This window comes from Acinetobacter legionensis (assembly GCF_057165765.1).
Map to the genome: position 1 here is coordinate 2018503 of NZ_CM169896.1, position 115343 is coordinate 2133845.

Consider the following 115343-nt stretch of genomic DNA (forward strand, 5'->3'; position numbering starts at 1 on the left):
GCGTGGTCCACCTTGCACAGCTTCCCCATTAATCAAAAATACTGGTGCGCCACCACCACGAAAACGCATGCTGCCTGAACCGCTTGATCCACGCGGTCCTTGTCCAAATGTTGGCATTTGAAAACCTGCTGCACGTCTTAAAGCATCATTGACCGATTGATCGCCAAATTGTAGCATTTCTTCACGTGTCACAATGGTTTTAGCGACCGCACTGATATCAGGATCTTTAGCAGGTGTTTGTTCCGCTGCAAAAACCAAGGTTTTTAATTGTTGAGGTGATTCAGTTTCTTGATGTTGAGTCATTTCAATAGTTTTATTTGTAGATATCGTTTCATCATTTGCAAGGCTTGCAGAGGTGATAGCGCATATTGTAAGGCTTAAAGTACTCAATGTACCCCAGTAAAGTTTTCTACGGTGCATGTTGCATCGTTCCATTTATGTAATTTCGCGTAAGATTAGCGCACAATTATGTAGAAATTTTGAGGAAAAGTGCATGGATAAAAAATAAATTTAATACTTAAACTGTTTTATTTATAGCCAACCTGTCAAAAAACTCAGATACAAGAATATATTTTCTCTTAAAAATAGTTTTAGTTAAATCAATTGCTTGGATATAAAAGCATTGCAATGCCACATCTAACATTCAAAGTTTAAATACCGTTGCGTAGGCGATGCCTCACTTTTCGTGGGGATTGCCAAACCTTGCGCTGCAAACAAAGCAGTACTTTGTTTTTGCTCATGTTGGGCGAGGGGTACGTCCTTTACCCCCGCCCAACGGCGATATCCATGTCGCCCCACGTTAGGACAAGCATCTATGATTTAAAAGTATAAAAAACGAATTGATTACCAATCGTTTCTAAAAGTTCACATAAAAACCTCAGCTTCATTTTTGATTAATGACTTGATGAAAATTAATTGTATGAATAATTAAATGGTTTGACTATAAATCAAAAAAAGCCTAATGATTGAAGCATTAGGCTGATGAAATTTCTAAAAATATAACAGGGGATTACCACATCAAATCATCTGGAATAACATAAGCAGCATAAGGATCTTCCTCATCTGTCACTTGTTCATTCTTCTCAGAATTGTTGACAATAATAAATCCATTCATTTTTTCATTGATACGTTCACCCAAAGCTTTGGGTAAAATTGCATACGCATCATTATTATCATGCGCGATCACCAAACTGCCTGAAACTAAAGCATTATAAATTTGCTGATTGATATAGATTTTTTTAATTGAACCATCAATAAATTGATAGACCGCATCGCCATCTGTATCTTTGATTTTATGTTGAGCTATCATTTGGATAATTGAAGCTTTTAAGGCTTTTTCATCTAAAACGCGTTGTTTCTCTTGATTCAGCGCTTGATCTTTACTGATTTTTTCTTGCTTGTCTTGTTCAATTTTAGCTTTAAGCTCAGCTTCATTGCTCTGACCTGTACGTTGCTCATGCTGTGCCTGCTTTGATAATTTCTTTGCTTTTTTATTATCTACTAAGCCAGCTTTGAGTAACTGTGCTTGTAACGCGTTTTTGACCATAACAATAACCAACCATTAAATGTGTTTCGAACCATGCCGAAAATAAATAAACCAATACGTTAAGCTGAGTATTAAACTTAATCCAGCAGGGATAAGGAATGAATTTAATTGTAAATAAGGATGTACTATACTGGCAATCAGTCCACCCAGAATAAATCCGAAAAGAATCAGTAGATGTAGTGTCACACGGCGTTTTTCAATGCCAAGGCCTCTAAAAAAATAACCTAAAGCCAAACCAAGATCCGTTAAAACCCCTGAAAGGTGTGTAGTGCGGATGATCGTACCTTTATAGTGACTGACCATAGCATTTTGCATTCCCATTGCTGTACTCGCCCAAAGCAAAGCATATTTTGGATAAAAAGGAATAAATAACCAGCAAAGGAGAATAAACACACCCACAAGACTAAGTGGAATACCATATCTCCGTTCGAGTTTAAAATTGCTATTTCCTAAAATAAAGCCACTATAACTTGAACCAATGACGTAACTGACAATCACCATAAATAAGTAAAGCACATATTCATATTGTTGATGAATAAGTGCTTGCGCAAATAAACTGGCATTGCCCGTCATATGAGAAATAGATTGATGTAGAACGGTAATTAAACCAAGTACGTTAATTATGCCTGCATTGACCGCAAGCATAAACGCACCTAGTTGAATCCAAACGGGCAAATACTGTAGAGGCATAATTCCTTCTTTTTGTTCATATACGCTGTATATTACTTTTTAGAAAGATCGACTGCTGCTGTAAATAATACATCAGTCGAGGAGTTCAATGCTGTTTCTGTTGAGTCTTGAAGCACACTAATCACCATACCAATTGCAATCACTTGCATTGAAATTTCTGAAGGAATACCAAATAAACCACAAGCGACAGGAATTAACAACAAAGAACCACCAGCAACACCGGAAGCACCACAAGCTGTTACCACAGAGACTACAGATAAGATCACCATAGTGACGATATCAACCTGAATACCAAGCGTATGCACCGCAGCTAGAGTAAGTACAGTAATTGTTACAGCAGCGCCAGCCATGTTAATGGTTGCACCTAGAGGGATTGCAACGTTTGCAGTGGTATCATTTACCCCTAATCGTTTTGCTAAATCAAGGTTTACAGGAATATTGGCAGCAGAACTACGAGTAAAGAATGCGGTGATTCCACTTTCTCTTAAGCATTTTAAAACCAATGGGTATGGGTTTTTACGCATCACAAAACCAACAATTAATGGATTGATGATCAGTGCAACAAAAAGCATGGTACCAATAAGTACAGCAATTAAGTGCGCGTAGTTTTTTAAAGTTTCTAAACCTGCTTGCGCAAATGTCGCAACAACTAAACCAAAGATCCCCACTGGAGCAAAAGCAATCACGACACGAATGATAGCGTTAATTGCATCTGCAACATCTGTAATCACTTGTTGAGTCGTTTCCGAACCGTGACGAAGTGCTGCACCTAAGCCTACCGCCCAAGCTAAAATCCCAATGAAATTGGCTTCATGTAAAGCTGTTATTGGATTGGTAATAAAACTGAGGAGTAAATTTTTTAATACTTCTGCTACGCTACCTGGTGGTTGTAAAGTAACTTCACTTGCATGGGCAAAAATTAAAGTACTTGGAAATATTGTGCTTATCGTAATTGCACTAATAGCAGCCAGTAACATTCCAATTGCATATAATCCAAGGATTGGTTTTAAGTTGCTCGCGCCTTCGCCAACTTTAAAGTTAGCGATAGACGAGAGAACCAAGACAAATACAAGAATTGGTGCAATGGATTTTAATGCTTTAATAAAAAGCTCGCCTAAAATAATGAAATATTGGGCTGAATTGGGGAATAGATACGCAACTATAAAACCAAGAATAATGGCAATAAGAATACGAGTAACTAAACTTAAACGTGCTAGGGCAGCAAACATGTTGAACCTTTATGCCTAAACTGGTCTAAAATCGATGAACAAGCCGCGTATTCTATACCTAAAAGCGAAAACTTAAATAATACAATTTCGCCATAAAAATTAAGATATTAAAAAATATATAGCTTTTTCAGCAATCATAATAAAAAATGTTGATAATTTAAACGATTATTTAACTAAAAGTTTGAGCATCCAATTTATGCATGGCTTGGTAATGCGTTAAATAAATATTTCCACTGAGCTGTTTAATTAAATTGGACTGTTTTAAACGATCCATGACTGGGCCTTTGACTTCTGTGAGATGCATTTGGATTTTTAATTTATTTAAATCACTGTTGATTTCTTCCAAAGTTTCTAAAGCACTTGCATCAATATTACTAATACTTGAGCAATTGATCACTACATGATGTAGTTCTGGATGTTTACTGACTTCTAAAATGATAAATTCCTTTAAGGTATTGGCATTTAAAAAACTTAGATTTTCATCTATACGAATAGACACAATATTGGTACTTGTTAAAACATCATGTCTTGAAATATTACGGAAATGTTGCGTGCCTTCAACTAAGCCAATGACGGCAATATGCGGACGGCTAATACGCCATAACAGCAATAAAAATGTAGAAATAATACCAATAATCAAACCTGTTGATATATCGATACACAATACCCCAAAGAATGTGACCCACATGGCAATTCCATCCGCTTTGGAATAATGCCATGTTTCGACAAAAGGTTTAAAATCAACTAACTTCCAAATTGATACTATAATGGTGACAGCAAGAATAGCCAAAGGAAGCTCTTTAAATAACCCAGTAAAATACAAGCTCACAATTACGATAAAAATTGATGATATAACGCCAGCCATAGGCGTTTTTGCGCCTGCATCAGCATTGACCACTGTACGTGATAAACTGCCAGTCACAGGAAATGCTGATGTGACACCTGCACTAAAGTTGGCTAAACCCAGTGCAATCAGCTCTTGATTACTATTAAGCTCACTACGTTGCTGAAATGCTGTGGTCTGTGCAATAGAAATAGATTCGACAAAACTCACCATGGTAATCATGGCTGCACCAGGTAAAAGCTGGATCACCAAATCCCAGCGCCAGTAAGGCATGGCAATTGGTGGAAATCCCGAAGGAATCTCACCCACAGTTTTGATACCAAATTGGTCTATATGCAGGAAATGTATTAACGCAATCGAAATAAACACCAGAACCAAGGGCAGTGCTTTAACCCAGAATTGAAGATAATTTGAAAATGATTTGCATAACTTTGATTTAAAGAAAACAGGCATGTAAAGCAAAAAGAGTATGGAGCAAACCCCAAAAATCAAAGTTTCAATACTAGTAAAGTTAATGTATTGCCAAATACTTTGGATAAACTCAATAACATTGCCTGATTTTAAAGGTATATCAAGTATAAACTTAACTTGACTAAGTGCGATCAGCACTGCGGAGGCGATGATAAAACTTTTAATGACAGGATGACTGATTAAACGAATTAAAAATCCGAATCTGAAAATGCCAAGTAAAGTTGAAAGTATACCGACAAGAAGTGCCAATAAACATGCAGCTTGAATATAGACTGGTGAGCCTACCTCATATAAGGGTTCAAGTGTTGCAAAGGTCATCATAGAAATCAGTGCTACAGGACCAATAGACAATGTTGGGCTACCGCCAACAATGGCATAGATGATCATGGGTAAAATACTGGCGTATAAGCCTGTCACAGGGGGTAAGCCTGCGACCATAGCATAAGCCATGCCTTGTGGTACAAGCATTGCAATGATGATTAAAGCAGCAAGAAGATCGGCTCTAAATTTAGGAACATTATAGTCTTGGAGCCATTGCCAGACAGGAAGTATTTTACTGAGTTGAACTTTAGGATCAGCCATTTGAATTTCATTAGCATATTTTCATATATATTATGCATAAAAAATGCTAAGAAAAATAGTGACAACTAATTTTTGTATATAAAGTATTGTTTTATTTTAAATTTATCTAATGTTAAAAGAAAAGCTAAATTTGTGGACAATATAAATCATATAATGTTGACAATACCACCGTCATTTTCTGATCTTTAATAGAATAATAAATTTGCTTTCCATCACGGCGCGTCGAAACAACATCACTTTTACGCAACATCATCAATTGTTGAGAAAGGGTGGGTTGGTTGATCTGAGTTTTTTCTTCTATTTGTGAAACATTTAACTCTTCTTGAGCAAGATGGCATAAAATTAATAAGCGATCTGTATTGGCTAAAGATTTTAAAATAGTTACCACTGAAGAAGCTGATTCACGCATTACATCAATTTCAAGATCACTAGACATAGGCAGGTTCTATCCGTTATTTAGCACATTATAACTGTGTCGGAAGTTGTCGTATGGCTTTTAGCATATGTTTTTTGATGAATTTCTAAATCAATTTTGTGAATATATCTTCACATTGTATTTTAATCTTCTACGGAAATAGATTTTCTGTGTTCAATGATGAATAAATAGACAAAAATAAGTGATATGTTAAGATGTAACTACAGCTAAAGTTTATGCTGAGGATATATGACATGACGACATTTACAGCAATGAAGACGACATTACGTGAGGAGGCAACGATTCCAGTGCTTGCTATCGATGCGTTTAGTGCGGCATTTAATCATGCAAGTCAGTCAAACGCTACAATCACTTATGTAAAAGATCAACAGCTGGTCCAACAAAGCAATGGTGAAGTCAAAGTTGTTGAAGATTTATCTTCTGCCTATGTGGTTCCCAAGCTTAAACACAGTGTGTTAAAACGTAAAAAGAAACAAGAGGTGATGGCATAACTTTATATGCGACAGCCGAGAATAAGAATGTTTGCTGGTCCAAACGGATCAGGTAAAAGCACAATTAAAGACTATTTAGCGCCCCATCAGATTGGGGCATATTTAAATGCAGATGAGCTTGAAAAACAATTATCTGCGACTCAAAGTTTGTGCTTAGATGATTATCATCATGATTTATCTAGCGCAGCATTACTGAAATTTTTAAAACAAAAAAAACGTAAAAAAAATGACCAAGTCGTGCCGCTATTAACCTCAAAACCACAAATTGTGGATGGACTCATTATATTTAACCGAGATGAAATCGACTCCTATCTTTGCGCACGCATTATCGATTTTATTCGGATGGAATTTTTAAGGTTAAAAATGAGTTTCACTTTTGAAACTGTGATGTCGCATATCAGCAAAGTTGAGTTTCTACGTGAAGCCCAGAAACAAGGCTTTAAAACATATCTGTACTATGTGGCAACCGTTGACCCAAAAATTAATATTGGACGTGTGCAATATAGGGTTGCTACAGGTGGTCATGCTGTACCAGTGCAGAAAATCTGTGAGCGCTATTACCGTAGTTTAGATTTATTGATGTTGGCAATTGAAGCCTCAGATCGTGCATATATTTTTGATAATTCAAGTCACGGTGAAAAAGCAGCTTTTATTGCAGAGATAGAAAAGGGTGAAGTGCTAAAACTAAATCCTGTTGTAGAGTATTTCCCTAAATGGTTTGTAGACAAAGTATTGAGTGAGTTTAATTAATCTGATGATTATATCTCTTTCATAACCTAAAAATAATCCTGCTGAGTGAAGTATATTGGTATTGAAAGTTCTTTCTTAGTTTTTGAGAAGGCAAGGATAAGAGGGATTTTATTTTGATGCATTGCTTAAAAAGGTCTTATAAAAGAAGTCTATTGGGAAAGTATTAAAAATTAAAATAAATCATAAAATATTGATTTTTAAAAATAAAAGTAAATAAAATTATTCATATTTTTAAATCAAAACTAAAAAAATGCTGTGCAACTCTTTGGTAGAGCATATAGGGATTGTATTTGCAGTTATGCCTTTTATTTGCATATTTCTACATATATTTATCTGAATGATGAAGTTGATTAATTTAAATAATTATATATTATAAAAACATATATTGTATGGGTTTAAAGCAATGCATGATTTTATATTGGCCTTTTGGGGAGGTCTTCTGCTCGGATTTGCTGTGGTTGGCTACCTATTTGTAAATGGTCGTGTAGCAGGGGTAAGTGGTCTAATTGCACAAGTCCTCAATACACACACGATTTTTAAAACCCCTGCTTTGTGGTTTTTGTTGGGATTATTTATCACACCATTTATCTATGGACAGATTTTTAATCCTGAAATTGTGATCCTAACGACAAGCCCAATTTTACTTGTCATCGCAGGTCTATTGGTTGGCTTTGGCACAAGATTAGGCTCAGGCTGCACCAGTGGTCATGGAATTTGTGGGATAAGTCGTTTGTCTAAACGCTCAATTGTCGCAACCTGTATCTTTATGCTGGCTGGATTTATCACAGTGTATGTGATGCGCCATGTGATTGGAGCTTAATCATGAAAAATATCTTTGCATTTATCTTTGGCGGGCTATTTTCTGTAGGTTTAATGCTTTCGGGTATGTCGAATCCAGCCAAAGTCATCGGTTTCTTAGATATATTCGGGCAGTGGGATCCAAGTCTGGCTTTTGTGATGATCGGCGCAATTGTAGTCGCATTTATTCCTTTTCAAAAAGCGATACGAAAACCAGTGACTGTGTTTAATGAAGTGATCGAATTACCAAAAAATACCCAACTCGATACAAAGTTAGTTGCAGGCGCTTTCATTTTTGGTATAGGTTGGGGAATTGCTGGAATTTGTCCAGCACCAGCATTTACATTGATTGGTTTAGGTCATTATCAAGCCCTATATTTTATTGCTGCCATGCTGTTTGGCGTGTTGATTCATCGCAAAGTGACAGGAGCATAATTTTTTATGAATCCATTTGTACAAGATTTTTTTGATGAAGCCAGTAATACCTTTAGTTATGTGGTGGTTGATCCTGCAACTCAATACTGTGCCATTATTGACAGTGTATTGGATTATGATGCGGCATCTGCAACAACATCGACAACACATGCAGACCATATTATTGAGTATATTCAAAAACATCATCTTATAGTGCAGTGGATTCTTGAAACACATGTACATGCAGATCATTTAACAGCTTCGCAATACTTAAAAGCACAGTTAGGTGGTCAAATCGCCATGAGTGAAAAAATTGTGACTGTTCAAGATATTTTTAGTCAAATTTATCATCTTGATTATGAGGCTTTAAAAGCACAGCATTCCTTTGATTATTTATTTAAAGATCATGAGATTTTTAAGATTGGCAAGTTAGAGGCATATAATCTCCCTACGCCTGGTCATACCCCAGCTTGTTTGACCTATGTGATTGGTGATGCAGCCTTTGTTGGTGATACTTTGTTTATGCCTGATTATGGCACAGCGCGTTGTGATTTTCCAAAGGGCAGTGCTGCACAACTTTATGATTCTGTAATGAAAATTTTTAACTTACCCGAGTATACTCGGTTGTATTTATGCCATGATTACCTGTCAGAATCACGCCAAGATTTTCATTGTCAAACAAACATAAAGACCCAACGTGAAGAAAACATCCATATCCATACAGGAGTCACTAAACAAGCATTTATTGCTATGCGGGAACAACGTGATGCTACATTGTCTATGCCGAAACTAATCCTTCCAGCTATTCAAATTAATATGAATGCAGGTCAATTTCCTGAGCCTGAAAAGAATGGTGTTCGTTATTTAAAATTACCTTTAAATTATTTTAGGTAAATTGCTTAAATTAAAATGTATTTATTAAATGATAATGATTTGAATTTTTATTCAATAATTTTCAGATTTAATAATCATGATTTTTTATTTAATTTTTTAAAATAATCTTCTTTAATATGCTTGAAAATTGCGCAATGATTGATTTGATTATGCATATTGTTAAGATTATTAGGAATAAGGGCAGAACTCAATGATGGAATTAAGTTTCTCTAGAAAAATCAAAAGAGAGAGCGGGATTACTGTTATTACAAAAGATAAAATTTATTTATCAATTTGATATTTAAGGATAATTTAAATAAATAAGGATTTGTCATAAATTTGAAACATACTTAAAAACTTAAAAGAATAGATTTTATAAGCTTTATTGTATACAATTTAAACTTATTACTTAAAGTGTGATTTGTGTCACATGACTATTTGAAAAAAATAATGACTCGACGCTTAAGTGATATATGAATCTGTGGTTATTTTAAATACATATAAGTTTGAACGATGGTTTATCTTAATTTTGCGTTGATAGATAGGATTAATTTATGGCAGGCATTTATTTACCTTTGCATTCGAGTTTGAATCAGGTGGATTCGTTTCCAAAGTCTATAAGTCCTCGATCTGCGCAAATTTTGAATGAAGTCAAAAAAGCCTTGGATTTGATACCCCACCTTATCTGGGTGACAAAGTTAGGGATTGGATATTGTAATACACCATTAAAAGAATTTATTGGCGTAGATACTCATCATATTTGTGATTCAGATTGGATTAAATGCTTACATCCAGATGATGCAGAGCATATCTACAATATTTGGATATCAGCGCAAAAAACTGGACAACGTTTTGAAAAAGAATGCCGTATCCGCCATGTGAATGGCGAATATCAATGGTTTTCGTTGATTGCACAAAGTACAGTTTATAAACAACAATTTTTTGATTGGACTATAACCTGTACCAATATTCATGATCGTGTAATGCTATTACGTGAAACCAATGAGTCATTAAAAGCCAATACCGATATGCTTGATGTAAGTGTCGACTGTATTAAAATTATCACACCAGATGGTTATGTTTCACAGATGAATAAATCTGGTTGTATTGCCTTACTAGGGCAAGAAAAAGTAAAAAATTTTGGTATGGAATGGCTTGCACTATTACCACCCGAAGTGCGTGAACAAGGCAAAAAAGCCATTAAAGAAGCTGTAAAAGGCAAGAATTCTAGATTTGCTGGTAAAAGTGTGTTCGGCAACTTAACCATGTATTGGGACAATATTTTAACCCCTGTTATCAATGAAAATGGTCAAACTACTAGCATTTTATGTGTTTCACGGGATATAACGAAACAACGTATTGCTGAAGAAAAATTAAGAGTTATTTGTGAATTTGATGAAATGACGAGTCTGATGAATCGTCGTGCATTTAAAAGAAAGTTAAAATCCTCTATTACTAAAGCCCGAGAGAATCGAAGTAAAATTGGATTATTACTAATTGATTTAGACCATTTTAAGTATATCAACGATACTTTAGGGCATTCTGCTGGTGATCATTTACTTAAAGTCTTGTCGAAGCGTCTCGCACATTGTTTAGATGACAATGCATATATCTCAAGACTAGATGGTGATGAATTTGCAGTAGTGATTGACCATGTGGAAAGTCATGAGCAGATTGAGGCTGTTTCCCAAAAATTATTGAAACAATTGGACGCACCTATTACTTATAGTGGTAAATTGCTCAATGGCGGAATGAGTATTGGCGGTTCAATTTTTCCGCAGGATGCCAAAGATGGTTCAGGTTTATTGAAATGTGCAGATGCTGCTTTAAATGATCTTAAAGAACAAGGTCGTGGTGGTATTCGTATGTTTGGTGTAGACATGTTTGAAATTGCTCAAGGCAAGGCGAAACAATTAATCACAGCACGTCAAATTATCCGTAATAATCAAGTTGAACCATTTTATCAACCTAAAGTGAAACTTGATGATTGCTCAATTATTGGTTTCGAAGCACTATTGAGATGGCGCGATCCAAAGGGAAATGTTTATTTACCAGCGACAGTTGCTGAAGCATTTAATGATTTTGAATTAGCAACCAAAATCAGTGAAACAATGCATGATAAAATATTTACAGATATTTCCCATTGGATCAAACAAGGCTTTAAAGTGTTGCCTGTTTCAATCAATGCTTCGCCTGTAGAGTTTATGCGGGATAATTATGCCGAGATTTTATTGAAGCGCTTAACCCAGTATGCAATTCCACACCATCTTGTTGAAATTGAAATTACTGAACATGTTTTGGCAGACCGTGGCTATGAATATGTCATCAGAGCGTTGAAAAAACTTAAACAAGAAGGCGTTCGAATTGCCTTAGATGATTTTGGAACAGGGCATTCATCGATGACACATATCCGAGATTACCCTGTAGATAGTTTAAAAATTGACTATAATTTTGTGAGTCGTATGCATGAAGAAAAGTCGATTAAAGCAATTGTGGAAGGTATTGCAAAATTAGGTCCAATCCTTTCTTTAGATATTATTGCAGAAGGGATTGAAACAATTCAGCAGCTTGAAAATTTAAGAGCCATGGGCTGTAAATTTGGCCAAGGTTTCTTATTTAGCCAAGCGATTTGTGCTAAACAAGTACAAGAAATGTTGAAGTGATGGGCTTTGGATTATCACCAATGATTAGGTTAAATTGTGTCTTAACTCAATCATTTGTATTCCATACATAAAATATAGAAAAACTTTAAAAAAGGGCTTGAAAAGTCTACAGACTACAGGTATTGTAAATTCAATATAGATTTTTATGAACGACATAAAGATGAAAAAGCAACCTGTAATCGCTACTTCTTATTATTTCTGGCAATTCTTTAGATAATTGCCTGAAGTCGTTCGGGCAATGAATTGGTTGCCCATCAAAGTTAATACCTGATCGGCAACACCGATCAGGTTTTTTTATATCTGAATGTTAAAAATATTTTGAATCAATTAAGTGTAAAGATTTTGGAGAATGTCATGATGAAATTTAACTACGTATACTTTAGCAACTTTTATTGGACTTACTTTGGTCAAGTGAAAAACCTGATCGCCCATTTGAATAGATCCAATACGCTCAAATAAAAGTTCGGACTTTATAGAGTCCAAAGGAATACATCATGAATGCACTAAATATTGCTTTACAACAAAATCAAACCATAGAAACTCAACTCAGTTTACCTTATGAGTTAAAAGAAAAATTTGCATTAAAACATAAGCTCGCTTTACAAATCACTGAGCAACGCCAAACAATTGAAAATATTCTCGATGGTACAGATGACCGTTTATTGGTGATTACAGGCCCATGTTCTATTCATGATGAAAAATCCGCATTGGAATACGCAGATCGCTTAATACAATTACAAGAAAAAGTGTCAGATCAAATCTTTCTAGTGATGCGTGCATATATTGAAAAGCCACGTACAACAGTGGGTTGGAAAGGGTTTTTATACGATCCAAATTTAGATGGATCTGCTGATATGCAATTGGGTTTAGAAAAATCACGCCAATTGTATTTACAAATTATTGAAAAAGGTTTGCCGATCGCCAGTGAAATTCTAAGCCCTATGGCAACTGCATATTTTGATGATTTATTGGCTTGGGGGGCTATTGGTGCACGTACCAGCGAATCACAAATTCATCGTGAAATTTCAAGTCATATGCCTTTTAGTATTGGCTTTAAAAATGGGACAGATGGCTCGATTCAAATTGCTTTAGATGCAATCCAATCTGCAAGTCATCCTCATCAGTTTCTAGCCATGGGCCAAAAGGGATTGCCTTGTCTTGTACATAGTCATGGTAATCCTTTAGCACACATCATTTTACGTGGTTCAAATAAAGGCACAAACTATGATGCAGAATCGATCCAACAGATCCGCCAGCAGCATCAAGGGAAATTACCAGCATTGGTGATTGATTGTAGTCATGGTAACAGCAGTAAAGATCCTTTAAAGCAACCGTTGATTTTACAGCAAATCATTGAAGAAAGACATGTGACCAAGGTACGTGGTGTAATGTTAGAAAGTCATTTGGTAGATGGTAATCAAAAAATCTCTTGTGATATGACTTATGGTCAATCTATTACAGACGGTTGTTTGGGGTGGAATAAGACGGAGCAATTGCTGTTGGATGTTGCAGAGCAGCTTTCGAAACAGGAGTTGTTGCTGATGGCTTAATTAAATGCCTTTATATACTTTATTTAACGACAAAAACAAAAAAGATCAGACTCATCTGATCTTTTTGTGTTTAAACATTATTTTTAAGCATTAGTATTTTAAAAATTAAAGACCAGCTTCATATTCGCTATTGCTGAGTAACTTTTCAACATCTGCAATATTGTCTGGTTTAATTTTATAAATCCAACCTTTGCCATACGGGTCGTCATTCACAAAATCAGGATCATCTTCGAGGGCAGTATTCACTTCTACAACTTCACCAGAAACAGGCGCATGAATATCAGATGCTGTTTTAACGGATTCAACTACACCAGCTTGAGCACCAGCAACCACATGGCTACCCACTTCAGGCGCTTCAACGTAGACTAAGTCGCCTAAAGCATCTTGAGCATGGTCAGAAATACCAGTAATCACAAGATCACCTTCAATTTTTACCCATTCATGTGTAGCTGCATATTTCAAATTTGAAGGATGATTCATAATGACTCCATTAATCAATTTATTTTTGGCACGAGTTATACAGGTTTTTTAATCAAAACAGAAAGCAGAGATACTGATAAACTTATTCATCGAAACAAATAATCGTGATAAATCACATTATAAGTATGGGTCTTTGCGCCAACTACTTGGGCTACGACCACTCCAGCGTTTAAATGCACGACTAAAGTTTGCAACATCACTATAACCGAGTTCATCTGCAATTTGTTCCAGTGTATAGTCTGTACGGGAAAGTAACGATGTGGCATGGCGATAACGTACTTCATCTACCAGTGTAGAGAAAGAAGTACCTTCGGCAGCCAACTGACGCTTTAATGTACGGTCTGACATATGCAGACGATCTGCGACATTTTCAATACTTAAATAATGCTGTTCCGAATGGGTCAAGATATCACGTACACGCATCGCCAAACGACGTCTTTCACCCAAAGCTGAAAGTTCTGCTTCACATTGATTAATCGCAATTTGACTGGCAATCGGGTCAGCATTGACCATTTTTAAGCCCAAGTAGGATTTGTCAAAACTTGCAATGAGATGTGGCTGTTCAAAACGCATATTGTATTGCTTTGCCAGTTTCTCGATGTATTTGTCAAAACCATCAGGTTTGGGAAAATCAAAATCGATATCGCCATGCAAATAATCAATGCCGGTTAAGGCTTTTGCCATGGTCATGATACCAAAGGTTAGCCCCATCACAATTTCTGTGCGCAAAGGTTCGATTTCGATATCACATTGCAATTGAAGTGTGGCTTTTTCACCAAAAGTCGAGAAATACAATTGTAGAAAGGGCATACGCAACTGGATAAAACGGTTGGCTAAAACAAGCGCATCGGTAATATCGTGTGCTGTCATGATGGCATAACCAATAAAGCCATGAATGGAAATACGCATTTGTGTACCGAGATGAAAGCCTAAGGTGCTTTCACCTGTAAGTTTTAATGCATGTTTAATCAATTCATTGGCAAGCGGTGTTGGGATCCGACACTCAGGATCTGCTAACTGTTCACTGGTAAAATTAAAGGGTGCGAAAAGTGTTTCTGCGCTATATCCCCAACGAGAAACAATATCTAGTAATAATAGTCCATAAACACCAGGAATTCCCTGATCTTGGCGAGCTGAGACTGTTTTCATGTGCTTTCCATTGCTCTGAACATTGTTTTTACTTGTTTAATCATATTGTCATGATATGGAAAAACCCTTAAATATTGTAAGACAAATTTAGGATTAATGTGCATCAAAATTGCGTTTAAAGACCACAATTTTAGTGGTTGAAATCAACAATACATCATCATCTTGATTTTTTGCTTGTGTTACATAGGTCACAATTGCGCGATCATTTTTGGTTTTAGACGGCAGGATAGCCACAACTTCGACATCAACATGTATTTTATCGCCCACACGTGTGGGTTTTGGCCATCTTAAACTTGATTCTGAACCAATTAAGCCATAAGCAACAGGGAAGCATTCTGTCCAAAGACGCATAGTAACTGCAGACGTATGCCATCCACTTGCAGCAAGTCCTTTAAAAATCGGGTGATCTTTGGCTTTTTCAGCATCAGTATGGAAAATTTGCGGATCATACTTATGCGCAAACTCTAAAACCTCATCCAAAGTCATTTCGTACTCACGACTTTTAAAACGATCGCCTATATTTAAATCTTCCAAGTACAACATTGTTTATACATTCCCTTAATTTCACACAATACTCATAAATAATGATGTTCTACGCATAAAAATTAAATTATCTAAACTCTTTCATTGTAAGTCACCATTAAGCAATTTCAATGACTGTTTTTGCCAGTCATCATTTTTTTAAGTCGTATTGAAATATCAATCAAAATATAGAATGATTCAGATCATAATAACATTGTCTAATGTCCTGAAAGTAATGAAAATACGACCAAAGTGAATTGAGCAAGCTCAAGACGCGTTAAAGCAATGTTTTAAGCATCCAAACTTCACAAACATGGCTATGACCAGTATTACCTTTAGGTTCCGATAAATGCTTAAAGCCTAACTTTTCATAGAGTTTAATGGCTTGCCATAAATCTTGTGTAGTTTCTAAATAACAGGATTGAAAGCCTTGTTGTTGTGCAAATTCGAAACACTTTTCAAGAATTAGTTTGGCAAAGCCTAAACCACGAAGTTCAGGCAAAAAATACATCTTTTGAATCTCTAATATGCTTGCATCTCCTTGTAATGGTGAAAGTCCTCCACCGCCAACAACTCGACCATTTATATCCTCAATGACCCAGTATTGAGCATTAGGTTGAGCGTATACCTGATATAAATCATCTAAAATCGGATCGGCCACTGCGAAGCCTGATTCAGGGGCTAAGCCAAATTCTTTAGATACTTCACGAATGACTTGTGCGATCGATGGATTGTCTTGTATTTGTATCGTTCTAATTTGGTACATAAGTAAATGAAAATAAAAAAGGTAGAATTTTTATAACAAAAATTCTACCTTTTGTGATCAGTTAAAAATTCAACTGATCAAAACTTTACCACTTGAATAGTTGTATAGGGTCTGTTGACAATTTGTCTAGTTATGAAATGCCAACAAACCCTAAGTAAATTTACAAGTTTTGCTACTAGGCTATTTTAATTCACTTGAAGATTTACCCAATTCTCGACGGGCAATAATCAGCTGTTGAATCTGTTGCGTTCCCTCAAAAATATCTAGAATTTTTGAATCACGCGCCCATTTTTCTAATAATTCATCTTCGTTATAACCCATACTAGCAGCCAGCTCTACACATTTTAAAGTGATTTCATTGCAAATACGCCCAGCTTTTGCTTTGGCGATAGAAGCTTCACGAGAGTTGGGTTTTTTATTATCCGCCATCCATGTGGCTTTTATGATGAGTAAACGTGCAGCTTCCCATTCTGCCTCCATCCGATAGATTTGCGCAGCCAAATTTGAGGTTTGCAAATATGGGGTTGCATAGTCGGGATCTAGCTCATCTTTAAAGATTTCTTTGATGCGCTCTAGAGAAGCTTTGGCACAGCCTACTGCCATAGCTGCAACTAGTGGGCGGGTATTATCAAAAGTTTCCATCACACCCGCAAAACCTTTGGCTACATCAATTTCTGCATTACCGAGTAAGTTGACTCCAGGTACACGACAGTCAATAAAACTAATTGCTGCTGTATCGGATGCTTTAATACCTAGTTTATGTTCAAGACGTTCTACCTTCATACCAGGTGTGCCTTTTGGTACTACAAAAGATTTAATCGCAGCACGCCCCAATTTCTTATCCAAAGTTGCCCAAACCACGACTGAGTCAGCACGTTCCCCAGAGGTGACAAATATTTTTTCACCGTTCAGAATGTAATCATCACCATCTTTGGTTGCGGTTGTACGAATCGCAGCAGAGTCAGAACCACAACCAGGTTCAGTGATGGCCATCGCAGCCCATGTTCCTTTAAAACGCTCAAGCTGTTCATCATTGGCGACGGCAGCAATGGCTGAATTTCCCAGTCCTTGACGTGGCATGGTCAGCAATAGGCCTGTATCGCCATAACACATTTCAATCACACCCAATGCGGTAGACATATTTGTGCCATTTTTATTATTACTGTCTGTATCGCCACGTTTATTAATCGCAGCACCAGCGTTGAGTCCATCGCCACCATCGTTCATGCCATCTAGTAACGATGCGAGCATATCGAGTTCTTTTGGATAGGCATGTTCCGCTTTGTCGTATTTACGAGAAATTGGGCGTAAAACATTTAATGCAGTTTCGTGTGCTTGATCTAAAAGCATTTGGAATTTTTTTGGATTTTGTAAATTCATGATTTTTATCCTTTATCTTCTAAGTTAAGCGTGTAAGCCAGAATGTAGAACGGCAGTTGCACGTAAGTCACGGTACCAACGCTCAGCTGGATGTTCCTTAGTAAAACCATGTCCACCTAAAATTTGCACACCATCTGTACCAATTTTCATGGATTTTTCTGCACAAAGTAGACGGGCTAAATACGCTTCTCTATGGAAGGGTTGTCCTGCTTCTGCAAGACTGGCAGCATTTAAAATCAGCATACGCATTGCATCAATTTCAATCGCCATATCTGCGATCATAAATGCCACGCTTTGGCGGTGTGAAATAGGCTCACCAAATGCAGTACGTTCATTGGCATATTTGATGCTGTATTCTTTAACCGCTTCACAGCTACCAACAGCCATTGCACACCACATTAGATTGCCTAAATCTAAAAATGCAGCGTAATTAAAATCATCATCACCCAAACGTTGGGCAGGGGTATTGTCAAACTTCAAAGTTACCGTTTCAGTTGCTTTTAAGCCCATTGCCGGTGATTTTTTCACTGTAATACTTGGATCTCGCTTTACAACGAAAACGTCCGCTTGACCCTTAAAGTCTGCACTAACAAGGAATAAATCTGCTGTTGCACCCAACAGCACTAAAGTTTTTTCTCCAGTAATGCTGAATTGTCCATTGTTGGCAGTTGCTTTAGTTTTTAAGCGTAAGGGATTAAATGCAGGGGTTGCTTCTTGTACTGCAAAAGTGGCTTGAATATCGGTATCATTGGCAAAATTTGGCAAATAAACAGATTGAACTTGTTCAGAACCCCATTGCGTAATTGCATTGATGACACTAAAAGTAGAGAGCAGACCTGCAGCAAGTGAAAAATCACCTTTAGCTAAGCGTTCAGCAATTAAAATATTACTCACAATATTTTTTTCAGATGCGACACCACCTAAAGCTTCAGGCAGTGCATAGTAATTTAGACCTAAATCGGTACTGTGTTGCCAAAGCTCAGCTGGAAACTTTTCGTCGTGATCCGCTTGATGAGCCAATTGATAAAGTACTTCGGAAGCAAATTGATCCATGGCATCCACAGTCATTTGCTGTTCTTCAGTCAAGCTCAGATCAAATAGGGATTTTTGTTGGTTGGGTAAACGTTGTTTGGTTACATTTGAATCTGATTTAAAGGCTTTTTGTGTAGCACTTAAGGTTTTAAAACCTGCTTTAGACCCTTGATAAAGAGATCTTTCAATAAATTTGCGCAATTTAAACTGATCAAGTAAATCACTACCTGCAATTTTTGTAATTAGATTTAAACCCAAACCTTGAGCTTTATTTACCATATTGGTCATGCCGAAGTCCCTGTATTTTAGTGTCGGTATACATCAATCCTGACATGCATAAATATAAAAAACCATGTCAAAGCTGACAAACTGATTGACCATAGATGAATGGTAGAGTTAAGGGTTTATAAGTTTTTAATATTTTGATTTTTATAAATTATTTTAAAATAAAAATACCCAACATTTGTTGGGTATTGGTAAAAGTGACATTTTAAAAACTTTTAAAATCTCTTTTAACTTGTATGAAAACTAAAAAGATTAAACAAAAGGTACAATCATTTTACGAACATTAGTCTTTGCTTCAATCACCGTCATAAATGTATAAGCACCAATAAATTTACGACTGATAAACATAAATTCTTTTGGTGGAATACTGAAGTAACGTGAAGCCATTGATTTTGAAGCACGTTGCATCACACGGCTATGCAACTGGCTTTTTTTCCAGTCATAACGATTATGTTGATCCATCACGCCAGCGGGTAAATCTGGATTATTTAAAGGTGTACTAAAGGCTTCTGTTGCCAATAAAAATACTTTTGCCATATCAGGTTTAATGCTTAGGGGCATGGCATCAAAGAACTCATAGCCTGACATTGCCTTAACCATAGCTTCAGCATCGTGGTTATAACCGGCTTTAATTAAATTACAGGCAACACCAAGGAGTTGATCATCAAACTGACGTATTGCACCAAAATCTAATAAAATAATTTTGTCTTTTATATCTTCACCATTACCCAAGCGAACAAGGTAATTACCAAAGTTAGGATCGGTTTGCATTTCGCCCCACTCAAACAATTCACGGACTGCGATTTCAAGTGATGCTTCACCTAAAAGATTTCGGCGCTCTTGCGGTAAAGATAACATGACAGGGCTGTTGATGGGGACACCACGTTCAAAGGTCATGCACAGGACTTGATTGGTACAATAGTCATCAATAATTTGTGGCACGCCATAACGTGGATCTTCTTTAAGTCGCTGGCCAAAACGACGGGTTGTTGCCGCTTCAACTTTATAATCAACTTCACGATGCATCATTTCACGAACTTCATCAAACCACTGATCGAACTCACGGGTTTGTGGCACCATACGTGTCAATTTAAGCATATTTCGAAATAGGCTCATATCTGAGTCTATGGCGTCAGCTACACCTGGATATTGGATTTTAAGAACCAACTCTAATCCATCTGACTTACGTGTTGCGCGGTGAACCTGAGCCAGAGAAGCTGTACCAATCGGCTCATGATCAATGGTGAGATCGTTGAGTTTTGAACCCAATTGACTGACCAATTGCTCTTTAATCGCAGGCCATGCAAGGGCAACTGTTTGATTATTGAGGGTGTTTAATGCTTGAGTAATTTCTTCAGGTAAAAAATGCTCGCCATAAAGCGCCATCATTTGACCGATTTTAACAATTGAGCCTTTTAGCTTACCAATTTCTTGAACAAGGTAATTGGCTTGTTCCTTCATCGCTTGTTTACGTTTTTTTTCTTTTTCTTCTTCACTTGAAAAGATTGAACTCGCACTTGAAGCTGCCCAGCGTGTACCTGCCAATAATGATGCTTTTGCGATTGATAAGCGACGATCCATTGATGAGGTTTTTAACTGTTTGAGCTTTTCGTTCTGATCTGACATGAAGATAAAATCCTTTAAAAGAGATTCGAAAAGATAAAAAGATGACTAATTGTAAGGAATATTACATGGAATGACTGTATTTAAACAGTTCAATTCGCTGAATGGGGGAATTAAATTAATTTCATCAAAATAGCCTAAGCAATATTAAAATTTACATTCTAAATTGGATTTTGAGCTCTTTCCGAAGTATTAAACCTTGCTTATTAGAAGCAATGTAATTAATGATCAGATCCTTAACACTTTGATTGGTAAAACCCAGTGCATAACCTTTAACAATGATTATGCTTGGCAAGCTAAAGAAAAAATATTTTACATCATCTAGAGAAGCCGGTTCATAAACACCTTGTTCTGTAAGGGTTTGTTGAAAAAATTGCTTTTCAATTTTGACATTTGGAGTGGATTCATCATCCCACCATGACTGACGCATTGCCATGAGGTTATTATGTTTGTAGCTCATAAATTAACTAAATTCATAAATATTTAAAAACTTATTGTATATATAAAGGTGAAATGACCTAATTTCAAGTTAAGTGCTCAATCTCAGCAATTTAGCCACAAATAAGTTGATATTTTATAACCATGAAGATCGATTTTTTTAAAACATATAATAATAGCTTGAAAATAAATCTGAAAAATTAGTGATATGGTGTAACAAAGTTGATTGCTTTAAATCAATTTTTAACCACAATTTATCTACAATGATTGTATTTAGTTTCAAATCTTTTACACTCTTCTACATAGCTGATTATTTAAAATTAGCGCCTTAGTTCTTTGGATTAAGAGTTTTTGAATTAAAATAATGATTTTGGGATAGGGAATTGGATGTATTTAAAATATTGGGGGATCAGTTTAGTTGTATTATTGCCGATGCAAATACAGGCGATCGGCTATAGTTCAGAGTATTTAAACTGTATGAATTCGGCAGGTTCGAGCTCAGCAACACTTGCCAGTTGTATGAAAACAGAGTTGAGTAAACAAGATGATCGTTTGAAATCATTATTTAAACAGACACTGGACCTGTATACAGATAAGCAACAGAAAGTTCAAAAGAAATATCAGAAACAATGGCTTAAACTTCGAGAACAGCAGTGTGATGAGTCGAATAAATCAGTTTCAGATGATTATAAAATGAAGTATTACAATTGTGCGCTTAAACAAACAGTCAATAGAGCCAATATCTTAGAGAAACAAAGCTATCGTTTATAGTGCTTTATTGCGCTATAAAATAATTGCTAAGTAAATTGTCGTAAAGCATTATAAATGTCATGCAAAACAAGGTATCATAAGGCGTTTAAAAATATGACCTTGGAGAAACCTTAAGTGGATCGACCGACTATTAGCCCTGAACATTTACAGGAAGCTGCTGAAAACCTATCAACAATTCGTGATTTTATTCGTTTTGGGGTTACAGCTTTACGTCAATACGATGCACATTTGGGTCAAGGTACAGAAGATTATTTTGCAGAAAGTTCTGCCTTGGTGTTACAAACGCTTTCTTTAGAATGGAAGGCGGATGCTGAAATTTTAGATTCAAAATTATTGCCAAGTGAAAAAGCTGAGTTTTTAAATTTACTCGAACGTCGTGTAAATGAAAGAATTCCAACCTCTTATTTACTTAACCTCGCTTATTTCTTTGGTAAGCCATTCTATGTTGATGAGCGTGTGTTAATTCCTCGTTCACCGATTGCTGAATTGATCGAAAACCGTTTTGCACCTTATTGTTTAGATGAAAATGGACAAACACGTGCAGGCGTGAATAATTTACCTGAAAACCCAAATCCAAAAACACCACAGCGTATCTTAGATATGTGTACGGGTTCAGGTTGTATTGCGATCGCGCTGGCATATGCATTCCCTGATTCAGAAGTAGATGCAACTGATATTTCTAAAGAAGCATTAGAAGTGGCTTCTATTAATGCGGAGCACCACAATAAGCAATATCAGGTGGCTTTGCTTGAGTCAGATTTGTTTGCCAAAATTCCAGCTGAAAATCAATATGATTTGATCGTTTCAAATCCACCGTATGTGGATGCCGAAGATATGGCAGATCTCCCGGATGAATTCCATCATGAACCTGAACTTGCTTTAGCTGCTGGTCAAGATGGTTTGGATTTAGTTCGAAAAATGTTGGCTCAAGCTGCTGATTATTTAACTGAAGACGGTTTAATCGTGATTGAAGTAGGTAACTCAGAATGGGCAATGAAACAGAATTTTAATACGATTGATTTTTACTGGTTACAGTTCCAAAAAGGCGGTACAGGTATTTTTGCTTTGACTGCTGAACAATGTCGTACATTCCGTGATTTATTTATTCAATCTATTCAAGCTTAAGGAGTCGTAAGCATGGCAGGTAACAGTATTGGACAACTCTTCCGTGTAACGACTTGTGGTGAATCTCACGGCGTAGGCTTGATGGCAATTGTTGATGGTGTGCCACCGGGTCTTGAATTATCTGCTGAAGATTTACAAATTGATTTAGATCGTCGTAAACCGGGAACGTCTAAGTTTGCTACTCAGCGTAAAGAGCCAGATGAGGTTGAAATCATTTCTGGAGTTTTTGAAGGTAAAACGACAGGAACTTCGATTGGTTTATTGATCCGTAATACAGATCAAAAATCTAAAGATTATGGCAATATTGCGCAAACTTTCCGTCCAGGCCATGCAGATTACACCTATACGCAAAAGTATGGTTTCCGTGATTATCGTGGTGGTGGTCGTTCAAGTGCACGTGAAACGGCGATGCGTGTGGCAGCGGGTGCGATTGCAAAGAAATTTCTTTTTGAGAAATTTGCGATTGTGATTCGTGGGCATGTGACGCAAATTGGTACAGAAAAAGCACAAGCTTTAGATTGGAATGAAGTTCCCAATAATCCATTCTTCTGTGGTGATGTCAATGCAGTTCAACGTTTTGAAGCGCTGGTGACATCATTGCGTGAACAGGGTACCAGTTGTGGTGCAAAGCTTGAAATCCTTGCAGAAAAAGTACCTGTAGGTTGGGGTGAACCCGTATTTGATCGTTTAGATGCTGATATTGCCCATGCCATGATGTCAATCAATGCGGTGAAAGGTGTTGAAATTGGTGATGGTTTTGCAGTTGCAGAACAATTTGGTCATCAAACACGTGATGAACTTAGCACCGATGGGTTTTTAGCCAATCATGCTGGTGGTATTCTCGGGGGTATTTCTTCAGGTCAAACCATTCGCGTAGCGATTGCGTTAAAACCAACCGCAAGTATTACCACACCAGGAAAAACCATCAATCTAGATCGTGAAGATACAGATGTCCTCACCAAAGGTCGGCATGATCCTTGTGTGGGCGTGCGTGCGACACCTATTGCTGAAGCCATGCTTGCCATTGTATTGATGGATCATTTTATGCGTCACCGTGCACAAAATGCGGATGTGGTTGCACCATTTGCCCCAATTGAACCTAAATAGCAAATATATTTGAGATAAGAGAGGGTATTTTAGTTTTGAAATATCTTTAATTATGAGAGTAAATTTCAAATGATTTGTCTTTACTTAACAAATTTAGGTCAATGCGAATGGATTCATTATTTTAAGTTAAAGATTTTCAGTTAAAAAAACCAGACATTTTGTCTGGTTTTTTTATATCTATTCTGCTCAGTCTTATTGAGTAACAATTTGACCTGTATAACCCTTTAAGAACGTTAGGTACGCAGAAGATTGTTGACCATCTGCCTTTAAGATTGAACGTTCAACATCGCCCTGATTGGTGACCAATTTAAGTGAAATTTCTTTACCATTACGGAATGAGTTAAGAAAACTGACTGGAACATTAATCGAGTTTGATGAAACTGTACCCGCATATTGGGTCGTGTTAATGGTTGAATATGTATATGGTTGGCCATCCACTAAGAAAACAAATTGGGTAATATCATATTTTGTTGGGTTGTTAATTTCTGCTGTGATTTTAAAGCCATCACGGACTTCATCTTTCCAACGCATAGATAGTTCAGGGCAAACTTCATTTGCTTCACAGATTAAAGGGCCTTTTGTAACAACTCTTTCTGGATAAGAGCCAGCACAACCCGCCAAAGTTAAACATGCTAAAGAAGAAATTACTGCAAATTGAAGTTTCATACTGCTTCCTAATAAGTTCATTTGTGTTATTGATATGTTGATAATCTAGGTAAAATTTAACGCTTTTTAGTTAAAAAGTGAATTAAATATTTCAGTAATTTGTATTTTAGTTAAGGCATAGCATAAATCTTAAACAATATTTAAGATTTTTAATATTTCCTTTGCAATATTCTCAGTCAATTGATTTAGTCGAGTCAACGGCTCACCTTCAATAAAATATTTAAAATTTGATAACCTGTTTTGATAATAGATTGAGATAAAGAAAGTACCTTCTGGTTTTTCAAGACTCGCACTACCACCTGGTTTAAGTAAGCCCGTACAACTAACAATGATATCTGCAGCTGTAAAGAGCTTTTTTCCTTGAATTGCCATTGCTTGAGTAACTTCAACTGATTCAGCACTATATTTTTCGATGAGGGATGGATCAACTTGTAAAATTGAAATTTTAATAGAGGGGGCGTAACTGACTAAACCGCCTAATAAAATATCTGCACCACTGTTTTTATAGATCGAAAATTGGCTGGATAAATAACCAGAACTTGCACTTTCAATAAATGCGATTGTTAAATTCTTTCTTTCAAGCAGATCACAACATTGTTTTAAAAGCATAAGTATGACTCTAAAATAATTATTGATATTCAATAATTTAACTATAAGTAAATTGAAAAAATTTGCAAGAAAACTATGTGGAAAGTAGGCATACTCATCGTGTATTTATTTAATTAATTATAAAAATTAATATGTTAGATTGATTTTTATCAATAATAATAAAATAACTAAAAAGAAATTGTGGTTGAAATAGGTTTGTCATATTTATTTGCCATAATGTCTGCACAAACAACAAAAACCAAGAATAAGCATTAAATAACAATCAAAAAAAGTTTAAAAGAATAATCAGCGTAAAGTCTGTAAATATGCAGTCAACCCACTCTTCAACAGGTGGGTTTTCCTTTTTTGGGCCAATCGTAGAATTACTGTGCAATATGGTGAATTTATATATTTCAAACCTGCCAAAAGGTGATATAAATAAAAATAAAGTGCATATGAAAATGGAGTACGAATCATGAAAACGACAGTTAAGTATGTTGTCCTAAAAAGTAGAGAATATCAGCTTGGCACCGCTTTATTTGAAGAAAGTATTGAAGCCGAAGGAAATTATTTTGATCAAATTCCCGATATCATTCACTATCAAAATCATAATTTTAAAGTAAAGTCCAAAGAACTTAGCCGTAAGCAAATTTTTGATGATTTTGAAGAATCTCAAACCATTTTAGTCAAAGTTATCGCGGTTTAATAATTTTCCCAAGTTGTCTTTGCTATGGACATTGCATAAATAAAACCCAGCTAAACTGGGTTTTATTTATCTGATAATTTAATCAATCACTGTTTGACAATCAATACAGGGAGTTTAGTTTGACCTAGTACATCTTGTGCAAAGCTACCCAAGAAAAATTTCTGGAAGCCTTTACGTCCATGTGATCCCATGATAATTAAATCTGTATTTAATGATTCAGCAGTTTTAATGATGGTTTCTGCTGCAACCGAGTCTCTCACGACTTGTGTATCAATCTGAACACCTTGCTGTTCAGCCAATTGTTTGGCTTTGCCCAAACCTTCTTCCGCATTTTTAATTGCTTCTTCAATGTAATCTTTTAACATATCTGGCGAATAGTAGAAATCAGCAGCTGCAAAAGGGTCTTCGGCAACGACACTGATCGCAGTGACTTTGCTTCCAAAGGCTTTTGCAATCGCAGCAGCATGTTTTAATGCAGAAAAAGAAATGTCAGAACCGTCAACTGGGACAAGAATATTTTGATAACTCATAATCACACCTTTTTAATTAAGATTTCAAATAAAAACTAAGCTTCTTCTTGGGGAGATTTAATAATCAACACAGGCAGTGGAGAAATAGACAACACTTCTTGTGCAACACTCCCTAAGAAGAATTTTTTCAGACCAGTACGTCCATGGGAGCCCATTACAATAAGGTCCACATTTAGTTCATCTGCAACATCTAAAATTCCAGTAGCAGGAGGAACTTCACGTACCACTTTGGTATCTACTGTTGTTACACCATGGTGAACTAAAGTTTCTTGAATATCTTTTAAACGTGCTAAAGCATTTTTTTCAGCTTCAAATAAATATTGAGTTACAGCAGGCGCTATTTTATAAAAATCGACGCCTTTAAAAGGATCAACTGCGATTACACTCATCACAGTAATTTTACAGTTAAAAGCAAGTGCAAGTTTCTCTGCATGTTCAAGTGCAGCATAAGAAATAGGAGAGTCATCTACAGCAAGAAGGATATGTTGATAAGCCATTATAAGTTTCTCCTTTTAAGGGGGCTGTTGACATTTCATAAAGGGTTTGCGTTGTAAGCTAAAATTGAGCAGACAAGGCAGGAAACGAAGAGAATAGCGAGACTATTTTCGAGTTTCATAACGCAGACTGAGATAATTTTAGCCACAACCCTTCGGGACTAGCGTGTTTTTTTTGCCGCTACGTCGTTACGAAATATTCATTTAGAATGACTAAATTTCATACTTCGTGCCTAGTATCACCAAAAAAACACACGTAGTCGCAAATCTAGACGAATTGTCAACAGACCCCGTCATTATTTATTCATTGATAACACATTGTGTTGTTAGTCGCAAATTATCGATGAGAATTTTAGTTGATCAAAAGTGTGTTATTTCAAGCTTTTGTGAAATACACATAATTTTATTATGGTTTTATTTTGTAACGTTTAATTGTCCTTATTTTTTATTGAAATTTTATTCATATAAATTTGATCTCAGGTTTTAGGTTGGTGTTCTGAATAAGATGTATTTTGAATTCTTAAGATTCTAAAAACTGGCATGATAAATGCTTTAATTTAATGCAAACCAATATTTATGAATAAAATTTTGGCATCAATTTGGAACATTTTAAATCAAGTGCCATAGAAAAGTGGATCAGTATGAAAATTTATACGCAACGTCTAGACCATATAGAGTCAAACATTGAGGCTGAAAGTATTGAATTGACTTTTGATACTCGCCAAAAGAGCCGTTTTCGTGCAACTTTAAATAATGGGCACGATATTGGTGCAGATTTGCCGCGTACGGGCATTTTGCGTAGTGGTTCTTATATTGCAACTGAACAAGGTGAAGTGTTACGTGTAGATGCCAAAGCTGAAAAATTAATGCGAGTTTCTGCACTGGATAGTTTTGATTTACTTAAAGCTGCATATCATCTGGGAAATCGCCATGTTCCGTTAATGCTTTCCCCAACTGCACTTTATTTTGAACCTGATCATGTCCTTGCAGAAATGATCCAAGGTTTAGGGTTGACAGTAGATGAAGTAGAACATCCATTTGAACCTGAAAGTGGGGCATATGCCCAACATCAGCATGATCATCGTTTAAGCCCAATTAAGGCTTTACATCATGTCCATCACTAACGCATCGCAACTACTAAGTCTATTGACCTTGTCATCGACAGCCCTACCCATCGGTGCATATTGCTATTCGCAAGGGGTGGAAAGTGCGATTGATCAGGGTTTGATTCATGATGAAGCAAGCAGTATCGCTTATTTTGAAGAAGTACTGGAAATGTTGCTGGTTAGGTTTGAACTACCCGTTTTAAAACGTTTAATGCAACATTATTTAGACGAGGTAGAATTTTTAAATTGGGCTAACTTTTATAAAGCAAGCCGTGAATCAAAAGAATTACGGGCTGAATCTCAGCAGTTGGCATTTTCTTTGAATGCTTGGATTCGTGATGTTTTAAAACAGCAACCTGAGATTAAAAAGCAGTTTGGTTTTGTACCAGTTTACGCACATTTATGCGGAACGTTGAAGCTTAATCTGGTGGATGTCCTAACAGCATATAGCTTTACTGTTTTAGAAAATCAAGTGCTAGGTGCAGTAAAAACTGTCCCTTTAGGGCAAATGAGTGGTCAAAGAATTTTGTGGCACTTACATGGCCTAATTCCTCAAGCCGTAGTACGTGCCTTGGCCTTAGAAGATGATGCGCTAAGTAGTGCCTTGCCCAATTATGCGATGTTAAGTATGTCGCATGAAACTTTATATTCACGATTATTTAGATCATAAATGACACGGTTCATTCCCTACTTTTATAGAGAATGAAGTATAGAAAAGGAAAAAATGATGACAGAACGTAGCCCTTTACGTGTTGGAATAGGTGGTCCTGTTGGTTCAGGTAAAACAGCATTAACCCTAAATTTATGCCTTGCTTTACGCAACAAATATAATATGGCGGTTGTGACCAACGATATCTATACCAAAGAAGATTCTAATTTTTTAACTCGTCATGAAGCGATGTCACCAGAACGTATTGTTGGTGTTGAGACAGGTGGTTGTCCGCATACTGCAATTCGTGAAGATGCTTCAATTAATTTGGCTGCAATTGATGATCTTTGTGAAAAATTTAATGGTTTAGAGCTGATTATTATCGAAAGTGGTGGAGATAATCTAGCCGCTACGTTTAGTCCCGAATTATCTGATTTAACCCTTTATGTGATTGATGTTGCAGGTGGTGAAAAGATCCCACGTAAAGGTGGTCCAGGAATTACCAAGTCGGATTTATTGATTATTAACAAAACAGATTTAGCCCCAATGGTCGGTGCAAATCTCGATGTGATGGATCAAGATGCAAAACGCATGCGTGGTGATAAACCTTTTCTATTTTCAAATATGAAAACTCAAGCTGGTTTAAACCAAATCATTGAGTTTATTGAAAAACAAGGTTTATTTAAAGCTTAGTCGCGATATTAAAATAATTGTAACTATTTGAATTTAAAAGTAATCAAAGGAGAATTTGAATGCGTATTTTTAAAAAAACTCTGATGGCATGTGCTGCATATTTACCTGTATTGGCTTTGGCTCATCCTGGACATGATCACCATACTGGGTTTTGGCCGGGCTTTATTCATCCATTTACAGGTTTAGATCATTTGATGATGGCAATCGCATTTGGGGTATTGATGTGGACAGCAAATCAACGCTGGAAGCTTTTTGGCTTGATAGGCTTAGCTTCAGCGATGGTGGTTGGTTTTATGATCGGTAGCCAAGGATTTATTCCAGCAGCAATTGCTGAATACGGCATCATTGCTTCATTGGTTTTACTGGCTGTAGCGCTTTGGACAAAAACAAATCAAGTTTTACCTATTGCAGCAGTTTTATTGGCAAGTTTTCACGGTGTTGCGCATGGAACTGAACTAGGCCAATCCGGTCATGCCAGCTTACTGATTTTAGGCATGGTGACAGCAATGACATTGATCTATGCGGGTGGTTTAGGCATTGGTGCTTTTATTAAAAAGTACGTTCCATATGGCAAGAAAATTATTGGTACTTTGGCTGCGGTCGTTGCAGTTATTGGTTTGGCTTAATGTTTAAGCGCTTAATTGCTGATATCCATTTATAAAGGCGGCCATGATAAGTTTAGTGGAACATCTTCCTGATCAGCGCCTTTGGTATGCAAAACTAGAATTGGGTTTTCAGGCTCAAACTGAGCGGACAGTACTAGCCCATCGTAGACATTTTGGACCTGTACGTGTGCAAAAGATGCTTTGGCCTGAAAAAACTGGGATTTGTCATGCGATTATTGTCCATCCGCCTGCGGGTATTGCAGGTGGCGATCATTTAACATTTGAGATTAATGTTGATGTTGCTGCCCATGCCTTAGTCACGACCCCTGGTGCAGGTAAATGGTATCGAACCAATGGCAAACAAGCTTATCAACATATCCATATCTCAGTTAAACACAATGCTGTGTTTGAATGGCTTCCTCAAGAAACCATGTTATTTGATGGTGCCAATGCTCACTCAGAAACCTTGATTCAGCTTGATCAGACAGCAAGCTTTATCGGTTGGGATATGTTGGTGATTGGTCGACAAGCTCGAAATGAAAAATTCCAATCTGGTGCTTATCACAGTCATTTAAAATTATGGCGAAATCAGCAATTACTGGTGGCAGACACATTGAGTTTTAAAGGCAATGATCGTTGGCTAAGTTCTTGTCTAGGCATGAATAATCATGCCGTTATGGGAAGTTTATGGGCAGTTCCTCCTGAAAAATTCCGAGCAAACATTTATTTAGAGGCACATATCGATTTAATTCGTGAGTTGATGATGCGAATGGATATGCCTGTCAGGTTAACCTTATTGGGGGATGTCATCAGTGCACGTTTTTTAGGTGATGATGTTCGACATTGTCATGATGCTTTTGCAGCAATTCGTGCCAGATTGAGGCGATATTGGTTTGATATGGATGAAGCATTTCCACGAATTTGGCGAACTTGATTCATTTAAAGTTCGTCTTTTAGAAATAAAATCTGCGTGTTTAATTTAAAACTGAGCACATATTTTGCATAAAAAATGCAAGAACTTTAGGAAACACATATGGAACTCAATCCTACTGAAAAAGACAAACTGCTGATTTTTACAGCGGGTTTGGTTGCAGAACGTCGTAAAGCACGTGGACTAAAACTCAATTATCCTGAATCTATTGCATTTATTTCCGCAGCACTGCTTGAAGGTGCGCGAGATGGAATGACTGTCAGTGAGTTGATGCATTTTGGCACTACCTTGCTCAGTCGTGATGATGTGATGGAGGGTGTGCCTGAGATGATTGCCGAAGTGCAGGTAGAGGCTACTTTTCCAGATGGCTCGAAGCTCGTCACAGTCCACCAACCGATTATATAGAATACTTTTTAAAAAATTAGGATAAGCACATGATCCCTGGTGAAATTATTACACCTGATTGTGATATTGAAATGAATGTCGGTCGTGAAGTACTGAAAATTTCAGTGTCAAATTTAGGTGATCGACCGATTCAGGTGGGTTCACATTTTCATTTTTATGAAGCCAATGATGCTTTGCAATTTGATCGTGAACGTGCCAAAGGTTTTCGTTTAAATATTGCAGCGGGTACAGCGGTTCGGTTTGAGCCGGGGCAGCGACGTGATGTTGAAATCGTTGCACTGGTCGGAAAACGTGAAGTCTATGGTTTCGCAGGGCGTGTGATGGGTAAGTTGGACTAAAAGGATAATCAAAATGAAAATGTCACGTCGAGCTTATGCTGAAATGTTTGGTCCTACCGTTGGGGATCGAGTACGTTTAGCAGATACCGAACTTTTTATAGAAGTTGAACAAGATCTCACCATCTATGGTGAAGAAGTTAAATTTGGGGGCGGCAAAGTTATTCGCGATGGGATGGGGCAATCTCAATTACTTGCAGCAGATGTTGCAGATACGGTGATTACCAATGCATTGATTGTCGATTGGTGGGGAATTATTAAAGCCGATGTAGGATTGAAAAATGGGCGAATTTGGAAAATAGGTAAAGCTGGCAATCCGGATATTCAACCCGATATTACCATTCCATTAGGTGCGGCCACTGAGGTGATTGCCGGTGAAGGGCAAATACTTACAGCAGGTGGAATAGATACCCATATTCACTGGATTTGCCCACAACAAGTTGAAACAGCGTTAATGTCAGGAACAACAACCATGATTGGTGGTGGTACTGGTCCCGCTGCAGGAACATCGGCGACAACGGTAACACCAGGGCCATGGCATATTTCAACCATGCTGCAAGCCATTGATGATTTACCTATGAATATTGGCTTATTGGGTAAAGGTAATTTAAGTCAACCTGAACCGATTGCGGAGCAGATTAAAGCAGGTGTGGTGGGGCTGAAATTGCATGAAGACTGGGGTTCTACCCCTGCTGCAATTGATAATTGTCTAACTGTGGCAGATGAATATGATGTACAAGTTGCGATTCATACCGATACTTTAAATGAAAGTGGTTTTCTTGAAGAAACACTGGGGGCATTTAAAAATCGTACTATTCACACTTATCATACTGAGGGCGCGGGTGGCGGTCATGCGCCTGATATTTTAAAAGCCATTGGTCAGGCAAATGTTTTGCCATCTTCAACCAATCCAACCCGCCCATATACTATCAATACCATTGATGAACACTTAGACATGCTCATGGTCTGCCACCATTTAGATCCAGCGATAGCTGAAGATGTCGCATTTGCTGAGAGCCGTATTCGTCGTGAAACGATTGCCGCAGAAGATATATTGCAAGATCTCGGCGCAATTTCAATGATGTCTTCTGACTCTCAAGCCATGGGGCGTGTGGGTGAGGTGATTTTACGTACTTGGCAAACGGCGCATAAAATGAAAGTGCAACGAGGACCATTAGAAGGCGATAATCAGTATCATGATAATAATCGGGTGAAGCGTTATATTGCAAAATATACAATAAATCCTGCCATTACTCATGGTTTAAGCCACGAAATTGGTTCTATAGAAGAAGGGAAACTTGCTGATTTGGTGTTGTGGAAACCCGAGTTTTTTGGGGTAAAGCCATCAATGATCATTAAAGGTGGAATGATTGCGGCAGCGCCAATGGGAGATATTAATGCCTCAATTCCAACACCACAGCCGGTACATTACCGTCCAATGTTTGGGGCATATCCAAGAGGCGTGCACAATACCTGTATTACTTTCTTGTCACAGGCCGCAATTGAACTATGTGTTGCTGAAAAATTACAATTAAGGAAGTTAATTTCACCTTGTAAAAATACCAGAAACATCACTAAACAAGACATGAAGCATAATAACTATTGTCCTGTGATGGATGTGCATCCTGAAACCTATGAAGTTCGTGCCGATGGTGTACATCTAACTTGTGAAGCTGCTGAAGTATTACCCATGGCACAGCGTTATTTCTTGTTTTAATTCAAGATAATTCGAATTTAAAAATGCCTTTCTTATGATAAGAGAGGCACTATTTTATTTGAAATCAATATGTCTCTACGTAATGCAACCAAAGACAACTTTATTAATTTAAAAAGCTATGTTTAATATTGGTTGGTATAAGTACAGCGATACAATCCTTTTCTTTTTTTGAGTTTTATTGATGACGCAATTTTGGTCTAAATTTTTTTCCAAGTCATTTTCTACTTTGTTTTCAAAACTATTGAATGAAAAACAGCGCGATTTGAATAAACATCATCAAGCTTATTCTCGTTCAGACGTTGCAGTGGCCGTGGATACAGGTGCTACGGAGATTGGCTTTGCACAAGATCAAATTACTCAAGTCAGCCCTCAAGGTGTAGATTTGATTTGTGGTTTTGAGGGATTAGAGCTCAAAGCCTATGATGATGGCGTCGGGGTTTGTACTATCGGTTATGGAACAACGATTTACCCGCATGGAAAAGCTGTTCAGTATGGGGATACTTGTACCATTGAACAAGCAAAAAACTATATGCAACATGATCTTAGGCGTTTTGAACAAGCAGTAAGTTCTGCTGTAAACGTTCCTTTAAATCAAAATCAGTTTGATGCGTTGGTTTCATTGAGCTATAACATAGGTATTGGTGCTTTTAAAAACTCAACCTTATTAAAATTATTGAATACCTCTGATTATCACGCTGCCAGTCATCAATTTGATGTTTGGATCAAGGCAGGTGGCAAAACGGTACAAGGTTTAGTAAATCGAAGAGCAGTAGAGAAAACTTTGTTTCTTGAGCACTAATATGACTTGCTTTTTCAAATGTTGTTCTGAAAACGTGTGTTAATTCCAGATGATTCATTTTGAATTATCATTCTTTTCAAAATGTTGTCTAAAAATTAAAATAGTCAAGGTTGATATGAGCATTTATTTAATTCGCCATGCGCAAAGTTTAGGGAATGTAAATGGTAAAACTGAGTCCCATGCAAGTATTCCCTTAACCGAATATGGACATGAACAGGCGCAAAAACTTATTGATGTTTTACCTCCAGCAAAGCAGATTTATGTCTCTCCATTTATCCGTACACGTCTAACAGCTGACCCAATTTTATTATGTGATCAGATTACACCTCAAATTTTGGATATCCATGAGTTTTCTTACTTATCCGATATGCGATGTAAAAATACCACTTTAGAGGAACGAAAACCTTGGGTAGATGATTATTGGAATCAAGCAGATGTCAATTTAGTTACAAGTGAAGGTGCTGAATCTTTTGCAAATTTTTATTATCGCGTTACGGACTTTATTGTGCACTTGGATTCCCTAAAAGCCCATTATCAACATGATCATTTACTGGTATTTAGTCATGGTCAGTTTTTACAGTTATTTAAAATGCTGGTTGAGCAAAAGCGAGAGTTATCATCACAATTAATGCGTGATTTTCGTTATGCATTGTTAAATCATCAATTAAACAATACAGAGTTTTTTATTTTTAAATAAAATGAGAATAAAATTATGAATTTTATAATAAGAAAAATTGCGCTATTGACGGTTTTTACTTTTATACCTGTATCGATATATGCAGATATTGCGGCTTTAAAGTCAGATTTAACTCAATTTGCGCAACCTCTTGAAACACAATGTAAGGGGCTTGATCGCTATATGCCTCTTAACATGTTACATCAATTTTTAAATCGCCCAAATTCTGAAAAAATAGATGTGTATTCGATGGATGTAATTTTTGTTTCAGATCTTTTGGGTTATTTGGAAGATAAAAATTGTGCTTTAGCAGCTTCTGACTTCACAATATCAGGTGTTAAAATTTTGAATCAATATCATGATTTATGGGAGAAAGATTTACCTAAAGAGAGAAATGTTCTGAGATACGAAACCTACCTTGCAGCAGGCGATGCAAGTTTAGTGAAATATAAATGGACTCATAAGATTCAATATCTAGATGATGCACATCAATTTTATACACAGTACTTAATGACCAATGCAATCAGTCAACAACAAAAAGATCAATGTGGGAAAAAATGTGCAGAATACTTAGCCGATGTGAGTAAGGTGCAATACTTTAATCTCTATGATTACGCTTCTATATCTAAGGAATATCAAAAACTTTTTCATGATATTTATGAACAATATTCACAACAAGATGCAAATTTCTCAGATAGTCTTGAAAGCCTTAATCTAGTTTTTGAACGGACTGATCAATTTGAAGTGGGCGCAATTAAAACCACAGGATTAAGCTCAGTCAATAATGAAGTGGCTTCTTTAAATAATTTTGAGACTGTTTTTAGTTCTGGTGATAAAAAACTTATAGAATTTTATATAAAACGTTTAGATCAATATCTACAAAATAGAATCCAGCATAAATTATTAGATGCAGAGATGACGGATAAAATTTATCAATTCTTGTTAAAAGAATCGAATGAAAATAATTCGATGATTGTACGTACTCAGCAGGAAAGTGCTCTTCAACCTAATCTAAGTTTTCAAATTGGAAAACACCACTATATTTTCAAGGGAACAAGTCATCACGTGCAGTTAATTTTCCAACCCGTTGACTAAAGCATGAGTGAGATTGGCATAAAAACTGCTTGATCATTCACACTAAAAAATGGTGATTGAAAAGTTTAAAGGCGGTTTGAGTGAATAAAACTTATTTACGTGGGCAAGACTTAATAGACCAAATCCAAAATACTCCCTATTCACGAGATCTCATTGGCTATCACGGTGAAGTACCCAAAGTAGCATGGCCAAATCAAGCCCAAATAGCGGTACAGTTTGTTCTTAACTATGAAGAAGGTGCTGAAAACCATATCGAACATGGTGATGCCGGTTCTGAGCAGTTTTTATCTGATATCGTGGGAGCAGCAAGTTTTCCCGACAAACATATGTCGATGGATTCGATGTATGAATATGGCGCTCGTGCAGGATTCTGGCGTATTCATCATGAGTTTAAAAAGCGTAACTTACCCATGACCATATTTGGAGTGGGCATGGCACTGGCACGTAACCCATATATTGTGGAAGCCATTCAACAAGCCCATTACGATGTGGTTTCACACGGACAGCGTTGGCTAAATTACCAAAATATAGATATTGAAACGGAACGTCAGCATATTGATCAAGCGATCAGCATTCTAGAAACCTTGTTTGGCACTACACCAATGGGGTGGTATACAGGGCGAGATAGCCCAAATACGCGTAAATTATTGGCTGAATTTCCACAGATCAAATATGACTGCGATTACTATGGTGATGATTTGCCATTTTGGACCAGCTTAACCAATTTACAAGGCCAAAGCCGTCCGCACCTGATCATTCCGTATACTTTAGAAAGTAATGATATGAAGTTCTGCGCGCCTGCTGGTTTTAACAGTGGCGAGCAATTTTACCAATATTTAAAAGATGCCTTTGATGTGCTTTATGCAGAAGGTGAAACTGAGCCGAAAATGCTATCGATTGGCATGCATTGTCGTATTCTGGGACGTCCCGGTCGTTTTAAAGCATTACAGCGTTTTTTAGATTATATACAGGCACAGGAAAAAGTCTGGATCTGTCGTCGTGGCGATATCTCTGAACATTGGTTTAAACACCATCCAGCCACATAATTGTAGGTATTAGGATGTGGCTTTTAAGGTAAGCACTTTATTTTTAATTGAATGCAGTAAAGCGCGCAGCAAAGTTTATATAAAAGTGTTTGAAAATTTTAGCGAACTCGAGCATAGGTATTATTCGTGAAAATAGAAGAATTTAATCAAGCATCATCAGAAGAGCTTACAATCTTGCTCAAGCATTGTGTGCACATTCAACGTTGGTCAGATGAAATTTTGTCACAACGTCCATTTGGTAGCACTCAAGCGTTAATGGATTTTGCAAAAGCACAAGCCTCAACTTGGACATGGTTAGAAATTGTAAATGCATTAGCGACACACCCACGGATCGGTGAAAAAAAGGCTCAGGCTGTGCTGAGTGAAAAAGAGCAAGCATTTTCTCATCAAGAGCAATCAGCAATAAAACAGAGCACTGAAACACAACATGCTTTATTGCAAGGCAATATTACTTATGAAAAGAAATTTGGTCATATTTTTTTAATTCGTGCTATGGGCTTAGATCAGACTGAAATTCTACAAGCACTGAAATATCGTTTATTAAATGATCCTGAAACAGAACAGCGTATTGTTAAACAACAACTGGGTGAAATTGCAATGTTAAGACTCAATCAAGAACTGAGTGAAAATGAAAGCTTAAATGATTGATTGCATTAAAATAATGTTTAGAAAGGAAATAACATGATCAGTACCCATATCTTAGACACGCATCTTGGCAAGCCTGCCGTAAATGTTCTGATAAAATTATTGGATAGCCAAGACAATATTGTTGCAGAATCAAGGACCAATGAGGATGGTCGGGTTGCAGACCTAAATTTAAGTGAAATCAAAACGGGGGATTATAGTTTGGTTTTTTATACTGCTGAATATTTTGACCGTTTGGCCTTAGCAACGTTTTTCCCAAAAGTTGTGATTCATTTTTCAGTCCTTGATAGGGCACAACATTATCATATTCCTCTATTAATCAGCCCTTTTGCTTATTCCACGTATCGTGGAAGTTAGCTTTTGTAGAGTTAGATTTATAGAACTTGTTTTTTTCATGATTTTAAAGCCCATTGATTTGGGCTTTTTTTTATGAAATTTTGACCAAGTGTAAAAAATTGGCTTTGTTTTTGCTTATTCACGCAGGTGTTTACCGCTATTTCTGATGGGGAATTTATACAATGAAATTAACACAATTTGCTGCGCTTTCAACTTTCGTTTGCACCGCTTTTAGCACTCATGCTGCGCCTATTTGGCAAGACTTTAGCATTACTGGATTATATGGAAAAAATTATGAATTAATTGCTCGGGAAGATGACCAATCGACCATTACTTTTGAATATGCCGCCAAATTAAAATATGGGGACTTCTTTGCATTTGCGGATCGTACCAATAATGATGTTTCAGGCAATGAGACCTATTTTGAAGTTTCACCACGATTGAGCTTAGGCGCGATTTCAGGGCATAAGTTGGAAGCAGGACCAATCAAAGACGTTCTCATTGCCACAACATGGGAAGGCGGTGAAGGGTTTAATAATTATCTGTATGGGATCGGGGTAGATTTGGCGATTCCATATTTCCAATATGCACAATTAAACTTTTATAAAGCAGACAATTACAAGAACACAAATGATGATTATCAGCTGACTTTTGTTTTTGGTGTGCCTTTCAAAATTGCATCAGAAGATTTTCTTGTTGATGGTTTTCTGGATTGGTCAACCGCTGAAGATGATCATGCCAGTGAGTTAAACTGGACCACCCAGTGGAAATGGAATGCGGGTAAACATATTTCACCGGATACGAAATTGTATTTAGGCGTTGAATATTCCGTTTGGAATAATAAATACGGCATTTCAGGCAAAGATGAAAATAATGTCAGTGCTTTAATTAAATATCATTTTTAAAATGATCTTTATCTGATCATGTTTTTAAATGCACGAATAGGATTGAGATAAGCTTAAGATAAATTTCCAAACCAGCGCAACACTGAGTGATGCTGCACTGGTTTTTTAACAACATAAGGTAAAATCTTATCTCAGTACTTCTCAGCACTTTTAGAGGAATGTTTTGATCCATGCATTTTTTATTTGCTGTTATGAAATGGTGATTATAAGGTCAGGACAATATTTTCATTAAAGTGAAAAACATCACAATTGTGACCCTCACCAATCCGATCAATTACAGCAAAGTCGCTGGGTGCTTCAAGCGTCAATAACGGATGATGCCAAGTGCCTGCACGATAGTTTACAGCCTGTTGGCCATTGCTTATAAAGGCATAAATATGTTCAAGATCAGGTTGGTCTTGGTCCAAAGCGGCTGCAACAACAACCAAGAAAGATTGACCTTGCATCGGGATAAATGCCTGTGAACCAATCGGATGTCGTTCAAGCATTTGAATTTCACAAGGCACTTGGGTTTTTTGAATATTTCGAAAAATACTCAATCCGATTTCAGCGTTGGTCGCTTGAGCCAAGGATAAAGCATGATAACGTTCCGTATGCGCACTATTGATATGGAAAAAATCATTGCCAGTACAAGCAATGACCTCACCAAATGGGGCAAAAGCTTCAGCTGTTAAAGGTTGAATTTGAATATATTTCATAAAATCACTCTATAATTTTACCCCATAATCGGATACGACTAATACCACCGTCTGGAATCATATTGACACGAATATGTGAAATTTTTTCATGCTTTAAAATGTCGGCTACATAATCATGAATATGATCCATTTGCATATCCTGAGCATTGAGTAGAAATGGCCAAAACATACTTTGTGGAATTAGTTGTGGATCAGTCGCATTTTCAATATATATCGCCTGAATAGAAACTTGAGCAGGAAAATTTCCTTTGAAATGTGCAGTATCAATTTCAATTTTTTCAATTACACCACTTTGACCGAGTGCTAAAATACACCAATCAAATCCAGGCGCACGGCGACGTTTGGTTTCCCAACCATCTCCCATATTGATTCCACGATTCGGATTGATCAAATTACGAGGATGACCAAAGTGGGCGTCGCTATAGGCAATCACGCGTCCACCATTTTCTAGTGCTAGTAAATCTAATGTTTTTTGATGATCTTGAATCTGTATTTGCACTTCGCCATAGACGCGAAAACGTGCAATACCACCATCAGGAAAAATATTTAAGCGGACATGGGTAAAGACTGCTGAATTTTTAATGTTAAAAATATGGTGTTGGCTTGGGCCAAGAATAGAATTATTTAGAATGGGTTGCCAAAGTGCATTGCTTAAGTCCCCATTTGGTGCATAACAGGCTTCAATTGAAGCAGAAGCAGGGTAATTCCCAGTAAAAAAAGTGGTATCAATATCAAATGCTGTAATTTTTCCAGCAACGCCTAATTTAATAATTGCCCAGTCATAGCCTGCATGTCGTTTGCGACGGGTTTCCCATCCATCCATCCATTTGCCGTGATCATCAAATTTATCTTCTACAAAAATGGGTGGATTAAATTGCAACATTCGTTGTGCTTCTGCAAAAAAATCATCTGAACATTCAAGTACTTTTGTACCAATTCGGGGATCTGCCAAATTGGTGCATTGTTGTAAATGTGCAGGAAGCTCAAAACTTGGTGCAAGTAAAGTTGCCATATTTATTTACCATTCATATTGCGATTTATATCATTTTATTCATTGATATGGGTGCTTAAAGTTCAATAAGCACTCATAAAAACAATATCTTACCGTCCTCATCATGCATAGCCTATGCCAACTTTGCTTGACGAATGTTGTGATTTTTAAATAAATGGCACGTTTTTAGCATTTTAGTCATAAGTGTTAAAGATACAGACAGAGGAGAAATAGATGGAGATTACTATTATTGGTGCAGGTATGGGGGGATTAACCGCAGGTATTGCACTAAAAAAATTCGGACATACGGTCACCATCTATGAACAAACTGAACAAATTCTAGCTGTAGGTGCTGCTATTTCTTTATGGTCAAATGGTGTTAAGTGCTTGAATTATTTAGGCTTAACGGATCAAGTTGCTAAACTCGGTGGTCAAATGGATCATTTAGCCTATATCGATGGACTAACTGGTGAGCACATGACTCAGTTTAGTTTAATGCCTTTGATTGAAGAGGTCGGACAACGGCCTTATCCAGTTTCCCGTGCAGATTTACAAAACATGTTGATGGATGAATTTGGCCGTGACGATATTCATCTTGGGAAAAAAATGGTTGCACTAGAACAAGTAGATCAACATATAAAAGTTCAGTTTGCAGATGGCAGTGAAGTCATCACAGCATTGTTAATTGGTGCGGATGGAACACATTCGCTAACGCGCCAATATGTATTGGGTGAACAGGTTGAACGTCGTTATGCTGGTTATGTCAATTGGAATGGTTTAGTGGAAATTTCAGATAATTTAGCCCAAGCAGATCAATGGACAACATTTGTTGGAGAGGGGAAACGTGTTTCGCTTATGCCAGTGGCAGATCAACGTTTTTACTTCTTCTTTGATGTGCCATTACCTGTAGGTTTGGAAAACAGTAAAGCCAAATATAAAATACTATTTAAACAATATTTTAAGGACTGGTGCCAGCCTGTTCAAAACTTAATTGAAGCGATTGATGAGCAAAAAACCAATCGAGTAGAAATTCATGATATTGAACCTTTTACCCAGTTTTATAAAGGCAGAGTGGTAATTATGGGGGATGCGGCTCATAGTACCACACCTGATATTGGTCAAGGCGGTTGCCAAGCCATGGAAGATGCAATTTACTTAGCACGCGCTTTGCAAATCAATACATTAGGTGTAGAGGATGCCTTAAAAAGATATCAAAATAAACGTAATGAGCGCGCCAATGAGTTGGTATTACGTGCCCGTAAGCGCTGTGATGTGACCCATATGAAAGATGAGGCTGTGACCGAAGCGTGGTATCAAGATTTACGTCAAGAACAAGGTCCACATATTATGCGTGGCATTATCAGTAATATTATCGGAAATCCTTTAGATTAAATGTTGCTAGGTCGATGCTGAATTTAAATTACTAAATCTAAATTCAGCATTGGAAATTTAACACTTTTGATTCATATATATGTTTAGGGAGTTATTGCTAGTCATCACTCAGCTACACGTCATTGCTTTGTTGCTTAAGGGGCTGTTGTTCATTTCTTTAAATCAATGATTTGTATTACAACATACCCAAACCTGATTATTGATAAGGAATCAACTTGAGCTTAAATGCTTCGATTTGTTCAATAAGATGCTTAATCATAATTTGCGATACACGTGAAAGTTGTCGTTTTGGTGCAACACATAAAGCTAGTGTTAATGGATATAAACGTTTTTCTCGAATTGGCTTAAAAACCAGCTCGTCGCGCTCTAAATAAGGATAAGCATCAATAAATGACAATAAACCAATGCCCAAGTTTTTTTGAATTAATGACATCATCATTCGGATGTCATTACAATGTAAGTGATGCTGAGGGCTAAACTTATGATGCTTATACAAGGTCTGTGCGTAATCATGAATAATTAAAGGTGCGCCAGGAATCAAGTGCTTATAGTTGACACTATCTGATAGATAGACTTTCTCATTTTTTGTTAAAGGGTGATCTTTAGGTAAAATAAAACCGATTGGGATTTCTACAAAAGAGAGAACCTCTAATTGATGATGTCCTTTAGGGTTTAATAAAATCCCAAAGTCAATTTCAGCCTCCGTAATCATATTTGACACAGTTTCACTGTCTTGGATATGAAAATTTAAGTTGATCCAAGGATAGTTGTCATACATATATTGAATTGAATCTAAGACAAAACCATCACTCAGTGCTGAAATAAGCCCACAATTAATGGTACCCCGAGAAAGCCCTTGAATTTCATCAAAACGATTACGAGTTAATTGAAATTCTTTTTGCCACTTAATCAAATCCGCATAGAGTAACTCTCCAGCAAGGGTCAGTTTTAAACCACTGGGTAAACGTTCAAACAGATCAATTCCAAACTCTTCCTCAGCGAGTGCGATTTGACGATGTACTGCAGATACTGAAATATAGAGTTGATCTGCTGCTTTTCTTAAGCTACCTGTCTTGGCAACGGCAATAAAATAATCTGAAAATCGTGAAAAAGTTGTATTCGCAGGCATCTGGGCTGTCCATTATTTACATTTCAAGGACTTATTCCTAAGCAATGAAAATCAAGGAAATTTAAAACTCGCTAAAATCACATTTCAATAAGCGATTTTTATGCCAATGACAATTTTTTTCTAAAAAAAATTTTAAATAGGTGTTCTATTTTTTGGAACAAGATAAGTAAAACATTCTAATAGACAGAATTAGACAAAATTCGTAATTTAAAACTCAGCCATGATTTTAGCTGAGCGCTATGCTGAAATCACAGCATAAGATCATGACATTAAATATATATTCTGTGAGTTTTGTATGAATGCAATTCCAGTTCTGAACTTGTTTAGTCAACCACAATGTAGTGGTTTTGAGCCTAAAGACTGGGAAATACTCGCTCAGCATTGGTATCCTGTCGCACGTGTGCAAGATGTCACAACAGCCCCACAACAAGTACAACTCCTCGATGTGAAAATGGCGCTTTATCAAACGGCAAGTGGTGCGATTCAGTTGGTGCGTGATATTTGCCCGCACCGTGGTGTACCACTCAGCAAAGGTTGGGTGCAAGGTGAAGAGATTGTTTGTCCCTACCATGGATTGCATTACAACACAGCAGGTCAATGTACAAAAATTCCAGCACAGCCAGAACTGACAAATATTTCAGAGCGCTTTAGCCTCACCAAATTTCCTGTAGTTTTAAAATATGGTTTGGTTTGGACGAGTTTATTTAGCCGTGATGAAAGCCTCGCAAACTTTCCAATATTGGATACTTGGGATCATCCTGATCATCAGCCCATTTTGCCACCATTTGTTGATATTGCTGGTTCAAGCGGGCGGCAATTGGAAGGTTTTATTGATGTTGCACATTTTGCTTGGGTACATCAGCAGTCTTTTGCCGATGCTGAAAATCCTGTTGTACCCAAATACACCACTGAACGTACAGATTATGGTTTACATACTGAATATGTCAGCAATGTGAGCAACTATCCACATGGTTTACAGCATCTGGCACCAGAAGGTTTTTTATGGAAGCGAATTTTTGACGTTTACCCGCCATTTTCAGCAGTGTTAAAAGTTGAATTTCCACGTGAGGGCGTATTAAAAATTTTAAATGCCTGTTGTCCTGTATCACATAACCAAACTCGATTATTTGTACCACTCACCCGTAATTTTGATACCACAGGCGATTTGCAGGCAGTTTATGATTTTAATGCACAAATTTTTGCAGAAGATCAGGACATGGTAGAGAGTCAAAAACCAGAAGAGCTTCCATTGGATATTACAATGGAAGCACATTTTGAAGCAGATCGTTCATCTACAACCTATCGCAGGATATTGGCAGAATGGGGACTAAGCAAACGCTATATTGTGTAAATTTTCATTTTTCCATCCCCAGCGTCTGGAGGTAACATAATTAATCATATATTGATGATGAATGATCAATATATGATTAAAGCTGATCTTAACAACATAGATCTTCTTATAAAAAAGAGTTTGACTTCGTTAGTTTAGCTAATAATTTTTCTTTTAATTGTTGCCAATTTGTCGAAATCCAACACACCAAAGAGCCTGAAGTTACCAACATCACACCATACCAAAACTCTGGTGGTAGGTGGGTTTGTAAGATAAACATTGAAATCACAGTGGAGATGACTGGACTAAAATAAGATAAAGTCACCAAAATCGTAATATTGCCTTTGATAATGCCAATATTCCAAGCAGCATAACCCAAGGCCATCACCACTGAAACAATACCTAACAATCCAATTGTTGTAAGTTTAACTTCTGGAATTACATTTAGACTCAACCCATGTGACCATAGGTATTTAGTCCACAGTACAATACTGATCGAAACAAAGAAAAATGAAATTGGATTATGCCCATCGCTATATTTTTTGGTAATTACACAATATAAGGACCACAGCGTTGCCCCAACAAGTGCCAAAATATAACTGATTGGATTTTCTAGAATATTGGATAAAATATTAGACCAAGTTAAAGCACCTTGCCCAGTTTGAATTAAAATAATTCCACTCAAGCTGATGGCTAATCCAACAATAACAAAGACATTAAATTTAATTTCTTTAAATAGGATCAGCATGGCAACAGTTAATCCTGGCCAGAGGTAATTGACTAGACTGACTTCGATGGCCTGTTGAGCAGTTTGTGCCAGTGCAATAGCATAAGAAAAACATAATTCATAAATAACAAATAATAAGGTAGAAAAAATCAGATATTTTTTTGAAATTAATTTTAAATTTGGGATTTTAAAAAATATTAATAAAATACAAGTACTCAGTGTATACATCAGCAGCACAGCTAACTCAGCGCCCAAACTAAAACTAATTTTTTTCAATAAACCGACGATGGAAGACCATTGTAAAATGGCACTTAAACCAATCAACGTAGCGAGATTTTTTGACATATTGGGCTTTAAAATCTGAGGATTCAGATTAAGGTAAATAATAAAACAATTATAGCTTAGAACTCTGCAATTATTTTTAAAATATTACCCAGCATAAAACAAATAATATGTCAGAATCAGATCAATTAAAAAATAGAGTATTTAAGCAAAATTTGATATTTGGATAAAAAATTAAGTATTAAAAATGATAAAAAGCTTTGTTTTTAGTTCAATTTTTTATATAAACATATACATAAAGATTAAAAATTAACGAGACATTAAACAGAGATAAACAAATGAGAAGATTACCCGTATATTTATTATTAGATACCTCAGGTTCGATGCATGGTGAACCGATTGAAGCCGTTAAAAATGGTGTTGAAATACTGGTTTCTTCACTCAGACAAGATCCTTATGCGCTTGAAACAGCCTATTTATCTATTATTACTTTTGATACTCAAGCCAAACAACTGATTCCTTTAACTGAAATTGCGATGTTTCAACCCCCTCAATTACAGGCAACGGGGACTACACAGTTGGGCGAAGCACTTGGATTACTGGCAGATAAAATTGATCAGGAGGTGCAAAAAACCACACCTGATACCCGTGGTGACTGGAAACCCTTAGTTTTTATTATGACAGATGGTGCACCAACGGATGATTGGACCAAAGGTTTTGCAAAACTAAAACAAGCGAAGACGGGGATGATTATTGCTTGTGCTGCGGGACATAATGCAGATAGTAGTATTCTCAAACAAATTACAGAAGTTGTGGTAGAACTTGCAACCGCAGATTCAAACACCATTAAAGCTTTCTTTAAATGGGTTTCTGCAAGTATTTCTACAGGAAGCCAAAAAGTAGATGCAGGTCAAAAAGAAGTCACAGGTTTAAATGATCTTCCACCACCGCCACCTGAAGTGAACGTGGTTTTATAAAAATAAAGGAAAATAGAATGGCAATTACATTGGCGAAAGGTCAAGGACTCAGCCTTGAAAAATCTAAACATGATTTAGAACGAGTGACGATTGGACTCGGTTGGGATATCACTGAGCAAAAGAAAGGCTTTTTAGGCGGATTATTTTCAGGCGCAAAGAGTGAAGAACACGATCTAGATGTGGTGGCATTTTTATGTGATGCTAGTGGAAAAGTAAAAGATCTGGGCTGGAATGCCGCAGGTCAAGCCACACTTGAAAATAGTGATGTTATCTTTTTTAATAATTTAAAACATCGTTCAGGGCAAATCTGGCTGACTGGAGATAACCGTACTGGTGCTGGTGACGGCGATGATGAACAAATTATTGTCAAATTAAATAGCTTGTCAGCTGAATATCACAAGATTGTCTTTATTGTACAAATTTACAATGGTGCAAAAAACAATCAGCATTTTGGTCAGGTGAAAAATGCTTTTATTCGTGCTGTCGATGGTACTGGCAAAGAAATGGTGCGTTTTGATTTATCAGGTATCGGTCAATATGATCAACAACGTTCATTATTATTTGCTGAACTGGTCAGAGAAAATAGTGGCTGGAAATTTAATGCGGTCGGTAATGCATCACCCGCGGATAATTTCGTGGAATGGTTAAAAAAATATAGTTAAAAAATGAGAATATAATGCGCCGTTTACCTGTATATATTTTGTTAGATACATCTGGCTCTATGCGTGGTGAGCCAATTCACTCGGTGAATGTTGGCTTGCAGTCGATGCTCAGTGCATTAAGGCAAGATCCTTATGCGCTTGAAAGCGTGTATTTAAGTGTGATCACTTTTGATATTGATGCAAAAGTTTATTTACCGCTTACCCCTTTGGATCAAGTTCAAATTCCAGATCTAGATGTGCCCAATGTGGGAGCAACATTTATGGGTGCTGCATTGGAATTACTGGCACAGCAAGTACAACAGAATGTGCAAAAAAGTAGTAATGAGGTTAAAGGGGATTGGCGCCCGTTATTATTTTTGATGACAGATGGTTCACCCTCAGATGTCTATGCTTATCAGCAAATCGTTCCCACAATTAAACAGCTTAATTTTGCCACGATTGTCGCTTGTGCTGCGGGGCCAAAAGCGAAAACCGAATCCCTGCTGCAACTAACGGACCAAGTGGTTGTGTTAGACACCATGGATTCAAATAGTTTTGCTAGCTTCTTTAAGTGGGTTTCTGCAAGCGTGGTCGCTGGTAGCAGTAGCGCAGGGGTATCCGATTCAATTTCTTTACCACCACCACCTGCCGAAATTCAGTTGGTTTTATAACTGGATATTACTTGACGTTAAAAATGTTAAATCAAACAGGTCAGCACTTATCTGTTTGATTTAGATTTTTGAATAATATGATAAAAATAATGTAGGTGAAGTTATGCGTCGTTTACCGGTATTTTTTGTTCTTGATTGTTCTGAATCAATGGTCGGGCAACCGCTTGAATCAGTTCAAGAGGGTGTGGAGTTTATTTTAAGCAGTTTAAGAAAAGATCCTTATGCGCTTGAAACTGTATTTGTTTCCTTGATTGCATATGCAGGGATTGTCAGAACATTGGTCCCTTTAACTGAGTTATTTGCCTTTAATCATTTTAATTTGCCCTTGGGTGGTGGGACACATTTGGGTAAAGCTTTAGATCATTTGGGTCAGGAAATTGATCGTTATGTGATGAAAACCACCAGTGAAGTCAAAGGCGACTGGAAGCCAATGGTCTATATATTTACCGATGGTCGTCCAACCGATGAATATGATCAGGCAATTCAACGCTGGAATGCTAAATATGCGCATAAAGCAACAGTCGTCGCCATTGGTTTAGGTGCAGATGTTGATTTTTCTGTGCTGAGTAAGATCACTGAAAATACCATTTCAATTGATCAAATCAATCAAGAATATGTCAAAGGTTTGTGTAAGTGGATCACGGCCTCTGTGGTCTCACAAAGTATTAGTATTGGTAGTCATCAACAAAAAGATGAACTGTTGCCGATTGATGAGCGTTATATGCGCTTGGCAAAAGATGCATTGTCCCTGCAAAAAAATAAAGCCGATGATCATTGTGCGATATTTGTGGGTCGCTGCCAAAAGATGAATAAACCTTATATCATCAAATATATACGAAATTTACAGTACAAAGGTCCAGCTGATTTAAATATCAATATCTATAATTTTAAGTTAGATACCTGTAGCGCGATATCTGAGGAGTATTTTACTTGGTCAGATCATAATGCATCAAATAAGCAGATCAATACAGCCGAGCTCGATGGTTTCCCTGAATGCCCACATTGTTTTTCTGAGACTGCTTTTGCCGTGTGTGGTTGTGGTAATTTGATGTGCTATGACGGCTATCGGGAATCTGTGGTTTGCCCGTGGTGTCGTCGACAAATCAGTTTCTCGTCTGGTGAGGGAGATTTCGATTTAACCCGTGGTCAAGGTTAGGCTTTATCTGTTGATGAATACATTATTAAAGCATTGCTGTATTGACGAATATTAAAAATCTATATGGCTAAACGCTTAAATGCATTGTGATTGGTGAGTGACCAAATGGCCAAGCGAATAGAATAGAAAAATGGGTAGAGGGTAAAATGGATAGTGATGTATGCAAATTAAAGCAGATTTTGGAACATAATTCCGCTGATTTCAGTGAAACATTTTCTCAATTTCTATTAAGTGATCCGCAAAATCTCAAACAACTTTCAAAACTCATCAACGAATTTGAAAAAGTTAAGATAGCTTCGCCGTGTTTGAACAAAATCAATGAAGCTGATTCATTGGATAATGCATCAGCTACAGAGTCCCAGCATAAAACTATAAGCTCGGATAAACCCCAAGTCACTGTACAAAATAATGTTCAAGAGCAAGCCTGTTTTAATCAGCAAACTGGAACCAATCAACATGCTAGAGTGGATGAACAAGTCAACCTTGATGAAAGTATTCAACAAAGTTATGTTGTTCCTTTAGTCAATGTAGATCAACTCGATACATCATCAGAAAACATCAACTCAGTTGGAGCAATTTCTGATACGCAAAATATCACTTTAGATCTTCACACAACATTGGAACTCGCGCCGATCTTACATGTTGAACAGCAAATTGTTGTAGATCAAGCCGAGAAAATGTCAGCCTTTACAACTGAACCTAATTTAGAAAATAAGTTGACGATTGATGCTAAAAATATAAGCTCAACCCCTGAAATAATTTCTTCTGAAACTGAGAAGAATAGATTAGAGATCGAATCTGTGTTTAGACGAAGTAAATATGAAGACATTAAATTTCAGGTTGAAAATGCCCGAGTTGGACAACACTATCAATCTCGAATTTCAGTGATTTCTCAACATGATGTCAATCAATTAATATTCAAACCTGAAAGCTTTAAATTTCCAGATACCAGCTTTTATTTCGATGAAGCCACACAACGTATTCATGGTGAGCCACAACTAGCAGATTCAATCGAATTTTCTTTTCAGTTTATTGCTGATGGAGAAACACGCTCCGCCCAGTGTCGGTTGAATGTCATTGCAGACCCACGCAGTTTATGGAAAGTCATTGAACCTGAGTCTGGGCAAAAATTTAGCAAGCCACATTTGGATCAAGCTTTGATTGATGCGGTGGACTATAAAATTATCGCTGCAAGTCGTCGAGGCCGTTCACATGAACACGCAGGCTTATTTAGAGATGATGATTTCTCAATTACCTTAATCGAGAATACACCTTGGTCGGTTTTGACTGTGGCAGATGGTGCAGGCAGTGCGCAATACTCAAGAGAAGGTTCTCGAATTGCGGTTGAGATTGTTGAAAATGAGTTGAAAAACTATTTAAACCCACAAACGGTTGAAAGCCTGATTGCTGATTTAAAAAAGTGGCAAGTGGGCAGTCAAGATGCTGAAACTGTTGAAGTTGCCAAGAAGTTAAATGAGCAGTTTCATCATGTATATTATGAAATATACAAATCAATTATTAACCAAATCCGATTACAAGCAGAACAGATTGAGGCAAATACTAAAGATTTTTCAACCACATTGCTGGTTGCGGTCGTATGTAAATTAGCTGATAAAACCTTTATCAGTGCATTCTCAGTGGGAGACGGTGCAATCGCAGTATATAGCGATAACAACGTGCGTCTGATGAATGTTCCAGATGGTGGTGAATATGCAGGACAGACCAAGTTTCTAGATCTGAGTATTGCTACAGAATTTCCAAACCGTTTAAAAATAGGCTGTTTTAAAGATACCAATGCCATTATGTTGATGACTGACGGTATTTCAGATCCAAAATTTGAAACAGATTCTGGTTTATCCAATTTTGATAAATGGCAAAGTTTATACCGTGAACTAGATCCGTTGCTACAGAATGAAGCAGCCGACACTGCATTGTTGGAGTGGATGCATTTCTTTACAGCTGGCCATCATGATGATCGTACTATGGCCGTATTATGGAATAAGCATTCAACAACATCTGTATAAATAATATCTAAGTATTTGAAGAATATAATGTAAGGTGGCAAATATGTCAGCAAAAATTATTAAATGTACCACCGTTGATGGACGTGAAATAGAATTTGTAGATGAAATTATCGGTTCAGGTGCAATGAAAGATGTATATTTTTCACCTGATCGTAGTTATGTGGTGTGCTTTTTCAGTAAAGAAAAGAATAAGTTTTATGAATCTAAAGCCACCTTTGAGCAGCAAAAAGATCGTTTAAAAGAAATTGTAGGCAATAAGTGGCAAAGTATCTTTAATGGGATTGGTGGGGATTATTGGAAGAATATTTTCTGCTGGCCAGATGGTTTAGTTGAATATAATAATTTGCTTGGGATTACCGCCCCAACCTATAGAAAACAATTTTTCTTTGAATATGGTTCAAAAAATAATGATTTTCTGCAAATCAAAGGCAAAGAAAAAGAAGGGAAATGGTTTGCAAGTGCAAACAACCAAAACAGATTTCTCGACGACAAAGAAAAAGGTACTTGGCTAAATTACCTTAAAATAGGAATTCTAATTTCCCGCGCAGTACGCCGTATGCATGCTGCGGGTTTGGCCCATTCAGATTTGTCTTATAAAAATATTTTGGTCGATCCTGTTTCTGGGAGTGCCAGCGTTATCGACGTTGATGGTTTGGTAGTACCTGGAAAATACCCACCGGACGTTGTCGGTACTCCTGATTTTATTGCGCCAGAAGTGGTACGCACTAGTCATTTATCCAAAGACAATCCTGATCGTTATTTACCCAGTATTGCGACTGATAAACACGCTTTGGCAGTATTGATTTATATGTATTTATTGTATCGACATCCGTTACGTGGTGGAAAAATTCATGATATGAATGATCCGCAAAAGGATGAAACACTGGGGATGGGTGAAAAAGCGCTGTTTATTGAACACCCAACAGATCATAGTAATCAGGTGAAACCAACTCAACTTAAAGTGAGCCAGCAACCATGGGGTGATCCTGCAAAAGTACCTTTTACAGTGACTGGACCGTATTTGTCTGAGCTCTTTATCAAAAGCTTTGTCGAAGGTTTACATGATCCGGCCAAGCGTCCTTCAGCCAATGATTGGGAAACAGCTTTGGTCAAAACAGTGGATTTGATTCAGCCTTGTCATAATCACCGTTGTGGTCAAAAGTGGTATGTCTTTGATAATTCAACTAAACCTGAGTGTCCATTTTGCCATACGCCGTTTAAAGGTAAATTACCTATTCTCAATCTGTACTCAGCACGGCAGCAAGGTAATTTTAGACCCGATAATCATCGTTTAATGGTATGGACAGGTCAATCTATTTACGCATGGCATACCAATAATATGATTGCACCGAATGAACGATTGACCGCAGAACAGACCAAGCGGAAAGGGTATTTTGTTTTACATCATGATGTGTGGTGGTTGGTCAATGAAGATATGCCTGATCTTACCGATGTTGCCAATAAAATACAGATCCCGATTGGTGGTAAAATTGAGTTAAAAGATGGTGTTCAAATTTTATTTTCTAAACAAGATGGCGGTCGTTTAGCTGTGGTACAAATGGTTGAAGCATAATGTGATGCTTCAACCTCTAAATAAGGCCTATACCACCAATATTTTGTCGTGTGTTGAACATGAGGATTTGACCAAACCAAAAGTTTTATATCTGAGTAAAATCATTTCAGCCCAATTTTTATGGGTGGCAGGTTCGATCATTGAACCGTGACTTTTAAATACACTTTTAGCGTCGTGGGCCAAGATTAATTGAGCCTCATGGAAATCTTCAGGTTGAACTTGTAAGGCATGATGAATATGAGCAATTTGCGCAGGATGAATTGCAGTTTTGGTATAAATTCCATTATTCATGTCTTGTGCAAGTTCTTGCATCAATAACTGTGTATTTTCAAAATGTTCGCAGACAGGTGAACTCAACTGAAAACCATTTGGAATAAATAATCCTGCCAATTGTGAAATTAGAATGCCTACTGGAGTTTGATAAATCGTGGTATTTTTGGGTCTACGCAGATTTAGACAAGACAACAGATCATTACCACCAATTCTTAAACATAAAGTTTTATGAAAGTCATATTTAAGCGCTTGGTAAAGCTCAATATTGTGTGCCACATCAAAGATTTCTTTAGTTTCAAGCGTTGGCATATATTGTAAATTAGCTGGTAATACATTCATCCAATTCTTTAGATTAAACACATTAAACTTAGGCAAAATCATGCCATTAAATGTTTGATTTAGATCCCAGTCGACAATGTGTTTTGCCATTTCCATATTTCTTGGGCGGATAAAAATGGCAGGGGCTTTTAAACTCGGTTCATCCAGCCGTCTTTGCAATAAAAGTTTTAAATTCACCATTGCTGTTTGAACATCTGATTCAAGTACAGCGTCTTCAAGACATACCGCAATTGATTTAATCTGAGGAAATTTAAGTCCTTGGGTAACTTCCCACAATTGTTCATGTGTTGCAGGAATATACATGGTTGCGCCAAGTTCAATAGCGTGTAAAAGTGGTTTCATTTTTTCTTCTCTACTTTTTTTATCAATGTTGCTGCGTGATAAGGGCCTAATTTTGTTCCCAAAATATCTACCGGAATATTTCGTTCACGTGCAAAGTGCAATAATAATTGTACATGAGGGTTAGATTCATCTTTCAATAAGATTCGTTCAGGTACTCGTCTTAAAACTGCACGGGTTGCTTCAGCAATACTAGGTTTTATATGGTTAATATTTTGAATCGCATACTCTGTTGCAATCCAGTCAATCGTTGCTGCACATTGTTGCTGTTGCGCTAAACGAATCTGATCGTTCCAGCTTACCTGCATATCTGTGGGCTTTTGTTCAATCAACTCGCGTATTTTTTCGACAAAAATTACTGAAAGGTCGTAAGGTTTTAGCTGGTCATAGATCAAACAACTGTGCCATTTTTGTGTCTGATAGCAATTATTTCGAGCATCTTGCTGTTCTATGCTTTCTTTTAAAATCGTCCGAGAAGTCAATCCAGAGATTACAGAACCCAATATCCCAAACGGAATCAACCAATCATCTGTACTTGCACTTAACCAAGAATATCCCCCCAAATCAGACAGGGTAACTAAACGTGGGATCTGCCAATTTTGATCAAAGAGCTCAGGAATCTCTTGTAAATTTTTTGTGAGTTCTTTGCATATCGCACCTTTACCTGTCCAGCCATCTACAAAAACGATATTTTGAGCACCATGTTGTTCAATAATTGCTTGCAATGCAGCAAAGTCGACGCCTCGATCACGAATTATACTAATACCATAGTGATAGCAAGACTGGTATTTTTCAAGATAATGCTTCAGTAAAACACCTAAAGGTACACCAGCTCGAACCAAACTTACCAAAACAATCTCTTGATTGGGAAAGCGTTGCACCAAACTGTTACCAATTTTTTGAACTTCTTCGGCAAGACGTTGTGCACCTTGCTCAAAGGCATGTTGATAATGTTGCATTTGTTCATCTGTTGGCGGATGTTCAGCACTGATCATTTGTGAATAGTGCATTTTGCCTGACTGGATCAGATATTCTTTTTCTTCAACGGCAGTGGGTTGAATATTATCAATCTGCATCAAAAAAGTGACATCTTCGGGACGGTATGAACCGTGAAAGCCAAGCTCGCTCAATGTTGGATTGAGTAGTGTGATCAATGAATTAGACATGACCTAAATATCCTTTAGTGTCAAAATCATGGCTTAAATGTATATTGAGAAACTTATCCAACTGACTACTTTTCGGCATTCCAAACCAGTCGCAACAGCTGAGGAATCCAGCATCTGATAGACTATCGCCCCAACCTAAAATAATACGTTCTCGTTGCGGATCATGTTTTTGAATATAAAACTCAACGGCGCTTTGTTTGCTGACATGATGCGGAATAATCGCCAGATTATTGCCATTGATATGGATATAGCACTGTTCCAGTAGAATTTTAGGTAATTTTTCAACAAGCTGATCTAAAAATAAGGCACCAGTTTGTTTTTGCTTTGCAACAGAATAAATACTCAGTTCATTTTCAATCAAAGTCCAAGTTCTGACTTCACCCAAATCTTTGGCGTAGTCATGCAAAGCATCTGGCAAGTCAGTCAGTATGCCATTGAGTTGAATTTCATGTTGTTTTTGAAGATCAAACCAGTCTGTATCTACAGCTAAATTCTGATCTAGAATTGTGCCCCCGTGGGAACAAATCGCACCATATTTAAAGGGGATTTGTACACGTTTAAATCCTTCAACTGAGCGAGCAGTTACAGGCACAACCTCAGCAGATTCAAGCAACCAATTCAAAAAAGACTGCTGTTTTGGACTCATATATGAAAGCGGTTGTCCTGAAATATCTGTAGTCACTATTTGATGTTGTGGTGTCGGTTGCTGTTTTCGATAAGTTTGAAATAAAGTGTCATCCAAGTCGACAAAGACCAAAGGTTTAGGGTTCATAACTGATCACTTCCAAATTTTTGATTTGTTCAAACAAGCTTGGGTCTACACTATCTTGATGTGTTTCAATCACCAAAAGCACCCGGTCAAACTCTTGATGTTTAACGTTATAAGCAAAGTTTTGGATATTGAGCCCATAATTATCATGAAACTGGCAAATACTTTTTATCGCATGTCCTTGCATGATCGGTGAACGTGTTGTTGAACTGAAATAAGTTTCCGCCCCTTGTTGTTCTAACTGTTCAGCAATAAGAAAAGGAATCCAACTAAATTCACCTGAACCAAGTACGAGTATTTTTTCGCCGGGATGATTTATGTGAATATCTTCCCATGCTGTACATTCTAAATAACCTGGCTCACGTCCCCAATCATTTGGTGCAATAATTTTCTGTGCCTGTTGCTCAGTGGAGCTGACATTGGGCATATTAATCTGAATATTGTGTTGATTCGCTTGCCACTGCCAATTTCCTTGCAATAATGAAACCACTTCCACAGGGATATCAAGCTCATCCGTTGCAAGACTCTGCTCAGCCCAGTTAACCAATGTGACCAAGATCACGCGTTCAACTTGCTGCAAACCAGAATTTGTTAAACTATTGATCAGGTTTTTGAAGGTTTTTCCAGTCGAAATTTCATCATCAACTAAAATCAAAGTCTTTGAATCAATCACTTGCTGATGTTTGGCTAAATCATGACTGCTTAAAATAAACTGATCCTGAGCATGGCTATGTTCTTCTAGAAAAAGCCCCAATGTGGGTAAAGTCGATACAGGGTGTCGTGTTGTGGTTAAGAAAATCGCATTTTTTCCATGTTGTTTTTTTAATTCACGATAAATTCCAGCGCCCAAACCGACTGCTGTTTCGGCCATACCAATGACACAGATTGGACCAGCCAAATCTGTAGGCACTAAACTGGCCAAATCGCTATAGCTACGCTGCATAACAGAAGGTGGGACAGGGATATGTTTCCCCAATACTTTGGAAACAAATAAAAATGCTCTTTTAGGATTAATTCTTTCTGCAAAATCTAATAAATCATCTAAAGCCCAGTGGCTATGTTGTTGGTTAACTTGAACAGTGATTCGCCCACGACTTAAATCTATATGCTTCATCTAATTACAAATCCAATTTTATACTATGGGCAATCGGTAAAGCTTTTACAGGCGATTGGTGTGCTGCTCGAACTAAATTCAAATTTAATTTTTCAGCAATCAATTCAGCAATCAAATTGACTCCCGTATGTTGTGTATAGGCAAAACCACCAGCAGGGCGTGGATTGATCTCAAGAATATGCCATTGCAAGCTTTCATCTTGTTTAAATTGGATATTAATTAGTCCATCACATTGAAAATAATCGACTAAATCTATACAAATTTGATGACAAGGATGTTGCAAAAAACACTCTTGAAAATAAACATGTTTTATTCTGGTTACTTGAGTAATGATCTTTCCTTGACTACAAGCAATATCAACTGAACATTCTTGCCCGGCTAAATAAGGCATAATCAGATATTCAACTGGCTCTTCCTGTTGACTATATGCCTCTATAAATTGCTGAGTATTACATTTGGTCGGTGAACTAAAGTTTTTAAAGTACGATACATGATTCTGTAACCGCACAAAACCCGCACCATAAACCCCATAAACAGGCTTAGCACAGATTTCACTATGTTGCTGCTGTAATGTTTCAATGGATGCTTTCAGTGTTTCTGTGGAATTGGCTAATAATGCAGGAATGACAGATAAATTTTGCGCTTCACAATGTAAGGTAAATTGGTATTTATTGTTCATCAACTCATGTTGTTCTGAGCTGAGTGTACCAGTAATCAACTGAATACCATATTGTTCAAATTGGGTTCTATACGGTTCAATATGTTGACTGTGTTTACCACAAAAGAGCAGTTGGATATTATGTTCAATACATTGTTCTAATAACCATTCAGCACTCTTTGAAATAGCAGGTTGCTGTAGATAAACATCAGCACTCAATGCAAGTTCGGGACGGTTACGGCTGTGAGAACAAAATATAGTCAGTTGTTTTGATATACTAGAACTTTTCAGTAATTGAATCATATCATTTTGACAGGAATAACACTCGGCGATCCAAATTTTATATTGCTGTAGCACGGGTAATTTAATCTCAAATTTTTATAAAGAATAACGAAGATTTTAAAGCGACTATCTGATGCGCTGCAAAATATAACAATTCCCCACAGTGATACAATATTTAATTTTAATATTTTGTAAAAGTAATGAAACACAAAGAAAAAAACACTGAAACACTTGAGATTCGGAATTTTTATGGTAAAACATAACATATCTATTTTTTATTTGTTTTTTATAAAGAAAGTTAATTTAAAAACTTTATTTCAATAACGCATGATTTTAAATTCATTTTATCAAAAAGCGATAATATACCTATAAAGTGGAGGGTTTATGCAGCTGGTTGCTGGTGGAAATATTCAAATACCTGCTCAGGATATTGAAATTTGTATAAAAACAGGGTTTTCATCTGACATTGAATTAGATGTTACAGCATATTTACTGGCCCAAGGCACGCTTAAAGTGCGTGGTGATCAGGACATGATTTTTTATGGGCAACGTCAAACCTCCAATCAAAGTGTGGTTTTGCTAGAATCATCATCTAAGAACCCAAATCTCACCAAATTAAAAATCAATACTGCACGTCTAGATGCACAAATTCAAAAAATCGCTATTTGTGTCACGATCAATGAACCAAATACCATTGGCAATATTATTCCGATTGATATTGAGCTTTATGCAGGGCAACAGCATATTGCGACCGCACATTTAGATACCCAAAATAGAACTGAAAAAGCTTTAATCCTTGCAGAGATTTATTTTCATAACAGCCAATGGAAGTTTCGCTTTGTCGGTCAAGGATTTAATGGTGGATTAAAACCATTGGCTGAAAACTTTGGTGTTGTGATTGCTGATGAAGTGAAAAATACTACACCTACACCTACACCTACACCTACACCTACACCTACACCTACACCTACACCTACACCTACAAACTCAAATATTAATTTATCTAAAATCCGACTGGATAAAAACAATTCAACCATCAACTTAACCAAGAAAGGTAATGGTTTTGGAAAAATATCAGTCAATTTAAACTGGAATAAAAGCCAGCCTAAATCCCAATCATTTTTTCAGAAACTATCGGGATCAAGTGCAATAGATCTAGACCTTGGTGCGATGGTGCAACTTAAAAATGGTGAAATTGATTTAGTACAACCGCTGGGTAATCGTTTTGGGCGTTTTGAAATCAAACCGTTTATTCAGCTTGATGGTGATGATCGTACAGGTTCATCTGTACAAGGTGAAAATCTTCATATTAATGGGAATCAATGGGATCAAATTGAACGCATTGTGATTTATGCTTATATTTATCAGGGTGCTGCACAATGGGCAGCAACGGATGGTGTTGTCACCATTAAGATCCCAGACCAACCTGAAATTGAAGTTCATTTGACGGATGGTAATCAATTGACAACATGTTCTATTGTAGAATTAAAGAATAACAATGGCACTATACAAGCCAACCGAGAAGTTCGTTATTTTAAAGATCAAAAATATTTAGATGAACATTATGGTTTTGGGTTCCGATGGACACATGGTTCTAAAAATTAATTGACTGCATGTATTTAAACAATGAATGCACACTGCAATAAAGTAGAGGAAATATAAATGGCAATTTCATTAAACAAAGGTGGCAACTTATCTTTAAGCAAAACTGACCCAAGTTTAAACCAAGTTTTGGTCGGCTTAGGTTGGGATGCGCGTGCAACTGACGGAACAGATTTTGACTTAGATGCTTCAGCATTTTTATTAAGTGAAAACGGTAAAGTTCGTGGTGAACACGATTTCATTTTCTATAACCAAACACGTTCACCTGAAGGTTCTGTTGAACATACAGGTGATAACCGTACCGGTGCGGGCGATGGTGATGATGAAGCAGTCCGCATTAATCTGGCACAAGTACCTGCAGATGTTCAAAAGATTGCAATTACAGTCACCATTCATGAAGGTGAAAGTCGTGGTCAAAATTTTGGTCAAGTTCAAAATGCGTTTATTCGTGTAGTCAATGATCAAAGCAATACTGAAATTGTTCGTTTCGATTTGAATGAAGATTATTCAACAGAAACTGCCATGATTTTTGGTGAATTATATCGCCACAATGGTGAATGGAAGTTTAGAGCTGTAGGACAAGGTTATGCTGGCGGTTTAAGCGCAATGTGCCAACAGTTCGGTATAAGCATCTAATATAAGAGTTCAATGGATGAAACATTTTCGCTTTTCGATTCTTTTTACCATCATTTGTCTAGCAATTTCTGCGTATTGGGGTTTTACACATGGTCCCCAAGCCGGTCTAATGACCATGTTCAAGGCATTGGCAATTACTGCCATTCTTGCAGTGATGGAAGTTTCTTTATCGTTTGATAATGCTGTAGTAAATGCTTCGGTACTCAAACACTGGAATCATTTCTGGCGAACCTTATTTTTAACAGTCGGTATTGTTATCGCTGTATTTGGTATGCGTTTAATCTTTCCATTACTCATTGTTGGCGTCACTGCAGACATGGGCATGATAGAGGTTGCAAAACTTGCGCTGAACGATCCAAAAACCTACTCTGAAAAGCTCATGGCACACCATGCTGAAATTGCAGCGTTCGGTGGTATGTTCTTGCTCTTAGTTTTTCTTAACTTTTTATTTGATGATGAAAAAGATGAGCATTGGTTCCATTGGTTGGAGTCAAATCTCGCTGATCTAGGCAATATTCAAGCGATTTCAGTGTTTATTTCATTATGTGCATTATTGGTTATGGCTAATTTTGTACCTGAAACTTCTCGTCTGGTTGTAACGATGGCAGGGATTTGGGGAATTGTGGTTTATGTTGGTGTTCAGGTGATTGGACACTTACTTGAAGGCGGTTCACATGATGATGAGGAAGAAGCATCAGAACAAACGACTTCAAATAATGGTGCACCTGTAACGGGCACAATCATTAAAGGCGGTATTGGTGGCTTCTTGTATCTTGAAGTACTTGATGCGTCTTTTAGTTTCGATGGTGTAATCGGCGCTTTTGCAATTACCAGTGATGTGGTAATTATTATGCTTGGCCTTGCTATAGGTGCGATCTTCGTGCGTTCTATGACCGTTTATCTTGTAGAAAAAGGTACGCTCGATGCTTATGTTTATTTAGAACATGGCGCGCATTATGCGATTGGTGCACTTGCATTCATCATGCTTGCAAGTGGGACTGGCTTACATGTACCTGAAGTCGTGACTGGTTTGATTGGTGTCGCATTTATTGTTTGGGCAGTAATTTCATCAATTTCATATAGTAAAAAACAATCTCTTGAAACAACTGAAAAAGGAAATTAAAAATGGCTATTAATTTATCAAAAGGCGGTAACATCAACCTGTCTAAAACAGCGCCTACAATGAATAAAGTAGACTTAGGTTTAGGCTGGAATCCTCGTGTTACAGATGGTAAAGCTTTTGATTTGGATGCTGTTGCTTTTCTAACTGGTGAAAATGGCAAAGTCCGTTTAGATGGCGACTTCATCTTCTTTAACCAAAAAACTTCTCCTTGTGGTTCTGTGAACCATAACGGTGATAACCGTACAGGTGACGGTGATGGTGATGACGAAACAATTTCAGTTGATTTATCTAAAGTTCCAGCAGATGTGGCTAAAATTGTATTTGCTGTAACCATTCATGAAGGCCAACAGAATGGTCAAAACTTCGGTATGGTAGATAAAGCATATATCCGTGTAATTAATCAGGATAACAATGCTGAAGAACTTGCACGTTTTGACTTGTCTGAAGACGGCAGTACAGAAGTTGCCATGATTTTTGGTGAGTTATACCGTCATAGTGGCGAGTGGAAATTCAAAGCAGTTGGCCAAGGCTTTAACGGTGGCTTAGGCGCTTTGGCTGCAAGTTATGGTGTTGCAGTTTAATTTTTAAAATCAGTACTAAAAGATTTATCTTTTAGTACTTGAAAGTGATTCGGTTTAAATTGGTTTATTTATGAACACAGTAAAAATTATTTTCAAGTACTAAATAGAGAACAACAATGCAATTCATCACTGGACAAAAACTGGCTCTGCACCAATTGTTGCAGACTAATACACAGTTTAAAGTACGTGTACAGGTTCAAGCACCTTTTGAAATCGATATTTCTAGCTTTGGTATTGCGCCAAACGATAAACTTTTCCATGATGATTATATGACCTTCTATAATCAACCACAAACACCGAAAGGCGAAGTTCAATATCTGCTTCGTGGCAACATCCATAGTTTTACCTTTGATTTAAAAAAGATAGATACAACACGAACGCCACGTTTTGTGATCTGTGCAACCTTAGCCAATGAGCAGTCTCAAATCCACAATATACAATCGATTCAGGTCGAGTTATGTAATCAAGACGAACAGATTCTTGCGACTTATCGTTTAAATGGTTCTAATTTTAGCCAAGAAAAAGCTGTGATGCTGACTGAGATTTACTTTAAAAGTGATACTTGGCGTATCGCTGCAATTGGTCAAGGTTTTAATGGTGGCTTACAGGCTTTGGTTGAACACTTTGGGGGAGAGGTTGAAGAAAGTGTTACAGTTGCACCCCCAACAGCAAACCCATCGATCAGTAATGCAGCGGTTACAATTGATCTAAAAAAGAAAGTGGTACTAGATAAAATTCAAGACGCCGCTCCACATTTAGTGGATATTACGAAAAAGTCTTTAATCAGCTTAGAAAAAAATAATTTGCTTGATGTAAAAGCCCGAGTAGCTTTAGTCCTTGATTATTCAGGTTCAATGCACCAACAATATATTAAAGGTGATGTTCAAAAAGTCCTCGATCGAATTATGCCTTTGGCAGTCAATTTTGATGATGATGGTAGTTTTGAATGTTGGGCTTTTGCAGAAAAATCATTGCGTTTAAGTGATGTAACCTTGAACAACTTACAAAATTTTGTCAATACAGATCAAGGCGGTCATCCAAAGTGGAAAGCTGGTGCACGTTATAATAATGAACCTGTTGTACTTGAAGCTGTGATTAAATATTTTACCCAAGAAAATCCATCTCATTTACCTGTTTACGTGGTATTTGTTTCAGATGGTGGGGTCAATGAAAGTAAAAAGATTAAAAATATCCTTAAAAGCGCATCTAGTTTCCCTATTTTTTGGCAATTCGTGGGTATTGGCGGTCGTAACTACGGTGTGTTGGAACAACTCGATACGATGGAAGGGCGAGTGGTGGATAATTGCAATTTTTTTGAAATGAGTAATATTCAAAGTATGCCTGAAGCACAACTGTATGATGCACTGCTTCAAGAATTTCCACTGTGGTTAAAAGAAGCGAAAAATAAAAACATTATTCGATAAAGAGAGGGCAATCGATGGCTAAATTTGAACTTGTAGGCAGTCCAGAACCATTTCTGTTGGTTGATTTGGTACAGGGAGAAAAAATATTTTGTGAATCTGATGCAATGGTCATGATTGAGCAGAATCTAGAATTAGCTGGGAACTTACGCGGCGGTTTATTTCAGTCATTTATGCGTAGATTTACTACAGGTGAATCGCTGTTTCAGCAAGAAATCAAAGCATCATTGGGTCATGGACAGTGTTTACTTTCTCCAAACATAGATGGTGATATGCAAATTCTTAACATAGGTCCTCAGCAATACACTTTATCTGATGGTGCTTTTGTTGCAGCAACAGAACATGTCAATGTCAAAGCCAAGATTCAAGCAAATTTAGGTGGTGGATTCTTTGGTGATACAGGGGGCTTTGTGGTGATGGAATCATCAGGACAAGGTCAATTGTGTATTTCTGGTTGTGGTACTTTGATGGAAGTCGATGTAAGCACTCAGAACGGCGAAACCACCATTGATAATGGTCATGTTGTGGCATGGGATTCATCTTTAAGTTACAACATTGGTATGCCGAGTTCACAAAACCGCGGAATTGTTGGAAATCTTTTAAACAGTTTTACCAGTGGTGAAGGTATGGTGCTTAAGTTTAGGGGCAATGGCAAAGTCATTATTTGTTCCCGAAATCGCAAGAGCTACCTCACCTGGTTATCTTCAGCTTTAAATTTAAATAGAAACAATTAAATCTATGAGGGAAACACATGAGTATTAGTTTAGTAAAAGGTCAAAAAATCTCTTTAGAAAAAGGTGATGGCTCATCTTTGACCAAAATTTATCTTGGTGCAGGTTGGGATGTGGCTAAGAGTGGCGGATTTTTAGGTGGTCTTTTTGGGGGCGGCGGTGGTGATTCAATCGACCTTGATGCATCTGTCATTATTTTTGATGAAAACAACCAACCGCTCGATGCAGTATGGTTTGGACAATTAAAAAGTAAGGATGGCAGTATTTGGCATTCAGGTGATAACCGTACGGGTGCTGGTGATGGCGATGATGAAGTGATCCATGTTGATCTAACTAAAATCCCTCCTCAAGTTAAAGCACTGGTTTTTACAATCAGTAGTTTCCGTGGTCAAACTTTTGAAAAAGTTGAAAATGCTTTTTGTCGTTTAGTTGACTCGAATACCAATACTGAAATCGCAAAATACAACCTTTCAGCAAAAGGCAATTATACTGCCTTGATTATCGCTAAAGTCTATCGCCACAATGGCGCATGGAAAATGTCTGCGATTGGCGATACCTGTAATGGTAAGACCATTCATGACATGCTTCCTTCGATCATTCCAGTGCTATAAGGGTAGCCATAAAAAAATTTTAATCAACAAAGCCATTCTTAGGAATGGCTTTTACTTAAAGTATTTTCAATCTTTCCATTCTAAAGTTATCAATTCTGTAAAATAATTCTATAATAGCAACCATTATTACTGACCTCAGTTGGGGTTGGTTCGTTTTTAAGTCAATTTCTTCTCCGTGATTCGGCTTATTTTTCAATATTTAAATTTTATGTGTTTATGTTTACACGTAAGAATATTTAGGTGCCCACATGGAAATCAAAGTCAATTATCTCGATAATCTTCGACAAGAAGCCAAGTTCGATGACTTTACAGTAATTGCTGATCAACCCATTCGCTATAAAGGTGATGGTTCTGCGCCGGGTCCTTTCGATTATTTCCTTGCCTCATCTGCTTTGTGTGCCGCTTACTTTGTGAAAGTGTATTGTGCAGCTCGTGATATCCCGACCGATAATATTCGGCTATCTCAAAACAATATTGTAGATCCTGAAAACCGTTATAAACAAATTTTTAAAATTCAGGTTGAACTTCCTGCAGATATTTCAGATAAAGATCGTCAAGGTATTTTACGTTCGATTGACCGTTGTACCGTTAAAAAAGTCATCCAAACTGGTCCTGAGTTTGTTATCGAAGAAGTTGAGAGTATTGATGCAGATGCACAAGCGTTGCTCATGCCTAACTTGGCACAAGAAAGCTTAACTTTTATTGAAGGTAAAGATCTGCCTTTAGAGGAAACCATTGCCAATATGTCAGAGATTTTGGCAGGATTGGGAATGAAAATTGAAATTGCATCATGGCGAAATATTGTCCCAAATGTGTGGTCATTACATATTCGTGATGCTCAATCTCCAATGTGTTTTACCAATGGTAAAGGCTCGACCAAAGAAAGCGCTTTGGCTTCTGCATTGGGAGAATTTATTGAGCGTTTAAACTGTAATTTCTTCTATAACGACCAGTTTTGGGGTGAAGAAATTGCCAATGCTGAATTTGTACATTATCCAGATGAAAGATGGTTTAAACCTGGACCAAATGGAGAACTACCTAAACAAATATTGGATGAATATACATTAGAGGTATATAACCCAGACAATGAATTGTTAGGTACACATTTATATGATACCAACTCAGGCAATACTGAGCGTGGTATTTGTTCATTACCTTTTGTACGCCAATCTGATCAAGAAATTGTATATTTTCCATCAAATTTGATTGAAAATTTATACCTAAGTAATGGTATGAGTGCAGGAAATACTTTAGCTGAAGCTCAAGTACAGTGTTTATCTGAAATTTTTGAACGTGCGGTTAAACGTGAGATTTTAGAGGGAGAAATTGCACTTCCAGATGTGCCTGAGGAAGTTTTAGCAAAATACCCCCGTATCGTTGAAGGCATTAAAGGCTTAGAAGAACAGGGCTTCCCAGTATTGGTTAAAGATGCATCATTGGGTGGTGAGTTTCCTGTGATGTGCGTTACGCTGATGAACCCACGTACAGGTGGTGTATTTGCATCATTTGGCGCACACCCTAAGCTTGAAGTTGCTTTAGAACGCAGTTTGACCGAGTTGTTACAAGGCCGTAGTTTTGAAGGTTTAAATGATTTACCAAAACCGACCTTTAGCAGTAATGCTGTGACAGAACCAAACAATTTTGTTGAGCATTTTATCGATTCCAGTGGTGTTGTGTCTTGGCGTTTCTTTAGTGCAAAATCAGACCATGACTTTGTTGAGTGGGATTTTAGCAGTGCGGGTGAAAATGCCAATGCTGAAGAAGTAAAGACCATGCTGAATATTCTTGAGGAAATGGGCAAAGAAGTCTATATGGCAGTCTATGAGCACTTAGGCGCGACAGCTTGCCGTATCATTGTGCCTGATTATTCTGAAATTTATTTGGTTGAAGATTTAATTTGGGACAATACCAACAAAGCATTGTTATTCCGTGAAGATATCTTAAATCTTCATCGTTTAGATGATGAGCAACTAGAAGCTTTAGTTGAACGTCTTGAAGACGTTGAAGTGGATGATTACACCGATATCGTGACTTTAATTGGGATTGAATTTGATGATAATACTGTGTGGGGACAACTGACCATCCTTGAGTTAAAGCTGTTGATTTATCTTGCTTTACAACAGTTTGAAGAAGCCAAAGATTTAGTTGAACAGTTCCTTCAATACAACACCAATACCGTAGAACGTGGTCTGTTCTATCAGTGTATGAATGTGATGCTTGAAGTTGAACTAGACGACGACATGGATTTAGATGATTATGAAGCGAATTTCCGTCGTATGTTTGGTGATGAAAGAATGGATGCAGTCATTGGCTCTTTAGATGGTAGTATGCGTTTTTATGGCTTGATTGAAACAAGTATGAAGCTTGAAGGGCTTGATCGTCATTTAAGACTTATTGACAGTTATAAGAAGTTACATAAAGCACGAGCAAAAGCTGTTGGCTTAGCAAGTTAAAAATTTTTTACAACAAAAGCTAAAACCCAAGATTCTTCTTGGGTTTTTATTTTAAAAATAAATTAATAATTCAAATTAAATTGCCATATAAATACTTCGTTCTAAAACGACAACAATCCAGTAAGTTTGAGACATACTAAAATTTATGTTAAGTTTTTCTTATTAGTAAAGGGGCATAATAATAAATGTTGAACAATATTTTTACACGCTTAGATAAGTTTGGCTTGGGAACTGAAAACCGTTCAATTCATGTCCAGCTTTTAAATTTTCAACTCAATTCCCACATCATGTTGCAGCGTATTGATGGCTATCATGGTGTCAACGATGGCTTATCAGCAGAACTCATTTGCCTGTCATCAAACCCATTCATAGAATTAAAACAATTCATTGGTTGTCAAGTGGCAGTGGATCAAGTTATAGATTCAGGCAATTTATTCAGAACCACTGGCATCATTACGGGCGCTAGCCAAGGACAGTCAGATGGCGCTTTGAGTCTTTATCGTCTAACCATGCAAGATGCTACCAGTCTATGGCATAAAAGACTGAATAGCCGTGTGTTTATGGATAAAAGCGTTGTAGAAATTTGTGAAATAATTTTCAAGGAATGGCAGCTTAAGAGTAGTTTATTTGCTTCAAGCTTAAAACTGGATACAAGTGGTTTAACCAAAGATTATGATGTACGTCCATTTTCAATGCAATCAAATGAAAGTGATTACTCCTATTTAACTCGATTAATGCGTGAGGAATCAATTAATTGGCTGGTTGATGAATCAAATTATTTGGTTTCTAACAGTAGCCAAAACGTTGAACCACAAAAGTTACGCTTGGTCGATAGTAATTTTCAATTTAAAGCCAGTGAACGTAGGACTATTCGTTATCATCGTTCAAATGCAACGGAACAGTCCGACAGTATCACCAGCTTTATCGCAAATAGACAATTACAATCGACAGCGATCCATGTACAACGTTGGCAAGCGGACAGTTTAACTCAGCAAGATGCTAGCGGTTCAGTCCTCAGTTCACATAAGCATAGTGCTCAACGTGATAATGAAAGCTTAAGCCTAGAACAAGCTTGGAGTATATCTCCTGCATGGATTCGTGATCTTAAGGGCGAAGACCAAGCGACAATGTCTGGAAATAGCCAACTTGATAAACTGAATAATCAACTGAATCTGCATCAAGCTTTGCAAGCAAAATACTTTACAGCACATAGTAGTGTCCGAGATACCCAGGTTGGCTATTGGTTTCAGTTGGCGGATCATCCAGAACTAGAGAAAAATCATAGTGGCAGTGATAAGGAGTTCTTAATAATTAGTAAACATTTTTATAATCAAAATAATTTTCCCAAAGATATTCAAAACCAAATTGAAAAACTCTTAATTTTGAGTCATTGGCAAAGTAGTAAAGATAGTGAACAAGAGCGTCAAGCCAATTTACTCACTTTAGTTCGTCGTAATATTGAGCTTGTTCCAAAATACGATCCGTTGCAGCATCGCCCGATTGCCCATGTACAACGCGCTAAAGTAGTCAGTGATGGCGAAGAAATTTATGTTGATGAATGGGGAAGGATTAAAGTTCGCTTCCTATTTACGCGAACTGAAGATCATACCCATGATGGTGGTGCAGGGTCGAATGATACAGATACTGATTCAGCATGGGTGGATGTGCTTACATCTTGGGCTGGTGCAGGCTACGGTGTAAGATTCTTGCCTCGTAAAGATGAGATTGTCGCGGTTGATTTTTTTGATGGTAATCTTGATCGTCCATTTGTTACAGGACGAATTCATGAAGGACATCGAAGTCCAACCATGTTTGATAATAAAGGTAAACTGCCTGAGACCAAAAAGCTTAGTGGTATCCGATCAAAAGAAGTGGCAGGTGAAGGCTTTGGCCAGCTTAGATTTGATGATACTACCGCGCAAATCAGTACGCAGTTACAGTCGAGTCATGGTGCGAGCCAATTGAATTTGGGAAATTTAAGTCATCCTAAAGAAACCTCAGTAAGTGAAGGTCGTGGTGAAGGGTTTGAGTTAAGGACGGATGATTGGGGGGCAATACGTGCGCCTAAAGGGATATTGATTACAACTGAAATCGCAGGTCATGCCTCAGGAAACCAACTTGAGCGTAGTAAGCTTCAACAGAATATCGAAAAATTCTTAGGAACTAATAAGGCTATTCAAGATGCAGCTAAAGACCACCAAACCATTGAGCCTGAACTTGAATTACAAGAAGCCGTAAAAACAGATCTTCCAAATTGGAATGAATCAGATTCAACCCCTTTCATTGCAATCGATGCCAAGGATTCACTTATTTTTGATGCAGATAAAGGAATTATTGCTCAAGCCAAGCAAAATATTGATATAAGCTCAGAACAAAATATTCAAGTTTTTTCAGGGCGTGGTTTTCTAGCCAATGTTTTAGACAAAATTTCACTCTTCGCCAAAGCAGCCGGTATCAAGATCAAAGCTGGACAAGGTCCAGTCGAAATTGAGTCGCAAGCAAGCACCATGAAAATCGCCTCACAAGAACTGATGCACGTTTATGCAGTTAACGATTTTGTTAAAGTCGAAAGTGGTAAAGGCATAATGATCTCATCTGGTGGTGGTTTTATCAAAATTGAAGATGGCAATATCGATATCGTTTGCCCTGGGTTGCTTTCTTTAAAAGCAGGGCAAATTAAAACCATGTCAGGCGCTACGATAAGCTCTGATTTAGCCGCGATGCCAAAACTTCAAATGGATTATGGTGAACACTTTGTATTGCGTAATAAAGCGGATAAAGCTATATCGAATATGAAATATAAAATAAAAACAGAAGATGGAAAAACCATTGAGGGTGTTACAGATACTGAAGGTAGAACCGAGAAAATAACCTCACTGGCTATGACAAAAGCCGTTATTTCATTATTAGGATATGTTGATGAATAAACTATTTTCTTCTTTATTACTCACCGCTTGCATGATCACGACAAGTTGCGTATTTGCACAATCAACAATAAAAAATACTGGAAATAATATGATCAATTTAGAAAAAACTAAAACTTACTGTATTGGGCGTTATGTGGTGGATATTCCTGCTGAGGCTAATCCATTAGAACGTTATGATAAATATGATTCTTTTACTATTAAGGTTCAAACTAAAGCAACACGTCAAGATTTTGATGAAGCAGTTCAAAAATGGAGAAATGATTATTCCAAAGGTAATCGAAAAATTTTTGAAGACCCACAAGAACAAGTATTCGATGGTCGACTGACTAAGATTTTTAAAGGGAAATTAGAGGATGACAAAAGACTTCCTTTTATAGTAGCTGCCTTTGTATGGGATAAAAATACTTTATTTTTAATAGAGGGAATGCATAGTGATACACCACAGTTGACAGCCGAAAGTAATGAAGCGATTCATAATTTAGTGAAAAACTTACGCTATCGTAATGAACATGAGATTCCTAAGGAAGCAGGACAATGTATTTACCAAGGCTTTATCAAAGATCAAACCAAACAGTACCGCTATAGCATCCAAACTCTTGCTTTTGACTTTAAAAACTATCCAACAGTAGTGTTACGTTTTGAGGCAGAAACAAATGATGAATATGTCTTGCCAATGATTCCACGGATAGAAAAAAAGTTTAAAGAGGTCGGGCAAAGCCAGCGTCAAATTGATAAAGGCAATATTCGTAAAGGTGAAAAAAATACCGCGCATTTAACGGGACAAGAATGGATTTCAGTAGAAAAAATGAAAGGGAAAAATGGCATTAGTGCCTTATGGGAACATACAGGCAGTGCCAATAATAACCAAGATCCATTGATAAGTTTTGAAACGGATACTGGATATTCATCTCCGCTTAGTGAAAGCAGTAGCCTAGAACAATATGATGCCTTAAAACTATATGAATCGATTCTAAAAACCATCCGTAAATTCGGAGAATAATAATGTCAAATAATGTCCATCGTCATGAAGCCTATGAAATACTTTACGAATCTGGAAGTGTGTCTTATGTTTCATATACCACACCAGATAGTGTTAATTCCGAGTGTGTAATTCCTGCACCTGTCAAATATGTCGTGCCGATTATTTTTATTCCAGGGATTATGGGGTCAAATCTCAAAGATGCAAAGAAAAATAAAGTTTGGTATCCCCGAATATCACTGTCTACGATTATTGAATACAGTAAACGAGATGCACGAGAACGACAGATTGCCCTGAACCCAGCAACAACTCAGGTTGGGTACGATGGCGATGTAAAAATAAGTAAAAAAGTAATTCCGCATATGACCAAAGACTTGGCTTTGGCACGCGGTTGGGGTTCAGTGATTACCATAGGTTATGCAAATTTACTGATTTATTTGGAGAGTAATTTAAATCAACCCTTCAAGAAATTAAAAGATCAAGAGAAGGATAAGTTTAATGGTACCGCTGAATGGGAAAAAATTGTCCAACCCGGCAATGCAGATACGGAAAAAATACTTAAAAATTGGTCGTCGCAAAAAACCGTTGAATTATTAGGTCTAGAACAGCATGAGGAGTTGGCAGATTATGCTTTTCCAGTGTTTGCCTGTGGCTATAACTGGTTACAAAGTAATATGAAGTCAGCAGATCATGTTGCAGACCGACTGAATAATCAAGTTATGGCGCAAGTTAAAAAAGAATTTCCTACAGCAAAATTTAAAAAATTTATTATCGTTAGCCACTCTATGGGTGGCTTAGTGACTCGCGCCCTGATCCAAAATGCTAAGGTTAAAGATAAGATTGCTGGTGTGATACATGGTGCGATGCCTGCCAGTGGTGCGCCAGCAGTATATCAACGCCTCACTGTAGGCTGGGATGGTTGGAAAGCCTCAACAGGACTTTTCAAAAGTGCTGTGGCTTGGGCAACCAAATTTATGTTTGGGAATACTTCCGAACGTCTCACTGCAACATTGGCAAATGCGCCCGGTGGCTTAGAGTTATTACCTTTTTCAAATTATTCCAATGTTGGGGATTTTCCCAAAAATCCTCAAGCATGGTTGGTCATTAAAGCTAAAACGCCTACAGGTGAAATGACTGCCACATTGCCAAAAAGTAATGATCCTTATAATGATCTCTATAAAAGAAAAGACTGTTGGTGGGCGATGATCAATCCTGATTTTATTGACCCAGCTGGTTTAGTTGCCGAAGCTGTGAAGAAGGATAAATTAGCCAGCATTTTTGATGCTTATATAAATAATATTGTAATAGTTAAAGAATTACATGATCATATAAAAGATACTTATCATGCCAATACTTATGCAAGCTATGGTGCTGACGAAGGGTATAAAGCATTTGGTCAAGTGGTGTGGCGTTGTAAAGAAGAGCTAAATATTAGCAGTGAAAATGAACTAATTGAATTAATGAACTTATACGGCAAAAAAAATTTAATTGAACTCCCAGATATAAAAGATCGAAGTGATATAAAAGAAGACGATGTAACACCTGTTCCGGAAGATGATGCTGAATTAAGTATAAAAGGTTCGAAAATCCATAATTTATTAGACAATGCCTATAAAAAAGATGGCATAAGGGAAGTCTTGCTAGATGAAAAGTCAAAAATTTCTAAAACCAATAAAGCCACGTTTTATTTAGATATTAAGCCAACCTCAAAGGGAGATGGAACGGTTTGTTATCAGTCTGGACAGGATGTGCGTGCTGATGGTCGTAGTCCAATTGAAACATTTATAATTAATGGCTATGAACATGCGAGTAGTTATGATAATGCGCATGTTCAATTAAATACCATCTACTGTATTGCAAATATAGTGGATATGATCAAGAAATCTTCAGCATTAGAGGGATGTGAGAGTAAAATAAAAAATCTATAAATTTATATGATTTTAAGGACTTTTCGGGTGAATAATAGAAGTTCTAATTCTATAGGAGTTTTATTATTCTCAATGAAGATGAAGATGAAGATGAAGATGAAATTATCAGATAATATTTTTGGAAAATAATAAATTTAAGATCTAGTATGTATTTTATGAAATGAATAACTTGAACAAAGTTAAATTCGTCCAAAATGCTTAATCCATCAATAAATTTTGATATTTATCAGCTTGTGTTCTTAAAAAATCCCAGACCAATTTAATCCGTGGTTCATGCTGTAAATCAACTAAAGTCAACATCCAAAAAGTATGAATAAAACGAACTTCATCTTGTAACACCTGTTTAAGTTCTGATTTATTTTCTGCCAAAAACTTCGGCAAAATTGCCAATCCAGCACCTGCACTCACAGCAACTTGTTGGGCCAATATACTGCTACTTCTAAAATTTGCATTGAGCTGTAAGGGTAGACGTTCTAAACAATACAGTTCAGGACTATAAATTAGATCATCAATGTAGTTTACAAACTGATGGTTTTTTAAATCTTCAAGTTTTTTAATCGCTTGAGTGCTTTCTAAATAGCTTTTGCTACCATAAATTTTAAGACAATAATCGGTTAAACGAGTAATGATATAAGGTCCTGACTTAGGACGGTCAATAGAAATCACAATATCAGCTTCACGATGCGACAGCTTAATCATTTTTGGAACTGGGATAAGATCAATTGTAAGTAAAGGGTATTGTTTAGACAGTTGTGCCAATAGCTGTGCTAAAAACGCTGTTCCAAAACCCTCAGGTGTGCCAATTCGCACATGCCCCTGTAATGGTAAGTTGGGCTTTTCAATTTGCAAAAACGCTTGTTCCATTTGCTCAACACGAGGAACTAACGCTAAGCCCTCCATAGTTAGTTCATAACCTGTGGCTTCTCGTCTAAACAACGGCGTTCCTAAAGACAGCTCTAGCGCTTGTATTCGTCTAGATACAGTACTGTGTTCAACTCCAATAATACGGGCTGCATTGGTTAAAGTCTTGGCACGCGCTAAAACTAAAAAAAACTGTAGGTGATCCCAATCGACTTTCATTGTGTATAACATCCTTGTGCATATTTGCACATTCATTGTGCGTTAATTTCTATTGGTCATCTATATTTTCTTTGTTAGTTTGATTTGAAACAGCACTGATGAAAATACTGCTTTTGGCTATTTTCTAAGAATGTAACAACAAAAAATATTGCCTATGGAGAGGTTATGAACACAATGTCAAATATTCATTCGACGACGGCTAAATTATTAATTCATGGAAAATTTACCGAATCAAATACTACTGAATGGCAAGACATTCTAAATCCCGCGACCCAAGAGGTACTTGGTCGTGTCCCGATGGCAACTCTAGACGAAGTTGATGCTGCTATTGCTGCTGCACAAGAAGCATTTAAAACTTGGCGTTTCACACCAATTCAAGCTCGTATGCGGATCATGCTGAAACTGCAAGATTTGATTCGTGACAATATGAAAGATATCGCACGTGTCTTGACCGCAGAACAAGGTAAAACTTTAGCTGATGCAGAAGGTGATATTCAACGTGGTTTAGAGGTAGTTGAACATGCTTGCTCGATTGGTACCTTGCAAATGGGTGAATATACTGAAGGTGTAGCTCGTGGTGTAGATACTTATACCTTGCAACAGCCATTGGGTGTATGTGCTGGAATTACCCCATTTAATTTTCCTGCCATGATTCCACTGTGGATGTTTCCAATGGCGATCGTTTGCGGTAATACCTTTGTTCTTAAACCGTCTGAACAAGATCCATTATCAACCATGATGCTAGTTGAGTTGGCATTACAAGCTGGTGTACCTGCTGGTGTACTCAATGTAGTACATGGTGGCAAACAAGTGGTTGATCGTCTATGTACGCATCCAGACATTAAAGCCATTTCATTTGTAGGTTCAACAGCAGTAGGAACGCATGTCTATAACTTAGCAGGTCAGCATGGTAAACGTGTGCAATCGATGATGGGAGCAAAAAACCATGTTGTGGTAATGCCAGATGCCAATAAAGAACAAACGTTAAATGCTTTAGTCGGCGCTGCTTTTGGTGCAGCTGGACAACGTTGCATGGCATTGTCAGTTGCTGTCATGGTCGGTGAAACTAAACACTGGGTGGATGAGTTGGTTGAAAAAGCCAAAACACTCAAAGTGAATGCAGGGCATGAACCGCAAACAGATATTGGTCCTGTGATCTCTCCACGTGCAAAAGCTCGTGTTATAGATTTGATTATTAGTGGTATTGAACAAGGTGCACAACTCTTACTTGATGGTCGAGATGTGCAAGTACATGGCTATGAAAAGGGCAATTTTGTTGGTGCAACCATATTCAACCAAGTCACTACCGATATGCGTATCTATACTGAAGAAATTTTTGGCCCTGTTTTAGCCATTATTCATGTTGATACGCTTGAACAAGCCATTGAATTGGTTAATGCCAACCCATTTGGGAATGGTGTAGGATTGTTTACTCAAAGTGGTGCAACAGCACGTACTTTCCAAAGCACCATTGATATTGGTCAAGTGGGCATTAATATTCCAATTCCCGTGCCGGTTCCATTCTTTAGCTTTACAGGGTCAAGAGGTTCAAAATTAGGGGACTTAGGACCTTATGGTAAACAAGCAGTACAGTTCTATACTCAAACCAAAACCATTACCAGTCGTTGGTTCGAAGACACACAAGAAAAAGGTGAAGTGAATACCACCATCAGCTTGCGTTAATACAGGAGTTCAAGGATGAATATTGCATTTATTGGTTTAGGTAATATGGGCGGTAAAATGGCCCATAATTTACTCAAATCAGGCTTGACAGTTTATGGCTTTGATTTAAGTGATATTGCAATCACACATTTCACCGAAGCAGGTGGAATCGCCTGTGATAGTCCGCAGGCAGCAGCAGAAAATGCAGATGTCGTAATCACCATGCTGCCAGCAGCAAAGCATGTTAAAGAAGTGTATTTGGGGGAAAATGGGGTACTTGCTGTCCTTAAACAAGGTAGCTTATGTATTGACAGTAGTACCATTGATCCGCAAACCATTAAAGACATTGCTGCAATTGGTATAGATCAAGGGATTCAAATTTGCGATGCACCTGTTTCAGGCGGCACGATCGGCGCTCAAGCAGGTACACTGACCTTTATGGTGGGAACTGATGATAAAGCCTTTGAACAAGTAAAATCTGTGCTTGCACCCATGGGCAAGAACATCGTGCACTGTGGTGAAGTGGGTGCAGGGCAAATTGCTAAAATTTGTAATAATCTCATTTTAGGTATTTCAATGGCCGCAGTGGCTGAAGGCATGGCGCTAGGGGCTAAACTCGGTATCGATGCACAGGCGTTGGCAGGTGTAATCAATAGTTCCAGCGGTCGTTGCTGGAGCTCGGAAGTGTGCAACCCGTGGCCGGGTATTTCAACCAATGCACCCGCTGGACGCGGTTATAGTGATGGATTTGCCTCTCAACTGATGCTTAAAGATTTGGGTTTGGCTGTAGAAGCCGCAGGTCAAGTCAAACAACCTTTGCTTTTAGGCGGTTTGGTACAGCAGCTTTATCAGCAATTGTGTATGCAAGGCAATGCTCAACTCGACTTCTCAAGCATCATTCAGCAATATTTGCCTAAAGAAGCTTGATCATCAGTCGAAGCATAGTTAATTTCACCACCAATGGGTGGTGAAAAATCCATAGATTCACTCGTGTCATGAATAACAATAAATCCAGGCCGGAGTATATAATATGTTGAATTATCAGGATGTTGCTAAAAAATTTGATTTAGATAGTGTTGTTAAAGAAATGCTCTCAGGATCAGTTGATCAATTGAATGCCTGTTATGAATGCTGTGACCGACATGCGGAAGCAGATCATGAAAAAGTTGCGCTATATTGGCAAGGTAAAGATGGTCGTAAAGAACAATATACCTTTACTCAACTGAAAAAATGGTCGAGTCAGTTTGCCAATTTTTTAAAGTCACAGGGTATTCAAGCTGGTGATCGTATTTCGGGTTTATTACCAAGAACTCCCGAATTATTGGTGGTGATTCTAGCTGCTTGGAGAATTGGTGCAGTCTATCAACCGCTGTTTACTGCATTTGGGCCAAAGGCGATTGAACATCGAGTTCAGCTGGCAAAAAGTAAATTAGTCGTGACTGATATCGGCAATCGTAGCAAACTGGATGAAGTTGCACAGTGTCCACAAATTATGACCGTCGCTGATCAACAGGGTCATGGTGTACAACAAGGCGATTTAGATTTTTGGAAAGAACTCAATCAACACGCTGAGCACTGTGATCTAGTCATGCAAAGCATTCAGGATCCATTTTTACTGATGTTTACCTCAGGCACCACTGGACCTGCAAAACCTTTAGAAGTCCCACTCAAAGCATTAATTGCTTTTGGTAACTATATGAAAGATGCGATCGGCTTACGCGCAGATGATGCATTTTGGAATATTGCTGATCCAGGTTGGGCGTATGGACTTTATTACGGTATCACAGGACCTTTGTTGTTAGGTCATGCCACTTTGTTTTATGAAGGTGGTTTTAGCATAGACAGTTTATGTCAAATTATTGATGATTATAAAATTACCAATTTGGCAGGTGCACCTACAGCATATCGGATGATGATGGCCGCAGATTCCACTCAAATGGCACAACTAAAGGGTAAATTCCGTGTTGTGAGCAGTGCAGGAGAACCTTTAAATCCAGAAGTTTTTCGTTGGTTTAAACAAGTGCTTGATGCACCTATTTTTGATCATTATGGACAGACTGAGGTGGGCATGGTGGTGTGCAACCATCATGGTTTAAACCATGACGTCCGTGCTGGTGCTGCTGGTTTTGCCAGTCCAGGTTATCGTGTCGCTGTGGTGGATGATCAAGGGAATGAGTTGCCTGCCGATACCGCTGGAATTTTAGCGGTAGATATCAGTCAATCACCGATGATGTGGTTTGGTGGCTATAAAGAAAGTCGTAAATCACCGTTTATCAAAAATTATTATTTGACCGGTGATACTGCTGAATTACATACAGATGGGAGTATGAGCTTTGTTGGACGTAGTGATGATGTGATTACCACCTCTGGATATCGTATTGGACCTTTTGATGTAGAAAGTGCATTACTTGAACATGAAGCAGTGATTGAAGCCGCTGTTGTTGGAGTACCAGATCCAGAGCGAACGGAAATCGTTAAAGCTTTTGTGATTTTGGCAGAAAATAAAATACCATCTGAGGAATTGGCTGAACAACTTGGACAATTTGTCAAAAAACGTCTGTCTGCCCATGCTTATCCAAGACAAGTAGAATTTGTCAATGAACTGCCAAAAACACCAAGTGGCAAAATTCAACGCTTTTTACTGCGTAATCAAGAGATTGCTAAACAACAATTAAACGCATAAAGCTGGTGAGTAGAGTCCTATATAGAGCAATCTTGCCGAATGTAGGACGTTTAATGATGCTAAGGAATCTGAAATGCAATTTACTGAAGAACAATTATTGATTCAGGACATGGCGAAAAGCTTTGCCAAAAAACAAATTAAACCGAATGCAGCAGAATGGGATAAACATAGTATTTTCCCAAAAGAGACCTTGTCACAAATGGGGCAATTAGGTTTTATGGGGATGCTGATTTCAGAGCAATGGGGTGGTTCAGATACCGGCAACTTAGCCTATGTCCTTGCACTTGAAGAAATTGCGGTGGCCGATGGCGCAACCTCCACCATTATGAGTGTACATAACTCAGTCGGTTGTGTTCCGATTGCTAAATTTGGTAGTGAAGAACAAAAACAAAAATATTTATTACCTTTGGCGCAAGGTGAAATGATTGGTGCTTTTGCATTGACCGAACCGCATACAGGCTCTGATGCAGCAGCGCTGAAAACCCGAGCTGTCAAAGATGGTGATGATTGGATTATTAACGGTGCAAAACAATTTATTACTTCAGGAAATAATGCTGGTGCAATTATTGTATTTGCAGTCACCGATCCAAATGCTGGTAAAAAAGGTATCAGTGCCTTTATTGTGCCACGGGAAACTGCGGGCTATGAAGTGATTCGGACTGAAGAAAAACTGGGATTGCATGCTTCAGATACCTGCCAAATTGCATTGACTGATGTGCGTGTACACAAAAGCTTAATGTTAGGTCAAGAAGGTGAAGGGCTTAAAATAGCACTGTCTAATCTTGAAGGCGGTCGTATTGGTATTGCTGCGCAAGCAGTGGGTTTGGCACGTGCTGCCTTAGAAGAAGCCAGCAAATATGCCAAAGAACGGATTACTTTTGGAAAACCGATTTTTGAACATCAGGCAATCGCTTTTCGTTTGGCCAGTATGGCAACAGAAATCGAAGCAGCTCGTCAATTGGTTCATCATGCCGCACGATTGAAAGAAGCAGGCAAGCCCTGTCTTAATGAAGCCTCAATGGCAAAATTATTTGCCTCAGAAATGGCAGAGCGTGTGTGTTCAGCAGCTTTACAGGTCTTCGGTGGCTATGGTTATTTAAAAGATTTTCCAATTGAACGAATTTATCGTGATGCCCGTATTTGTCAAATCTATGAAGGCACCAGTGACATCCAGCGTTTAGTGATTGCGCGAAGTTTATAAATAGAGTTAATCGCTGTGTATCAGATGATGGGATAAAACAGATAAGGAAATGAATATGCAATTTGAAACGATTTTACTGGAAAAACACAAAGGCGTAGGCTTAATTACACTCAATCGCCCAAAGGCTTTAAACGCATTAAATTCAAAATTAATCCAAGAAATAAATTTAGCTTTAGATGATTTAGAAAAAGATCAGGATATTGGCTGTATGGTGCTGACTGGTTCAGAAAAAGCCTTTGCAGCAGGTGCTGATATTAAAGAAATGGCGGGATTGAACTTTCCCAATATTTATTTTGATGATTTTTTTAATCTTGCTGATCGAATTGCACAACGCCGTAAACCCTTAATCGCAGCTGTCAGTGGCTATGCCTTGGGTGGTGGTTGTGAGTTGGCACTGATGTGTGATTTTATTTACTGTGCGGATAATGCCAAATTTGGCTTACCTGAAGTCACTTTAGGCGTGATTCCTGGCATTGGGGGGACGCAGCGTTTAACCCTTGCCATAGGTAAAGCCAAAGCGATGGAAATGTGTTTAACCGCTCGACAAATGGGTGCAATTGAGGCAGAACTGAGTGGTTTAGTTGCCCGCGTCTTTAGCCCCGAAGAGCTTTTAACCCAGACTTTAAGTGCTGCTGAAAAAATTGCTGAAAAATCATTGGTGGCGACAATGATGATCAAAGAATCAATTAATCGTGCCTTTGAAGTGAGTTTAGCGGAAGGTTTACGTTTTGAACGACGAACCTTTCATTCAATTTTTGCTACTTTGGATCAAAAAGAAGGCATGCAAGCCTTTGTTGATAAACGCCAAGCCAACTTTAAAAACCAATAACAGGACGGAGATGGGATGAATACTGAAAATCATTTAATCGTCGAACAGCACGCAGCTCTGGGTGTGATTACCTTAGATCGAGTGTCCAGCCTGAATGCACTGACTTTGGATATGATCAATGGTATCCGTACACAAGTTGAAACTTGGCAAAATGATGCTGGCATTCAAGCGATACTGATCAAATCCAATAGCCCAAAAGCATTTTGTGCAGGTGGTGATATTCGTTATCTTTACGATTGTTATCAAAATGGTACAGATGGACATAAGAGCTATTTTATCGCTGAATATGACATGTTGAATAGCATTCGCGCGTCAAAAAAACCAGTTGTGGTATTGTTAGATGGTTATGTCTTAGGTGGCGGTTTTGGTCTGGCACAAGCCTGTCATATTATTGTCAGCAGTGAAAAATCACGTTTTGCCATGCCTGAAACGGCGATTGGTTTCTTTCCTGATGTTGCCGCAACCCATTTCTTGTCGCGTTTAGATGATATTGGGGTTTATCTGGCAACCACAGGCGATCAGATCAGCAGCAGTGATGCCTTGTATTTAGATTTAATTGATTATCATGTTCCTAGCCAACAGTTTAATGCTTTATTCGATGCCCTGAGTCAATCAAGCAACTTAAGCAAAGATAATATCGAACAGATAATTTCTAAATTTATTACCCGTCCTGTAGCAAGTGAACTCAGTGCATCGGTTGAAAACATTCGGAAGCATTTTGGCTTTGAAAATTTGCAAGATATTGAAAAAAGTCTTGAAAATGAAAAAGATCAACAGCATAAAGCTTGGGCAAGTAAAGTCCTAAGCACTTTGCAACAACGTTCTTGGGTGGCGAAAAAGACCAGTTTAAGACTGCAATACTTAGGACGGGGATTGTCATTACAACAATGTATGCAACTGGAACGAAATTTACAGGATATCTGGTTTGAACATGGTGATATTCTTGAAGGTGTACGTGCATTAATTATTGACAAAGATAAACAGCCGAAATGGCAACAACAGAATGCAACGCTAGATAAAATCTTGGCTGAATTAGGTTAATATTTTTAATGCGTATATCAGTTTTGTTTTTACAAACATTCAGGTACTTTTAATGGCAACAAAAAAGGAAATCATGTGATTTCCTTTTTATTTTACAATGATCAAAAACCAACTATAAATCAATCTTATCATATATAGCATTGGCTTTATCTGTGATTGCAGTCATATGGATTGCACCATGAATCATTCCTGCTAGAAAATGAAATTTCACCGAGACACCAGCATTTCTCAATCTTTCAGCATATTGTTCGCCATCATGACGCAGTGGATCATATTCACAGACAAAAATTTTTGCCTCTGGTAAGCCTTGTAATGACTGTGCCAGTAGGGGGCTCACCAACTCATTGGTTTTGTCAGAATCACTATTTAGATATTGATCCCAACAATATGTCATTGTTGCAGTGGTTAAGCCATAGCCATCTGCATAAGTTTCATAGGATGTGCCATGCATCGTAGCATCTAAGGCTGGATAAAATAGCAGTTGTTGACTAATCTGGATTTCTGGATGCGCATTAGCGAGTAAGCATGCAGCCGCTGCAAGATTGGCGCCCGCACTATCACCACCCACAGCAATACGATTTTGATCAAGCCCTAAACTTAAAGCATGTTCTTGAATATAACGAAGTGCTGTAAAAAAATCTGTCAGCGGTACTGGAAATTTGAATTCAGGCGCTAGGCGATAATCCACTGAAAAGATAACATGCTGTGTTGATTCTGCCAGTAAACGGCATGAACGATCCCATGCATCTAAACTCCCCAAACACCATCCACCGCCGTGGGCAAATACTAAAGCTGGATTGCTTTGTAGCTGCACCATAGCATAGGGCGTATATACCCGAACTTGGATTTGAGCTTGATCAGAGGTTGTGACCCAAAAACTGGTTTGATAGCTGGAATCTTGCTCAATACCTTGCTGTTGTATGATGTCATGATTTACCTGCGCTCTTAATTCACAAAGTGTATTTGCAACTGCTGTAACAACAGGTCTAGTGTTAAGCCAGTCTGCAATTTGATGATCTAAGGACATCCTATTGCTCCAATTGTAGAAATTCTAAAATCAGGGAACAAAATGCTTCGGGTTGTTCCTCCATAATAAAATGACCACAATCTTTAACAATTGCACTGCTTAAATATGGTGCAACTTTTTTCATGGTTTCATAAGGTGCATCATTGGTTGCCTGTTCTGCACCAATCGCCAATACAGGCATTTCTAGATTTTTAGCTGCTCGGATTTTATTTTGACGAATAGTTTCCGGGATTGAACGATAGTAGTTAAAACCAGCCGTTAAACGCCCTGATACTTTATAAGCCTCAATATAAGTCTCAGTGGCAACTCTATCTCTATGCCATGACCACTTATCAAAAATATAATTAAGATAAGTTTCTTCACGGCCACTGACTAAAGCTTCAGGTAAATCCATCACTTGATTAAACATGAAATGCCATAGAAAAATATTTTCATCAGCTGAAACAAAAATAGGCGGTGGTGTTGCCAATCCGGGAATAACAGCTTCAGTCACGGCCAGAGAAGTGACAGATTGGGGAAAATCAGCTGCAAGTGCATAAGCAACCCACATCCCGATATCGTGACCAATCACTGAATAAGTATCATGTCCAAGTTTTGACATTAAGCTGGATAAAATTGTCGCAATTCGCCCGGTATCATAACTCCCATTCAGCGGAACAGAATATCCCGTTCCCGGTGGATCTACAGCAATTGCCTGATAACCGTTGGCCGCCAAGACACGCATCACATTTCGCCATGCGTACCATGTTTGTGGCCAACCGGGGATAAGTAATACGACAGGACCACGACCTGTAGAAACATAATGAAGTTTTTTACCGTCAATATGAATGTAATGATGCTGAAATTGATCGACTAAATTTTCATGTGTTGTAATGGTTGTCATAGTAAATTCTCAATCTCTGCCTTAGATACCCAAAAGTTGATTGATTTGCAATTGATTGACAGGCGCTGCGGCAAAATCATCAAAGGTTTTATCGGTAACATGGATAATATGTTGTTGAATAAACTCAGCACCTTCACTTGCGCCGTCCTCTTTATTTTTTAAGCAACACTCCCACTCTAAAGTTGCCCAGCCCTGATAGTCGTTATGTGTCAATTTTGAGAAAATTGCTTTGAAATCAACCTGACCATCTCCAGTTGAACGGAATCGGCCTGCACGATCTCCCCAATTTTGATAGCCCCCATACATCCCTTGGCGTCCTGTCGGATTAAACTCAGCATCTTTAACATGAAACATCCGAATAAAATCTTTATAGATATCGATGTATTCCAAATAATTCAGTTGTTGCAGAATAAAATGACTCGGGTCAAAAAGAATCTGACAACGTGGGTGGTGTTGTGTCCGTTCTAAGAACATTTCAAAGGAAATGCCATCATGTAAGTCTTCACCAGGATGAATTTCGTAACACAGATTGACATTATGTTCATCACAAGCATTGAGGATCGGCATCCAACGACGCGCAAGTTCATCAAAAGCGGTTTCAATAAGTCCAGCGGGGCGTTGAGGAAAAGGAAAGATATAAGGCCATGCCAGTGAACCTGAAAAAGTTCCCATATCTTGTAAACCTAAACGGGCAGATGCTTGAACAGAAGCCAACATTTGTTGTTCAGCCCATTGAGTTCTAGCTATTGAATTTCCATGTAAATGTGAAGGTGCAAAACCATCACACAAAGCATCATAAGCTGGATGTACAGCCATAAGTTGACCAAAAATATGCGTTGTCAACTCACTAACTTCTAAACCATTATTTTGTAAAACCCCTTGTATTTCATCGCAATAATCTTGGCTTGTGGCTGCTAAATTAACATCAAATAAACGCTTATCCCATGCTGGCAGTTGTACAGCTTTAAAGCCTTTATCGGAAACCCATGCGGCAATGCTCTCTAAATTATTAAACGGGAAAATATCATCACTGAATTGTGCGAGATGAATACTTGGACCTTTGATGGTTTGCATAGCTAAACTCAATTAGTTGTCGATCGACAAACAATAGGCTTTCTTTTGAATAAAAACAACAAGTTTTTAAAAAGAATCTGAAAAAGGGCAGCCTCTCCAACAAATCCTATTGATTTATTTGCGAAATTTATTTTTTCGAATGATAATAAAAAATACTAAATCGGATTGAAGCGTCGTTATGGCTGGTAGACCAAGAGAATTTGATAGAGAAAAAGCACTGATTCAAGCGCGTGATTTTTTCTGGCAACATGGCTATGAAGGGACTTCGATGTCAGATTTAGTCGAGGTCTTAGGTATTGCTTCAGCGCGTATTTATAAAGCCTTTGGCTCGAAAGAGGCGTTGTTTCGAGAAGCTGTTATACATTACGAAGAAAATGAAGGCGGCTTTGCGATCCACGCTTTACAACAAGCAAATATTAAGGATGCGATCAGCCAATTATTTCAAGATGCAATCAAACTTTATACCCAGAATAATCATTCATATGGCTGTATGGTTGTATCATCTGCAAGTGTATTAAGTCAGGAAAATCAAGGTCTTTTAGACTGGATGAAGCAACAACGTATTGAACGTGGTCAAAGTCTGGTTAAGCGCTTTAAACAGGCGAAAGCAGATGGACAATTATTAGAACATGCCGAACCTGAAATATTAGGGCAATATTACGGACTAGTGCTACATGGATTATCTGTTCAAGCTAGAGATGGTTATTCAGAACAAATGCTTTTGCAAATCATCGATTTTTCCCTTAAAAATTTAGATCAATATCTGGTTTCATCTTCAAAAGCTTAGGCATAGATCAGCAGTAACAATGTATAAGTGATGCATTGTTAACAGGTATTGAAGCGAGTGGTTGGTATGATTACTTCGAACATGTAAATGCTGCGGGGACGGAAGGTGATTTCCAGCAACATCTTGATGCTTTAGCAAAGTTTTAATTTTTCTTCTAAGATGCATATTTATTTTTAAGGTCATATCAAGGTGTTCTTTAAAGCTTAAATATCTTATAGAAATGCTTGTTCAATCGAAGAAAATTGTGAATACTCATGCACATAAATTTAGGCTGTAAAATTATCTTTTGGGGTTAGACAATTACTGTGAAAACGTATCCATTTTCTCGTTTACAAAAAGCATTATTGGCAGTTGGTTCATTTTCATGTCTAGGGCTAAGTTCAGCATTGGCACATGCTGATACTGAAAAAGATACCCAACAACTTAAAACGATTAAAGTAAGCGTTCAAACAATAGAAACAACACCAACTGCTTATTATCAACCCAAGGTAAATTTATCAGGATTTACTCAGCAAAATCTTGCTGAGATTCCTGCATCTATCAGTACAGTCACCGCGGAACGTATCGCTGACCAACATGCAAAAACCCTGACGGATGTTGTTAAAAATGATGCAGCCATCGGCGATGGCTATGCACCCATTGGTTATTATCCAAACTTTATTATGCGTGGCTTTAACCTGAATTTAGGGTCAAGTTATTTACTCAATGGTCATTTGTTGCGTGGCGAGCAAAATGTGGCACTAGAGAACAAGGCACAAGTTGAAATTCTAAAGGGTATAAGTGCAATCCAAAGTGGGATGTCAACACCGGGTGGTGTTATCAATTATGTCACTAAACGTCCAGAAGACATTCGTGCTATCACCGTTGAAGTGGATAGTCATGGTGGAAATCGTGTCGCAACTGACTTGGGTGGTTTGTTCGGAGAAGATCAGCAGTTTGGTTATCGACTGAATCTGGCCAAAGAAGAAATTCATCCTTATGTTGAGCATGCAGATGGGAAGCGTTTGTTTGGTGCTTTGGCTTTAGATTGGAAAATTTCAGATCAGTCAAAATTAGAATTTGATATTGAATCACAGCGTCAACGTCAGCGCTCAGTCGCTGGTTATCAATTACTGGATGGTACAACTGTACCCACTGGGGTTAAATGGGATCGTTTACTTGGCTATCAAAGCTGGAGTAAACCAGTGACCAATGAAAGTCTAAATGCCAGCTTAAAATATATTTACCAAGTCAATGACCACTGGACAACAAATCTGTCTGCTTCACAAAGCCGTGTCGTGATTGATGATTATTCAGCATTTCCGTGGGGTTGTGGTAGCAGTATTTGTCAAACGACAAGTTTAGGTAATACCTTTGACCAAAATGGTAACTATGATATTTATGATTTCCGTAATCCAGACGACAGCTTCTTAACCAATCAATTTAAAGCAGGCTTAAACGGAAAGTTTAGTGCAGGTGCTTGGCAACATAAGCTAAGTTTAGAACTGTCACATACAGGGAAACGGCATATACAATATAATGCAATCAATGAATGGGTGGGTACAGGAAATATTTATAATGATCCTATAACGTATGCGCCTACTGACAAAACTTTAGGTAAACATTATAAATCATTAGACAGTCAACAAACTGCATTGAACTTACTTGACCAGATTGACTTTAACGCTGAATGGTCAGTATTGTTGGGCGGCAAACTAATGCACTTAAATGAAAATGCCTATGATGAAGATGCAAACAACATCCGAGAGACCAATTTCAATCGTTTCTTACCGCAGTTTGCGTTGATGTATCAACCTTGGGAACAGACTCATCTCTATGCTTCTTATGCCAAAGGATTAAGTGATGGCGGACAAGCCCCTTGGTTTGCTACTGGTATTCCTGATCAAGGTATTGAAGGTAATGCTTTTAAAACGTTAGCACCGATAAATTCAACTCAGTATGAATTGGGTCTTAAGCAGCAGTGGCAAACATTACTGTTTACCGCGGCGTTGTTCGATTTAACCCAAGACAATCAATACACCAACGCAGACAAATACTTTGTCACGGATGGTAAGCAACATAATCTTGGTTTGGAATTGGGCTTACAAGGACGCTTAGGGCAAAATTTAGATATGACTTCTTCTTTAGCTTTAATTCGTTCACGTTTAAAAGAAATACAAGTGGCTGATTATCAAGGTCATCAAACTCAGAATGTACCAAGTGTTCGTTTTGCTAATCATCTATCTTATCGAGTACCACAAGTAGATGGCTTACGTTTATTGGCTGGCATGCAATACAGCAGCAGTAAATATGCCAATAAAACAGGTACAGTAAAAGTATCAGGCTATAGCGTGTTTGATGTAGGTACAGCTTATAACTTCCGTGCTTATGGTTATGACAATACGCTTCGATTTAATGTTGATAACGTGTTTAATAAAAAATACTGGCGCGATGCGGGGAGTTTCTTAGGCGATGACTATTTATTTCTTGGTGCACCACGTACAGCGCAACTCTCGTGGATTGTGGGTTTTTAACTAAACTAATTTAGTTATATCAATATTTTAATATTATTTCATAAGACTTTTTTAAAGCTAAAAATCAACATAAAATCCCCCTCATCCTTGCCTTCTCCCAAAGGGAGAAGGGATTTTCAATCACAATATGATTCACGCTACATGATCACTTTTTCATTTATGAAAGAGATTTATTTAAATAAATATCAAAAAAATAGATAGTATAAACCTAAAAATATAAATTGGATTTATTCTAAAAAATAACCAATTATAGAATTCTAAGCAATTTAGTAAGGAATGCTAAAAATGGACAAAAAAATTAGAGTTGCTGTGATTGGTGGCGGTATTGCGGGATTAGCACTCACGACTCAATTGTTCAAAAATAAACATTTAGATGTACATCTCTTTGAGTCCGCATCACAGTTTTCCGAGATTGGCGCAGGGATTTCGTTTGGTGCCAACGCAGTTAAAGCCATTCAATTATTAGGTTTAAGCCAAGAGTATGAATCTATTGCCGATCAGGTAAAGGCACCATACACCGATATTTGGTTTCAATGGCGTAATGGTTATACCGATGAGTATCTATCTGCATCGATTGCGCCACAAGTCGGACAATCTTCGGTACATCGTGCAGATTTTCTCGATCGTTTAATTCCGTTGGTGCCTTTAACAAATGTACATTTTAATAAACGTGTACAAGAAATTGAGGCAGATGAAGAACAAGCGACAATTCACTTTATCGATGGTCAACATATTACATTTGATTATGTGATTGGTTGTGATGGAATTCGGTCAGTTGTTCGAAATCATGTGCTTGACTCTAATCAATTAGCGCGTGTTGAACCTCAGTTTTCGGGGACTTGGGCATATCGTGGAATTATTAAATTTCAAGATTTTAAGCAAGCCATTGCAAAACTGGGAAATGATGCAGAAATTGCCGATGTACCACAAATGCTTTTAGGGAAAGATAAACATATCTTAACTTTCCCAATCCGTCAGGGTGAAGAAATTAACATTGTTGCGTTTAAGTCAGATCGCACGCAAACTGTATTAGCAGAGAATACACCATGGACATCTCCTGTTTCAAAACAAGCCATGCTGGCTGATTTTGCAGACTGGAGCGAGAGTTGTAAGGCATTATTGGATCTGATCGACTCACCAACCATTTGGGCATTACATGAAATTCAACCTTTAGAAACCTATATAAACAAAAACAATAATGTGATTTTGATTGGCGATGCTGCTCATGCCATGTTACCGCATCAAGGTGCTGGTGCTGGACAAGGTTTAGAGGATGCTTTGATTTTAGCTAAATTATTAGAAAACCCTAGGTTGACATCTGAATCTATCAAAGCTGTATCGGAAATCTATGAGCAATTTCGATTAGCGCGCGCCGTGAAAGTTCAAAATACCTCGCGTGAATCAGGTGAAATCTATGAGCTATATTCATCGAAATATCCTGATTTTGAATCAATAGGCCAACATTTGACACAGCGTTTTGACTGGTTGTGGCAGCATTCGCTTGAAAATGATATTCAGACAGCCAAAGCAGCATTAGCAAAACAACTACAGCACACTGAAATGACGACTTAAACAACAAAGATTACAAACAGGACAATATGACCAGGAAGGTCTATTATGCAAAGCATAAATGCAAATGAAATTATTGATCATGCCAAATTAAAAGCCATTCATTGGCGGGTGATTTTACTCAGTGCATTGATCATTATCTTTGATGGTTATGATTTAGTGATTTACGGTGTTGCTTTACCCAAGTTAATGGCAGAATGGAAAATTGACAGTATTACGGCTGGATTTCTGGGCAGTGTCGCTTTATTTGGGATGATGTTTGGTGCAATTATTTTCGGTAGCCTGAGTGATAAATTAGAAAGCTATGGATTTAGCCGCAAAAAATTAATTATTTTATGTATCTGTTTATTCAGTGGTTTTACTTTAGTTTGTGGTTATGCCAATAATCCACAAAGTTTTGGAGTTTTTCGGTTTTTGGCTGGTTTGGGGTTAGGCGGGGTCATGCCAAATGTAATCGCCTTGATGACTGAATACGCACCTAAAAAACTACGTTCAACCTTGGTTTCCTTAATGTTTAGTGGTTATGCAGTCGGTGGGATGTGTTCAGCTTTATTAGGAATGTGGTTAGTCCCGCAATTTGGTTGGAAAATCATGTTTATTCTAGGAGGAACGCCACTTTTACTCATTCCGATAATCTGGAAGCTGTTACCCGAATCGATTGATTATTTGGTGCGCCGTGATAAAACTGACCAAGCCATTGAGATCCTTAAACAAATTGACGGCAATATTACCTATACGTCTCAGACTCAAATTGGTCTTCATCAAGACAATCAATCTACCTCTAAAACCCCGATCAAGGATTTATTTGCAGAAAATCGTGGGATGGTGACACTCTTATTCTGGGGCAGCGTATTTATGGCGCTTGTACTGGTCTATGCTTTAGGTAATTGGTTGCCTAAATTAATGGTAGAAGCAGGCTATGACTTATCGACCAGTCTGGTTTTTCTATTGGCTTTAAATATTGGTGGAATGCTTGGTGCAATTTGTGGTGGCTACTTAGCGGATCGTTTTAATCTGGCAAAGGTATTATGCTCACTGTTTTTAAGTGGCGCGATCGCATTAATCTTACTGAGTTATAATTTACCAATGGTCATTCTTTATTTTTGTATTGCGGTTGCAGGTGCTGCATCAATTGGTGGGCAAATCTTATTATTGGCGTATATGTCCCAATTTTATTCATCCAATATTCGTGCAACAGGCTTAGGAATGGCTTTAGGTGTGGGGCGCTTAGGCGCAATTTTAGGGCCAATCTTATGTGGTTGGCTGTTAAGCTTAAGTCTGCCCATTAATTATAATTTTATCGCATTATCAATCCCTTGTATTATTGCGGTAATGAGTGTTTCAATGATTCGCTTACAGTTGAAAAAAACAAAATTGGCGGTGAAAGCGGTACAAATCTAAAAGTAGAGCAGGGAGGTCTACCTCCCTCATTCAATAGAGATATGACAATTGATTGATCTAAGTCTTATTAAAGTTTTTATTATCGTTTTTGAAACTAAAAATATTAGTCATGCAGCTGAGCGCCTCAATTTAAGCCAGCCATCTGTCACCTACAATCTAAATCGCCTACGTAAATTTTTAAATGATCCTTTATTTGAACGAGACAAATTTGGAGTCAAACCGACCAAGTTGGCACAAAGTTTATACCCGAGCTTTAGGCAAGCAATTACCGATATTGAAATGGCAATTACAGCTTCTAAATACTTTGACCCAAAAACGTCAACTCGGATATTTCGTTTAGGCTTATCTGATTTGGGTGAAATATGTTTACTACCTTCTTTAATTCAATACCTTTCTAAAGAAGCACCATTTATTAAGGTGGAAATTGAAGAAATTCAATCGCATAAAGTAGAAGACTGGCTGACTGAAGGTTTTTTAGATGTTGCTGTATTCAATAGTAGTTATACCGTTATGCCTAAAATTGAATCACGTAATTTATTTGAAGAACGCTATATGTGCATTGCGCATAAGTACCATCCACGTATCAGGGATACACTGAGTTTAGAACAATATTTTCAAGAAAATCATGCTGCTATTAAGTCTTCAACGGGTCACATTGAAATTGATCAAAGGCTGAAGGAATTGGGCTTAAAAAGAAAAATCATGCTTGAGCTTCCTCATTTTAGTGTTTTACAAGATGTGGTGACCAGTTCTGAATTATTGGTGACCTTGCCTTCACGAGCAGCAAAAGTATATGCACGTAATGGTGATGTGAACATTTTTGAATTACCATTTTCAGTTAAACCCTTTAATGTGAGTACCAATTGGTATAACCATCGAGATGATATAGAAGCCCGAACTTGGTTTATACAAACGTTACAAGAACTTTTCCAAGCGTTGTAACGCCGTATTCTTATGAACAATGCGTTAAAAAGTAGTGGATAGAGTCATAACTTATCTGAACTAATCTTTATTTGAATGAGAGTTTCAAGTAATCAGCATTAAGAATTAAAAATCTATTTATCTTGTCAAAAATAGAATATCATTCCAATCATCGATAAATTAGTGACTCATTTTTTTAATTTCTTATATAAAGTGAACTGCATGAAATTACAGCTAGATAAATATGATCGTGGAATTTTGGAACTCTTGCAAAAAGACTGTACCTGTGCAATTGGTGATATCGCAGATCGTATTGGATTAAGTAATACCGCCTGTTGGCGACGCATTCATAAAATGGAAGAAGAAGGAATTATTCGCGCTAAAGTTGCTTTATTAGATCGTAAAAAGTTAAATATCAACGTGATTGTTATGGTTTTTATTAAAACAGCACAACATAATGCAGAATGGATTCAAAAATTTCACAATCATATCCACACAATCGATGAAGTTATAGAAGTGTATCGGATGGCTGGAGAGACTGATTATTTGTTAAAAGTCGCTGTACCCGATGTTCTTGAGTATGACAAAGTCTATAAAAAAATAATTCAAATTTCTGGTCTTACTGATGTGAGTTCGAGTTTTGCAATGGAGCAAATTAAGTATACAACTGAATTACCTTTAAATTTTCTTTGAGCATTGATGTTTTTCCATAAAAACCAAAGTCCTCAATAGTCTATATTTCTCTTAGGCTTTGATCTGTGAAATGCTTTTTACAAAGGAATCGAACTATCTCAATGACTATAGAAAGGTAAATAAGCCTTAAAAATTATTCAATAAAGCACTGAACATATCACTCAGCCAGATTATCAGTATTTACCTTATCATGTCATTAAGGGAATAAAATTCCCAGTAAATGTTAAAATACGGATTTATATTCTATATTTTTTAAAAAATAGTGATTTATTTAAAATAAAAATTCTATGCATTTTATCTATCATTGGTTGTAGAAATATTTCTTAGAAATCATGCTGGTGCTGCTATGAATCATTTTTGTACACAAGTCATAAATTTGGGAAGAACCCCTCAGCGTTTTGATGGTTTGGTGAATACACCTGTTTATCGAGGCTCAACTATTGTTGTCGATAGTTTTAAAGAATGGGAAGATCATAAGCAAAATGGCGGTGTTTATAAACATTATGGCCGTTTTGGTGCTGCTACAGCAAAGTCTTTTGAAAGTGCAATTAATGCATTAGAAGGTGGGGCAGGATGCATGGTTTTTCCATCTGGACTATCGGCTTGTACACATGCATTAATGGCATTCGTTGCAGCAGGTGATCACGTTCTTATTGCTGATAATATTTATGGGCCAACACGAAGTTTTGCAGACAGTATGTTGCCCAAACTGGGAATCCATGTTGAATACTTTAACTCATGTGATTTAAACGAGTTAAAGAGCAAAATTAATCAAAAAACCAGCGTGGTCTTTGTAGAGTCACCGGGTTCAATTACTTTTGAAATTAGTGATATTGCTGCAATCTCAGAAATAAGCCATGCTATGAATGCCAAGGTTTTAGTAGATAACTCTTGGGCAACGCCATTGTTTTTTCAACCTTTAAAACATGGTGCCGATGTCTCAATTCAGGCTGTCACAAAATATATTGGTGGGCATTCTGACATTCTCATGGGGGCTGCAACTGCAAATGCAGCATCGATTGAGCAATTAAATAAAGTTGTGCATTTTTTTGGTGAAACGACTAGTCCAGATGATATTTATTTAGCTTCACGTGGATTAAGGAGTTTAGCTGTCCGCTTAAAACAACATGAAGAGAATGGCGTGATACTTGCTCATTATCTAAATGAACATCCAGCAATCGATGTGGTAAATCATCCAGCTTTAGCAATGAATCCATATCACAAACTATGGCAACAGAGCTTTTCTGGGTCTACAGGCTTATTTTCTTTTTATTTAAAACAAAACAATCCATGTTTTGTTGAGGCTTTCTTTGACTCTTTAAGGCTTTTCCACATTGGCTTGTCATGGGGTGGATTTGAAAGTTTGATTTTGCCAGTTGGAACGCCTTATCGAACTCAAAGTCATTTGCCTAGTCGTGGATATTTGGTACGTCTACATGCTGGACTTGAACATGTAGACGATTTAAAAGCGGATTTGGAGGAGGCACTAACTATTGCTCAGCGTGCGATAGCTTAATTTCATTATACATTATAGTAAAATGAGACCTTAAATATCCAATATAGCAAGACTATAGAAGAAACCCTCTAATAAAATAGAGGGTTTAATTTAAAATGTATTAAAAATTATAGCGGACACTTAATGTGGCATTTCTTGGTGTACCCCAATTCATTGAGTTTGCACCAATACCTTCGTAGTATTTCTTGTCAAAAATATTGTCAACGTTCAGCTGAAGCTTAATATTTTTATCAACTTGATAACCTAACATCGCACTAGCAAGTACAAAAGCATCTTGATCTATACGTGTATTTCCAGTACCCGTATAGTATTTACTCTTGTAATTTAAACCGAGTCCAGCACTCCATAGATCTACTTTATATTTCACAAATAGATTAGATGTTGTGCGTGAATTCGTTGTATTAACCTTTACACCTTTTGCATCTTTTGCTTCAAAATTAGCAATACCAAAATTAACGCCCCAGTGATCATTAATTTCACCATCTGCTTCGAACTCAAAACCTTTACTTTCAACTCCATCTACACCACGATAAGCTTGATCAGTGGTTAGTGCACCATTACGAACAATAAATCCTCCTGGTATCGCTTCAGCAAAATTAGATTGTTCAATGCGGAATACTGATAAAGCTGTGTTTAAACGTCCGCCAAACCATTCACTTTTTAATCCTGTTTCATAGTTTTTACCGTTCGCAGGATCTAGATATTGATCATTTACATCTTTACGGCTTTGCGGTTTAAATATGTCTGTATAGCTGACATAGACTGAGTGATCTTTTGCAAAATCGTAAATAGCGCCAATATAAGGCGTGACTTCGTTGTTAAATTCACGATTGCCTACACCATTTTCAGACTCATATTTCCAATTAGATAAACGTGTACCTACAATCACTTTTAATGGATCGAGAATTTGAAATTTACCAGAAATATAAGCCGAAGTTTGAGTCGTTTGATTCAGAGCATTTACACCATTCAAAATGACGGATTGAAGTAGTGGTTGTGCCATATTGTTATAGTCGAGCGGACCGCCTAAATACTTCTCGACTTCATTTTTAGTATTGGATCCCCCAAAAATATCCTTGGTCTTCTCGTTTTTGTTCCATGAACCACCAATAATTATTTCTTGTGGGCGGTTAAATAGTGTAAAAGGCACGTTGATGAAAAGATCAATATTATTTTCTTCATTGCTTGCTTCTGAGCCATATACTGAAACATTATCTGTGATTTTACCTGTCTTAGGATCAGGTTTATTTTTTAGTGGGCTGGTATTGGTTGCTTTGTTTACTTGACCGCCAGTGTAAAGCAGAAGGGTATTTACATCTTCTTTACGAAAGGTATATGCAACATTTAAATTAACATCATTGAATAAATTCTGTTTTAAATTGGCGAATACTGCTGTGGTATTTACATCCCAAAATGTCCAAGGTGCAGTTACCGTTAAGCTTCGATCAAAGTTAGTACGACTTCCATCATCATAAAATGCTGGAGTGCCTCCCCAGCGAATGCCATCACGTTGTAACTCTTGATAAGTTGCACCAAGTGACATACTAGTTTTATCACTCAAATCGTAATCAATCGCACCATAAAATACATTGCGTTCTTTTTCATAAAAATCCATAAAGGATTTTTCATCAGTATGTTTGACGAACATACGTCCACGAAGTGAACCATCTTCGTTCAGTGGCGTAGAGATATCCGCATAGCTACTCCATGCATTCCAAGAACCGAGTGAAGTGCTCAGATTACCCGTCAACTCTTTTGCATTGGCATGTTTACGGACCATATTTAGTCCCATTGCAGGATTACCAGCACCTGTGGTAAGCCCATTTGCACCTTTAACAACTTCTACACGATCATAAATATCTAAATCAAGATCACCTGCACCTAAGTTTGTGGTACTCGGCATTCCATCTATTAAATAGTAATCGACCTGAAATCCTCGAGCATAAACAGACTGACGTTCATCGGTACGCGATGTTGAAACACCTGTAATCGTATTCATTAAATCTTGAAAAGAATCAATGTTTCGGTCATCTAAATATTCACGTGTTAAAACTTTGACAGATTGAGGTGTTTCACGAAGAGACAAATTTAATTTTGTTGAAGTATTTGTCTTTTTGGCTGTATAGCTTTGAGTTCCTTCTGTAATAGCTGAATTTTCGCTTTCTGCTTGTACTTTGATTGTTGGTAAAGCCACTGTTTCTGTTTTTTCTTCTGCATAAACAACAGATGGAATAGTTAAAGCCATAGAAAGTACTAAAGGATGCATTTTGAATGCATGTCTTAGAGGGAAGAAGGTGTACATAAGATAAATTCCATAATAAAAAATGCGCGCTATCGGGTTTTCTGTCTTTCTATTGCTTTAAACCTGTTACGGGCAAAAAAGCGTTACAAAAAGTAACATATGCACAATTAATTATCAATAATCATTCTCATTTATTTAGTGGAATTTTTATCATTACTATTTGCAAGATAATAGTTACATTTGATTTTGGGTTATAAACAATGCAATCGGAGATATTTTGAATTTTTGATATAGATAAAGTAATTATAGAAAAAATTAGATAATAGTAATATGTAAAGGATATTTTAGAAAATGATCAGTATCCGAATGCCTTGGATACTGATGGCAAAGTTAAATTAAGATAAGATTTAAAAACGATTAAAAACTGATAAAACAAGATGCTACCAAAGACTTAGTTAACTTAAGTTTAGCTCAAATCTACTTTCTTACTTTTATGATGAGTTCTTTCAAAGAATTAACTTAATAATACTCTTAACATTTCATAAATTTACACTGTAAATTGAGTATCTTCCAATAAAGAAGATACTCAGTATAAAAAATAAATAACCATTTGATAATATTGATTTCAGATAAGCAGCTCAAACAATCAATCGATATTCAAAATGAAGCTAAGAAAGTTTTTATTTCTTTTCCTACGATGGTTGGCTGCTCCCAAGGAGTCCAGTGTCCGCAATCTTCAATTTCAATTACTTTGGGATTAGGAATGATTTCTATATATCTTTGCGCCATATGTTCACCAGAATTAGGATCACTTTTCCCATTGATGAGTAATAAAGGAATCTGGCTATTAATCAAAGCATTGACAAGTCTATCACGGTGTTTAAACCTCTCGAAAATTGAACGGTTTAATTGAACTAGGCTCTTTTTCCCATGATTCATAATTAATTGTTGATACCATTGTTCTAAATCTAACTCACTTGGCTGATTCTTTTGATCAAACATATTTTTCATATTTTTTGAGAAAACACGAAAAGATAAGAAATATATTATTATATGTCCAAGAATAGACGCCATAAGTTTTTGGATTAGGCGAGGGCGATATACTTCAGGAAATAAACTACCATTCATAAAAATAGAAGATTTAACTTTAAATGCTAAAAGGTTGTTCTGCTGTCGATCGAGCAATTCCTGAATGATTCCTACACCTAAATCATGACCGACTAAATGAATTTCCTCTAGCTTCAAATACTCAATCAAGGCAATAGCTTGATCGGCATGATCTTGAACAGAATATATATATTTACTTGGTTTATCAGAGAATCCTAATCCAAGTAAATCGATAGCAAGTATTTGATAGTTCTCAGCTAGAGTATCCCAGATTTTAGCCCAGTCAAATGAGCTTGTGGGATAACCATGAATTAATAAAATCGTTTGGGCATTCAGTTTAGGTGAAAACTTGTAAAAGATTTTATAATTTTTAAAGGACAAATAATTCCCTTCATACTCCCAGCGATGTAATGTGTACTTCATTTTTATTCCTTTTTTTGCTAAACTTACACTGTAAGGTAGATTATAAGGTAAACACTATTATGTCAAATCGAACAGAGAACCATAAAAAAACAAGAGTCAATTTGTCGAGAGATTTAATTATTCAAACCTCTTTACAGATGATAGAAACGAACGGTATAGAAGGTTTCAGTCTGCGTAAACTTGCTCAAATGCTCAATTGTGAAGCTATGAGTATTTATTATCACATGAAGAATAAAGAACAAATTCTTGATCAAATCGTAGATTTTTTGATTTCAAAAATTAATTTAAAAAAGCAAGTAGACGATCCAAAAGAACAATTGATGTATATAGCAAAACAATGGAGAAAATTATCTAAGGAATATCCAAAATTTTTTCCTATCTTAGCTGTTCATCCATTGAATACAGATATTGGATATAACTTTATGAATAGTATTTTGCTTGTTTTCAAGAATGCCAATTTAGGTGTAAAAAATGCGAGTTATTTTTTAAGAATTTTAAATTATTACTTAATAGGTGTAGGAATTGATGAAGCTAAGGGATATCAGCTAGCAGGTAAAAATCTAAAATTAGACAAATATACTTTACTGGAAGATGCTAAATCTTATTGGACAATAGAAGATCAGGATCAAATTTTTGAGTTAGGTTTAAACATGCTTCTGACCAATATGCTACATAAAAATAATGAGTGATGTTTGCTAAATCGAAATAACAATCTATTAATTAATAAGTTAGGCATACAGTATCTAACTTATGTTTACCTAAGTTTAGTTCATCACCTAAAGGCTTTATGTTGTTAGTTAGCTAAATTCTATATAAACCATACATTTGGAAAGTGACTATTCATATTTTTACAGCTCTAGATATTTTTTTAAATAGAGCCCCGTTAAGGATTTTTCAAATGAGAGTAAGTCGCTAATTGTTCCAGAGAATACCAATTCACCGCCGTTATCTCCAGCCAATGGGCCAATATCGATCACCCAATCTGCTTGAGTCATGATATCTAAATTATGTTCAACAACAATGACGGTATTGCCTTTTTCAACTAAGTTATTTAATAACTCGATCAATCGTTCAGTATCAGAAGGATGTAAGCCTGTGCTTGGTTCATCCAATACAAAAACATTATCTGTTTCATTGAGCTGCTTTGTGAGTTTTAGTCTTTGACGCTCACCTCCAGAGAAAGTATTTAAGCGTTGGCCAATTGCAATATAGTCTAAACCCAAGCTCACTAGAGAATTAAATTGCTGCTGTAAATTGTAATCTTCAAAAAAATGACTAGCTTCACTGACAGTCATTTTCATAAGTTCAGCAATATTCTTATCTTTATAATAATATTTTAACACCTCTGGTTTATATCCCGAGCCATGGCATAAGTCACACGTCATTTCTACATCATCTAAAAATGCCAACTCAATTCTCTCGATACCTGATCCTTTGCATTGAGGGCAAGCCCCTTCACTATTAAAACTAAACAGCTTAGCACTAACTTTATTTGCTTTTGCAAATAGTTGACGAATCGGATCAAGAAGGTCTAGATAGGTAAGTAAATTTGACCGAATACTTGCAGTAATTGCAGATTGATCAATGACTTTCGTTTCAGGGTATTGTTGCGGTAATACTTTACTTATTAAAGTACTTTTTCCTGAACCTGCAACTCCTGTAACAACAGTTAAGCAATTTTTAGGGATAGCTACATCAATATTTTTCAAATTGAATAAATGGGCATTCTTAATCGAAATCCATTCATGACTGACACGTGGGATTTTCTTATAGGTATTGGGTCTTCTAAAAAATTGACCTGTTAAACCAGACGAGTTTTTTAATTCCGCAAATGTTCCTTGGTAAATAATCTGACCACCGTTTGCGCCAGAAAGTGGTCCCATATCAATAACATGATCAGCTGTTCTAATAAGATCAGGATCATGTTCAACAAGCAATACGCTATTTCCTTTATCTCTAATTTTTTGAATGATTTTAATAATATTATCTAAATCTTTTGGATGCAGCCCCACACTTGGCTCATCAAAAATATACAGTAAGTCGACTAAGCTATTCCCTAAATGTTTGACCATCTTGATTCGTTGAGACTCACCACCAGACAAGGTGTTGCTTACACGATTAAGATTTAAATAGCTGAGGCCGACCAAGTTTAAGTTCATTAATTTGTTAATGATCTCATATAAAACAGTTTCAAATTTCTCACTTTTTATCGACTCTATAAACGCTAAAAGCGCTGACACAGATAGGGCAGTACAATCAGCAATATTTTTACCATGAATTTTACAAGATAAAGATTTTTGATTAAGCCGTTGTCCATGGCATAAAGAACATGGTTTGGTGCTAATAATCTGCTCAAGTTTTTCTCGATAACGATTTCGTTCTTGTGCTTCACCTTTTAAAAAGTTACGTTCAAATCGGGTAATCAGTCCTTCATAAAGGGCCGTTTTTTTCCATTCACTTTTTGGATTTAAAGGTTTATGCTGGGGAGCGTTCAAAAACAAATCCCATTCTTTTTCACTATAATCTTTTAATTTTTTATCTAAATCGAAATAACCAGAATCAGCATATCTCGTCCAACGCCAAGCAGTGGGTTGATAGGTAGGGAAGTTGATAGCACCTTCTTCATTCAAGGATTTATTTAAATCTAATATTTTATAAATATCAATTATTTGCTCTAGACCTATGCCTTCGCATTGTGGGCACATACCATTGGGATGATTAAAAGAAAAAACATTTGAATAACCAACAAAAGGTTCACCCATACGTGAAAATAATAGGCGAAGATTTGCATAAATGTCTGTAATTGTTGCAACGGTTGATCGGATATTTCCTGTTAATGGTTTTTGATTGATAATCACAGGAACATTTAGATTCTCGATTTTGTCAACATCCGCAACTCCAAAATGCTGCAGACGGTTGCGAACAAAGCTGTCTTGAGTTTCATTGATCTGTCTTTGCGCTTCAGCACCAATAGTTTCAAAAACTAATGATGATTTTCCTGAACCTGAGACTCCAGTAAAAACAACAATTTCATGTTTGGGAATCTTCAAAGAAAGATTTTTTAGATTATTTTGCCTAGCTCCGTAAATATTTATTGTTCTTTTAGTCATATGAGATCACTTGAAGTTAAGGATTTATAATAAAGATAAGACAAAATTTATAAAAAGGATGTATATGTTTATTAAATAAAAAGTTTAAATATTAAAAATTTTGATCTTTCCTCCACATTAGTGATACACAAGTGTTCAATAAAGTTAATGTATCAACAAGCACATACGAAAAACAAAATGGGGCAAGAGTTTTGTATATGGAATAAGACTTGGAAGAAAGCTTATTTAACTTATGTTCACCTAAAATCTACTTTATAGGCTAAAAATCATATATATCACTTTAATTCAATTGCTTATAACAAAATATACCTTAAATTAAAAACCAAAGTTCATGAACACTGTAGTATCTATTTAGTTGAGAGAAATTTTATACCATCAGTTTTTTAAAATATTAATACTATGATTTAACACTACTCAAAACGGATTGTAGTTAAACATTGATTCGACATAATTTATGATATTTTTGATCCATCGATAACGAGCTCAACACACTCTGCCACTTAGACTGAGATCATTAAAGGAGTTATGAGAATCTTCTCTTAACTCCCTTTTTTAAATTATCTTTTGATAACTAATGCTAACTTCCCAACATGTTTTCCTTGCTGTAACAATTCATGAGCTTGCCGCGCATTTTCAAGATCAAAGGATTGATAAAGTATTGGTTTGAGTTGTTCTTTTGAAATTAAAGGCCAAACTTTTTCCTGAAGGGCAGCCATAACTTCAGCTTTGGCTGTAGCAGATTGGGAACGTAACGTTGCGCCAGTATGAGTAAGACGTTTTGCCAACATTGGGAAAATATTGACTTTTTCTGCAAGCCCTTTTAGGACACCAACTTGTAAAATAGTGCCATTCATAGCTGCAACCTCATAGTTTTTCTGAATGTAATCGCCTGCAATAATATCTAAGACAAAATCTACACCTTGACCATTGGTATGTTTTTTTATTTCTTCAACAAAATCCTGTTCTTTATAATTAATCGCAACATCAGCGCCAAGTTCTAGACTTGCTCGTTGGTGTGCAGTACTAGAAACTGTAGTAAAAATTTGTGTAGCACCAAAGGCTCGCGTCAGCATAGTTGCGGTAGTTCCAATGCCAGAAGTGCCACCATGAATTAGAATAGAACTGTTTTCTCTAAATTTTGCATGTTGAAATAGATGAGACCAAACTGTCATAAATGTTTCCAGCAGAATTCCACCCTCTATTAAGGTTAAACCCTCAGGAATAAACAAAACATTATCTTGATGTGCAATCACATATTCAGCATAACCACCGCCTTGTACCAAAGCACATACTTCATCACCAACTTTCAACTTACGTACAGATGAACCTACTGCTTTCACTACACCTGAGACCTCTAAACCAGGGATGTCTGTCACACCTGGAGGCGGAGCATATAAACCTTGTCGCTGCATTACATCTGGCCCGTTAATACCAGCAGCAACCACTTCAATTAAGACGCCATCATTACTTAGCTCAGGAATAGGACGTTCACTTACTGTAATAACTTCAGGACCGCCTGCACCATTAAATGTAATACATTTCATAAATGTCTTTTCCTTATCATTGTTGGAAATGGGATTTTGAATCGTCAATCTCGTTTTAAATAAAATTAATTTGAAGAAGGTCTCTTACCTAAAGTGATCGCTAATGCAAATGCTATAAATTTACCAAAAGGAGCATGGAGCAGACTTGGAAAGTTCCACCGGCCTTGATCAAATACACCTTTGGCATGACTCATCGAACGAAAGCCCTCAATTCCATGATAGGCTCCCATGCCACTTGGACCTACTCCACCAAATGGAAGATCATCTTGCGCAACATGGATAAGGGTATTGTTAATGCCTACATTCCCTGATGTAGTACGACTTAGTATTTTTTTGCAATCTGCATTTTTTTCACCAAAATAGTAAAGAGCTAAGGGTCTATCTCTCGTATTAATATAGTTAATCACTTCATCAACACTGCGATATGTACGAACAGGAAGAATTGGACCGAATATCTCTTCTCGCATAATGGCATCATCATCTTTTGCACCGATAACAAGAGTTGGGGTGAATGTACGTTGTCTATTAATTACAGATTCAGGTCTAATACCTACTTCAACAATACGTGCACCATTTTTCTCAGCATCTTTAATCAGATTTTGCAAACGGTTGTAATGTCGTTCATTCACAATGGAAGTGTAATCTAAGGTATCAGGACCATTTGGATAGAATTTTTTAACTGTTTTATCATATTGATTAATAAATGATTCTAGATCATCTTCATGTACCAAGGCGTAATCTGGTGCAACACAAGTTTGCCCAGCATTAGACAATTTTCCATAAGTAATACTCGTCAAAGTTCTTGAATTGACATGACCTTTAGCGACAATCACAGGACTTTTCCCACCTAACTCAAGCGTAAGAGGGACAAGATTATCACTTGCAGCTTTCATCACTTTACGACCAACAGGTGTGCTACCTGTAAATAAAAGATGATCAAAGGGCAAGGCGCTGAATTCTGCACCAATTTCAGGCCCTCCAAGAACAACTGCAACCTCATCTAGTGGAAATATATCTGCCAACATTCGATAAATGACATCACTGGTACGAGGCGTTAATTCTGATGGTTTTAACATGACTCGATTCCCAGCAGCTAAAGCAGTCGCTAATGGAATCAATGTCAATGATATTGGGTAATTCCAAGGTGCCATAACACCAATGACACCTTTAGGTTGATATTCTACACGGGCAGTCGCAGAACGATAAAATAAACTGACATGGCGGTGTTCAGCTTTCATAAAACGACCTAAGTTTTTAGTCAGATAATCTATAGATTGAATGATACCCAGCAACTCCATCACATTCGTTTCATGATGTGAACGATGTCCAAAATCTTCACTTACGGCGGTCTGCAATTCAGTGCGGTTTGCAAGCAATGCAACACGTAATTTTTTTAAATTTGCTTTTCTTTGGGACAAAGTTGTTGGCTCTGATCGGAGAAAAGCTTGGCGTTGTTGATCCAAAATTTTATTCAAATTTTCAATTGGATGGGTCTTATTTAAAGCATTCATTTTTTCACCTCACGATATGAAGACAACGATTAATGCCTACATGAATGTGTAACTCGTTAAGATAACTATAAGATTAAAGTCGACTTTAATGTCAACTGAAATAAATCAAAAATTAAAAAATAATTTGTAGAGGTGTAGGAAATGTATAAGCAAACTTTGATAGGAAATACGGGGAATAAATAAATCTTTTTCTATTCACCAATCAGCAGACTGACTAAAAAATCAATTTTTTAAACTTAAACTTTTGCAATCAAAACTGACTAAAAGCATTGAGCTTGAGGTGAGCTTTAATCTTAATATTGAATAACTATCTGAAGAGATAGTGCCGTATTTATCCAATTTACCAACATTGACGACAACATAAATTAGTAATCAAATTGTGCAATTTTTGCATCATTAGCTTTTTAAAAATCGTGCTGAGTTTTATTAAAACCTACCAGCAGGACCGTTTTATGGGTTCAAGCGTGATGGTGTTGAGCCATCTGAACCTATTTTTGGAATTGGTGGCGTCAAGGTATGATGAGTGGGGCCAAAGCACACTATGATGGGATTGTCGCATTCTCTCAGACTGATTTTACAGAAGATTTAAAAAAAGATCTCTGTTCCAGTATGAGTAATGCATGGTGATGATGACCAAATCGTACCTTATGAAAACGCTGGGGCTTTGTCTGCCAAACTCTTACAAAATGGAACTTTAAAAATTTATAAAGGTTTTTCAGATGGAATGCCCACTGTGAATGCAGATGTTATTAATCCTGATTTATTAGCATTTATTCGTGAATGGTGAGTATGAGTCATACCTTAAGCATGTTAAAAGATAGAGGCAAATAAAGCCTCTATCTTTTTAAATTAGAAGCACAAATTTTTTAATAAGCTATTAATTAATAAATATTTTGATAATTATATTAATTAACTCAAAAAAATCCATTGACATTAAAGTTGGCTTTAATCTTAAAGTATAACCATACCAAAACAGGACACCGAAATGAAAGTGTTTGAGAAATTAGTTTTACCAAATGGCTCCCAAATTCAAAATCGAATTGCCAAAGCAGCCATGGAAGAAAACATGGCTGACTTAAACCATGCACCATCAGAAAAACTGATGCATTTATATCAAGCATGGGCGAATGGTGGAGTAGGGCTCATCATTACAGGAAATGTTATGGTTGATCGTCGTGCTATGACAGGACCAGGTGGTGTGGTTTTAGAAGATGATAAATTTATAGATACTTTTAAACGTTGGGCACAGATAGGGCGCTCACAAGGTGCGCAAGTTTGGTTGCAAATTAATCATCCCGGTCGCCAAATGCAATCAAATTTAGGACAGGAAACATGGGCACCCTCTGCTGTAGGACTAGATTTAGGGAAAATGTCTGATCGTTTTAGTATTCCGATTGAAATGACTCAAGACATGATCGATGAAGTCATCCAACGTTTTGCAAATACTGCACGTTTAGGTGAGCAAGCAGGATTCACTGGTGTTGAAATCCATGCTGCACATGGCTATCTATTGAGTCAATTCCTCTCACCTTTAAGCAATAAACGCCAAGACCAATGGGGTGGCTCATTGGAAAATCGCGCACGAATCCTAATTGAAATTGTCAAAGCAGTCCGTGCTGTGGTTTCACCAACATTTACAGTTGCAGTGAAACTTAACTCTGCTGATTTTCAACGTGGAGGTTTCAGTGCTGAGGAGGCACAACAAGTCGTTTGCATGCTTAATAAATTGGCTGTTGATTTGGTAGAGCTTTCAGGTGGTAGTTATGAGGCACCAGCGATGCAAGGTCAATCAAGAGATGATCGTACATTAGCCCGTGAAGCATACTTCTTAGAATTTGCCCAAGAGATTGGTAAAGTTGCAAATATGCCTGTCATGGTGACAGGCGGAATACGTCGTAAACAAGTCGCTGAAAAAGTAATTGAAAGTGGTGTAGATATGGTCGGTATTGCGACTGCATTGGCGATTGATCCAAACTTACCAAATAAATGGAGGCAAGGACAAAACGTAGCACCTGAATTAAAACCAATTACTTGGGACAATAAAACCTTAGCGTCACTTGCGAGTATGGCGACAGTTAAATTCCAACTACGGAGGTTAAGTCTGGGCAAAAAACCAACCCCTAAAGTCTCACCTTTATGGGCATTACTAATACAACAAGCAGCGATGGCACGTCGTACTCATCAATATAAAAAGCGAATGCGCGATTATGCATTTTCGTCTTAAATACCGAGGACAGATTTCATGATAAATACAAATGATTCCAATTGGATGATTTATGGTGCAAATGGCTATACGGGCGAGTTAATTGCCCGTGAAGCTGTCCGTTTAGGTCTTAAGCCAATTTTAGCAGGACGCACACAAGCCAAAGTACAACAACTTGCTCAAGAATTAGGCCTTGAATACAAAGCTTTTGGTCTAGATGACGTTACAGCTGTGAGCGAACAATTAAATGGTGTTAAGCTAATCATGCATTGTGCTGGCCCTTTTTCCGCAACCTCACATTCCATGATGAAAGCTTGTATTAAAGCAGGTTCTCACTATTTGGATATTACAGGTGAAATTGCTGTATTTGAATTAGCGCAATCACTAACGTCAGAGGCACAACAAGCAAATATAGTGTTGTGCCCAGGTGTAGGTTTCGATGTGATTCCAACAGATTGTGTTGCTGCTGCCTTGAAAGAAGCTTTACCCGATGCGACTCATCTAGCACTCGGTTTTGATTCAAAAACAGGACTTTCACCAGGCACAGCCAAAACCAGCACAGAAGGCATGGCAGATGGCGGAAAAATAAGGAAAAATGGCAAAATCACTACCGTAGCTTTAGCACATCACGTACGTCAAATAGATTTTGGTGATGGCAAGAAGAGCGCAATGAGTGTCCCTTGGGGGGATGTTTCAACAGCTTTTCATACCACTGGTATTCCTAATATCGAGATTTTTGTACCAGCACCAACGTCCATGATTTTTGGTGCAAAAATGTTGAACTGCATACGTCCTATATTCAAACTTAAATCAGTACAAAACTTGATGAAATCAATTATTGAAAAATCTGTGGTAGGGCCTGATGAAGAATTACGCGCTAAATTGCCGACTTATGTGTGGGGCGAAGCAAGAAATGAAAAAGGTGTAATAAAAACAGCACGAATACAAACTCAAAATGCTTATAGCTTAACCGTAAATGGCGCTTTAACAGTCGTTCGTTATTTACTTGAGCATGATGTTAAGGGGGCAGCATATACTCCAGCAAAGTTAATGGGCTACAGCCTAGTGACTCAGATCGAAGGTTCAAGTGATATTGTAATTTCTTAGACGTACTCGGGATAGGATCTATCATATTTCTTAAATGTTTGTGATCCTTCTTAATTTAAACCAATTCCAAATATTTTATTTAGAATTGGTTTTTTTATTACTTTAGTTTTTAAATGATGAAAATTTTATATTAAATATAGCTATTTAAATTTATCTTATCTCGCTATGATTAAAATACTAAAAATATTTTAATCATCTTGAAAGCTATTTATTAGTTGAAAAATAATAAATGAGTATCAATGGTAGATCAAACAAAAAAGTACCTCGCTAGGAAGTACTTTAATTTGAATATGAATTACTTTTTGTTGTTTTCATTACCTAAAGACTTCAATGGTATTGGCATATTTAAAGCCAACTGAGCATCTTTGACCACATCTAAACGTAATACTTTACCAGCACCGAGCTCATCAAGTAGGTTAGTTATAGGACCGCCATTTCGAACAAGTTGTACATTTCTCGGAAATAGCTGTTGTCCAAAGGCAAGTGTATTAGATTCTACAGATGTACTATGCCATTGGCCATCAACTAAATTAAACATCGTTTTAGTTTCGATATGAGATTGTGGTTTGACACGCTTAATCTTTGGTAACGGTGCAATTAAACTCAAATCTGGTTTACCATCAGTATTCAAAATCTGAGCTTCAACATTTTTATTACCAATCGTCATATCAATTGCTGTCAGCCATTTAGGGAGTTGATATCCATACACACCACGCACACGGGCAATTTCTGTATCTACAGGCAATGCTAAAACATGACCATAGTATTTATGGTTACGCATTGAACTTAACAATTCTGTAGTGTGAAACTTATGCGCACCAGGTTGACGAACAACTACAGCGACTGATACTTCATCGTAAGGATCGACATCGCCTACAGCATAAGAAAAGAACGTAAGAGAAACTAAGCCATAGCCAGGGAAAGGTTGTAATGGCTCAAGTGGAGCAGGAAGTTTTGCTTTTAACTTGGATACTGGAGCAAGCATCAACAGTTGTACATTACTGGTACGATAATAAAAATTTGGTGACCAAACTTTACCAACACGAGTCTCTACCATTTTTTTAGGGATAGTACGGAAATAATCGATATTTCCAGCAGCGGGGTCTTTAGCAACTTCATCCAAGTCTGGATTCATGCGGAAACGATCGTAATAACCACCTTTAGGTACATTTACTTTATATGGTCCAAATTCAACTACGGTGGTTTTTTGATCACTATTCTCAACATTGCTAGAGGTAGTATTGGGTGTTGTAGCATGAGCAGATAAACTCAAGAATATACCAATTGATGCAGTAGCAGTTGAGCGACGGAATTTAATTTGATTGAACATAATGGTGTTCCTCCTATTAACATTAATTAAATGCTAAGATTAAAGTAAGGTTTAAGGTCAAGCTTTTTATGATTTTTAATTGTTTTTTTTTGTTTATTACAGTTATTAAAATAAAAAAACCAGATTTACATAATCTGGTTTTTGATGACGAGTGTAAAATGGATTAATGCATGGTTTTTAAGCGTTGTATTACAGCCTCCGCAATTTCTTTACTTGATTGAGGGTTTTGTCCAGTAATGATTCGATCATCAGCAATCACATAAGAGGTGAACGGAACCAAAGAACGCTTATATTTAGCACCGCGTTCGATTAATTGGTTCTGAAGTAGAAAAGGGACTTGAGATTTCATCCCTGATAGAGTCTCTTCAATATTTGCAAAACCAGTTACTGTTCTCCCCGCAATTAGTGATTGACCCTTATGATCCTGTAATGGTAATAATCCGCCCACTCCATGACACACCGCAGATACTACACCCCCTTGCTGATAAATTGTCTCACTGATCTTCTTTAGTTCTTGGTTATTAGGAAAATCCCACATCGTGCCGTGACCACCTGTGTAATACACTGCTTTATAATTAGATGGCACAATTGCTTTTGGTTCGAGCGTTGTTTTGAGATGTTGCATAAATTCAGGATTAGCTAAATGAATTTTTGCTGCGTTATCTAAATAGATTACTTTTAAACTGCGCTCATCGAGCGGAACACTGCCACCCCGAGGACTTACAAAATCCATTTCATAACCAGCAGCACGTGCAACATCATAAAAATGGGTAAGTTCAGTCAACCATAAGCCTGTCGTATCTTTACGATTGGGATAGGCGAAGTGATTTGTCATCACCACTAAAATTTTTCCATTCGATGCTAAATGCTTAATTGGTTCAGATGCATAAGCGAAAGTATTGGCTAAAATTAGTGTAATAAAGCCAATGATCCAGTTTTGAAGAGTCCAAGATTTAAACATGACAGGTTCCTCATAAATTACCTGTCTCCAATGCTATGTTTAAAGTTCGGTTTAAGGTCAATAGTTTTTATGATTTAGCGACAAATGGAATACTTAGGCTTGATCATTAACGTAATAAAGATTCAGCAAACGTTGCGCATTTTCCTCACAAGTTATTTCATCAGGTTTGTTATTAATTGCATTAATCATAGTACGCAGATTATTTTTACTCATTGCTAATTTTTGCTCTAAATCTTCAATATCTTTAATTTTGCTTTCCAGTAAGCCAATCAAAATATCGTGATTCCATGTTGTCACGTTAGATGGCAAAAATGATTTTATTTCTGCTAAAGAAAAACCAACTTGCTGAGCTTGTTGAATTAAATAAAGTTGTTTAAGGTCATTTTCGCTATATTCTCTATAGCCATTTGCTTTGCGTTTTGCCTTTGGAAGCAGCTTAATCTGCTCATAGTAGCGAATCGTCGGTGTGCTTAACCCACTTTGTTTTGATAGCTTGCTTATATTCATTTCACTTAATTTCACTTGACATTAAAGCCAACTTTAGACTTATAGTGTGTTAAAAGCAAGATCAATAAAAATGAAAAATAGAGGCTGCTATGACAAAACGGATATTACATATTGTCACTAATGTCGATAACTATGAGGGTATAAATTATCCTACAGGGTTATGGTTGGGAGAACTTACTCATGCTTACGATGAGTTTGAAAAAAATCATTATGTTCAAGATATTGTAAGTCCACTCGGTGGAAATTCACCAATTGAACCTAAATCATTAGGACGTTTTGTTGCCGATCAATCAGTATTAAAACGTAAAAATGATCCAAGCTTTATGAAATTACTTGAGAATACAAAGAAGCCCTCTGAAATCAATTAGCAAGATTACGATGTGATTTATTACACGGGTGGCCATGGGGGTAATGTGGGATTTTTTGGATAATCTAGAACTCCAAGAAATTACCAAAAATATTTATGAAAACGGTGGGGTAGTATCTAGTGTTTGCCATGGTTATTGCGGGTTATTAAATATTCGGCTTTCGAATGGCGAATATTTAATTAGAAATAAAAAATTGACTGGGTTTGAGCGGTGTGAAGAAGTCTTAGCAGGTGTGGCTAAAAAAGTTCCATATAATGCAGAACAACGGGCAAAAGAACATGGTGCATTTTATGAAAGAAAGTTCATTCCTTTTGCCCCAAATGTTGTTAAAGATCAAAATTTGATTACTGGTCAGAATCCATTTTCTGCACGTGTTACTGCTGGAGCAATTATCGAGTATTTACAAAAAATGTAGTTCTATATTTGAGTATAGTGCAATAGAGTTAAAGTGATAATGCCTGACGGATGAAAGCATGAATACTAATTTATATAAGAAGAAATGTATAAAATGACACGTGTTATTTATTTAACTTATGTTTGCCTGAATCTGAATCCATATTTTTATTTTAAAAAATATTAAAAAAACAATAATAAATGTCTTAAATTTGAAATAATAAAAAACTAAGTTCATGAACTTGCTCTGTAAAGTACTGTTTGAACCAAAATAATGGCTAAGAATTGGACACTGATAACTATTCATTTTTCAATTAGTGATTTTAGATAACTCAATAATATCGGTCTTAAATTAATTACTTAAATTTAACTTTATGAGATGGAACTAATCAACAAGAAATAATTATTGCAGCTAAAAGATTGATGAAAGGAGCATATTCATGGGGAAATTATAAAATAAAACTTAAGATATTGATTTTTATATCTAATTAAGCATTGATGGTTACTAAAAAAATATATACTGTAATAAGCATTCATGGTAAAAAATTTAAATTCTTGATTGAGCTGTAGATGTATGTCCCTCGTCGTTACTAAAAGAAATAAAAATATAGCCCAACTGATCCACGCTGTTTCACATTTAGCTGAAACAGAGGGGGATCATGTTTCTAGTATTTCAGGACTTTCTTTTCATAACAGAATAAGCCCAACGGAGAGCACTCATTGTGTCTACAATTTAGGTGTAGGTATTATCTTGCAAGGGCAAAAAGAAATTGTGATTGGAGATAAAGTCTATAAATGCTTTGAAGGACAAAGTATGTTGACGACGATTGATTTACCAGCAACATCACATGTTGTACAAGCCTCCTCGCATAAACCATTTTTAGCTGTTTTACTTTTACTCGATCTTCAGATGCTGAATGAGGTTGTAGCAAATATGCCAATCGAAGATGAACATTCATCTTCAGAGGATATTCATGATTCGTTTTCAGTAGATTGGGTAGATGATCCTCTTACAGATGCCGTATTGAGATTGGTTAAAGTCCTCGAAGAGCCTGCTATGATTCCTCATCTAGCACATTTAATTCAAAAAGAAATTATCGTTAGACTATTAAATAGTTCACAAGGTATTTATTTACGACAACTCGTCAAAACAGGATCTGTAAATCAAAAGATTCACCAAGTTGTGAGTTGGTTGAAAAATAACTATACACAACCGATTCGGATGGATGATTTGGCGGAACGGGCATTTATGAGCCCATCAACTTTCAGACAACATTTCCGCGAAATTACAGGAATGAGTCCATTACAATACCAAAAACAACTCCGTTTACAGGAAGCTCGTCATTTGATGTTAAATCAAAATTTGGATGCAGGACGTGCAGCGAGTTTAGTCGGTTATGAAAGTGCTTCTCAGTTTAGTAGAGAATATAGTCGTTTGTTTGGAGAGTCACCTCAACGTGATGTGCAGCGATTAAAGCAGAGTTCATAATTGAATTTTGCCGAATTAAATATAATAGGCAAATAACTCGTCATTTTAGGCAATGTTAAAGTTTTCTCATTTTTTATACTGCTTATAAATATTCAACTTATTATTTAAGGCAGTTGAGATGTCGCTAAGCAAGCTTACTTTATTTAAACCTTTTGAGTTAGTTCATGGGATTTCTTTACGTAATCGAATTGTCATGGCGCCTATGACGACGTGGTCTGGAAATGAAGATGCAACGGTTTCTGAGCAAGAACTCGAATATATAAGACATCGTGCTCAAGATATAGGACTTGTTATTACAGGTTGTACGCATGTTCAGGAAAATGGAATTGGTTTTACCAATGAATTTGCTGCGTATGACGATCATTTTATCCCAAGTTTAACCTCACTTGCACAAGCAGCTAAAAGTGGAGGAGCTCCCGCCATTTTGCAGATTTTCCATGCAGGGAATAAAGCTGTACCTAGTTTGATACCTCATGCTGATTTGGTAAGTGCAAGCGCTTTAGCTGCACCTGCTGGACCATTTAATGATGGTCAACTGAAAAGTCGTGCTTTAAGCCATAATGAAATTTTAGAGGTAATCCATGCCTTTGGTGAAACGACACGTCGAGCTATTGAAGCTGGATTTGATGGAGTTGAATTGCACGGAGCACATGGGTTTTTAATTCAAAATTTCTTTTCCCCACAATTTAATCAGCGTGACGATGAATGGGGTGGTTCCCTAGAAAAACGTATGCATTTTCCTCTAGAGATTGTTAGAGAAGTAAAACGTGTGATTAAGCAATGTGCCAAAAAACCTTTTGTTTTAGGCTATCGTATTTCTATTGAGGAATATGATGAAAAAGGCTTACGTATAGCTGATAGTTTACAGCTCATTGGTCGTTTAATAGATGCTGAAATTAGTTATCTTCATGTTTCATTAGTTGACTTACTTAACTCAAAACCTGTCGATACTATTGATGAACAACTTATTATTAAACAGGTAATTGATTATGTTGGTGATCAATTACCTATTATGGCTGCAGGTATGATTCTAATTCCTGATCAAGCTGAAAAGGCTTTGGGTTTGGGTCTCCCCCTAGTCGCTGTAGGTAAAGGGCTAATTATAAATCCAGAATGGGTACAGTTAGCCCAAAATGATCGTGCTGATGAAATTGAAACTCAATTGGATTTAGAAAAAATGCCTGAACTTGTGATTCCTGAAAAGTTACAGCAGGTGATCGAGGCAACAAAAGGCTGGTTTCCGATTAAGCAAATAGAGAAGTCTTAAACAGACTAGATTTTGAATTGACTGGTCAAGGAGACAAAAATGTACGATGAAACTACAAATGATGTCATTACTTCATTGGCAAAGAATGTCGATCGCCTCAGTCAAACTGATGGCGACCACCAAACAGCAATTTCTACATTATCCTTGCATCGACGTTCCAACCCAAGTGCGACACATTGTATTTATAACTTAGGTTTAGGTATTGTTCTACAAGGCGAAAAGCAAGTCATTATTGGGGAAGAAATTTTTACATATACATCAGGACAATCAATGCTGACAACGATTGATATTCCAGTTGTTAGTCATACTCGTTGTACTACTGGCCATAAACCTTTTTTGGGATTAATGCTTTCACTTGATGTAGCAATGATTAGGAAAATAGTTTCTCAACTGGGGCAATTGGATTTTAAGGAGAAAATACAACCCTCTTTCGGTGTTCAAGTTATTGACTATGCTCTAATCGAATCGATAAATCGTTTGGTAAATTTAATTGATGAGCCTGTTTTATTATCTCAGTTATCGCCTATTATTCAGCAAGAAATAATGATTCGTTTATTAACAGGGCCCAATGGTGTTTATCTACGTCAATTAATTAAAGTTGGCTCTATGAATAGCAAGATCGAAAAAGCAGTATCATGGTTGAAGCATAATTTTATTAAACAAATTCAAATGGATGATCTTGCGGATCTTGTTTTTATGAGTCCATCGACGTTTAGACAACATTTTCGGGAGATTACGGGTATGAGCCCATTACAGTACCAAAAGCAACTCCGTTTACAGGAAGCCCGTCATTTGATGTTAAATGGTGAGGTAGATGTAGGTCATGCAGCAAGTTTAGTAGGTTATGAAAGTGCCTCTCAATTTAGCCGTGAATACTCACGCTTGTTTGGTTCTTCACCCCAAAAAGATATCCAAAACCTACTCTTAGCTTGAACTAACAGAAAATTTTTTATATTCGCCCAACTTCTAAGAAAGAAGTGGGGTTTTATTTTTTTAAGATATTGAAAAATATATTTAATTTAAAAAAATTATATAAATAACAGAATAGGCAAATTATCCGTTGAATTAGGCAATTCAATCAGGTTTCGTCATCCTATACTGAATACATAGAAAGATAGGTAACCAACCTAAAGTAGATGGTAATTAAGCATAATTAACGAGTGAGGTACTCCATATGCAAACTGTAAAATATAAAAATCTAGCATGGGAATCAGCAGCTAATATCCTTTTTCCTAATGACTTTGACAAAAGTAAAAAATATCCAGCCATTGTCAGTGTTCATCCAATCGGAAGTTGTAAAGAACAAACTTCTGGCAATATTTATGGTAAAGCCCTAGCTGAGGCAGGTTTTGTAGTTCTAGTAATCGATGCATCGTTCCAAGGTGAAAGTGGCGGTGAACCACATTTTATAGAAAATCCATATCACCGTGTTGAAGATATCCGTTATGCCGTAGATTATTTGGTCACTCAAGATTTCGTTGATGAAAATCGTATTGGTGCTTTAGGTGTCTGTGGTGGTGGTGCTTATGTACTCAACACGGCAATGACAGAGAAACGTATTAAAGCAGTGACTTCAATCACTGGCGTGAACTTTGGCCGTATGACCCGTGAAGGTTATGGTGGAACAGGTGAGGCTTTGATTGAAGGGCTTGAGGCAATTGGATCACAACGTACTGCCGAAGCTCGTGGTGGAGAATTATTAGTGAATGATTTACTTCCTCCATCCGTAGAGGAGGGTAAAAAAGCTGGAATTACCGATATTGACCCATTAGAAGCGACTGACTACTACAAAACTGCTCGTGGTCAGCAGCCAAACGGTGCAACCAGTGCATTACTTTCTCGTATGAGTGTGGCTTTGGGTTGGGATGCATTTCACTTAGCTGAAGTCTTATTAACCCAACCGATTTTGGTTGTAATCGGTGACAAACCAGGAGCTTTTGGAGCTTACCGAGATGGTCATGAAATTGTATGTCGTGCAGCATCGAAACAAAAAGAGTTGTTGGTTTTAGAAAATACATCACATTACGAATTGTACGACCAACCAGAACCTGTTGCTAAAGCATTAGCGAAAGCAATCCCATTTTTTAAAGAATATCTTTAATTTTGAAATATAAAAAGTTCAATAGTGGAATATTAAAATGTCAAAAGAAATCAGTATTCAGAATCAAAATGGTCAAGGAATTATACTTGCAGCAGTAATTAATTTCCCTGAAGGGTTTGATGAAAGCAAAACTTATCCTGCGGTTGTGGTGAGCCATCCTGGCGGTGGTGTCAAAGAGCAAACGGCTGGTTTATATGCTCGTAAAATTGCTGAACATGGCTTTGTAACAATTGCTTATGATGCATCTTTTCAAGGTGCGAGTACAGGCTTACCACGTCAGTTAGAAAATCCTTATATCCGTACTGAAGACGTCAGTGCCGTGATTGATTATTTAA

General features: G+C 37.1%; 106 protein-coding genes and 2 pseudogenes (2 of these 108 only partly in view). 69 read left to right on the forward strand and 39 right to left on the reverse strand.

Annotated features, from left to right (window positions below; translation table 11 throughout):
* From AC2G3J_RS09205 to AC2G3J_RS09230, 6 genes are all read right to left on the reverse strand, one after another.
* On the reverse strand, positions 1–420 hold the beginning of the coding sequence (locus tag AC2G3J_RS09205) for a TonB-dependent receptor plug domain-containing protein (RefSeq protein WP_483770988.1). Its footprint begins 1668 nt before the window's first position; the window shows 420 of its 2088 coding nt (coding positions 1–420); its start codon is at positions 418–420; the stop codon falls past the left edge of the window.
* Between the two features lie 589 nt (positions 421–1009).
* Positions 1010–1546: a DUF2058 domain-containing protein gene (locus AC2G3J_RS09210; RefSeq protein ID WP_336951005.1), complete on the reverse strand. Its 537-nt coding sequence runs from the start codon at positions 1544–1546 to the stop codon at positions 1010–1012.
* Positions 1547–1561: 15 nt separating this feature from the next.
* Positions 1562–2236, reverse strand: a complete 675-nt coding sequence (locus tag AC2G3J_RS09215) for a YoaK family protein (RefSeq protein WP_336951006.1) — start codon at positions 2234–2236, stop codon at positions 1562–1564.
* 32 nt (positions 2237–2268) lie between these two features.
* Positions 2269–3465 (reverse strand): serine/threonine transporter SstT, encoded by a 1197-nt coding sequence (sstT, locus tag AC2G3J_RS09220; protein WP_419327249.1) that lies wholly within the window; start codon positions 3463–3465, stop codon positions 2269–2271.
* Between the two features lie 169 nt (positions 3466–3634).
* A complete protein-coding gene (locus tag AC2G3J_RS09225; RefSeq protein ID WP_336951008.1) occupies positions 3635–5362 on the reverse strand; it encodes a SulP family inorganic anion transporter in 1728 nt (575 codons plus the stop codon).
* A gap of 124 nt (positions 5363–5486) precedes the next feature.
* Positions 5487–5798, reverse strand: coding sequence for an ArsR/SmtB family transcription factor (locus AC2G3J_RS09230; protein WP_336951009.1), 312 nt, complete (start codon positions 5796–5798; stop codon positions 5487–5489).
* Between the two features lie 233 nt (positions 5799–6031).
* Between AC2G3J_RS09230 and AC2G3J_RS09235 the strand changes: the two genes are divergently transcribed.
* The 7 genes from AC2G3J_RS09235 to AC2G3J_RS09265 all read left to right on the forward strand — a co-directional run bounded on the left by AC2G3J_RS09235 (position 6032) and on the right by AC2G3J_RS09265 (position 13337).
* Positions 6032–6289: a hypothetical protein gene (locus AC2G3J_RS09235; protein ID WP_303576033.1), complete on the forward strand. Its 258-nt coding sequence runs from the start codon at positions 6032–6034 to the stop codon at positions 6287–6289.
* Between the two features lie 6 nt (positions 6290–6295).
* Positions 6296–7039 (forward strand): ATPase, encoded by a 744-nt coding sequence (locus tag AC2G3J_RS09240; protein WP_336951010.1) that lies wholly within the window; start codon positions 6296–6298, stop codon positions 7037–7039.
* 403 nt (positions 7040–7442) lie between these two features.
* The gene (locus tag AC2G3J_RS09245; protein ID WP_419359712.1) at positions 7443–7859 is read left to right on the forward strand and encodes a YeeE/YedE family protein; all 417 of its coding nucleotides are present in this window, start codon (positions 7443–7445) and stop codon (positions 7857–7859) included.
* A gap of 2 nt (positions 7860–7861) precedes the next feature.
* Positions 7862–8272: a DUF6691 family protein gene (locus AC2G3J_RS09250; protein ID WP_419359711.1), complete on the forward strand. Its 411-nt coding sequence runs from the start codon at positions 7862–7864 to the stop codon at positions 8270–8272.
* A gap of 6 nt (positions 8273–8278) precedes the next feature.
* Positions 8279–9145, forward strand: a complete 867-nt coding sequence (locus AC2G3J_RS09255; RefSeq protein ID WP_419359710.1) for an MBL fold metallo-hydrolase — start codon at positions 8279–8281, stop codon at positions 9143–9145.
* A 533-nt stretch (positions 9146–9678) separates the two neighbouring features.
* Entirely contained in the window at positions 9679–11787 is a 2109-nt protein-coding gene (locus tag AC2G3J_RS09260) for a sensor domain-containing protein (RefSeq protein WP_336951016.1), read from the forward strand.
* A 494-nt stretch (positions 11788–12281) separates the two neighbouring features.
* Complete coding sequence (locus AC2G3J_RS09265) at positions 12282–13337, forward strand: 3-deoxy-7-phosphoheptulonate synthase (RefSeq protein WP_483770989.1); 1056 nt, start codon at positions 12282–12284, stop codon at positions 13335–13337.
* Positions 13338–13442: 105 nt separating this feature from the next.
* Here AC2G3J_RS09265 and gcvH read toward each other — a convergent pair whose 3' ends face one another.
* From gcvH to AC2G3J_RS09305, 8 genes are all read right to left on the reverse strand, one after another.
* Entirely contained in the window at positions 13443–13817 is a 375-nt protein-coding gene (gene gcvH, locus AC2G3J_RS09270) for a glycine cleavage system protein GcvH (protein ID WP_419327245.1), read from the reverse strand.
* 117 nt (positions 13818–13934) lie between these two features.
* Positions 13935–14966, reverse strand: a complete 1032-nt coding sequence (locus AC2G3J_RS09275) for an AraC family transcriptional regulator (RefSeq protein ID WP_004720255.1) — start codon at positions 14964–14966, stop codon at positions 13935–13937.
* Between the two features lie 93 nt (positions 14967–15059).
* Positions 15060–15509 carry a MaoC family dehydratase gene (locus tag AC2G3J_RS09280; protein ID WP_419327244.1) on the reverse strand — a complete coding sequence of 150 codons (450 nt, stop codon included), beginning with the start codon at positions 15507–15509 and terminating at the stop codon, positions 15060–15062.
* A 256-nt stretch (positions 15510–15765) separates the two neighbouring features.
* Complete coding sequence (locus tag AC2G3J_RS09285) at positions 15766–16254, reverse strand: GNAT family N-acetyltransferase (RefSeq protein ID WP_336951032.1); 489 nt, start codon at positions 16252–16254, stop codon at positions 15766–15768.
* A gap of 180 nt (positions 16255–16434) precedes the next feature.
* Entirely contained in the window at positions 16435–17634 is a 1200-nt protein-coding gene (locus tag AC2G3J_RS09290) for an acyl-CoA dehydrogenase family protein (protein WP_483770990.1), read from the reverse strand.
* Between the two features lie 24 nt (positions 17635–17658).
* Positions 17659–18945: an acyl-CoA dehydrogenase family protein gene (locus tag AC2G3J_RS09295; RefSeq protein WP_483771070.1), complete on the reverse strand. Its 1287-nt coding sequence runs from the start codon at positions 18943–18945 to the stop codon at positions 17659–17661.
* Between the two features lie 258 nt (positions 18946–19203).
* The gene (locus AC2G3J_RS09300) at positions 19204–20577 is read right to left on the reverse strand and encodes an ABC1 kinase family protein (protein ID WP_336951034.1); all 1374 of its coding nucleotides are present in this window, start codon (positions 20575–20577) and stop codon (positions 19204–19206) included.
* Between the two features lie 151 nt (positions 20578–20728).
* Positions 20729–21034, reverse strand: coding sequence for a hypothetical protein (locus AC2G3J_RS09305; RefSeq protein WP_336951036.1), 306 nt, complete (start codon positions 21032–21034; stop codon positions 20729–20731).
* A 365-nt stretch (positions 21035–21399) separates the two neighbouring features.
* Between AC2G3J_RS09305 and AC2G3J_RS09310 the strand changes: the two genes are divergently transcribed.
* From AC2G3J_RS09310 to aroC, 3 genes are all read left to right on the forward strand, one after another.
* Positions 21400–21783, forward strand: coding sequence for a lysozyme inhibitor LprI family protein (locus tag AC2G3J_RS09310; RefSeq protein ID WP_419327241.1), 384 nt, complete (start codon positions 21400–21402; stop codon positions 21781–21783).
* 114 nt (positions 21784–21897) lie between these two features.
* Positions 21898–22908, forward strand: a complete 1011-nt coding sequence (gene prmB / locus AC2G3J_RS09315) for a 50S ribosomal protein L3 N(5)-glutamine methyltransferase (RefSeq protein WP_336951038.1) — start codon at positions 21898–21900, stop codon at positions 22906–22908.
* Between the two features lie 12 nt (positions 22909–22920).
* The gene (gene aroC, locus AC2G3J_RS09320; RefSeq protein ID WP_336951039.1) at positions 22921–24015 is read left to right on the forward strand and encodes a chorismate synthase; all 1095 of its coding nucleotides are present in this window, start codon (positions 22921–22923) and stop codon (positions 24013–24015) included.
* A gap of 192 nt (positions 24016–24207) precedes the next feature.
* On the opposite strand, the gene AC2G3J_RS09325 is transcribed toward aroC, so the two are convergent.
* Entirely contained in the window at positions 24208–24681 is a 474-nt protein-coding gene (locus tag AC2G3J_RS09325; RefSeq protein ID WP_004821699.1) for a hypothetical protein, read from the reverse strand.
* 129 nt (positions 24682–24810) lie between these two features.
* The gene (locus AC2G3J_RS09330) at positions 24811–25290 is read right to left on the reverse strand and encodes a CinA family protein (protein WP_419327240.1); all 480 of its coding nucleotides are present in this window, start codon (positions 25288–25290) and stop codon (positions 24811–24813) included.
* Between the two features lie 454 nt (positions 25291–25744).
* On the opposite strand from AC2G3J_RS09330, the gene AC2G3J_RS09335 reads away from it, so the two are divergent.
* Positions 25745–25975 carry a hypothetical protein gene (locus tag AC2G3J_RS09335; RefSeq protein ID WP_419327239.1) on the forward strand — a complete coding sequence of 77 codons (231 nt, stop codon included), beginning with the start codon at positions 25745–25747 and terminating at the stop codon, positions 25973–25975.
* 86 nt (positions 25976–26061) lie between these two features.
* Here the strand turns inward: AC2G3J_RS09335 and AC2G3J_RS09340 are convergent, their stop codons facing one another.
* Positions 26062–26505 (reverse strand): universal stress protein, encoded by a 444-nt coding sequence (locus AC2G3J_RS09340; protein ID WP_336951042.1) that lies wholly within the window; start codon positions 26503–26505, stop codon positions 26062–26064.
* A gap of 35 nt (positions 26506–26540) precedes the next feature.
* Complete coding sequence (locus tag AC2G3J_RS09345) at positions 26541–27002, reverse strand: universal stress protein (protein ID WP_483770991.1); 462 nt, start codon at positions 27000–27002, stop codon at positions 26541–26543.
* Positions 27003–27640: 638 nt separating this feature from the next.
* On the opposite strand from AC2G3J_RS09345, the gene ureE reads away from it, so the two are divergent.
* From ureE to AC2G3J_RS09420, 15 genes are all read left to right on the forward strand, one after another.
* Positions 27641–28123: an urease accessory protein UreE gene (gene ureE / locus AC2G3J_RS09350; protein ID WP_336951044.1), complete on the forward strand. Its 483-nt coding sequence runs from the start codon at positions 27641–27643 to the stop codon at positions 28121–28123.
* Positions 28110–28775, forward strand: a complete 666-nt coding sequence (locus AC2G3J_RS09355; protein WP_336951045.1) for an urease accessory protein UreF — start codon at positions 28110–28112, stop codon at positions 28773–28775. The genes ureE and AC2G3J_RS09355 overlap by 14 nt, the downstream gene beginning before the upstream one ends.
* A 57-nt stretch (positions 28776–28832) precedes the next feature.
* Positions 28833–29447, forward strand: a complete 615-nt coding sequence (gene ureG, locus AC2G3J_RS09360) for an urease accessory protein UreG (protein WP_336951046.1) — start codon at positions 28833–28835, stop codon at positions 29445–29447.
* Positions 29448–29506: 59 nt separating this feature from the next.
* Positions 29507–30073, forward strand: a complete 567-nt coding sequence (locus AC2G3J_RS09365; protein ID WP_336951047.1) for a HupE/UreJ family protein — start codon at positions 29507–29509, stop codon at positions 30071–30073.
* A gap of 43 nt (positions 30074–30116) precedes the next feature.
* Entirely contained in the window at positions 30117–30986 is an 870-nt protein-coding gene (locus AC2G3J_RS09370) for an urease accessory protein UreD (protein WP_419359699.1), read from the forward strand.
* A gap of 99 nt (positions 30987–31085) precedes the next feature.
* Positions 31086–31388, forward strand: a complete 303-nt coding sequence (gene ureA / locus AC2G3J_RS09375) for an urease subunit gamma (protein ID WP_336951049.1) — start codon at positions 31086–31088, stop codon at positions 31386–31388.
* Between the two features lie 29 nt (positions 31389–31417).
* Entirely contained in the window at positions 31418–31726 is a 309-nt protein-coding gene (locus AC2G3J_RS09380; protein ID WP_336951050.1) for an urease subunit beta, read from the forward strand.
* Between the two features lie 13 nt (positions 31727–31739).
* Positions 31740–33440, forward strand: coding sequence for an urease subunit alpha (gene ureC / locus AC2G3J_RS09385; protein ID WP_483770992.1), 1701 nt, complete (start codon positions 31740–31742; stop codon positions 33438–33440).
* Between the two features lie 181 nt (positions 33441–33621).
* Positions 33622–34239 (forward strand): lysozyme, encoded by a 618-nt coding sequence (locus AC2G3J_RS09390; protein WP_419327233.1) that lies wholly within the window; start codon positions 33622–33624, stop codon positions 34237–34239.
* Positions 34240–34354: 115 nt separating this feature from the next.
* On the forward strand, positions 34355–34936 hold the full coding sequence (locus tag AC2G3J_RS09395) for a histidine phosphatase family protein (protein ID WP_483770993.1): 582 nt from the start codon (positions 34355–34357) through the stop codon (positions 34934–34936).
* Positions 34937–34951: 15 nt separating this feature from the next.
* Complete coding sequence (locus AC2G3J_RS09400; protein ID WP_483770994.1) at positions 34952–36010, forward strand: hypothetical protein; 1059 nt, start codon at positions 34952–34954, stop codon at positions 36008–36010.
* Between the two features lie 80 nt (positions 36011–36090).
* Positions 36091–37056, forward strand: a complete 966-nt coding sequence (gene puuE, locus AC2G3J_RS09405; protein ID WP_483770995.1) for an allantoinase PuuE — start codon at positions 36091–36093, stop codon at positions 37054–37056.
* 126 nt (positions 37057–37182) lie between these two features.
* A complete protein-coding gene (gene uraD / locus AC2G3J_RS09410) occupies positions 37183–37704 on the forward strand; it encodes a 2-oxo-4-hydroxy-4-carboxy-5-ureidoimidazoline decarboxylase (protein WP_483770996.1) in 522 nt (173 codons plus the stop codon).
* Between the two features lie 33 nt (positions 37705–37737).
* Complete coding sequence (gene uraH, locus AC2G3J_RS09415) at positions 37738–38058, forward strand: hydroxyisourate hydrolase (RefSeq protein WP_483770997.1); 321 nt, start codon at positions 37738–37740, stop codon at positions 38056–38058.
* Positions 38059–38219: 161 nt separating this feature from the next.
* Positions 38220–38942 carry an outer membrane protein OmpK gene (locus AC2G3J_RS09420; protein ID WP_105712585.1) on the forward strand — a complete coding sequence of 241 codons (723 nt, stop codon included), beginning with the start codon at positions 38220–38222 and terminating at the stop codon, positions 38940–38942.
* A 203-nt stretch (positions 38943–39145) separates the two neighbouring features.
* Here AC2G3J_RS09420 and AC2G3J_RS09425 read toward each other — a convergent pair whose 3' ends face one another.
* A complete protein-coding gene (locus AC2G3J_RS09425) occupies positions 39146–39640 on the reverse strand; it encodes an ureidoglycolate lyase (protein WP_483770998.1) in 495 nt (164 codons plus the stop codon).
* Positions 39641–39644: 4 nt separating this feature from the next.
* Positions 39645–40652: an allantoicase gene (gene alc / locus AC2G3J_RS09430; protein WP_419327228.1), complete on the reverse strand. Its 1008-nt coding sequence runs from the start codon at positions 40650–40652 to the stop codon at positions 39645–39647.
* Positions 40653–40865: 213 nt separating this feature from the next.
* Here alc and hpxO point away from each other — a divergent pair, with 213 nt between their 5' ends.
* On the forward strand, positions 40866–42023 hold the full coding sequence (gene hpxO / locus AC2G3J_RS09435; protein WP_483770999.1) for an FAD-dependent urate hydroxylase HpxO: 1158 nt from the start codon (positions 40866–40868) through the stop codon (positions 42021–42023).
* A 196-nt stretch (positions 42024–42219) separates the two neighbouring features.
* Here hpxO and AC2G3J_RS09440 read toward each other — a convergent pair whose 3' ends face one another.
* Positions 42220–43152, reverse strand: a complete 933-nt coding sequence (locus AC2G3J_RS09440) for a LysR family transcriptional regulator (RefSeq protein WP_483771000.1) — start codon at positions 43150–43152, stop codon at positions 42220–42222.
* Between the two features lie 295 nt (positions 43153–43447).
* Here AC2G3J_RS09440 and AC2G3J_RS09445 point away from each other — a divergent pair, with 295 nt between their 5' ends.
* Positions 43448–44503, forward strand: coding sequence for a Rieske 2Fe-2S domain-containing protein (locus tag AC2G3J_RS09445; RefSeq protein ID WP_336951063.1), 1056 nt, complete (start codon positions 43448–43450; stop codon positions 44501–44503).
* 106 nt (positions 44504–44609) lie between these two features.
* Here AC2G3J_RS09445 and yddG read toward each other — a convergent pair whose 3' ends face one another.
* On the reverse strand, positions 44610–45554 hold the full coding sequence (gene yddG, locus AC2G3J_RS09450; protein WP_419359693.1) for an aromatic amino acid DMT transporter YddG: 945 nt from the start codon (positions 45552–45554) through the stop codon (positions 44610–44612).
* A gap of 275 nt (positions 45555–45829) precedes the next feature.
* Here yddG and AC2G3J_RS09455 point away from each other — a divergent pair, with 275 nt between their 5' ends.
* From AC2G3J_RS09455 to AC2G3J_RS09480, 6 genes are all read left to right on the forward strand, one after another.
* Positions 45830–46468 (forward strand): vWA domain-containing protein, encoded by a 639-nt coding sequence (locus AC2G3J_RS09455; RefSeq protein ID WP_034613146.1) that lies wholly within the window; start codon positions 45830–45832, stop codon positions 46466–46468.
* A 17-nt stretch (positions 46469–46485) separates the two neighbouring features.
* Positions 46486–47130 carry a TerD family protein gene (locus tag AC2G3J_RS09460; protein ID WP_004720351.1) on the forward strand — a complete coding sequence of 215 codons (645 nt, stop codon included), beginning with the start codon at positions 46486–46488 and terminating at the stop codon, positions 47128–47130.
* A gap of 14 nt (positions 47131–47144) precedes the next feature.
* Entirely contained in the window at positions 47145–47780 is a 636-nt protein-coding gene (locus tag AC2G3J_RS09465; RefSeq protein ID WP_336951067.1) for a vWA domain-containing protein, read from the forward strand.
* Positions 47781–47883: 103 nt separating this feature from the next.
* Positions 47884–48936: a TerY-C metal binding domain-containing protein gene (locus AC2G3J_RS09470; RefSeq protein WP_336951068.1), complete on the forward strand. Its 1053-nt coding sequence runs from the start codon at positions 47884–47886 to the stop codon at positions 48934–48936.
* 146 nt (positions 48937–49082) lie between these two features.
* Entirely contained in the window at positions 49083–50960 is a 1878-nt protein-coding gene (locus AC2G3J_RS09475) for a PP2C family serine/threonine-protein phosphatase (protein ID WP_483771001.1), read from the forward strand.
* 43 nt (positions 50961–51003) lie between these two features.
* Positions 51004–52533: a helix-hairpin-helix domain-containing protein gene (locus AC2G3J_RS09480; RefSeq protein WP_336951070.1), complete on the forward strand. Its 1530-nt coding sequence runs from the start codon at positions 51004–51006 to the stop codon at positions 52531–52533.
* A gap of 27 nt (positions 52534–52560) precedes the next feature.
* On the opposite strand, the gene AC2G3J_RS09485 is transcribed toward AC2G3J_RS09480, so the two are convergent.
* The 5 genes from AC2G3J_RS09485 to AC2G3J_RS09505 are packed head-to-tail and all read right to left on the reverse strand — an operon-like array spanning position 52561 to position 57494.
* Positions 52561–53487: an HpcH/HpaI aldolase/citrate lyase family protein gene (locus tag AC2G3J_RS09485; RefSeq protein WP_336951071.1), complete on the reverse strand. Its 927-nt coding sequence runs from the start codon at positions 53485–53487 to the stop codon at positions 52561–52563.
* Positions 53484–54650, reverse strand: coding sequence for a cysteine protease StiP family protein (locus AC2G3J_RS09490; RefSeq protein WP_336951072.1), 1167 nt, complete (start codon positions 54648–54650; stop codon positions 53484–53486). Before AC2G3J_RS09490 ends, AC2G3J_RS09485 begins: the two co-directional genes overlap by 4 nt.
* Positions 54643–55422, reverse strand: a complete 780-nt coding sequence (locus tag AC2G3J_RS09495) for an HAD family hydrolase (protein WP_483771002.1) — start codon at positions 55420–55422, stop codon at positions 54643–54645. Before AC2G3J_RS09495 ends, AC2G3J_RS09490 begins: the two co-directional genes overlap by 8 nt.
* Positions 55412–56533 (reverse strand): phosphoribosyltransferase domain-containing protein, encoded by a 1122-nt coding sequence (locus tag AC2G3J_RS09500; RefSeq protein ID WP_419327219.1) that lies wholly within the window; start codon positions 56531–56533, stop codon positions 55412–55414. Before AC2G3J_RS09500 ends, AC2G3J_RS09495 begins: the two co-directional genes overlap by 11 nt.
* Positions 56534–56537: 4 nt before the next feature.
* Positions 56538–57494 (reverse strand): ATP-grasp domain-containing protein, encoded by a 957-nt coding sequence (locus AC2G3J_RS09505; RefSeq protein ID WP_419359687.1) that lies wholly within the window; start codon positions 57492–57494, stop codon positions 56538–56540.
* A gap of 363 nt (positions 57495–57857) precedes the next feature.
* On the opposite strand from AC2G3J_RS09505, the gene AC2G3J_RS09510 reads away from it, so the two are divergent.
* The 11 genes from AC2G3J_RS09510 (at position 57858) to AC2G3J_RS09560 (ending at position 72465) form a co-directional block, all read left to right on the forward strand.
* Positions 57858–59078, forward strand: coding sequence for a TerD family protein (locus AC2G3J_RS09510; RefSeq protein WP_483771003.1), 1221 nt, complete (start codon positions 57858–57860; stop codon positions 59076–59078).
* Between the two features lie 57 nt (positions 59079–59135).
* A complete protein-coding gene (locus AC2G3J_RS09515) occupies positions 59136–59711 on the forward strand; it encodes a TerD family protein (RefSeq protein ID WP_004720366.1) in 576 nt (191 codons plus the stop codon).
* Positions 59712–59727: 16 nt separating this feature from the next.
* Positions 59728–60834 (forward strand): DUF475 domain-containing protein, encoded by a 1107-nt coding sequence (locus tag AC2G3J_RS09520; RefSeq protein WP_483771004.1) that lies wholly within the window; start codon positions 59728–59730, stop codon positions 60832–60834.
* A 2-nt stretch (positions 60835–60836) separates the two neighbouring features.
* Complete coding sequence (locus tag AC2G3J_RS09525) at positions 60837–61415, forward strand: TerD family protein (RefSeq protein WP_336951078.1); 579 nt, start codon at positions 60837–60839, stop codon at positions 61413–61415.
* A gap of 116 nt (positions 61416–61531) precedes the next feature.
* Entirely contained in the window at positions 61532–62839 is a 1308-nt protein-coding gene (locus AC2G3J_RS09530) for a VWA domain-containing protein (RefSeq protein ID WP_336951079.1), read from the forward strand.
* Positions 62840–62853: 14 nt separating this feature from the next.
* Positions 62854–63570 (forward strand): TIGR00266 family protein, encoded by a 717-nt coding sequence (locus AC2G3J_RS09535; RefSeq protein ID WP_336951080.1) that lies wholly within the window; start codon positions 62854–62856, stop codon positions 63568–63570.
* Positions 63571–63587: 17 nt separating this feature from the next.
* Positions 63588–64178, forward strand: coding sequence for a TerD family protein (locus tag AC2G3J_RS09540; RefSeq protein ID WP_004720371.1), 591 nt, complete (start codon positions 63588–63590; stop codon positions 64176–64178).
* 248 nt (positions 64179–64426) lie between these two features.
* Positions 64427–66631, forward strand: a complete 2205-nt coding sequence (locus tag AC2G3J_RS09545) for an OsmC domain/YcaO domain-containing protein (RefSeq protein WP_483771005.1) — start codon at positions 64427–64429, stop codon at positions 66629–66631.
* 185 nt (positions 66632–66816) lie between these two features.
* Positions 66817–69558 carry a type VI secretion system Vgr family protein gene (locus AC2G3J_RS09550; protein ID WP_483771006.1) on the forward strand — a complete coding sequence of 914 codons (2742 nt, stop codon included), beginning with the start codon at positions 66817–66819 and terminating at the stop codon, positions 69556–69558.
* Positions 69551–70558: a T6SS immunity protein Tli4 family protein gene (locus AC2G3J_RS09555; protein WP_483771007.1), complete on the forward strand. Its 1008-nt coding sequence runs from the start codon at positions 69551–69553 to the stop codon at positions 70556–70558. Before AC2G3J_RS09550 ends, AC2G3J_RS09555 begins: the two co-directional genes overlap by 8 nt.
* Before the next feature lie 2 nt (positions 70559–70560).
* Positions 70561–72465, forward strand: a complete 1905-nt coding sequence (locus AC2G3J_RS09560) for a Tle4 family T6SS lipase effector (protein ID WP_483771008.1) — start codon at positions 70561–70563, stop codon at positions 72463–72465.
* A gap of 198 nt (positions 72466–72663) precedes the next feature.
* Here the strand turns inward: AC2G3J_RS09560 and AC2G3J_RS09565 are convergent, their stop codons facing one another.
* A complete protein-coding gene (locus AC2G3J_RS09565) occupies positions 72664–73545 on the reverse strand; it encodes a LysR family transcriptional regulator (protein WP_336951087.1) in 882 nt (293 codons plus the stop codon).
* Positions 73546–73710: 165 nt separating this feature from the next.
* Between AC2G3J_RS09565 and AC2G3J_RS09570 the strand changes: the two genes are divergently transcribed.
* From AC2G3J_RS09570 to AC2G3J_RS09595, 6 genes are all read left to right on the forward strand, one after another.
* The gene (locus AC2G3J_RS09570) at positions 73711–75228 is read left to right on the forward strand and encodes a CoA-acylating methylmalonate-semialdehyde dehydrogenase (RefSeq protein WP_483771009.1); all 1518 of its coding nucleotides are present in this window, start codon (positions 73711–73713) and stop codon (positions 75226–75228) included.
* Positions 75229–75243: 15 nt separating this feature from the next.
* Complete coding sequence (mmsB, locus tag AC2G3J_RS09575) at positions 75244–76134, forward strand: 3-hydroxyisobutyrate dehydrogenase (RefSeq protein WP_483771010.1); 891 nt, start codon at positions 75244–75246, stop codon at positions 76132–76134.
* Positions 76135–76237: 103 nt separating this feature from the next.
* Complete coding sequence (locus tag AC2G3J_RS09580) at positions 76238–77890, forward strand: AMP-binding protein (protein WP_336951090.1); 1653 nt, start codon at positions 76238–76240, stop codon at positions 77888–77890.
* Positions 77891–77963: 73 nt separating this feature from the next.
* A complete protein-coding gene (locus AC2G3J_RS09585; protein WP_483771011.1) occupies positions 77964–79091 on the forward strand; it encodes an acyl-CoA dehydrogenase family protein in 1128 nt (375 codons plus the stop codon).
* Positions 79092–79146: 55 nt separating this feature from the next.
* A complete protein-coding gene (locus AC2G3J_RS09590; protein ID WP_483771012.1) occupies positions 79147–79920 on the forward strand; it encodes an enoyl-CoA hydratase in 774 nt (257 codons plus the stop codon).
* 15 nt (positions 79921–79935) lie between these two features.
* Positions 79936–80961, forward strand: coding sequence for an enoyl-CoA hydratase/isomerase family protein (locus AC2G3J_RS09595; protein WP_483771013.1), 1026 nt, complete (start codon positions 79936–79938; stop codon positions 80959–80961).
* 112 nt (positions 80962–81073) lie between these two features.
* Here the strand turns inward: AC2G3J_RS09595 and AC2G3J_RS09600 are convergent, their stop codons facing one another.
* Genes AC2G3J_RS09600 through AC2G3J_RS09610 form a run of 3 tightly spaced genes read right to left on the reverse strand, consistent with a single transcriptional unit; the run spans position 81074 to position 83945 of the window.
* The gene (locus AC2G3J_RS09600) at positions 81074–81988 is read right to left on the reverse strand and encodes an alpha/beta hydrolase (RefSeq protein WP_419359679.1); all 915 of its coding nucleotides are present in this window, start codon (positions 81986–81988) and stop codon (positions 81074–81076) included.
* 1 nt (position 81989) lies between these two features.
* On the reverse strand, positions 81990–82871 hold the full coding sequence (locus AC2G3J_RS09605; RefSeq protein ID WP_483771014.1) for an alpha/beta fold hydrolase: 882 nt from the start codon (positions 82869–82871) through the stop codon (positions 81990–81992).
* Positions 82872–82892: 21 nt separating this feature from the next.
* Positions 82893–83945, reverse strand: coding sequence for a sugar phosphate isomerase/epimerase family protein (locus tag AC2G3J_RS09610; protein ID WP_336951097.1), 1053 nt, complete (start codon positions 83943–83945; stop codon positions 82893–82895).
* Positions 83946–84123: 178 nt separating this feature from the next.
* Here AC2G3J_RS09610 and AC2G3J_RS09615 point away from each other — a divergent pair, with 178 nt between their 5' ends.
* The 8 genes from AC2G3J_RS09615 (at position 84124) to metC (ending at position 93345) form a co-directional block, all read left to right on the forward strand.
* Positions 84124–84732 (forward strand): TetR/AcrR family transcriptional regulator, encoded by a 609-nt coding sequence (locus AC2G3J_RS09615; RefSeq protein ID WP_419327202.1) that lies wholly within the window; start codon positions 84124–84126, stop codon positions 84730–84732.
* Positions 84733–84767: 35 nt separating this feature from the next.
* Positions 84768–84878 carry a DUF6616 family protein gene (locus AC2G3J_RS09620; protein ID WP_336951099.1) on the forward strand — a complete coding sequence of 37 codons (111 nt, stop codon included), beginning with the start codon at positions 84768–84770 and terminating at the stop codon, positions 84876–84878.
* A gap of 159 nt (positions 84879–85037) precedes the next feature.
* The gene (locus AC2G3J_RS09625) at positions 85038–87245 is read left to right on the forward strand and encodes a TonB-dependent siderophore receptor (RefSeq protein ID WP_483771015.1); all 2208 of its coding nucleotides are present in this window, start codon (positions 85038–85040) and stop codon (positions 87243–87245) included.
* Positions 87246–87530: 285 nt separating this feature from the next.
* On the forward strand, positions 87531–88817 hold the full coding sequence (salA, locus tag AC2G3J_RS09630) for a salicylate 1-monooxygenase (protein ID WP_483771016.1): 1287 nt from the start codon (positions 87531–87533) through the stop codon (positions 88815–88817).
* Between the two features lie 45 nt (positions 88818–88862).
* Positions 88863–90215, forward strand: coding sequence for an MFS transporter (locus AC2G3J_RS09635; protein ID WP_419327200.1), 1353 nt, complete (start codon positions 88863–88865; stop codon positions 90213–90215).
* A 48-nt stretch (positions 90216–90263) separates the two neighbouring features.
* Positions 90264–91157, forward strand: coding sequence for a LysR family transcriptional regulator (locus AC2G3J_RS09640; protein ID WP_419359674.1), 894 nt, complete (start codon positions 90264–90266; stop codon positions 91155–91157).
* 201 nt (positions 91158–91358) lie between these two features.
* The gene (locus AC2G3J_RS09645; RefSeq protein WP_336951106.1) at positions 91359–91829 is read left to right on the forward strand and encodes an Lrp/AsnC family transcriptional regulator; all 471 of its coding nucleotides are present in this window, start codon (positions 91359–91361) and stop codon (positions 91827–91829) included.
* Between the two features lie 346 nt (positions 91830–92175).
* Entirely contained in the window at positions 92176–93345 is a 1170-nt protein-coding gene (gene metC, locus AC2G3J_RS09650) for a cystathionine beta-lyase (RefSeq protein ID WP_419328919.1), read from the forward strand.
* A 100-nt stretch (positions 93346–93445) separates the two neighbouring features.
* Here metC and AC2G3J_RS09655 read toward each other — a convergent pair whose 3' ends face one another.
* Complete coding sequence (locus AC2G3J_RS09655; protein WP_483771017.1) at positions 93446–95647, reverse strand: TonB-dependent siderophore receptor; 2202 nt, start codon at positions 95645–95647, stop codon at positions 93446–93448.
* Positions 95648–96244: 597 nt separating this feature from the next.
* Positions 96245–97117 carry an alpha/beta fold hydrolase gene (locus AC2G3J_RS09660; RefSeq protein ID WP_336951109.1) on the reverse strand — a complete coding sequence of 291 codons (873 nt, stop codon included), beginning with the start codon at positions 97115–97117 and terminating at the stop codon, positions 96245–96247.
* Between the two features lie 59 nt (positions 97118–97176).
* Between AC2G3J_RS09660 and AC2G3J_RS09665 the strand changes: the two genes are divergently transcribed.
* On the forward strand, positions 97177–97806 hold the full coding sequence (locus tag AC2G3J_RS09665) for a TetR/AcrR family transcriptional regulator (protein WP_419328914.1): 630 nt from the start codon (positions 97177–97179) through the stop codon (positions 97804–97806).
* A 159-nt stretch (positions 97807–97965) separates the two neighbouring features.
* Here the strand turns inward: AC2G3J_RS09665 and AC2G3J_RS09670 are convergent, their stop codons facing one another.
* The 3 genes from AC2G3J_RS09670 to AC2G3J_RS09680 all read right to left on the reverse strand — a co-directional run bounded on the left by AC2G3J_RS09670 (position 97966) and on the right by AC2G3J_RS09680 (position 103282).
* A complete protein-coding gene (locus AC2G3J_RS09670; RefSeq protein ID WP_483771018.1) occupies positions 97966–100227 on the reverse strand; it encodes an ATP-binding cassette domain-containing protein in 2262 nt (753 codons plus the stop codon).
* A gap of 557 nt (positions 100228–100784) precedes the next feature.
* Entirely contained in the window at positions 100785–101771 is a 987-nt protein-coding gene (locus AC2G3J_RS09675) for an NAD(P)H-quinone oxidoreductase (protein WP_336951112.1), read from the reverse strand.
* 65 nt (positions 101772–101836) lie between these two features.
* Positions 101837–103282 (reverse strand): coniferyl aldehyde dehydrogenase, encoded by a 1446-nt coding sequence (locus tag AC2G3J_RS09680; protein WP_483771019.1) that lies wholly within the window; start codon positions 103280–103282, stop codon positions 101837–101839.
* Between the two features lie 409 nt (positions 103283–103691).
* Between AC2G3J_RS09680 and AC2G3J_RS09685 the strand changes: the two are divergent.
* From AC2G3J_RS09685 to AC2G3J_RS09695, 3 genes and pseudogenes are all read left to right on the forward strand, one after another.
* Positions 103692–104069 (forward strand): annotated as a pseudogene (locus AC2G3J_RS09685) (alpha/beta fold hydrolase); the annotation flags it as partial.
* Between the two features lie 198 nt (positions 104070–104267).
* Positions 104268–105506 (forward strand): NADH:flavin oxidoreductase/NADH oxidase family protein, encoded by a 1239-nt coding sequence (locus tag AC2G3J_RS09690; RefSeq protein ID WP_483771020.1) that lies wholly within the window; start codon positions 104268–104270, stop codon positions 105504–105506.
* An 18-nt stretch (positions 105507–105524) separates the two neighbouring features.
* Entirely contained in the window at positions 105525–106592 is a 1068-nt protein-coding gene (locus AC2G3J_RS09695) for a saccharopine dehydrogenase family protein (RefSeq protein WP_419359669.1), read from the forward strand.
* A gap of 295 nt (positions 106593–106887) precedes the next feature.
* Here AC2G3J_RS09695 and AC2G3J_RS09700 read toward each other — a convergent pair whose 3' ends face one another.
* The 3 genes from AC2G3J_RS09700 to AC2G3J_RS09710 all read right to left on the reverse strand — a co-directional run bounded on the left by AC2G3J_RS09700 (position 106888) and on the right by AC2G3J_RS09710 (position 109390).
* Positions 106888–107922, reverse strand: a complete 1035-nt coding sequence (locus tag AC2G3J_RS09700) for an acetoacetate decarboxylase family protein (RefSeq protein WP_336951116.1) — start codon at positions 107920–107922, stop codon at positions 106888–106890.
* Between the two features lie 163 nt (positions 107923–108085).
* Positions 108086–108883, reverse strand: a complete 798-nt coding sequence (locus AC2G3J_RS09705; RefSeq protein WP_483771021.1) for a type 1 glutamine amidotransferase domain-containing protein — start codon at positions 108881–108883, stop codon at positions 108086–108088.
* 93 nt (positions 108884–108976) lie between these two features.
* Complete coding sequence (locus tag AC2G3J_RS09710; protein ID WP_419328923.1) at positions 108977–109390, reverse strand: MerR family transcriptional regulator; 414 nt, start codon at positions 109388–109390, stop codon at positions 108977–108979.
* An 89-nt stretch (positions 109391–109479) separates the two neighbouring features.
* Here AC2G3J_RS09710 and AC2G3J_RS09715 point away from each other — a divergent pair.
* The 6 genes and pseudogenes from AC2G3J_RS09715 to AC2G3J_RS09740 all read left to right on the forward strand — a co-directional run.
* Positions 109480–110173 (forward strand): annotated as a pseudogene (locus tag AC2G3J_RS09715) (type 1 glutamine amidotransferase domain-containing protein).
* Between the two features lie 552 nt (positions 110174–110725).
* Positions 110726–111640: an AraC family transcriptional regulator gene (locus AC2G3J_RS09720; RefSeq protein WP_336951118.1), complete on the forward strand. Its 915-nt coding sequence runs from the start codon at positions 110726–110728 to the stop codon at positions 111638–111640.
* Positions 111641–111758: 118 nt separating this feature from the next.
* The gene (locus AC2G3J_RS09725) at positions 111759–112907 is read left to right on the forward strand and encodes an NADH-dependent flavin oxidoreductase (RefSeq protein WP_336951119.1); all 1149 of its coding nucleotides are present in this window, start codon (positions 111759–111761) and stop codon (positions 112905–112907) included.
* 39 nt (positions 112908–112946) lie between these two features.
* Complete coding sequence (locus tag AC2G3J_RS09730; RefSeq protein WP_336951120.1) at positions 112947–113840, forward strand: AraC family transcriptional regulator N-terminal domain-containing protein; 894 nt, start codon at positions 112947–112949, stop codon at positions 113838–113840.
* A 241-nt stretch (positions 113841–114081) separates the two neighbouring features.
* Positions 114082–115008 carry an alpha/beta hydrolase gene (locus AC2G3J_RS09735; protein WP_483771022.1) on the forward strand — a complete coding sequence of 309 codons (927 nt, stop codon included), beginning with the start codon at positions 114082–114084 and terminating at the stop codon, positions 115006–115008.
* A gap of 37 nt (positions 115009–115045) precedes the next feature.
* Positions 115046–115343: the 5' portion of an alpha/beta hydrolase gene (locus AC2G3J_RS09740; protein WP_483771023.1), read on the forward strand. It continues 620 nt past the right edge of the window; the window shows 298 of its 918 coding nt (coding positions 1–298); it begins with the start codon at positions 115046–115048; its stop codon lies beyond the right edge, outside the window.

Excerpts from the sequence above, each read along its gene's own strand:
- AC2G3J_RS09210 (WP_336951005.1), bottom strand. The coding sequence starts at position 1,546 with ATGGTCAAAAACGCGTTACAAGCACAGTTACTCAAAGCTGGCTTAGTA.
- AC2G3J_RS09215 (WP_336951006.1), bottom strand. The coding sequence starts at position 2,236 with ATGCCTCTACAGTATTTGCCCGTTTGGATTCAACTAGGTGCGTTTATG.
- sstT (WP_419327249.1), bottom strand. The coding sequence starts at position 3,465 with ATGTTTGCTGCCCTAGCACGTTTAAGTTTAGTTACTCGTATTCTTATT.
- AC2G3J_RS09225 (WP_336951008.1), bottom strand. The coding sequence starts at position 5,362 with ATGGCTGATCCTAAAGTTCAACTCAGTAAAATACTTCCTGTCTGGCAA.
- AC2G3J_RS09230 (WP_336951009.1), bottom strand. The coding sequence starts at position 5,798 with ATGTCTAGTGATCTTGAAATTGATGTAATGCGTGAATCAGCTTCTTCA.
- AC2G3J_RS09235 (WP_303576033.1), top strand. The coding sequence starts at position 6,032 with ATGACGACATTTACAGCAATGAAGACGACATTACGTGAGGAGGCAACG.
- AC2G3J_RS09240 (WP_336951010.1), top strand. The coding sequence starts at position 6,296 with ATGCGACAGCCGAGAATAAGAATGTTTGCTGGTCCAAACGGATCAGGT.
- AC2G3J_RS09245 (WP_419359712.1), top strand. The coding sequence starts at position 7,443 with ATGCATGATTTTATATTGGCCTTTTGGGGAGGTCTTCTGCTCGGATTT.
- AC2G3J_RS09250 (WP_419359711.1), top strand. The coding sequence starts at position 7,862 with ATGAAAAATATCTTTGCATTTATCTTTGGCGGGCTATTTTCTGTAGGT.
- AC2G3J_RS09255 (WP_419359710.1), top strand. The coding sequence starts at position 8,279 with ATGAATCCATTTGTACAAGATTTTTTTGATGAAGCCAGTAATACCTTT.
- AC2G3J_RS09260 (WP_336951016.1), top strand. The coding sequence starts at position 9,679 with ATGGCAGGCATTTATTTACCTTTGCATTCGAGTTTGAATCAGGTGGAT.
- AC2G3J_RS09265 (WP_483770989.1), top strand. The coding sequence starts at position 12,282 with ATGAATGCACTAAATATTGCTTTACAACAAAATCAAACCATAGAAACT.
- gcvH (WP_419327245.1), bottom strand. The coding sequence starts at position 13,817 with ATGAATCATCCTTCAAATTTGAAATATGCAGCTACACATGAATGGGTA.
- AC2G3J_RS09275 (WP_004720255.1), bottom strand. The coding sequence starts at position 14,966 with ATGAAAACAGTCTCAGCTCGCCAAGATCAGGGAATTCCTGGTGTTTAT.
- AC2G3J_RS09280 (WP_419327244.1), bottom strand. The coding sequence starts at position 15,509 with ATGTTGTACTTGGAAGATTTAAATATAGGCGATCGTTTTAAAAGTCGT.
- AC2G3J_RS09285 (WP_336951032.1), bottom strand. The coding sequence starts at position 16,254 with ATGTACCAAATTAGAACGATACAAATACAAGACAATCCATCGATCGCA.
- AC2G3J_RS09290 (WP_483770990.1), bottom strand. The coding sequence starts at position 17,634 with ATGAATTTACAAAATCCAAAAAAATTCCAAATGCTTTTAGATCAAGCA.
- AC2G3J_RS09295 (WP_483771070.1), bottom strand. The coding sequence starts at position 18,945 with ATGGTAAATAAAGCTCAAGGTTTGGGTTTAAATCTAATTACAAAAATT.
- AC2G3J_RS09300 (WP_336951034.1), bottom strand. The coding sequence starts at position 20,577 with ATGTCAGATCAGAACGAAAAGCTCAAACAGTTAAAAACCTCATCAATG.
- AC2G3J_RS09305 (WP_336951036.1), bottom strand. The coding sequence starts at position 21,034 with ATGAGCTACAAACATAATAACCTCATGGCAATGCGTCAGTCATGGTGG.
- AC2G3J_RS09310 (WP_419327241.1), top strand. The coding sequence starts at position 21,400 with ATGTATTTAAAATATTGGGGGATCAGTTTAGTTGTATTATTGCCGATG.
- aroC (WP_336951039.1), top strand. The coding sequence starts at position 22,921 with ATGGCAGGTAACAGTATTGGACAACTCTTCCGTGTAACGACTTGTGGT.
- AC2G3J_RS09325 (WP_004821699.1), bottom strand. The coding sequence starts at position 24,681 with ATGAAACTTCAATTTGCAGTAATTTCTTCTTTAGCATGTTTAACTTTG.
- AC2G3J_RS09330 (WP_419327240.1), bottom strand. The coding sequence starts at position 25,290 with ATGCTTTTAAAACAATGTTGTGATCTGCTTGAAAGAAAGAATTTAACA.
- AC2G3J_RS09335 (WP_419327239.1), top strand. The coding sequence starts at position 25,745 with ATGAAAACGACAGTTAAGTATGTTGTCCTAAAAAGTAGAGAATATCAG.
- AC2G3J_RS09340 (WP_336951042.1), bottom strand. The coding sequence starts at position 26,505 with ATGAGTTATCAAAATATTCTTGTCCCAGTTGACGGTTCTGACATTTCT.
- AC2G3J_RS09345 (WP_483770991.1), bottom strand. The coding sequence starts at position 27,002 with ATGGCTTATCAACATATCCTTCTTGCTGTAGATGACTCTCCTATTTCT.
- ureE (WP_336951044.1), top strand. The coding sequence starts at position 27,641 with ATGAAAATTTATACGCAACGTCTAGACCATATAGAGTCAAACATTGAG.
- AC2G3J_RS09355 (WP_336951045.1), top strand. The coding sequence starts at position 28,110 with ATGTCCATCACTAACGCATCGCAACTACTAAGTCTATTGACCTTGTCA.
- ureG (WP_336951046.1), top strand. The coding sequence starts at position 28,833 with ATGACAGAACGTAGCCCTTTACGTGTTGGAATAGGTGGTCCTGTTGGT.
- AC2G3J_RS09365 (WP_336951047.1), top strand. The coding sequence starts at position 29,507 with ATGCGTATTTTTAAAAAAACTCTGATGGCATGTGCTGCATATTTACCT.
- AC2G3J_RS09370 (WP_419359699.1), top strand. The coding sequence starts at position 30,117 with ATGATAAGTTTAGTGGAACATCTTCCTGATCAGCGCCTTTGGTATGCA.
- ureA (WP_336951049.1), top strand. The coding sequence starts at position 31,086 with ATGGAACTCAATCCTACTGAAAAAGACAAACTGCTGATTTTTACAGCG.
- AC2G3J_RS09380 (WP_336951050.1), top strand. The coding sequence starts at position 31,418 with ATGATCCCTGGTGAAATTATTACACCTGATTGTGATATTGAAATGAAT.
- ureC (WP_483770992.1), top strand. The coding sequence starts at position 31,740 with ATGAAAATGTCACGTCGAGCTTATGCTGAAATGTTTGGTCCTACCGTT.
- AC2G3J_RS09390 (WP_419327233.1), top strand. The coding sequence starts at position 33,622 with ATGACGCAATTTTGGTCTAAATTTTTTTCCAAGTCATTTTCTACTTTG.
- AC2G3J_RS09395 (WP_483770993.1), top strand. The coding sequence starts at position 34,355 with ATGAGCATTTATTTAATTCGCCATGCGCAAAGTTTAGGGAATGTAAAT.
- AC2G3J_RS09400 (WP_483770994.1), top strand. The coding sequence starts at position 34,952 with ATGAATTTTATAATAAGAAAAATTGCGCTATTGACGGTTTTTACTTTT.
- uraH (WP_483770997.1), top strand. The coding sequence starts at position 37,738 with ATGATCAGTACCCATATCTTAGACACGCATCTTGGCAAGCCTGCCGTA.
- AC2G3J_RS09420 (WP_105712585.1), top strand. The coding sequence starts at position 38,220 with ATGAAATTAACACAATTTGCTGCGCTTTCAACTTTCGTTTGCACCGCT.
- AC2G3J_RS09425 (WP_483770998.1), bottom strand. The coding sequence starts at position 39,640 with ATGAAATATATTCAAATTCAACCTTTAACAGCTGAAGCTTTTGCCCCA.
- alc (WP_419327228.1), bottom strand. The coding sequence starts at position 40,652 with ATGGCAACTTTACTTGCACCAAGTTTTGAGCTTCCTGCACATTTACAA.
- hpxO (WP_483770999.1), top strand. The coding sequence starts at position 40,866 with ATGGAGATTACTATTATTGGTGCAGGTATGGGGGGATTAACCGCAGGT.
- AC2G3J_RS09440 (WP_483771000.1), bottom strand. The coding sequence starts at position 43,152 with ATGCCTGCGAATACAACTTTTTCACGATTTTCAGATTATTTTATTGCC.
- AC2G3J_RS09445 (WP_336951063.1), top strand. The coding sequence starts at position 43,448 with ATGAATGCAATTCCAGTTCTGAACTTGTTTAGTCAACCACAATGTAGT.
- yddG (WP_419359693.1), bottom strand. The coding sequence starts at position 45,554 with ATGTCAAAAAATCTCGCTACGTTGATTGGTTTAAGTGCCATTTTACAA.
- AC2G3J_RS09455 (WP_034613146.1), top strand. The coding sequence starts at position 45,830 with ATGAGAAGATTACCCGTATATTTATTATTAGATACCTCAGGTTCGATG.
- AC2G3J_RS09460 (WP_004720351.1), top strand. The coding sequence starts at position 46,486 with ATGGCAATTACATTGGCGAAAGGTCAAGGACTCAGCCTTGAAAAATCT.
- AC2G3J_RS09465 (WP_336951067.1), top strand. The coding sequence starts at position 47,145 with ATGCGCCGTTTACCTGTATATATTTTGTTAGATACATCTGGCTCTATG.
- AC2G3J_RS09470 (WP_336951068.1), top strand. The coding sequence starts at position 47,884 with ATGCGTCGTTTACCGGTATTTTTTGTTCTTGATTGTTCTGAATCAATG.
- AC2G3J_RS09475 (WP_483771001.1), top strand. The coding sequence starts at position 49,083 with ATGGATAGTGATGTATGCAAATTAAAGCAGATTTTGGAACATAATTCC.
- AC2G3J_RS09480 (WP_336951070.1), top strand. The coding sequence starts at position 51,004 with ATGTCAGCAAAAATTATTAAATGTACCACCGTTGATGGACGTGAAATA.
- AC2G3J_RS09485 (WP_336951071.1), bottom strand. The coding sequence starts at position 53,487 with ATGAAACCACTTTTACACGCTATTGAACTTGGCGCAACCATGTATATT.
- AC2G3J_RS09490 (WP_336951072.1), bottom strand. The coding sequence starts at position 54,650 with ATGTCTAATTCATTGATCACACTACTCAATCCAACATTGAGCGAGCTT.
- AC2G3J_RS09495 (WP_483771002.1), bottom strand. The coding sequence starts at position 55,422 with ATGAACCCTAAACCTTTGGTCTTTGTCGACTTGGATGACACTTTATTT.
- AC2G3J_RS09500 (WP_419327219.1), bottom strand. The coding sequence starts at position 56,533 with ATGAAGCATATAGATTTAAGTCGTGGGCGAATCACTGTTCAAGTTAAC.
- AC2G3J_RS09505 (WP_419359687.1), bottom strand. The coding sequence starts at position 57,494 with ATGATTCAATTACTGAAAAGTTCTAGTATATCAAAACAACTGACTATA.
- AC2G3J_RS09510 (WP_483771003.1), top strand. The coding sequence starts at position 57,858 with ATGCAGCTGGTTGCTGGTGGAAATATTCAAATACCTGCTCAGGATATT.
- AC2G3J_RS09515 (WP_004720366.1), top strand. The coding sequence starts at position 59,136 with ATGGCAATTTCATTAAACAAAGGTGGCAACTTATCTTTAAGCAAAACT.
- AC2G3J_RS09520 (WP_483771004.1), top strand. The coding sequence starts at position 59,728 with ATGAAACATTTTCGCTTTTCGATTCTTTTTACCATCATTTGTCTAGCA.
- AC2G3J_RS09525 (WP_336951078.1), top strand. The coding sequence starts at position 60,837 with ATGGCTATTAATTTATCAAAAGGCGGTAACATCAACCTGTCTAAAACA.
- AC2G3J_RS09530 (WP_336951079.1), top strand. The coding sequence starts at position 61,532 with ATGCAATTCATCACTGGACAAAAACTGGCTCTGCACCAATTGTTGCAG.
- AC2G3J_RS09535 (WP_336951080.1), top strand. The coding sequence starts at position 62,854 with ATGGCTAAATTTGAACTTGTAGGCAGTCCAGAACCATTTCTGTTGGTT.
- AC2G3J_RS09540 (WP_004720371.1), top strand. The coding sequence starts at position 63,588 with ATGAGTATTAGTTTAGTAAAAGGTCAAAAAATCTCTTTAGAAAAAGGT.
- AC2G3J_RS09545 (WP_483771005.1), top strand. The coding sequence starts at position 64,427 with ATGGAAATCAAAGTCAATTATCTCGATAATCTTCGACAAGAAGCCAAG.
- AC2G3J_RS09550 (WP_483771006.1), top strand. The coding sequence starts at position 66,817 with ATGTTGAACAATATTTTTACACGCTTAGATAAGTTTGGCTTGGGAACT.
- AC2G3J_RS09555 (WP_483771007.1), top strand. The coding sequence starts at position 69,551 with ATGAATAAACTATTTTCTTCTTTATTACTCACCGCTTGCATGATCACG.
- AC2G3J_RS09560 (WP_483771008.1), top strand. The coding sequence starts at position 70,561 with ATGTCAAATAATGTCCATCGTCATGAAGCCTATGAAATACTTTACGAA.
- AC2G3J_RS09565 (WP_336951087.1), bottom strand. The coding sequence starts at position 73,545 with ATGAAAGTCGATTGGGATCACCTACAGTTTTTTTTAGTTTTAGCGCGT.
- AC2G3J_RS09570 (WP_483771009.1), top strand. The coding sequence starts at position 73,711 with ATGAACACAATGTCAAATATTCATTCGACGACGGCTAAATTATTAATT.
- mmsB (WP_483771010.1), top strand. The coding sequence starts at position 75,244 with ATGAATATTGCATTTATTGGTTTAGGTAATATGGGCGGTAAAATGGCC.
- AC2G3J_RS09580 (WP_336951090.1), top strand. The coding sequence starts at position 76,238 with ATGTTGAATTATCAGGATGTTGCTAAAAAATTTGATTTAGATAGTGTT.
- AC2G3J_RS09585 (WP_483771011.1), top strand. The coding sequence starts at position 77,964 with ATGCAATTTACTGAAGAACAATTATTGATTCAGGACATGGCGAAAAGC.
- AC2G3J_RS09590 (WP_483771012.1), top strand. The coding sequence starts at position 79,147 with ATGCAATTTGAAACGATTTTACTGGAAAAACACAAAGGCGTAGGCTTA.
- AC2G3J_RS09595 (WP_483771013.1), top strand. The coding sequence starts at position 79,936 with ATGAATACTGAAAATCATTTAATCGTCGAACAGCACGCAGCTCTGGGT.
- AC2G3J_RS09600 (WP_419359679.1), bottom strand. The coding sequence starts at position 81,988 with ATGTCCTTAGATCATCAAATTGCAGACTGGCTTAACACTAGACCTGTT.
- AC2G3J_RS09605 (WP_483771014.1), bottom strand. The coding sequence starts at position 82,871 with ATGACAACCATTACAACACATGAAAATTTAGTCGATCAATTTCAGCAT.
- AC2G3J_RS09610 (WP_336951097.1), bottom strand. The coding sequence starts at position 83,945 with ATGCAAACCATCAAAGGTCCAAGTATTCATCTCGCACAATTCAGTGAT.
- AC2G3J_RS09615 (WP_419327202.1), top strand. The coding sequence starts at position 84,124 with ATGGCTGGTAGACCAAGAGAATTTGATAGAGAAAAAGCACTGATTCAA.
- salA (WP_483771016.1), top strand. The coding sequence starts at position 87,531 with ATGGACAAAAAAATTAGAGTTGCTGTGATTGGTGGCGGTATTGCGGGA.
- AC2G3J_RS09635 (WP_419327200.1), top strand. The coding sequence starts at position 88,863 with ATGCAAAGCATAAATGCAAATGAAATTATTGATCATGCCAAATTAAAA.
- AC2G3J_RS09645 (WP_336951106.1), top strand. The coding sequence starts at position 91,359 with ATGAAATTACAGCTAGATAAATATGATCGTGGAATTTTGGAACTCTTG.
- metC (WP_419328919.1), top strand. The coding sequence starts at position 92,176 with ATGAATCATTTTTGTACACAAGTCATAAATTTGGGAAGAACCCCTCAG.
- AC2G3J_RS09655 (WP_483771017.1), bottom strand. The coding sequence starts at position 95,647 with ATGTACACCTTCTTCCCTCTAAGACATGCATTCAAAATGCATCCTTTA.
- AC2G3J_RS09660 (WP_336951109.1), bottom strand. The coding sequence starts at position 97,117 with ATGAAGTACACATTACATCGCTGGGAGTATGAAGGGAATTATTTGTCC.
- AC2G3J_RS09665 (WP_419328914.1), top strand. The coding sequence starts at position 97,177 with ATGTCAAATCGAACAGAGAACCATAAAAAAACAAGAGTCAATTTGTCG.
- AC2G3J_RS09670 (WP_483771018.1), bottom strand. The coding sequence starts at position 100,227 with ATGACTAAAAGAACAATAAATATTTACGGAGCTAGGCAAAATAATCTA.
- AC2G3J_RS09675 (WP_336951112.1), bottom strand. The coding sequence starts at position 101,771 with ATGAAATGTATTACATTTAATGGTGCAGGCGGTCCTGAAGTTATTACA.
- AC2G3J_RS09680 (WP_483771019.1), bottom strand. The coding sequence starts at position 103,282 with ATGAATGCTTTAAATAAGACCCATCCAATTGAAAATTTGAATAAAATT.
- AC2G3J_RS09690 (WP_483771020.1), top strand. The coding sequence starts at position 104,268 with ATGAAAGTGTTTGAGAAATTAGTTTTACCAAATGGCTCCCAAATTCAA.
- AC2G3J_RS09695 (WP_419359669.1), top strand. The coding sequence starts at position 105,525 with ATGATAAATACAAATGATTCCAATTGGATGATTTATGGTGCAAATGGC.
- AC2G3J_RS09700 (WP_336951116.1), bottom strand. The coding sequence starts at position 107,922 with ATGTTCAATCAAATTAAATTCCGTCGCTCAACTGCTACTGCATCAATT.
- AC2G3J_RS09705 (WP_483771021.1), bottom strand. The coding sequence starts at position 108,883 with ATGTTTAAATCTTGGACTCTTCAAAACTGGATCATTGGCTTTATTACA.
- AC2G3J_RS09710 (WP_419328923.1), bottom strand. The coding sequence starts at position 109,390 with ATGAATATAAGCAAGCTATCAAAACAAAGTGGGTTAAGCACACCGACG.
- AC2G3J_RS09720 (WP_336951118.1), top strand. The coding sequence starts at position 110,726 with ATGTCCCTCGTCGTTACTAAAAGAAATAAAAATATAGCCCAACTGATC.
- AC2G3J_RS09725 (WP_336951119.1), top strand. The coding sequence starts at position 111,759 with ATGTCGCTAAGCAAGCTTACTTTATTTAAACCTTTTGAGTTAGTTCAT.
- AC2G3J_RS09730 (WP_336951120.1), top strand. The coding sequence starts at position 112,947 with ATGTACGATGAAACTACAAATGATGTCATTACTTCATTGGCAAAGAAT.
- AC2G3J_RS09735 (WP_483771022.1), top strand. The coding sequence starts at position 114,082 with ATGCAAACTGTAAAATATAAAAATCTAGCATGGGAATCAGCAGCTAAT.